Source organism: Actinomadura chokoriensis (assembly GCF_039529475.1).
In the GTDB taxonomy this organism is placed as follows: Bacteria; Actinomycetota; Actinomycetes; order Streptosporangiales; family Streptosporangiaceae; genus Spirillospora; species Spirillospora bangladeshensis.
Genome location: NZ_BAAAMW010000006.1, coordinates 230,687 through 346,029, shown reverse-complemented (window position 1 = coordinate 346,029; position 115,343 = coordinate 230,687). Strand labels below are relative to the sequence as shown.

The window sequence follows — 115,343 nt, the reverse complement described above, 5'->3', positions numbered from 1 at the left end:
GTTGGCCCCCTTGCCGCCCGGATGGACGGCGAGGTCGGAGCCGAGGACGGTCTCCCCCGGCGCGGGCCGCCGTTCGACACCGACCACCAGATCCGCGTTGACCGACCCGACCACGACGACGTCCCAGCGCTCACCCACGGTCCCACCCACTACACGCGCGGCGGCCGGTTCCGCAAGCGGCCCGGTCACACCGGTTCCAGCTCGGCGAGGTCGACGACCTCGGCCAGCTCCTCCACCGACGGGTAGTAGCCGCGTCCGACCAGCTCCCCGCGCCGCGTCACGAGGAACGCCCCCTCCCCGCGGACGCCCGCGTGGTCCGCCAGGACCCGGTGCGCGCCCGTCAGCCGCACCGCCGTCACGCGCAGCCCGCCGGGGCCCGTCCAGCTCCCCCGATCATCCCCCATGCACGGAACGTTACGTGTGGCGACGCTGCGTGACGTGACCGGGTTCGGCGTTCGTGTTGCCGCCCGCCGCCGGTGGCACGATCATGACCCGGTGACCGACTTCTCGGACGGGTCCGCCGCCGGCCTCGACACCGCCTCCCCCAACGTCGCGCGCATGTACGACTACTGGCTCGGCGGCAAGGACAACTTCGCCGCCGACCGGGAGGCCGCCGAGCGCGTCGTGGAGATCTCCGACGGGCGGGTCGTGCGCGGCGTCCGCCTCAACCGGGCGTTCCTGCGGGCCGCGGTGCGCGCGGCCGCCGAGGCCGGCGTCCGCCAGTTCCTCGACCTGGGCTCGGGGCTGCCGACGCGGGAGAACGTGCACGAGGCCGCGTCGGCCGCGGGTCCAGACGTCCGGACCGTCTACGTCGACCACGACCCCGTCGTCTGCGCGCACGGCCGGGCGCTCCTCGCGGGCACCGCGAACGTGGGGTTCGCCGAGGCGGACCTGCGCCGCCCGGACGACGTGCTCGGCCACCCCGCCGTCCGCGACCTGATCGACTTCGCCGAGCCGGTGGCGGTGCTGCTGGTGTCGGTGCTGCACTTCGTGGCCGACGCCGACGGCCCGCACGCGCTGGTCGCCCGCTACCGGGACGTGCTGGCGCCCGGCAGCCGGCTGATCCTGTCGCACCTGGCCTCGGACGCCTTCCCCGAGCAGATGGCGCGGGCCGAGCAGGTCTACGAGGGCGCGAGCGCGCGGCTCGGCGCCCGCCCGCGCGCGGAGATCCGCCGCTTCTTCGACGGGTTCGAGCTGCTGCCGCCGGGCCTCACCGGCCCCCGCGAATGGCTGGGCGACACCGACCCGGACGGCGAGCGCTTCGCCGGCCTCGTCGGCACGGCCGAACTGCGCGGGTAGCCCGCGGCTAGGCGGCCTCGAACGTCGCCGGGTCGGGGCCGACCCGGATGCCCTTGTCGAGCTCCCCGATCGCGGCCATGTCGTCCGGGGTCAGCTCGAACCCGAACACGTCGATGTTCTCGGCGATGCGGGACGGCGTCACCGACTTCGGGATGACGATGTCGCCGATCTCCAGGTGCCAGCGCAGCACGACCTGCGCGGGGGTGCGCCCGTGGGCCGCCGCGATGCGGGCGAGCGCGGGGTCGTCCAGCAGGCCGTGCCCCTGCCCTAGCGGCGCCCACGCCTCGGTGCGGATGCCGTGGTCGCGGTGGAACGCGCGCAGCCCGTCCTGCTGGAAGTAGGGGTGCAGTTCGATCTGGTTGACCGCCGGGACGACGTCGGCCTCGCCGATGATCCGCCGCAGCGTCTCCACGGTGAAGTTGGACACGCCGATCGAGCGGACCCGCCCGTCCGCCTTGAGCTTCTCCAGTGCCCGCCAGGTCTCCAGGTAGAGGCCGCGGCCCGGCGCCGGCCAGTGGATCAGGTAGAGGTCCAGCCGGTCGAGGCCGAGCCGGGACAGGCTGGCCTCGCAGGCGCGCAGCGCGTTGTCGTGGCCCTGCTCGCTGTTCCACAGCTTGCTGGTGACGAACAGCTCGTCGCGGGGCAGGCCCGAGGCGCGCAGCGCGCGGCCGACGCCCTCCTCGTTCCCGTAGGCGCTCGCGGTGTCGATGCTGCGGTAGCCGCTCCGCAGCGCCGCCTCCACCGCGCGCTCGGCCCCGTCGTCGTCGACCTGGAACACCCCGAAGCCCAGCTGCGGCATCGCGTTGCCGTCGATGAGGTCGACCTTCGGTACGGTCACGGCGTCGCTCCCCTCGGTGGTGACATGCGGTGCCATCGTGCCCGCCAGGCCGCCGTCCGAACCTGCGCCCGCCCTACGGCAGCCGGGCGTCCGGGTCCTGCTCGTCGCGCCAGGCGCTCTGGTCGCGGGTGATCCGCTGGAAGGCGTCCTTGAAGGCGGTGTACCGCTCGCCGCCGAGCGCCCGGCGGTGGCGGTCCTCGACGGCGGCGAGGATGGCGCGGGCCTTGGCGATCTCGTCCAGGCCGTGCTCGGTGGGGACGACGAGCTTCGCGCGGCGGTCGGCGGGGTCGGGTTCGCGGCGGACGTAGCCGAGGCCGACCAGCTCGTCCACGATCGTGCCGACGATCTGCTTGTGCTGGCCCGACCGCGCCGAGATCTCGGTGGCGCGCATCCCGCCGGCGTCCAGGAAGGCCAGCACGGTGCCGTGCCGGGGCCGGACGTCCGGATGCCCCTGCTCGGCGAGCCGCTCGAACAGCTCCTCCTGCAGTCCCCGCATCAGCCGCCCCGCGAGCATCCCCAGATCGGGCTCCCGCCCCCGCCCTTCCACCTGCACGTTAGTCACGAACATTGACCATACAGGCCCGCCCCCGCACCTCGCGCCCCGGCCCGGCGGCCCGGAATTTAGTCTTGTACCTTGACCGTCAAGATTCATGACTATACCGTGGGACGCAGGACGCACCGGCCGACCCGAAGGGACGCACACCATGGGCACCGAGATCGACACCTACGCCGCGACCAAGCTCGACCCCAGGTACACCGAGATCCTCGCCGCGCTCCGCACGCCGATGGCGGAGGGGGCGCCGGACGCCGCCGAGTGCCTCACCTACGGGTCCCCCGCCTGGCGGGGGCGGAAGGTCCTCGCGGTGATCAGTCAGAGCAAGACCCACCTCACCTTCGCGTTCGAGCGCGGCGCCGAGTTCGAGGACCGGCACGGCCTGCTGGAGGGCGTCGGCAAGAAGACCCGGCACGTCAAGATCAAGACCCTGGAGGGCGTCGACGGGGAGGCCCTGCGCGACTACATCGCCCAGGCCGTCCGGCTGGACCGGAGCTGAGCCCGCGCGCCGCGGCCGCCGCCTACCGTCCCCTCCCGATCACCGTGGTGCGGCCGGAGCCGACCGGGCCGACGGCGAGGAACCGGCCCGTCGCGTCCCGGCCCGTCGTCCGGGGCGCGCGGGCGTGGGGCCCGGTGACGCGGAGGGCGCGCGGGTCGCCGTCGCCCACGCCGACGACGATGCGCGCGGACGTGTTGGGCGGCACCTCCACGTCGAGGCGGTAGTGCCCCTCGCGGTCCAGCGCGACGGAGACCGGGCCGCGGATCGTGGGGACGCGCCCCGCGACGCGGGCCAGGTCCCCGGGGCGCGGCCGGACCTCGATCTCGGCGGCGCCCGGCGCGGTGACCCGCACGCCGAGGACGTGGCGCGGGATCACGTTGGCGGGCGCCGAACCCCAGGCGTGCGAGAACGTCATGTTGGACTTGAGGGACGGGTCCCACGCCTCGGCCACGATGGTCGCGCCGAGATCGTCCAGCATGTGCAGCCAGGAACTCATGCCGCCGGCCGTCATCAGCCCGATGGCGGCCTCGGCCCGGCCGGTCGCGAACAGTGCGTCCAGCAGGAACTGGGCGCCGTAGACGCTGACCTTCATACCGCCGTCCGCGAGGGTCTCGCCCAGGGCGCGGACGACGGAGTCCGGGACGGTGCCCGGCCCGGCCACGCCGAGTGCGACGGGGAACGCGGTCGCGTGCTGCGCGCTGTGGGCGGTCCCGATCCCGTCGGCGAACCGGCCGTTGGGCGCGTCCAGGAGCTTCTCGCGCATGGCGGCGGCCAGCTTGTCGGCGTGTGCCCGCCATCGCGTCGCGTCGCCGGCCTTGCCGAGGACGGCGGCGATCTTCGCCATGGCGGCGAACGCGGCGTACTGGCACGCGTTCACGACGGTGTTGACGTCGGTGAACACGTAGCCGTCCCGGTTGGACACCGGCCAGTCGACCAGGTCGCCGAGGTCGCGGCTGGACGACCCGGGGTCCTTGTGGACGAGCCCGTCGTCGCCCAGATACGCCGTCAGGTGCTTGGCCGCGAGGAGGTCGTAGTCGGCGGCGAGCTGCTCGGGATCGCCGGTGTGCAGGTAGTCCTCCCAGGCCGACATGACGTTCATCAGCCGGTACTCGGTCGGCCAGGTGCGGTTGCGCGCCAGGTACGCGTCGGACGCGCGGGCCAGCGCGAACGACCGCTGCACTCCGTACTCGGACGCCTGGTTGATGAGCGCGTCGCCCTCGTAGGGGCCGCGTTCGCGGGTCGGCGTGTCGATGTAGAGGTCGCCGCGCGTGGCCTCGATCGAGTACCGGCACAGCTCGTACACGCGGTCGAGGTCGCGGCTGGAGCTGGAGAACGACGCGTCGGAGTCGCGCCAGGCGGCCCGCCAGGCGCGTCCGGTGACGGCCTCGGAGAGGTCGAGGTCGTCGTCGCAGAGCAGTTGCGCGTAGCGGAAGCCGCGGTAGCCCCAGTGCTCGATGGTCTGGAGGCCGTCGCGGAGCGTCCAGGTCTCCCTGTAGGTGACGCCGGCGCGCAGCGCGTACCGGACGGTTCCGTCGCCGTTCAGCTCCTCGCCGAGCCGGACCTCGACGGTCCGGCCCGCCCTGCCGCGCACCGACAGCCGCAGGCCGCCCGCGATCTCCCGGCCGAGGTCGACGAGCCAGGTGCCGGGCGCGGTCCTGCGCACGGACGCGGGCCGGACGTCGTGCAGCCCGACCGGCTCGACCAGCGCGGGTTCCAGGCCGGCGATGGCGGGTTTGACCAGGGCCGGGCTCCAGGCGGAGTCGTCGAAGCCGGGGCTGGTCCAGCCGGCCGGCTCGTGCCGCATGTCCCAGTACTCCTGGCGGCCGATGTAGTAGCCGGTGCCGATCGTCCCGGCGTCGGGCAGCAGTCCCGCCTGGCGGCGCGCCTTCCAGTCGCCGCTGCTGCCGTGCACCGATGTCGTCCCGTCGGCGTAGGTGATGACGAGCTGCGCGAGGAACCGCTTGTCCTGGGTGGTGAAGGCGAGCGCGGCGAGCGCGTTGCGCCGCCCCGGCCGGAGCGCGCGCGTCACGTCGAACGAGTGGTAGCGCGGCGCGCCCGCGCCGCCGGGCATCGACGCGAAGCCCGCCACCTCGCCGTTCGCCCACACCTTCGCCGGGTACTGGCGGATCGGCGTGGGCGACTGGGCGGCGACGTGCAGCACGGCGGCGGCGATCCGCTTGGTGTGCGGGGTGAACTCGGTGCGCAGCAGCGCCCAGTCGTCGTCGGGCGAGCCGACGGAGGACAGCGTCGACTGGCCCTTGGCGAGGGTCAGCGCGCCGTCCGCGACCGTCCCGGCGCCGAAGGTCCCCCGTCCTTCGGTGAAGTCCTCGTCGATGACCACCGTGCCGTCGGGGGCGGTGAAGCCGACGCGGTCCCACACGTTCGCCTCGGTGGAGCCGTTGCGCATCCCGACCGTGCCCGTGCGGTATGTGGCGTCGGTGGTGGTGTCGACCTCGGCGCCGTCGATGGACGTCCGGAACGTCGGCCCGGTCATCTCGACCGTCACCTCGTACCAGCGGCCCGTCTCGACGGGGAGCGCGAGCCGTTTCTCCTCCAGCACCCGGTAGGCGCCGTTGACGCACACGTGCTTCTTCAGCACGCCCGGCGTCCCGGCGCGGAGCTGCCACAGGTAGTTCGCGCTCGTCCCGGACGCCCGGAACCACAGGCTCGCGGCGACGGAGGCGATCTGCACCCGGGCGGTGAGGACGCCGTCGCCGGGGGCCTGCGCGGCCGGCGCCCAGATGGGGTCGGCCGCCCACTCGTCCACGCCCGTGGCGAGCAGGGCGGGCTCGGACCAGCGGGACGCCCTGGGGCCGTCGAACGTCCGGACGCGCCACCAGTACGCGGTCTGCGGCGCCAGGGCCGGGCCGCCGTAGGCCACGGCGACCGAGTCGGCGGACGCGACCCGGCCGCTGTCCCAGTGGCGCGGCCCGTGCTCCAGCCGGGCCGGCGTGGTGGCGAACTGGACCTGGTAGTGCGTCTGCTCCGTGCCGGGGCCGAGGTCGGCGACCTGCCAGCTCAGCCTCGGACGGGCCGCGGTGACGCCGAGCCCGTCCGGCAGCAGCGAGGTCAGCAGCCCGGACGGTGTACGCGCCGCCGGCGGTGCCGCCGACGCGGTACCACCGGCCGAGCCGAGGACGACCGCGCCCGTCACCCCGGCCGCCGACGCGCCGAGGAAGCGGCGCCTGCTCATCCCGCTCATGAGGTGCTCCCTTCGAACGTCCAGTCGCCGGAGCCGGTCTCGAAGACGGCCCGGCCGTTCTCCACGCCGACCCAGCGGGCGTCCCGGGGCGCCTTCGGCCTGGCGGCACCGGCGGACACCGGGAACTCCACGCGCGCCGTGGTGCCGGGCGGGACGGTGACGTCCAGGCGGAGCCTCCTGCCGGTGCGGCGCCAGGACGCCGCCGCGTGCCCGCGCGGCGTCTCGTAGGCGGCGGCGGCGCGCGTGACGTCGCCGACGACGGCCGGCCGGACGAGCAGCGTCTCGAACCCGATCGAGTCGCCGGTCTGGCCGAGGCCGGCGAGCCCGGCGTGGAACCACTCGTCGATGGCGCCGAGCATGAAGTGGTTCTGGGAGTTCCCGGACGTGGGCCCGTCCCAGTTCTCGGTCAGCGAGGTGGCGCCGTGCACGACCTGGTAGCCGTAGCTGGGGTTGCCGGTCTGCGTCGCGAACGCGTGGACGACGTCGTCGCGCCCGGCCGCCGACAGGACGTGGAACACCGACGGCAACGCGATCTCGCCGACCGTGAGGTGGTGGCCCTTCGCCTCGATCCCCTTGATGAGGTGGGCGAGGACGGCGTCCTTCTTGCCGTCGGGGACGACGCCCATGTCGAGGGCGAGCGCGTCGCATGCCTGGCTGCCGGAGCCGTAGGTGTCGCCCGTCGCGTACTTGGCGTTGAACGCCGACCCGATCTGCCCGGCGAGGGCCTCGTACCTGGCCGCGTCGGCGTCCTCGCCGATGACCTTGGCGATGCGGGCGAGGGCGGACACGGCGCGGTGGTAGCCGAAGGTGGCGGTCACGCCCTTGGGCGTGCTGTTGTCGAAGGTGATCCAGTCGCCCAGGCCGTAGTCGAGCAGGTGCCCGTCCGCCTTGCGTGACAGGTAGTCGACGTAGCGCACCATGTTCGGGTAGTAGGTGCGGAGCGTGGCCGTGTCGCCGTAGGCCCGGTACATCTGCCAGGGCGCGAAGACGATGACGTTGCCCCAGTTGGGGTCGTCCCTGAACCCGCCGGAGAACACCGTGAACTCGGGCGCGATGTCGGGGACGAGGCCGTCCTCCGTCTGGGCCTCGGCGATGTCGCGGACGATCGCGCCGTAGTAGGCGGCGACGTCGTAGTTGCGGGCGACGGCGGGGAACACCAGGTTGGCCTGCTCCAGCCAGCCGAGCTTCTCCCGGTGCGGGCAGTCGGTGAGGACGGAGTACATGTTGCTCTGCACGGCCCTGTCGATGATCCGGTGGATGTCGTTGAGGAGTCCGTGCGAGCTGGTGAACGAGCCCGCCTTCGCGTTTCCGGCGCGCAGGACGATCCCGGTGACCGTGCCCTCGTCCGGCGCGGACGGCAGCCCTTCGAGCTGCAGGTAGCGGAAGCCGTGGTAGACGAACCGGGGATGCCACGTCTCGGTGCCCTCGCCGGAGAGCGTGTAGGTGTCCCAGATGGGCGAGCCGGTGGTGTGCTGGCTGACGGTCCCGTCGTCGTTCAGCAGCTCGCCGGGGCGCATCGTGACCTTCGTCCCGGCCGGTCCGCTGACGCGCAGCTCGGGCCAGCCGGCGAAGTTGGTGCCGAGGTCGACGACGTAGACGCCGTCCTTCGGCTGGGTGATCTTCTTCGTGCGGAAGGTGCCGACCGGGACGATCGGCGGCGCGGTGCGCGCGGCGAGCCGGGCCGTGGGCGAGGCGACCTTCACCGCGTCCGACCAGTCCTCGGGGGTGCGGCGCGCGTCGTGGTCCTCGCCGCCGTACCAGTTCGTGAACGTCGTCGCGCCGAGGGCGGTGCGCCAGGACGTGTCGGACGCGACGACGTCGCGGGACCCGTCGGTGTAGGTGATCTCCAGCTGGCCGAGGAACGCGGGCCTGCCGTCCGACCGGGTCAGCTTCTCGTAGCGGCCGGGCGTGGGCGGGACGTGCGCCATGCCGGTGCCCAACTCCACTTGCACCCGGTTGCCACCGCGATGGAGCAGCTTTGTCACGTCGTAGGTGGAGTAAACGAGCCGCTCCTTGTACGCGCTGTACGGCGGTTCGAGGACGGCGTCGCTGACGGGGCGTCCGTTGACCGTGATGTCCAGGACGCCGAGGGCCGTCGCGTAGAGGCGTGCCGTGCGGACGCGCTTGCCCACCTTGAACTCGCGCCGGAACACGGGGAGGGCACCGGGCTGCCGGTGCAGCGGCGGCGGCGCCTCCTGCCCCTCGACGGTCGCGGCGGTGCCGAACGTCTCGCCGTCGCCGGACGTCCGGACGGTGAAGTCCTCCGGGAAGTTGGCCGTCTTCCCGTCGTCGGTCGTCACGTCCGTGCGCGGGTAGAGCAGCACGCGGTCGAACCGCTTCTCCTCGCCGAGGTCGATCTGGAGCCAGATGGGGTCGGCGAGGTCCTGGTCCCGCCGCTCCAGGCTCGTGTAGCCGAAGGGGGCGGTGTCGCTGGTGAGCGAGCCGTCCGTGACGGCCCCCGGTTCCCACTGGCCGCCGACCGTGTAGCTCTCGGACGCGGTCACGGCCGCCCCGGCGGCCAGGTTCGCGCTGGACGCCCCGTCCAGCACCTGGACCTCGGCGAGCTGGAGCCGCGACACCTTGTACGGCCAGCCCTCCTTGATCGGCAGGCCGAGCCGGGTCACGTCCAGCCGGACGTAGCGGGCCGACCGGGCCGGGAACGCGACCGTCGCGGCCACCGGCTCGGGGTCGGCGGACCAGTCCTTGTTCCCGATCCACTGGGCCGTCCAGTCGGCGGCGGCGAGCAGGCCCATCTCGAAGTGGGACGGCTCGCTCCACGCGGACGCGCGGCCGTGCCCGTCCCACACCCTGACCTGCCACGACGCCCGCTCACGGGACGTCAGCGCCCGTCCGGCGTACACGGCCGACACGGCGGCGCCGCCGACCTTGCCGGAGTCCCAGAGGTCGGGGCGGGCGAGCCGCGCCTCCGAGGTGGCGACGCGCACCTGGTACGCGGACTGGACGGCGTTGCGCGGCCCGGCCGCGAACCGCCAGCTCAGCGTCGGCGCGACGGTGTCGATCCCGAGCGGCGACGGCAGGTGGCCCACCCGCGGATCGGCGGGCCGCAGCGTCCGCGATCTCCCCTGGGCGGGCGCCGCCGCCGCGGGCGCGGCGATCGCGCCGCCCGCCGTGACCGCCGCCGCGGCGACGCCGCCGGCCTGCACGAACCTTCTTCTGGACAACTCGTTCATCGCGGGCTCCTCAGCGGTGGTCCGAACGGAGGGCGAGGCGGCCGAAGCCGCCCTCAGGGTTCGTGATCAAGCTGGTGTCGTCCGACTGCTCGAAGTACTCCCACACCCGGCCGGGGAACGGCCCGGCGCAATTCCCGTACTCCTGGCCGCCGGACGCGCCGCGCACGGCGATCCCGTACGCGGTCCGCACCTTTCCGGGGTCGCGGTCGCGGGGCGTCCAGCCGAACAGCGGCGCCCCCTCCATGGTCAGCGGGCGGGCCCGGTCGCCGACGGTGAGCCGGACGGGCGCCTGCGGCGCGTGCCCGGCCTCCACCGCGGCCTGCGCGGTTGCCGGCATCCCGGCGCCGGCCGCCACGGCGGTGGCGGCGGCGCGGGAGCCGGGGGGACGAGTCGTGTCACGGCGAATCATGAGAGGTGGGCCTCCGGTTCGTTGATGTGACGTGCGGTCGGGTGCGGCGCGGGGCCTACGGGCGTACGGAGAAGCCGCTCATCTGCACATTCGCGACGATGCCGTCCCAGCTCCTGGTGACGGCAATGCGCACATGGCGGGCGCTGACCTTGGCGAAGGTCGTCGTCCCGCCCGCCTTGGGGGTGTCGGTGGCGGTGGCCACGGTGCGCCAGGTCCGGCCGTCCGAGGACACCTGGACGGCGTAGTCGCGCGCGCCGTAGTTGGAGCGCCCGCCCACGACGACCGAGCCGACCTCGACGGGCGCGCCGAAGTCGACCCCGTAGTGCACCGGGTCGGCGGGCGTCGGGCCCTGGCCCGCGGCGCGTCCCCACGACACCCAGAACGTGCTCGGCGAACCGTCCACGGCGAGCTTGGCCGGATACCGGTCCTGCCCGGCGTCGGCGACCACCCGCGGGAACGGCGTGCCGCCGGGGTTGAGGGCGAGGTCGTCGGAGTGCCGCAGGGTCACGGACGCGGTGGCCGACGGACCGGCGTCACTGCGCGCGGTCACCTCCACGGTGCTCGTGCCGGACGCGACGCCCGTGTCGCGCAGGTCGACGGGCACCGTCACCGAGCCGCGGGCCGGCACCCTGACGCCGCGGTGCTCCGGCTCGGCGCTGATCCCCTCGGCGGCGGACGCGGCGACCGCGACGTTCGCCGCGCGGCCGGAGGCGTTGGTGACCAGCACGGTCGCGCGGTTGTAGCCGCCGTCCGCCAGCGGCAGTTCCGGTTCCAGGGCCTCGGCGGTCAGCACCGGACGGTCGCCTCCGGTCGCGGTGAGGGTGACGCGGCCGAACAGCCCGTAGTCCATCGGCGTCCGGGACGAGGCGCCGGTGCCGGGTGCGACGCGCACCGCGTTGAGCAGCGTGGACGCGACCCGCACGGTGATCGTGTTGGCGCCCGGCCGCAGGTACCGGCCCACCTGGACGTGCCGCAGGTCCGCCTGGTCCAGCGGCGGCAGGTCGTGCCCGTTGACGTTCACGCGGACGGTGTCGACCGGTGTCCCGAGGTCGAGTTCGGCCGCGTCGATGCCCTTCCAGCCGGGATCGAGGGTGATGCGCGCGGTGTAGGTGCCGACGCCCGAGACGTCCTCGAGGTCCACCGGGTAGCCGTTCGCGGGCGTGATCTCCGACCAGGCGGGCAGCGCGCCGTCCTTCCCGGCCTTCACCGCGACCGGGCCGAGCGCCGTGTGCGCGGTGTCGCCGGGCAGGCCGGAGGGTCCGGGCCCCCAGGAGTCGACCGACAGCGACCATGCGTCGAGCCTCACCGGGTCCGGGACGGCCTTCGCGTGCTCGCGCGGGTGGCGGGGGCGGTCCGGATGGCCGGTGAAGGTGCCGTCGCGGCGGGGCGTGACCGCGATGACCGCGGCGTCGTTCCCGGCCAGCCGGACCGGGACGGTGACGGTGCCGTGCCCGGACGTGTAGTCGGTGATCGGGGTGATCTTCCCGGTCCAGGTGTCCAGCCGGTAGGGGACGCCGTCGCCGGTCAGGGTGATCTTCTGCGCGGTCGCCGTGTCCGTCTGGTTGTAGAGGTAGTAGTAGTCGGTGGAGCCCGCCTCGCGGCGCACGTCCAGGATCGCGCCGGAGCCGTCGTGCGGGACGGCGGCCGGCGTGACGCGCAGGCGCCGCAGGGCCCGCGGGGCGTCCGCCTCGCTCACCGCCCGCACCACGCGGCGCTGGCGGAGCAGCTCGGAGACCACCGACTTCAGGCGGGCGTCCTGGCGCGCCGCGTCGCCCGCGCCGGGCACTTCGCTCGGGACGTCCCCCACGATGACGACGGGCAGCCCCTGCCGGGCGAGCCGCAGCAGCTTCTCGGCGGCGGCCACCGGCATCGTCTTCTGGTCGTTCAGCAGCACCGCGCGGTAGCCGGAGCCGCCGGGGAACAGGGCCCCGCCGGAGTAGGCGGCGTCCTCGCGCCCCAGGTGCGCCGGGCTGAGGTACTCGTAGGTGTATCCGGCGGCCGCCAGCGCCGAGGAGCTCTGGATCAGCTTGTTCGCTCCGCTCCCGGTGGTGCCGGTGCCGTTCATGCCGAAGTCCTGCCAGTACACGGCCAGGTCGAAGCGGGGCCTGCCCTGCCGCAGCACGAGCTGCATCCGGGCGAGGCTGTCGTTGATCGCCCGGTAGTCGGCCCAGTTCGGGCCGCCCTTGCCGCCCCACGCCTCCGAGTAGGAGGTGTTGCCGCCGTAGGTCATGCCGGGCCACGCCGACTGCGGGCCCGCTCCGGCGGGTCCCCTGCTCAGGTACGGGAACCCGTGCCAGACGACCTGGTTGACGCCGCCGGCGAAGCCCCGGTAGACGGCCTGCAGGTTGGAGGCGTCCGCTCCGGCGCCGGCCGTGGAGCCCCACACGGTGCCAGAGAAGGCGCAGCATTCGTCCGACACGACCGGCCGCCCGGACACGTGCGCGCCCGTGGCGATGACGCGGTAGTCCTGCACGTTGCTGTAGGCGCCGACGGACTGCCCGAACGCCAGCGACTCGCCCTCGGGCACGTCGATGTGCGCGGCGGCCTCCGAGACGTCCACCGGGATGCCGTAGGGCTGGGCGCGGGTGCTCAGGTGGTGCCGGTGGGCCCACGCGCGCAGCACGTCGAGCCGGTTGCGGATGTAGAGGTCGCTGAGCGTCTGCCGGTAGTCGGTGCGGACGCGGGCGCCGACGCCGCCGCCGAAGTCGAAGAACGGCCGGTCGGTGATGCCCTGGTCGCCGGCGCCGGCGAGGGCGGGGAGCACCTCGACCGGGGAGTAGCCGCGCAGCCTCGTCCACTGGCCGACCATCTCGGACGTCCATTTCTGGGTCTTGCCGAGTTCGAGCGAGTCCTCGTACAGGTCGCTCTCGCCCATCTGCGCGAGCAGCCTCCGCACGTCGGGGGTGAGGATGTGCTCGTCGTAGAAGTCGGTGGTCGCCTTGGCCCCGGCCTTGCTGAACGGGTCGAGGGCGTAGTTCTTGCCGGTCGCCGTGTAGCCGGACAGGGACTGCCCGCTCGGCGTCTGGTAGAAGGCGATCAGCGCGTAGGTGCTCGTGTCATCGCCGGGGAAGTCGACCGTGAGAGAGCCCTGCGCGTCCACCTTCGAGGTGACGTCGGTGACGCTCGCACGATCCAGCATCCTCGGGGCGCCGGAGGACGCGCAGTCCGCGTCGTCGCACTTGGCGACCAGGGCGGCGATGAGCGTCCGCTCCGCGCCGGCGGGCGGCGCGGTGTCGAAGTTCGCCGGCAGCTCACCGGACCTGCTGGTGCCGCCCTTGTGGAACTCGTGCGAGAAGACGATCTGCTGCTGCGCGCTCGGGTCGTTGACGTCGTCGACGGTGGGGACGGTCGCGGGCCAGCGCGGTCCGATGGTGAAGTCCAGGCCGAGCCCCCTGGCCTTGGCCTCGGCCAGCATCGTCCGGGTCTTCCGCGCCCACAGCGGGGTCCCCCAGCCGTAGGTCTTCAGGAACTCGGGGGTGGTGCTGCCGGTGCCCTCGACGCTGAACGGGGCGACCTCGGCTCCGCCGCCGCCCGCCTTCTCGATCTGGTCGAGTTCGCGGGCGAGCTCGGCGTCGTCGGTGTAGGCGAGCGGCTGCCACCAGCGGTACTTGGGCCGCACGGACGCCGGCGGGTCGGCGAAGGTCGCGCGGGTCAGGGCGGGGACGCCCGGCGCGGGCGACGGGACGTCCGCGGCCGCCTCCACGGCCGCGAGCCCCGACAGGGCCGTGAGCAGGGCGACCGGCACGGCGAGCCGCCGCAGCACGGACGCGGAGACGGACGCGGAGACGGGCGCGGCCGCGGTCCGCGTGCCGTGCGCCCGGGCCCGGACGCCGGAGCCGCGCACGCCGGTCCCGGCCGCCGGGTACGTCCGACCGTTGCGGCGCATGGTCAGGCCCTCCGCACGGTCGTGAGGAACTTCAGGTCACGGCCGGGTTCGGCGGTGAACGTGGCCCCGCCGTCCCGGCTGACGGCCGACGTGCCGCCCCGGTACGGGTCGTGGTCGCCGTAGGCGGCGCCGTAGCAGCCCTGGGCGGTCGTCGCCGAGCCGAGCCGCACCGCGTACCGGTGGCCCCGCTCGACCCGGATCCCCGGGTGGACGGTCAGGTTGCGCGGCGACCACCCGATGCGGGCGGCCGGGATCCGCTCCGACCACAGCGTCCGGGACCCGTCGGTGATCTCGACGGTCAGCGGCTCGGACGGCGGCGTCCGCTCGACCCGGCCCTCCTCGGTGCCGTCCTTGAAGACGGTCACGGCGAGGGAGGACAGGCGGCCGCGGCGCCCGGCGGTGAAGGACTGCTCGCGGTGGACGGCGCCGGCGATGTCGCAGCCGGTCCGGAAACCGGTCACGCCGCTGCCCTGGTCGAGCCCGGGGACGGGCCGCTGGCGCCCCGGATGCCCCGGGTTCGGCCGCACGGTGGGGTTGCCGCACTCGATCGGCGCGATCGAGCCGTCGTCCGCGAACGTCAGCGGCTGCCAGTAGTAGTTGGCCAGCGCCTCGTTGGTGTGGTAGTTCCACAGGTCGCTGAAGTACAGGTACATCGGCTCGCCGTGCCGCTGCCGCAGCGTCGCGACGTGCGCGGGCTGTCCCCCGCACGAGTCCTCGCTGATCTTGACGCCGGCCGTGGGGACGACCCAGCGGGACAGGTCGCCGGAGAAGTCGTCGGCGAGCAGTACCTGCCCGGAGGGCGAGGTCACGCGGACGTTGTCGAACCTCGCCGACTCCAGGTCGGCACCGTTCCATTCGCGGAAGCCGACCTTCCCCGCCGGGTATGTCGAGTCGGTGTAGGTGTCGACCCGGACGCCGTCGATGGAGGTCGTGAGGGTCGGGCCGGAGACGGTGACCGAGACGTGGTGCCACTCCCCCGCGATGATCGGCTTGTCGAGGGTGACCGTGTGGCTCGCGGTGGTCTTCCCGGCGCGCCGCAGGACGGTCAGCTTGCCGTTGGACGTGCCGGCGCCGTTCAGCAGCAGCAGGTAGCCGTGGTCGTCGCGGTTCATCCGGACCGAGAACCCGGCCTGCGCGAACGTCCCCGACCTGGCCGGCAGCGGCGCGACGTCGAAGGAATAGGTGTAGTCCGTCCAGTCCTCGCCCCGCTGGGACAGGCCGTAGAGGCCGCCCTTCACGGTGAGGGCGCCGTCCTCGACCGTCCAGGCGTCGCGGCCGGTCCAGGGGCCGAGCGGGCTGCGGGCGGTGAGGTACGACGTCCCGGTGCCGGTGCAGTAGCCGCAGTTCGGGTCGGACATCGCGAGGTAGTAGACGCCGTCCCGCTTGAACAGCGACGGCGCCTCCACCCGGGTCACGCCGGTCACGTCGTACGGCCCGGCCGCGCCCAGGTAGTCGGGGGTGAGCTGGATGACCGCGATGTGCCAGCCGGCGTTGCTGCACGCCAGGTAGCCGGTGCCGTCATCGTCGACGAACACGTCGAGGTCGGCGGTGCAGTGCGTCCCTGCGGGCAGGTCCGGCACCGGCTGCTCGGTGAACGGTCCGGTCGGGCGCGGCGCGGTGTAGACGCGGAACTTGTCCGCCGCCCCCTGGTCGTTCACCCACAGGACGTACGTGCGCGTGGTCTCGTTGTAGACGGCGTGCGGGCGGAAGCAGAACGAGCAGTCCCGGGGCCCGACCACGTATCCGCGATCGGTCCAGTGCGCCAGGTCGGGCGACGAGTACACCTTGAACCCGCAGAACGTGGAGTTGACCTGCCACTGGTAGCCGCAGTCGTAGCTCGTCCCGTACAGGTAGTAGGTGTTGCCGAACCGCTGGATCGCGCCGTCATGGGCGTCGACGGCGTTGCCGTCGGTGTCGTAGCGGGTCACCTGCTCGCCGCCCGGCCCGAAGTTGGTCAGGTCGGTGGTGACCGCCGCCCGCGCGGGAACGGCGGTGAGCACGGTGAGCAGGAGGCAGGAGAGCACCGCCAGGACGACGGTGCGGCTTCGAAGGATCCTCGGGCGGGACGGTGCGGGGAGTGGGGACGTGGGAAGCAGCGCTCTGGGTGTTCGCCGCATGGGCTTCCTCCGGTTTTCGGGCGCGGCGAGCAGAGCCCTCGGCCCGGTGGGCCGGGGGCGCGGCTCGCCGTCACCTCAGGTGTGGATCCCCCGATCCTGTGCGGTGGGGCTCAGGGCCTCACCTCGATGAGGTCGGTCTCCAGGAGGTCGGCGAGGGCCTTCAGGTCGGCGGCCATGTGGCCGGTGCCGAGGGCCCAGTGGTGGGAGATGCCGGTCGCGGACCAGGCGTCGGTCCACTCGCCGGGGTCGCAGCCGAAGTCGACGCGGGACGTGGTGTTGCCGATCTGCAGCAGCGGGCCGTCCACGGTCTCGCCCTCGGACGCGACGAGCGCGAACCGGCCGTCGCGGCGCTGGACGATGCCGAACGCGGTGACCGGGCCGTGCTTGACGTCGAACTCCACGGACACGCCGTAGCCGCGCTTGCCGTGGTAGACGCCGAGGCCGCGCAGCAGCGGGCGGCGGGCGCTGATCGCCAGGTGCGCGGGGCCGTCGTGGCCCATCTCGACGTGCCCGCGGTGGAAGTCGAGGGCCTGCAGTTCGGTGAACGAGCCGCCCGCGCCGAGCCGGTCGGCGATCAGCATGGCGAGCGACGTGCGCAGCTCGTACTCCCCCGCCGCCGGGACGCCGCGCGCGGTGAGCAGCGAGGCGCCGAGGATCATCCCGGCGCCGAGCCGCTCGTGGACCTCGCCGTCCAGGCCGCGGTGGTAGTAGGCGAGGCTGTCCAGCTCGAAGTCGGCGGTGAGCCGGTCGAGCCCGACCGCGACGCGGGCCGCCCACGTCAGGTCCTCGTCGTTGACGGACGCGTCCAGCTCGAAGATCTTCTCCGCCTCGGCCTTCTTCGCGGCCGTCTCGGCGTCGGTGACCTTCTCCACCCGGACCCGCAGGTCGTCGAACTCCAGCACCTCGACGTGCCCGCCGAAGTTCGCGTTGACGAGCGTCAGGTCGGTGGAGACGTCGAGCATGCCCGGGTAGAGGTGGCCCATCAGGCCGTGCCGGCCCCTGCGCAGCGCGGCCCGGACGCCGGCGGCACGGACCCAGCGGCCGATCTTCGCCCAGGCCCGCTCGTCCTCCAGGTACCCGGACACGGACCGGAACGGGACGCCGCAGCGCTCGAACGCGTTGGCCATCTCCGGCAGCGGGCAGGCGCCGCAGTAGGCGAGCCACTGCCCGGTGTCGAACGTCGCGTGGTCCATCGACTCGGTCGGCTGCAGGTTGATCAGCAGCACCGGCGCGTCGGCCCGCTGCGCGACCGGGACCAGCATCGACGCGGTCATGTAGGTGGTGAGGAAGCCGACGATGACGTCGCAGCCGGCGGCGCGGAGCCGCTCGGCCGCGGCCGCGCCCTCCTGCGCGTCGGAGATGAAGCCGACGTCGACGACCTCCGCGCCGAGCCCGCGCATCCGCTCCGAGACGCGCTCGGCGGACCGCTTCAGCTGCGGCAGCAGGTCGGGGAACTGCGGCCAGTACGCGCCGAGCCCCCCGGCGACGAGACCGACCTTGACGGGCGGCGACACTGTGTTGCCTGCCATTGCTCTCCTCTTCTCGGGCTAGCGGGCCGTGAGGGTGTGGCGCCCGGCGGGCGCCCCGTCCACGTAGACGTACCTTCCGTCGCTGGACACGCCGCGCGCGGTCGCCTTGCCGCCGGCCCACACCGTCCGGCCGTCGAAGGTGACGCGGCGGGTGGACCGGTCGACCGGGACGGCCAGCCGCCCCTTGGTGCCGCGCGGCGCGGTGACCTTGAGCTGGAAGCCGTGGCCGCTCCTGCGCCAGGACGCCGCGATGTCGCCGTGCGGGGTCGGCACCGTGCCCTCGGCCCAGGCCAGGTTCCCGGTGAACGGCACCACCGCCCAGGACGCGTACCCGGGCGCTGCGGGCCGCACGCCGAGGACCTTCGTGCTGAGCGTGACGGTCGGCTGCGCCGCCCAGCCGTGCGCGAGGCTGGAGAACTGCTTCAGGTTGGGGGTGCCGTCCGGCTGCATGTGCTCCCAGAACGTGGAGCCCGGGTCCTGCCGGAGCTGGTGGCCCCAGTAGTTGCGGATCAGCTGCAGGCCGGACGCGTCACCGGTCTCCAGGCGCGCGTCGGCTTCGAACCCGCTCGGCAGCGGCGCGTAGAACGGCGGAAGGCTCGCGTTCGGGGTGGACTGCGAGACCGTCAGCGATCCGATGTCCGTCCAGTTGTTGGCGCGCAGGTAGGCCAGGGCCCGCTCGGCGCGTTCGCCCTGCGCGATGCCGGTGAGGACGGCGGTGACGTTGCCGTCCTGCGGGTAGGCGCCGGGGATCTCGCGGGACAGCCGGTAGGCGCCGGCCTTCTCGTCCCACAGCTGGTCGTTGACGGCCTTCTTCACCTCGGCGGACCGGGCGGCGTAGGTCCGGGCGGCGGACGCGTCGCCGCGCGCCTTCGCCATCGCCGACATCTGCTCCAGGTTGCGGGCGTACAGGGCGTTGACGTAGGTCTCGTGGCCGCAGTTGGAGTAGCCGTAGTGGCCGCAGGAGCCGGACTCCTGGAAGGCGATCAGGCCCTTGTCGTCGCCGGCGCGCACCGACTCCAGCCAGGCGGCGGCCTTGGTGAGCTGCGGCCACCACGTGTCGAGGTAGGCGCGGTCGCCGGTGTACCACCAGTGGTCGTACATGTTGGTCACGAACCAGGCCACGTACTCGCCGTAGGTGCGCAGCTCGTTCTGGTTGTGCTGGCCGACGAGGCTCGCGGCGGGCACGTAGCCGTCGGGGAGCTGCTGGGCGGCGAGCGAGGACAGCGAGTTGTCGACCGCGCCCATGTCGTAGGTGCTGACGTAGGCGACGGGCGCCTGGACGGCGAGGTCGCCCTGCCAGACGATCCGGTCGCGCTTGCCGCCGTCGTAGATGACGGACGTCTTCGGGTCGGCGTGCGGGACGGCGTTGTCGGCGTGGTCGCCCTCGCCCGGCTGGTACGGCCACTTCTTCGCCGTGTCCGGCGCGCCGGTGTTGATCTGCACGGTGTAGGCGCCCGCGTACCAGATCTTGTTCAGCAGGTCGTCGCTGGAGAGGAAGTGGCCGCGGTAGCCGTCCAGGTCGCGCTGGTCGGGCGCGGCGGTGAAGTCCAGCGAGATCGCGTCGATGTCGACGCTGCCGGGGCCGTCCAGGAACAGGGTCGCGTACCGGAACCCGCCGCGCAGCACCCCGTCGCGGACGGTGCCGGGCAGCTTCACGCCGTCCAGCGGGAGCGCGTGGCTGTCGGTGTCCTCGGTGTAGGGCTGGCCGGGGAAGCCGTTCCAGATGTTGGCGGTGTCGCAGCCGGGCGCGATCCTGCCCTGGCCGTCGTTGGCGTCGGGGGTCAGCGCCATGTACTGCACCGACTCGGAGAAGCAGGCGCGCAGCCTCGGGTTCCCGGACGCGCCCTTGACGCGGACCTTCAGGTGCCCGGCGACCTCCTTGCCGAAGTCGACGATGAGCAGCGGGGAGCCCGCCCGCTCGGCGGCTCCGGTGAGCCGGACCGACGCCCCGCCCTTCTTCAGCGCCCCCTCCGGGGAGCCCGTGATGCTCCCCTGCCGCGGGTCGGCCTTGAACACCTTCACGGGCTTGACGTCGCGGCTGGACGGGGCGAGGACGTAGGGCCGCCACTGCCCTGGGCGCGGGGTGTAGGAGTCGTCCTGCCAGGGGCCCTTCGGGTGCGGCGCGGCAGTGGCGGGGAGCGCGAGCGAGGCGGTGCTGGTGATCGTGAGGGCGGCCGCCACGGCGGCGCGGACGAGGGAACGGCGGACGGTCTTGGGGGGAACCATCATCACTCCAGGTCAGCGGGAGGCGGTCAGGATGGAGGTACCGGTCAGTCCGGGGACTTGCACGAGACCGTCGCGAACGGTGACGCCCGGCCTCACCGGGCGGCCGTCGCGCCAGACGACCTTTCCGTTGACGCGGACCTCGGACGCGCCCTTCGCGGGGACTCCGCCGGTGGCGGTGGAGCCGGCGGGCGCGGCGACGCGGAGCGTGAACGTCCCGCCGTGCCGCTTCCACGCGGCGGTGATGTCGCCGCGCGGTGTCGGGACGCGCCCCTCGGCCCAGCGCAGTCCGTCCGTCGGGTGCGGCAGGACGGTGAACGTCCCGAAGCCGCCCGACGTCGGGGCGACGCCGAGGACCTGGTTGGTGAGGAACGAGGTCGGCGCGGCGGCCCACCCGTGCGACAGGCTCGTGTAGGAGCCGAGTTGCGGCGCGCCGGCCGGGCTGACGTTCTCCCAGAGCGTGCCGGGCTGCGCCTTGCCGAGCATCGGGTACCAGGTGCGGCGCAGCAGCGACATCGCGCCCGCCATGTCCTGCTCGGCGGAGTGCGCGAGCAGCGACTGGGAGGACACGAACGGGCTGATGTATTGCGGGACGACGCCGCCGGGCTTGTCGACGGTCAGGTCGCCGTACGGGTTGGCGAGGCCGTCGCCGAAGAACTTCAGCACCGCCTGGGCGCGGTCGCCGGTGGCGACGCCCGCCACGACCGCCATGGCGTTGCCGTCCTGCGGGTGGTTGCCGTCGGACCTGCTGACCTTGTAGGCGCCCGCGGCGGGGTCCCAGAGGTGGTCGTTGACCGCCTTGGCGGTGCGGGCCGCGTGCGCGCGGTAGGTCTCGGCGAGCTCGGGCTCGCCCTTGGCCTCGGCGGCCTGCGCCGCCTCCCCGAGCACCTTGACGTACAGGGACGAGATGTACGTGCCGCCGGCGTCGTTGCCGTAGCCCCACGTCCCGCCGGCGCCCTTCATGGTGAGGAGCCCGTCGTCGCCGGCGTTCGACTCCAGCCACGCGACGTTCTTCTTCATCGCGCCGTACCACTGGGTGAGGAAGTCGCCGTCGCCGGTGTAGAGGTAGTGCGTCCAGTAGTTGTGGACCCACCAGGCCGCGTACTCGCCCCAGTTCATGTTGTAGCCGAGCGCGTCGGTGAGGTACAGGCCGGGGATCTGGCCGTTGGCCGCCTGCCCCTTCGCCATGAAGGCGACGGCGTTGGCGGACGGCGCCGCCTGCCCGGTGGTCAGGTACGACACAGCGTCGGCGACGGCGTTGTCGCCGCCCCAGATCATCCGGTCGCGCTTGGCGCCGTCGCTGATGATGCTGTCGCCCTCGCCGACGATCGCGTCGTTGCGGACCGGTCCCTCCTTGCCGGGGTAGGGGCGGCCGGTCGTCGGGTCGATCGTCGACATCTGCACCGTGTAGGCGCCCGCGTACCAGAGCCGGTTCAGGGTGTCGTCGCTGGACAGGAACGCGCCCTTGTAGCCGTCCAGGTCGGGGTTGGCGGGGTCGGCGGTGAACTTGAGCCGCAGGTCGGACAGCTTCACCTCGCCGGGGCCGTCCAGGAAGACCATGAGGTAGCGGAACCCGCCCCGGATCACCGGGTCGGTCATGGCGGAGCGTCCGGCCTCGGTGTCGAGGTAGTGGGTCTCGGTGGCGAGGCCGACCGGGTCCTGGCTGTAGTCGGACGCGGTGGTGAGGTACTGCGCGCTCTCGCTGAACGCCAGCCCGAGCCTGGGCGTGCCCTTGCGGACGTCGGCCGTGACCTGGATCTGCCCGCCGACCTCCTTGCCGAAGTCGTAGACGACGTAGGGGCGGCCGTACTCGTTGGAGGTGAGCGTGGTGCCGCCGTGCCGGAACGCGCCGGACGGGTTCTGAACGGTCCCGCCGTAGGGCGCCGCCGGGGCGCGACCGCCCTTGTGCAGCGTCCAGACGGCGTGGATGCGGGCGCCGGGCCCGGGCTGGTCGGTGTTGCGGAAGGTGACCCTGATGTCGTCGGCGGACCGGACGAGCCGCGCCGGGACGTCGATGTCGTAGTGGACGAGGCCGGCCTTGTCGCCGCTCCACACGCCCGCCTGCGCCGGGTCGGGCTTGCGCTCGTGGACGACCTCGCCGTTCACCAGCACCTCGTAGTGGGCGGTGGCGCTGCCCGCCTCCTCCACCCGCAGGGTGACGGGTCCGTGCCCGACGCGCATGCGGTAGCCGAAGCTCGCTCCCGCCTTGCCGCCCGTCTGGCGGGTCATGACGCCGTCCGCCTTGGCGGTCGTGGACGTTCCGGCGTCCAGGTCGTGGCCCTCCTTCTCCGATTCCTCGGACGCGGCGGTCACGTGGTCGGCGTTCAGCCCGGACGCCTCGGCGGCCTTCACCGGGCGGACCGTCCGGCTGGAGGGGGCGAGGATGTAGCGGTCGGCGCTGGACAGGGACGGGAGCCCGAGCGGATCCCGGGGCGCCGCCGCGGCGGCGCCGGACGGGACCGCGACGAGGGCGGCGGCGCCCAGGCTCAGGGACGTGATGACGGACAGACGGGATCGGGCGAACCTTTTCGCTGGTGACATCGTTATCCTTCCGGGTTCCTCTTGGTAGAGCGGGCCCGACGGGACGGCCGGTGGCTCGGACGGGTGGTGCCGCCGCGGTGTGTCAGCACCGCGGCGGTCCGGTCCGGGCCATCGGCCGGCCCTTGTCAGCGGTGATCAGCGCAGGAAGGCGGCGGCGACGCCGGCGTCGACGGGGATGTGCAGTCCGGTGGTGTGGGTCAGGTCCCCGCCGGTGAGGGCGAAGACGGCGGCGGCGACGTGCTCGGGCAGCACCTCGCGCTTCAGCAGCGTCCGCTGGGCGTAGAACTCGCCGAGCTTCTCCTCCTCCACGCCGTAGACGGCGGCGCGCTTGGCGCCCCAGCCGCCCGCGAAGATGCCGGAGCCGCGCACGACCCCGTCGGGGTTGACGCCGTTGACGCGGATGCCGTGCTCGCCGAGTTCGGCGGCCAGCAGCCGCACCTGGTGCGCCTGGTCGGCCTTGGCGGCGCCGTAGGCGATGTTGTTCGGCCCGGCGAACACGCCGTTCTTGGACGCGATGTAGACGATGTCGCCGCCCATGCCCTGCTCGGCCATCACGCGGGCGGTCTCGCGGGACATCAGGAACGAGCCGCGCGCCATGACGTCGTGCTGCAGGTCCCAGTCGGCGGCGGTCGTCTCCAGCAGCGGCTTGGAGATCGACAGGCCGGCGTTGTTGACGACGAGGTCCACGCCGCCGAACGCCAGGACCGCGGCCCGGACGGCGGCGGCGATCTCCTCCTCGGAGGTGACGTCGGCGCCGACCGCGGCGGCGGCGTCCGAGGGGTGCGGGGCGTGCGCGCCGATCTCGGCCGCGACCTTCTCGGCGGCGGCGAGGTCCCGGTCGGCGACGACGACGCAGGCGCCCTCGGCGGCGAGGCGGCGGGCGGTGGCGGCGCCGATGCCCGAGCCGCCGCCGGTGACGACCGCGACGCGGGTGGCGAGCGGCTTCGGCTGCGGCATCCGGCGGAGCTTGGCCTCCTCCAGCTCCCAGTACTCGATGCGGAACTTCTCCGCCTCGTCGATCGGCGCGTACGACGACAGGGCCTCCGCGCCGCGCATCACGTTGATCGCATTGACGTAGAACTCGCCGGCGACCCGCGCGGTCTGCTTGTTCGCGCCGAAGGAGAACATCCCGACGCCGGGCACCAGCACGATCGCCGGGTCTGCGCCGCGCATCGCCGGGGAGCCGGCGGTGGCGTGCCGCGCGTAGTAGGCCGCGTACTCCTCGCGGTAGGCGGCGTGCAGCTCCTTCAGCCGGGCCTTGGCGTCGTCGAGCGGGGCGTCCGGCGGCAGGTCCAGGACCATCGGCGCGACCTTGGTGCGCAGGAAGTGGTCCGGGCAGGACGTGCCGAGCGCCGCGAGCCGCGGGTGCTCGGCGCGGGAGACGAAGTCGAGGACGGCCTCGCCGTCGGTGAAGTGCCCGACCTGCGGCCGGTCCGTGGACGCCAGGCCCCGGATCAGCGGGAACAGCGCGGCGGCGCGGGCGTGCCGCTCCTCCTCCGGCAGCGCCGGGTGGACCACCTCGCCGAACGGGTCGGCCTTGCCGTGCTCGGCGATGTACGCCTCGGCGGTCCGGATGATGTCGAGCGAGTTGGCCTTGCACTCCTCGCTCGTGTCGCCCCACGCGGTGATGCCGTGCCCGCCGAGGATCACCCCGATCGCCCGCGGGTTCGCCTTCTTGATCGCGGCGATGTCCAGGCCGAGCTGGAAGCCGGGCCGCCGCCACGGCACCCACGCGACGCGGTCGCCGAAGATCCGCCGGGTCAGCTCCTCCCCGTCGGCGGCGGTCGCGATCGCGATGCCGGAGTCGGGGTGCAGGTGGTCGACGTGCGCGGCCTCGACGAGGCCGTGCATGGCGGTGTCGATGGACGGGGCCGCGCCGCCCTTGCCGTGCAGGCAGTAGTCGAACGCGGCGACCATCTCGTCCTCGCGCTCGACGCCCGGGTAGACGTCCGCGAGGGCGCGCATCCGGTCCAGCCGCAGCACGGCCAGGCCCTTCTCGGTGAGGGTGCCGAGGTCGCCGCCGGAGCCCTTCACCCACATCAGCTCGACGTCGCGGGCCGTCACGGGGTCGGTGACCGTGCCCTTCGCGGACGCGTTGCCGCCCGCGTAGTTGGTGTTGCGCGGGTCCGAGCCGAGGGTGTTGGCCCGTTCCAGCAGTTCCTCCACCGCGCGCGGGGTGGACGTCATCGGTTTCGTCTCCTTCACGTGTCAGGCGCCCCAGCCGGCGGCCCGGCCGTCCTTGCGCTCCTCGACGACCCGCTCGTAGTAGCCGGACGCCTTGTACGCGGCGACCGGGTCCGGGTGCAGGCCCATCTCCTCGCGCAGCTCGGCGAGCAGCGGGCGGACGTCGGTGTTGTAGGCGTCCATGAACACGGCGTTGGCCTCGAGGACGTCACCGGAGCGCTGCGCGGCGCGCAGCGCGTCCGCGTCCACCAGCAGCGCCTTCGCGGTGGCCTCCTGGACGTTCATCACCGAGCGGATCTGCCCCTGGATCTTCGGTTCGACGTTGTGGCACTGGTCGAGCATGAACGCCACGCCCGCCGCGGCGTCGTAGCCGCCGCCGCGCACCACCTCGTACATGATCCGGAACAGCTGGAACGGGTCGGCGGCGCCCACCATCAGGTCGTCGTCGGCGTAGAAGCGGGAGTTGAAGTCGAACCCGCCGAGCTTCCCCTCGCGGAGCAGGAACGCCACGATGAACTCGATGTTGGTGCCGGGCGCGTGGTGCCCGGTGTCCACCACGACCTGCGCCTTCGGGCCGAGCTTGAGGCAGTGCGCGTAGGAGGTGCCCCAGTCCGGCACGTCGGTCGTGTAGAAGGCGGGCTCGAACAGCTTGTACTCCAGCAGGAACCGCTGGCCGGCGCCGAGCCGCTCGTACACGGCGGCCAGGGCCTCGGCCATCCGGTCCTGGCGGTCGCGGATGTCGTCCTGCCCCGGGTAGTTCGTCCCGTCGGAGAACCACAGCTTCAGATCCCGCGACCCCGTCCGGTCCATGATGTCGACGGCTTCGAGCAGGTGGTCGAGGGCCTTGCGGCGGACGGCAGGGTCGGGGTTGGTGACGCTGCCGAGCATGTAGTCGTCGTCCTGGAACACGTTGGTGTTCACCGCGCCGATCCGCACCCCGCGCTCCTTCGCGTGCGCGGCCAGCGCGGCGTAGTCGTCCACCCGGTCCCAGGGGATGTGGAGGGCCACGCTGGGCGCGACGCCGGTGAAGCGGTGCACCTGCGCGGCGTCGTCGATCTTCTCCTGCGGGGTGCGCGGCACGCCCCGCTGGGCGAAGACCTTGAACCGGGTCCCCGAGTTCCCGTACGCCCACGAGGGAGTCTCGATCTGCTGGCGGCGCAGGGCGTCCTTCACCGCGCTGGTGTCGTTCACGGTTACCTCTCTCAATCCAGGTGGAAGACCTCGGTGAGCGGCCGCATGCCCTCGTCGGGCCGGCCGCCCGAGTCCTCGAAGTACTGCGCCATCTCCGACTGCCACCGGGCGTTGACCTCGGTGCGGGCCATCGCCTCCTGGGCGGCCTCGAAGTCGTCGGTCTCCAGGTAGCCGACGAGGAGGCCGTCCTCCCGCAGGAACAGCGAGTAGTTGTGCCAGCCGGTCTCGCGCAGGGCGCTCAGCATGTCGGGCCAGACCGCCTGGTGGCGCAGCTTGTACTCCTCCAGGCGGTCCTGCCTGACCTTCAGCAGGAAGCAGACGCGCTTCGTGCGTTCCGTCATGGGCCGATCAGAAGTGGTAGTCGTCGATGTTCTTGGCGTCGAAGACCGTCGGCGGGCCGAGGATGACCTCGCCGTTGGCGCCGATCGTGCGCTCGCCGAGCTTGCCGGCGGTGAACTTCTCGCCCTGCGCGCCGGTGATCTGGCCGGACGACAGCGCCGCCGCCGCGTAGGCGGCCAGGTAGCCGAGGTTCTTCGGGTCCCACAGCTCGAACGACTCGACGGTGCCGTTCTTGATGAACTTGCGCATCTGGTCCGGGGTGCCGAGGCCGGTCAGGACGACCTTGCCCTTGTACTTGGAGCCGGAGATGTAGCGGGCCGCGGCGGCGATGCCGACCGTGGTCGGCGAGATGATGCCCTTGAGGTTCGGGTACGCCTGCAGCAGGCCCTGCGTCTGCTGGAACGACTTCTGGTCGTCGTCGTCGCCGTAGGCGATCTTGACGAGCTTCATCTTGGCGTACTCGGGCTTCTTGAGCTCGTCCTGCATGAACTTGATCCAGGTGTTCTGGTTCGTGGCGTTCGCGGTCGCCGACAGGATCGCGATCTCGCCCTCGTGGCCGATCTGCTCGGCGAGCAGCTTGACCTCGCTGCGGCCGATCTCCTCGGAGCTGGCCTGGTTGATGAACACGTCCCGGCAGTCGGGGTTGGTGTCGGAGTCGTAGGCGACGATCTTGATGTTCTTCGACATCGCCTGCTTGAGCGGCCCGCACACCGCGTTCGGGTCGTTCGCGGCGATGAGGATCGCGTCGTGGCGCTGCTGGATGAGCGTGTTGATGTAGGAGACCTGCGAGGACGCGGACGCGTCGGACGGGCCGACCTCCTTGGCCTCCCCGCCGAACTCCTTGGCCGCCGCGATGCCGGCGTCGTCAACGATCGTCTCGTAGGGGTTGTTGACCTGCTTGGGGAGGAACGCCAGCTTCAGGCCCTTCTTCAGCGGCGCGTTCGGGTTCGCCGTGGCGTTGCCGCCGGCCGCCTTGGCCTCCCCGGAGTCGGAGTCGTTCTTGGTGGTGCCGCCGCAGGAGGCCAGGCTGAGGGCCAGGACGCTCGCCGTGGCGACGGCCGCCAGCCGGCGCGGGGCGCGCAGACGAATGGTCATCACTTGCCTTTCGGATGGGGGTGGACGAGGCGGGGGGCGCGGTCCGGGATCGGGGTCAGGGGGCGGCGGGGACCGCGGGTCCCGCGCCCCGCCGCCGTCCTCGGGTCTCGCGCGCCACGGCGATCAGCCGCGGCGTGAGGACGCTGATGATGAGCAGCAGCCCGGTGACGATCGACTGGACCTCGGTGGAGACGTCGTTGAGCATCAGCAGGTTGCGGAGCAGGCCGATGAGCAGCACGGCCGCGATGACGCCGCCGAGGGTGCCCTTGCCGCCGTCGAAGTCGACGCCGCCGAGCAGCACCGCCGCGATCACGGTGAGCTCCAGGCCGAGGCCGTTGTCGGCGCGGGCGCTGCCGTAGCGGAGCGTGTAGACGATCCCGGCGAACCCGGCGACGAGGCCGGACACGGTGAACAGGATCAGCTTGATGCGCTTGACCCGGATGCCGGCGAAGTAGGCGGCGTCCTCCTGCGCGCCGATCGCGAACAGCGACCGCCCGATCCCGGTGGCGTGCAGGACGATCCCGGTGGCGACGGCGAGCACGGCGAACAGCGCGATCGGGTACGGGATCGGCGTGCCCGGGACGGACGAGGTGGCGAGGTCGGTGTAGGCGAACGGGAACTCCGACACGGCCCCGGTGCCGAGCGTCACGTACGCGAGCCCCCGGTAGAGGGTCATCGTGCCGATCGTCACGGCGAGCGACGGCAGCCCGAGCCTGGTCACCAGCAGCCCGTTGACGAGGCCGCAGACGATCCCGACGGCGAGCACGATCGGGATGATCGTCTCGATGGCCATGCCGCCGTCCCACATCTTGCCGGTCAGCGCGCTGCACAGGCCGAGGACCGAGGCGACCGACAGGTCCACCTGCCCGCACACGACCAGCAGCGTCATCGGCAGCGCGATCAGCGCGATCTCCGACAGGTCGTCGAGGGCGAACGACAGGTTGTCGTTGCTCGCGAAGTCGGGCGAGAACCCGGCGCCGCCGGCGAACACCACGATCAGCAGGGCGGTGACGGCGGTCTCCCACCGCATCAGCCCTCCGAGGCGGCTCATGACCGTCCCTCCCTCTTCTCCGGAGCGGCGTCCCGGTGCGCGGCCGATTCGAGCGACCGCTGCCTCAGCGCCCGGGTGACGCGCAGCGCCAGCAGCCGGTCGACGCTGATCGCCAGCAGCAGCAGGACGCCGGTGATCGCGTCCTGCCAGAACGAGTTGACCTTCAGCACCACCAGCACGCTGCCGATGGTGGTGAGCAGCAGGCCGCCGAGCGCCGCGCCCCACACCGTCCCGACGCCGCCGGTGATGGCGACGCCGCCGACGACGACCGCGGCGACGACCGTCAGCTCCCAGCCGTGCGCGGCGTCGGCGACGACGGTCCCGAACCGGGCGAGCCACAGCACCCCGGCGAGCCCGGCGAGCGCGCCGCTGACCAGGTAGGCGGTGAGGACGCGGCGGCGGATCGGCACGCCGGCGAGCCGCGCCGCCTCCGGGCTGGACCCGATCGCGTAGAACTCCCGCCCGGACGAGTAGGAGCGCAGGTAGTAGCCGACCGCCAGCATCACGGCCACGGTGATGATCGGCAGGTAGGGGACGCCGAGGATCCCCTCGTTGCCGAGCGCCAGCACCGAGGACGGCAGCTCGGCGGCGCCGATCTGCTCGCCGTGCGCGATGCGGTAGTCCAGCCCCTGGATCACGTACAGGGTGCCGAGCGTGACGACCAGGGACGGGACGCGGCAGAAGCTGACGAGCAGCCCGTTGACCAGCCCGCACACCAGCCCGATCGCGACGCCGAAGAGCAGGACGAGCACGACGTGGTGGCCGCCGCCCGCGGCGAACTTGCCGGCGCTGAACGCGACGAGCCCGACGACGGACCCGACCGACAGGTCGATGTTGCGGGTGACGACGACGACCGTCTGCCCGACCGCCAGCAGCACCAGGATCGAGGCGTTGAGGAAGATGTCCTTCACGCCCTGCCCGGACAGGAACCGCGGGTTCGCGATCGTCGTGCCGGCGACCAGCAGGACGAGGCCGCCGAGGATGCTCATCTCGCGGGCGCGCAGCACCAGTTCGACCAGGCGCCGCCCGCCGCCGGCGGGCCCGCCCGCTCCGCCCGGCCGCGCCGGCGTCTCGGTGAGTACCGTCATCGGCCCAGCCTTTCCGGGGGACGACTCCCAGCCCCCTGGGGCGGGCGGCCTGAAGAGCCTCGCTTCGCTGCGGTCATCAGGCCGCCCTTCCGTTTCCGGCGCGGCCGGTCGCGGCGGCCATCACGCTCTCCTCGGTCGCGTCCGCGCGGGCGATCTCGGCGGTGAGCCGGCCCTCGTGCATGACGAGGACGCGGTCGGCCATGCCGAGCACCTCCGGCAGGTCGGAGGAGATCATCAGCACCGCGAGGTCCTGCGCGGCCAGTTCCGACAGCAGCCGGTGCACCTCGGCCTTGGTGCCGACGTCGATGCCGCGGGTCGGCTCGTCCACGATCAGCACGGTGGGCTCGGTGGCGAGCCACTTGGCGAGCACGACCTTCTGCTGGTTGCCGCCGGACAGCACGCCCACGCTGTCGCTGAGCCGGGCGTACTTGAGCCGGAGCCGCAGCCCCCAGTCGGCGGCGCGGTCGCGCTCCACCCTCCGGGAGATCAGGCCGCCGCGGCCGGTGGCGCGGCGCAGCGCCTTCAGCTGGGTGAGGCCCATGTTCCGCTCGATGGACATGTCCATGACCAGGCCCTGCTGGCGGCGGTCCTCGGGGACGAGCGCGAGCCCGGCCGACATCGCCGCGGTGGGGCTGCCGGCGGGCAGCGCGCGGCCCTGGACCTCGACCGCGCCGGCGTCCCAGCGGTCCACGCCGAAGATCGCGCGGGCGACCTCGCTGCGGCCCGCGCCGACCAGCCCGGCCAGCGCGACGATCTCGCCGCGGCGGACCTCGAAGGAGACGTCGGTGAAGGCGCCCTCGCGGGTCAGCCGGCTCACCTTCAGCGCGACCTCGCCGGGCGTCACGTCCTGCTTGGGGTAGAGCGCGTCGAGGTCGCGGCCGACCATCCGGCGGACGAGGTCGTCGGGGGTGATGTCCTCGACCCGGTCGGTGCCGATGTAGGTGCCGTCGCGCAGCGTGGTGACCCGCTGGCACAGCTCGAAGATCTCCTCCAGGCGGTGCGAGATGAACAGCACCGCGCAGCCCTGCTCGCGCAGCGTGCGGGTCACCGCGAACAGCCGGGCGACCTCCTGGCCGGTCAGCGCGGCGGTGGGCTCGTCCATGATGAGGACCCGCGCGTCCCGGGAGATGGCCTTGGCGATCTCGACGACCTGCTGGTCGGCGATCGACAGGCCGCGGGCGGGCTGCTGCGGGTCCAGCGCGACGCCGAGCCGCCGGAACAGCTTCGCCGCCTCGGCGTGCATGGCGCGGCGGTCGATGCGGCCGAGACCTGTCAGCGGACCACGGGCGCGCGGCTGGCGGCCCATGAAGATGTTCTCGGCGACCGACAGGTCCGGGAACAGCGTGGGCTCCTGGTAGATGACGGCGACGCCCGCGGCCTGCGCGTCGGCGGGGCCGGCGAAGACCGCCGGCTCGCCGTCCACCCGCACCTCGCCCGCGTCGGGCCGGTGCACGCCTGCGAACGTTTTTACGACCGTGGACTTGCCCGCGCCGTTCTCTCCGGCGAGGGCGTGCACCTCGCCCGCGTGCAGCTCCAGCGTGACACCCTGCAGGGCGCGCACGGCGCCGAACGACTTGCTCACGTTGACCAGCGCCAATGTCGGCGGTGCCGACCGGCCGGCTGCGCTCATGGCGACCTTCCTCGCGGGGGACGTCGGTGACCGGAAGATGAAAAACGTTTTAAGAGGATGTTGCGGAGGACGCTAGATGTGACCCGGAGCACCCGTCAAGAGGCAACCTGTGCGCCGATCCGGCGCTGAACCGCTGAAACCGCGTCCACGCAAGGGCCGGAGGAGTTTTCGAAGTCGCCCCGGCCGGGACCGGCCACCCGGGTTTTGGCCGCCCGCCGTCCGACTCCGGGGTTGACACGTTTTAATACGATGACCCAGAGTGAGCGGCGACACAGGCGGCGGACGGACCGGGGGCACACCGATTGAGCGCAGACGACGGCACCGGGCGTCCCGCGAACCTGAGCAGGACGGTCGGCATCAAGCAGGTCGCGGCGCGCGCCGGCGTCTCGCCCGGCACCGTGTCCAACGTGCTCAACCGGCCCGAGCGGGTGGCCGAGGCGACCCGCGCCCGCGTCGAGAAGGCGATCCGCGAGCTGGGGTTCGTCCGCAACGGGTCGGCGTCGACGCTGCGCGCCGGGCACAGCAGCACGATCGGGCTGATGGTCCTGGACCTCGCCAACCCGTTCTTCACCGACGTCGCGCGCGGCGTGGAGGACATCGCCAGCGAGCGCGGCTACGCGGTCATCCTGTCCTCGTCGGGCGAGTCGGACGAGCGGGAGCGGCGCAACCTGCGGGTGTTCGCCGAGCAGCGGGTCCGCGGCGTGCTGCTGACCCCGGTCGGCGACGACAGCGACGCCTGCGACCGGCTGCGCGAGCGCGGCGTCCCGGTGGTGCTGCTCGACCATCCGACGCCGCGCGCCAGCCAGTGCTCGGTCGCGGTGGACGACGTCGCGGGCGGCGAGCTCGCGGCCGGCGAGCTGCTGGACGGCGGGGCCCGCACGCTGGCGTTCGTCACCGGGCCGATGGTGCTGCGGCAGTGCGCCGACCGCCGCAAGGGCGCGCTGCGGGCGCTGCGCGCGGCCGGGCTCGGCCGGGACGCGATGCGCGAGGTCGCGGTCGGCGCGATGAACGCCCGGTCGGGGCAGGAGGCGGCGCGGCGGCTGCTGGAGGCCGGCCCGCCGCTGCCGGACGCGATCTTCTGCGCGAACGACCTGCTCGCGCTCGGCGTGCTGCGCGTGCTGCTGCAGGCCGGGATCAAGGTGCCGACTGACGTGGCGCTGATCGGGTACGACGACATCGAGTTCTCCGCCGCCGCGGCCGTCCCCCTCAGCTCGGTGCGGCAGCCCACCTACCAGCTCGGCCGGATCGCGACCGAGCTGCTGCTGGAGGAGTGCGACACCGCGGGCGGGCACGCCCACCAGCAGGTCATGTTCCAGCCCGAGCTGGTCGTCCGCGAGTCCAGCCGCTCCTCTGGAGGCGCCTCATGAAGGTCGCGCTGTTCCTCACCTGCGTCAACGACACGCTGTATCCGGGGACGGGCAAGGCGATGGTGCGGCTGCTGCGGCGGCTCGGCCACAACGTCGAGTTCCCGGAGTCGCAGACCTGCTGCGGGCAGATGCACCTCAACACCGGGTACCGGCGGGAGGCGCTGCGCCTGGTGAAGGGGTTCGCGGAGACGTTCGAGCCCTACGACGCGATCGTGGCGCCGTCGGCGTCGTGCGCGGCGATGATCCGGGACTGGCACCCCAGGCTGGCGCCGCGCACCGCCGGGGTCGCCTCCCGCGTCCACGAGCTGTCGGAGTTCCTGGTGGACGTCCTCGGCGTCACCGACGTCGGCGCCCACTTCCCGCACCGCGTCACCTACCACCCGACCTGCCACTCGCTGCGGATGCTGCACGTCGGCGACCGCCCGCTGCGGCTGCTGCGCGACGTCGGCGGCATCGACCTGGTCGACCTGCCGGACGCGGCCGAGTGCTGCGGGTTCGGCGGGACGTTCGCGCTGAAGAACGCCGAGGTGTCGGCGGCGATGTGCGCCGACAAGGTCACCGCCGTCCGGGAGACGCGGGCCGAGGTGCTGTGCGCGGCCGACAACTCGTGCCTGATGCACATCGGGGGCGCGCTGTCCCGCACCCGCGCGGGGGTAAGAACGCTGCACCTGGCCGAGATCCTCGCGTCGACCGAGGAGGACCCGTCATGACCCCGCCCGTTTCCTCCGCATCGTCCGCCATGCCGACCTACGTCGGGATGCCGTCGTTCCCGGACGCGGCACGGGAGGCCGTGGCCGACGCGCGGCTGCGCGGCAACCTCGCGCACGCGACCACCACGATCCGCGACAAGCGCGCCGCCGCGGTCGCCGAGCTGGCCGACTGGCCGGCGCTGCGCGAGGCCGGCAAGCAGATCAAGGACCACGTCCTCGCGAACCTCGGCCACTACCTGCGGCTGCTGGAGGAGAAGGTCACCGAGGCCGGCGGGACGGTGCACTGGGCGCGGGACGCCGCCGAGGCCAACCGGATCGTCGCCGACCTCGTGAAGGCGACCGGCGAGACCGAGGTCGTCAAGGTCAAGTCGATGGCCACGCAGGAGATCGGCCTCAACGAGTTCCTCGCCGAGGAGGGCGTCACCGCCTACGAGACCGACCTCGCCGAGCTGATCGTGCAGCTCGGCGACGACCGGCCGTCGCACATCCTCGTCCCGGCCATCCACCGGAACCGGTCCGACATCCGCGACATCTTCCTGCGCGCGATGGAGGACGCCCCGGCCGACCTGACCGACTCCCCCGCCGCGCTGGCCGAGGCGGCGCGGCGGCACCTGCGCGCCAAGTTCCTGTCGGCGAAGGTCGGCGTGTCGGGCGTGAACTTCGCGGTCGCCGACACCGGCACACTCGTCGTCCTGGAGTCGGAGGGCAACGGGCGGATGTGCCTGACGCTCCCCGAGACGCTGATCTCGGTGATGGGCGTGGAGAAGATCGTGCCGAGCTGGCGGGACCTGGAGGTGTTCCTGCAGCTGCTGCCCCGCTCGTCCACCGCCGAGCGGATGAACCCCTACACCTCCGCCTGGACGGGCGTGACCCCCGGCGACGGCCCGCGCGACTTCCACCTCGTGCTGCTGGACAACGGCCGCACCGCCACCCTCGCCGACGAGGTCGGCCGGCAGGCGCTGCGCTGCATCCGCTGCTCGGCGTGCCTGAACGTGTGCCCGGTCTACCGGCGCGCGGGCGGCCACGCCTACGGGTCGCCGTATCCGGGGCCGATCGGCGCGATCCTGTCGCCGCAGATCAGGGGCATCGGGTCGGACGTGGACGCGTCCCTGCCCTACGCCTCGTCGCTGTGCGGGGCGTGCTTCGAGGCGTGCCCGGTCGCGATCGACATCCCCGAAGTGCTCGTCCATCTGCGGGCGCGCGCGGTGGAGAAGGGCCCGCGACACCCACTCGAACGGGTCGCGATGGCGGCGGCCGGTTGGACGCTGCGCTCCCCCACCCGGCTCGCGCTCGCGCAGCGCGGCGCGTCCGCGAGCCGCCGGATCGTCGCGCGCGGCGGCCGGATCCGGCGGCTGCCGGGGCCGCTGAACGCCTGGACCGAGACGCGGGACGCGCCCGCCCCGCCGCCGGAGTCGTTCCGCGCCTGGTGGGCCCGCACCGGCGGCGGCCGGAAGGAGGACGGCGAATGAACGCCCGCGAGGAGATCCTGCGCCGCGTCGAGGGCATCGTGCCCACCCGCCCGGCCGCCGAGGTCGCCGCCTCCTACGGCCGGATCGACCGGTCCTACCTGCGCCGCCACCACGAGGACGGCGTCCTCGACCTGTTCGCCGAGCGGGTCGCCGACTACCGCGCGACGGTGCTGCGGGTGCCCGCGGCGGAGGCGGCCGCGGCGGTCGCGGAGCGGCTGTCGGCCCGTCCCGGGTCCTACGGCGTCCCGTCCGACCTGCCCGCGGCGTGGACGTCGGCGACGGACGCGCCGCTCGTCCACGACTTCTCGGTGGCGTCCCTCGACCGACTGGCGGGCGCGGTCACCGGCTGCGCCGCCGCGATCGCGGAGACCGGCACGATCATCCTGGACCACGGCGCCGCGCAGGGGCCGCGCGCCCTGTCGCTCGTGCCCGACTACCACCTGATCGTCGTGCTCGCCGAGCAGGTCGCGCCGGACGTGCCGGAGGCGCTCGAACGGCTGGACCCGTCCCGCCCGCTGACGTTCGTGTCGGGGCCGTCGGCGACGAGCGACATCGAGCTGTCCCGGGTGGAGGGCGTGCACGGCCCCCGCACGCTGGAGGTCCTGGTCCTCCAATGAGCGAAGCGACGTTCGCGGCCGTCGACCTGGGGGCCTCCAGCGGCCGCGTGATGGCCGGCCGCGTCGGACCCGGCGTCCTCGACCTGGACGAGGTCCGCCGGTTCCCGAACCGCCCCGTCCGCGTCAACGGCACCCTGCACTGGGACATCCTGGGCCTTTACGGCAACGTCCTGGACGGGCTGCGCGCCGCGCCGTCCGGCCTGGCGTCGGTCGGCATCGACTCCTGGGCGGTCGACTACGGGCTGCTCGACGCCGGCGGCTCGCTGCTCGGCAACCCCGTCCACTACCGCGACTCCCGCACCGACGGCGTGATGGACCGCGTCCGCGCCGAACTGGGCGACGGCCTCCTGTACCGGGCGTCCGGGCTGCAGTTCCTGCCGTTCAACACGATCTACCAGCTGGTGGCCGACGACCTGTCCGGGGCGAGCACGCTCCTGCTCATCCCCGACCTGCTGGCCTACTGGCTCACGGGCGAGATCGGCGCGGAGCGCACCAACGCGTCCACGACCGGCCTGCTCGACGTGCGCGACGGCACCTGGTCGCGGGACCTCCTCGACCGGCTGGGCCTCCCGGCGAAGATCCTCCCGCCGCTCCGCGAGCCGGGGTCGGTGATCGGCGCGCTCCGCCCCGACGTGGCGGCCGAGACCGGCCACGGCGGGCTGCGCGTGACGGCCGTCGGCTCCCACGACACCGCGTCCGCCGTCGCCGCCGTGCCCGCCGCGACCGACCGGTTCGCCTACATCTCGTGCGGCACCTGGTCGCTGGTCGGCGTCGAACTGGACGCGCCCGTCCTGACCGAGGCGAGCCGCGAGGCCAACTTCACCAACGAGGGCGGAGTCGACGGGACGGTCCGCTACCTGCGCAACGTGATGGGCCTGTGGCTGCTCCAGGAGTGCCTGCGGGCCTGGGGGAACCCCGACCTGCCCGCCCTGCTCGCCGAGGCCGGGCGGGTCCCGGGCCTGCGCTCGCTGATCGACCCGGACGACCCGGAGTTCCTCCCGCCCGGCGACATGCCGTCCCGCATCGCCGCGCACTGCCGCCGCCGCGGGTTCCCCGCGCCGTCCGGCCGCGCCGCGACGGTCCGCTGCATCATGGACAGCCTCGCCCTGGCGCACCGCGTCACGCTGCGCCGGGCCGCCGCCCTGTCCGGCGTCGACATCGAGGTCGTGCACCTGGTGGGCGGCGGCAGCCGCAACGACCTGCTGTGCCGGCTGACCGCCGACGCCGCCGGCCTGCCGGTCGTGGCGGGCCCGGTCGAGGCGACCGCCCTCGGCAACGTGCTGGCCCAGGCCCGCGCGCACGGCGCCGTCCGGGACCTCGCCGAGGCGCGCGCCCTGGTCGCCGCGACCCAGCACGTCCGGCGGCACACCCCGTCGGGCGACGAGTCCCGGTGGCGGGAGGCCGCCCTCCGCCTCGGCCTGGAAACCTGAGCCGGCCTCCGGATGTCACGGGCCCGCGACGCTTTACGCACCCGAGGTTGACATGGGACGCCCGAGGGCCGTTCATAGCTATGTACATACGGTCACGAGGAGCCCGCCAGGTGGGGGGCACGCCCAGGCGGGGGCGTGTTGCCCCGCCTTATTGACGTTCTACCCGATAAGGTGATCCCGCAATTCTCCGGGACCACGACGAGAAGCATGATCACGGCGTATCGACCGCCTGTCGCTGTTGGGATGTGGACATGCAGGGTCGCGCGGCGCGCCGGGCCGGGGGCTCCGGCAACGCTCCGCTGGTCGGCCGACGGGACGCGCTGCAGGAGATCGAGCGCGTCCTGGACGCGGCCGCGGGCGGCTACGGCTTCCTGGCGATGGTCGGCGAGCCCGGCGCCGGCAAGACGCGGCTGCTGAACGAGCTGGCCGACGGCGCGATCGCGCGCAAGCTGCCGTTCGTGGCCGGGCGCGCGGCCGAGTTCGAGCAGGAGATGCCGTTCGGCGCCGTCGTCGACGCGCTCGACGACCGCCTCGAAGAGCACACCCTGGGCCTGCCGGCGGGGGCGCGGCGGCTGCTGGGGACGGTGTTCCCCGCGCTGGCCGACCTGACCGGCGAGCCCGCGGTCGCCTCCCCCGACTCGCACGTCGCGCGGTACCAGCTGCACCGGACCGTCCGGCACCTCCTGGAAGACTTGGCCGAGCCGTCCGGGCTGGTGCTGATCCTGGACGACCTGCACTGGGCCGACGACGCGACGATCGAACTCCTGGACCACCTCGTCCGGCATCCGCCGCGCGCCCGGGTGCTGGTCGCGGTCGCCTACCGGCCGGCGCAGGCGTCCCCGCGGCTGGCGGCGCTGGTGGACGCGGCCGGCCCGCAGGGCGTGCGGATCACCGTCGACCCGCTCAGCCAGAACGAGGTCCGCGAGTTCCTCGGCCCGGACATGAGCCACGCGCAGTGCGAGGCGCTGTTCAAGGCCAGCGGCGGCAACCCGTTCTACCTGGAGGCGCTGGCCAAGATGGCCGACGGCGCCGCGCCCGTGGCCGGAAACGGCCTCGACCGGCACTGGGAGAAGGGCGTGGCGAACCTGACCGAGGTGCCGCCGGCGGTGCGGGCGGCGCTGCAGGTGGAGCTGAGCGCCCTGCCGCCGCACGCGCTGCGGATGGCGCGGGGCGCCGCGGTGGCGGCGGACGTGTTCGAGCCGGAGCTGGCGGCGGTGGCCGCGGAGATGGAGCCGGGCGAGGCGCTCGCCGCGCTGGACGTGCTGACCGGCCACGATGTGGTGCGGGCCGCGCCGGGCGGCCGGTTCCGGTTCCGCCACCCCCTCGTCCGGCACGTCGCCTACGCCTCGACGGCGGCGGGCTGGCGGATCGCCGCGCACTCGCGGGTGGCGTCGCGGCTCGCCGACCTCGGTGCCCCGGCGGCGGTGCGCGCCCACCACGTGGTGCGGTCGGCGCGGTTCGGCGACGCCGAGGCGATCCGGACGCTGGTGGAGGCCGCCCGCGTCGTCGCGCCGCAGGCGCCCGGCACCGCCGCGTACTGGCTGCGGGCCGCGCTCGACCTGATGCCCGACGCCCCCGGCGGCGCCTACCCCGACCGCGTCGAGCTGCTGGTCGAGCTGACTTTCATGCAGGCCGTCAGCGGCCACGCCGAGGAGGGCCGCGAGACCGCCCGCACGCTGCTCGGGCTGCTGCCGGCCGACGACATCGTCCGGCGCGCCCGGACCGTGCACATGTGCGCGATCATGGAGCGGCAGCTCGGCCGCATCCACGAGGCCCGCGCCCTGGTGCTGGACGAGCTGCGCCGCATCACCGACCGGCAGACCCCCGAGGCGGTGCTGCTGCGGATCCGGCTCGTCGCCGACCGCATCCAGAAGATCGACACGCGCGGGTCGCACGCGATCCTGGAGACGATCCCGGACACCGCGCCCGGCTGGAGCCCGGGGCTGACGGCGGCGGTCGCGGCGATGCGCCCGATGGTCGCCTACGGGCGCGGCGAGGTCGAGCAGGCGATCGCCTACGCGCAGACGGCCGACCGGCTGTTCTCGGCGGCGTCCGACACCGACTTCGCCGACTGCCTGGACTGCTTCGCCTGGCTGGTGTTCGCCGAGTGCTTCCTCGGCATGTACGACGAGGCGCTGCGGCACGCCGAGCGGCTGGTGGCGATCACCCGCACGACCGGGCAGACGTTCATCCTGGGCTACATGCTGGCCGGGCAGTCCCGCGTGCTGGCGCAGCTCGGCCGGCTGGAGGAGGCCGCCGCCGTCGCCGACGAGGCCACCGCCGTCGGCCGCGACCTGCGCTCGCAGGAGGTGCTGGCCTACGGGCTGATCCAGCAGTGCCTGACCGCGTCCTGGACGGGCGACCACGAGCGGGCGCTGCGGGCCGGGGACGAGGCCGTCGCCAACGACACCGGCTCGGGCGAGTGGTGGACGCACATGGCGCACGTCGCCCGCGCCCTCGCCGTCATCAACGAGGGCCGACTGGAGGAGGGCGCCACCGCGCTGATCGCCGCGTGCGGCACCGGCGACCAGGGCCTGGACTTCGGCACCCTCGGCAGCTGCGCCGAGGCCCTCGCCTGCGTCCGGGCCGCGCAGGACGACGCCGCCGACGCCGCGAACTGGGCCGACATCGCCGAGGCGATCGCGGACCCGGCGCTGACCGGCGACGTCGGCCTGGCGAAGCTGACCCGCGCGCACGCGCTGCGGGCCGGCGACCCGGCCGCGTCGGCCGCGCTGGCGGCGGAGGCGGCCGCCCTGCTCACCAAGGCGGGCCGGCGTCCGGAGGCGGGCCGCGCCGAACTGGCCGCCGGGCTCGCGCACGCCGCCGCCGGCGACCGCACCGCGGCCCGCGAGCGGCTGCGCACCGCCGCCGAGATCTTCGAGTCCTGCGGCATGAAGGGGCTGCACGCCCAGGTCGCCCGGGAGCAGCGCCGCCTCGGCGTGCGGGTCCCCACCGCCGGAACCTCCGCCGGAGGCGGCAAGGGCAGGCCGGACCTGCCGTACGGGCTGTCCCCGCGCGAGCACGAGATCGCGCTGCTGGTCGCCGAGGGCCTCGCCAACCAGCAGATCGCCGAGCGGCTCTACCTCAGCGTCCGGACGGTGGAGACCCATCTGTCCCGCGTCTTCGCCAAGATCGGCGTGTCCTCCCGGGTCGGTGTCGCGACCGCGATGAACCGTTCCAAGTAGATCCGAGTCTTACTTCCCGTACGTCCCGTACGTACCGGGGCCCGGGCCGCGCACATAAGTACGGGTTCTCCACGATGCCGCGCCGATATCCGCGTCCGGCAAGGTGGGAGCGTCAGAAAGCGGAGGAGACGGACATGGACGAGCAGCGGATCGCGCGCTTCACGCACGCGGGCGTCGCCGACGCCGAGGTGTCCGTGCATCCCTTCGCGACCGGCGACGGGCTCGGCCTGAGCCTGACCCGGTTCCGCCGCGCCGCCGCCGACGCGGGCGGCGACGCCGTCCTGCTGGTGCACGGCCTGACGACGTCCAGCGACATGTACATCATGCCGGAGCACGCGAACCTGGTGAACTTCCTGCACGACGCCGGCTTCGGCGACGTGTGGGCGGTCGACCTGCGGATCAGCGGCCGGTTCCCCTACAACTCCGAGATGGGGCGCCACAGCCTGGACGCGCTCGCGCTGTGGGACCACCCGGCGGCGCTCGCCGAGCTGCGGCGCCACATCGGCGGCAAGCGCCTGCACGTGATCACGCACTGCGTGGGCTCGATCTCGTTCTCGATGGCGCTGTTCGCCGGCACCGTCACCGGCGTCACCAGCCTGGTCTGCAACAGCGTCTCGCTGACCCCGCGGACCCCGGCCTGGTCGAAGATCAAGCTCGGCTACGGACCGGCGCTGATGGAGTACGTCGTCGGGCCCTGCCACCTCGACCCGCGGTTCGGCTCCGCCCCGGTCATGACGCGCGGCTGGATGCTCGCCAAGGCGGTCGCGCCGTTCCACCGCGAGTGCGCCGAACCCGCCTGCCACATGCTCAGCTTCATGTGGGGCGGCGGCAAACCGATCTACACGCACGAGAAGATGTCGCCGGTCACGCACAGCCGTCTCCCCGACCTGTTCGGGGCCTGCAACGTCGACTACTACCGGCACATCCACCGGATGGTGAAGGCCGGCCGCGCCGTGAAGTACGACCGGCGCGACCCGCGCTTCGCCGCCCTCCCGGACGACTACCTCGCGGACGCCGCCGCCGTCCCGACGCCGATCCTCTTCCTCACCGGAGACCGCAACCACGTGTTCACCGATTCCAACATCGTCTGCCACCGCACGCTCGAGGAGGCCGCGCCCGGCCGGCACGAGCTGGCGGTCCTGCCCGGTTACGGCCACCAGGACCCCTTCATGGGCCGGTACGCCGACACCGAGGTGTTCCCGCAGGTCGTCGACTTCCTCAAGCGGAAGGCGGGCTGATCCCGATGGAGCACGCGGACGTCGTCGTGGTCGGGTCCGGGTTCGGAGGGTCCGTCGCCGCGTACCGGCTGGCGGAGGCCGGCGGGTCCGTCGTCCTGCTGGAGCGCGGGCGGCCGTACGCGCCCGGCGACTTCCCCCGCTCGCCCGCCGAGATGGGGCGGGCGTTCTGGGACCCGGACGAGGGCCTGTACGGGATGTTCGACGTCTGGAGCTTCAAGGGCTGCGACTCGGTCGTGTCGTCCGGGCTCGGCGGCGGGTCGCTGATCTACGCGAACGTGCTGCTGCGCAAGGACGAACGCTGGTTCGTCAACGACCGCCCGGACGGCGGCCACGACCCGTGGCCGGTCACCCGCGCCGACCTCGACCCGCACTACGACGCCGTCGAGAAGATGCTCGGCGCGACCCCGTACCCGCTGGAGCAGGTCCCCTTCGACGACACCCCGAAGTCGCACGCGATGCAGGACGCGGCGGCCGAGCTCGGGCTGCAGATCTCGCTGCCGCCGCTCGCGGTCAGCTTCGCGTCGCGTCCCGGCGGCACGCCCGGCCTGAGCCTGCCGATCGCCGACGCCGGCTACGGCAACATCCACGGCGCCGAGCGGCGCACGTGCAAGCTGTGCGGCGAGTGCGACATCGGCTGCAACGAGGGCGCCAAGAACAGCCTCGACCACACCTACCTGTCGGCGGCGGCGCACCACGGCGCCGACATCCGCACCTCCCACGAGGTGAAGGCGATCCGGCCTCGCCCGGGCGGCGGGTACGAGGTCGACTACGTCCACCACGCCGACCCGGCCACGAAGAAGAGCCGCCCGCCCGTCCGGACGATCTCCTGCGACCGGCTGGTCCTCGGCGCCGGCACCTACGGCACGACGTTCCTGCTGCTGAAGTCGCGGGACGCGTTCCCCGGCCTGTCGCGGGCGCTCGGCACCCGGTTCAGCGGCAACGGCGACCTGCTGACGTTCCTGCTGCGCGCCAAGGACCGCAACCGGGTCCGGCCGCTGAACGCCAGCCGCGGCCCGGTGATCACCACCGCGATCCGGCTGCCGGACGAGCTGGACGGCGTGCCCGGCGCGGGCCGCGGCGCCTACATCCAGGACGGCGGCTACCCCGGCTTCACCGACTGGATCGTCGACAGCCTCGACCTCGGCAACGACTTCGAGCGCGCGGTGAAGTTCCTGTGGAACCGGTTCACCGAGTTCTTCAAGGACGCGCCGGACACGAACCTGTCCAAGGAGATCGCCGATCTGATCGGCGACGGCGCCCTCACGGTCAGCTCGCTGCCGCTGCTCGGCATGGGCCGCGACAGCGCCGACGGGCGGCTGCACCTGAAGGGCGGCCGGCTCGCCGCCGACTGGGACGCCGAGACCAGCGAGGCGCTGTTCAACCGCGTCCGCAAGACGATGCAGGGCATCGCGGACGTGCTCGGCGCCGACTACCACGACAACCCGATGTGGTTCCGCAAGCGCATCATCACCGTCCACCCGCTGGGCGGCGCCCCCATGGGGGGCCATCAGGGCGAGGGCGTCTGCGACGCCTTCGGCGAGGTGTTCGGGTTCCCGGGCCTCTACATCGCCGACGGGGCGGCGATGCCGGGTCCGGTGGGCCCGAATCCCTCGCTCACCATCGCCGCGCACGCCGACCGGTTGGCGACGCGGCTGCTGGAGGGCGCGTCCGCACGGGGGCGCGCGGACGGGTCGGGCACCGCCCCGTCTGCCACGGGGGCCGAGCCGGCCGGGGGGGCCGGCTCGCTCGGCGGGGCGGCGAACGGCTCGGCGAGCGGTCCGTCCGCGGGGGCGCCGGAGGGCGCCTCCGCGCAGCGGACCGGCCCGGTCCCGGACGGCCGCGGCGGGGCACGGGGACCGTCCCCCGCGGCCGCCGGCCGGACGTCGCTGTCGTTCACCGAGGAGATGAAGGGGTTCGTCACCTACGGGGAGAGCGACGCGCGGATCGGGGAGCTGGCCGAGGGGCGCCGGCCGCTGTCGTTCCGGCTGACGATCACCGCGGACGACACCGACCGGTTCCTCGCCGACCCCGGCCACGAGGCGAAGGCCGAGGGGTGGATCGACGCCGGCGGGCACGGGGGCCGCTGCCCGGTCGAGCGGGGCACGTTCAACCTGTTCGTCGCGGACGGCGCGCAGGACCGGCGGCTGATGAAGTACCGGCTGTTCTACACCGACGGCGAGGACCGGCGGCGGACGCTGAGCGGGCACAAGAACGTCCTGCACGGGCCGCCGACGCGGATCTGGCCGGACACGTCCACGCTCTACGTGCGGCTGCTGGAGGGCCACGTCGGCGAGGACGAGGAGGACGGCGCGGACGTCGTCGCGGCGGGGGTGCTGCACATCCAGCTGACGGACTTCGCGCGGCAGCTCACGACGTTCCGCACGTCGGGCCCGGACGGGGCGGGCAAGCTGCTCGACTTCGGCCGGTTCTTCGCCGGGGAGCTGTGGGAGGTGTACGGCCCGGATCCCGTCTGACCCGGGATCCGACAAGGGGGGCCAAGGTCGTGCAGGCCGAGGGAACTGCGGGGTGCTCTCGGCCTGCACCTTTTCGCCGGAGGCCGCGCGGGGGGTCGCGCGGTCTCCGGCCCGCCCCCGCATGAGAACGGGCCCGGTCCCCGCTCAGATGTCGCCGGCGCGGCGGGCGGGGCAGGTGTCGGGGCAGTGCTCGACGTGGGCGGGGAGCCAGCGGACGAACGACTTCAGCATCAGGCCCAGCGCGAACCGCAGCAGCGGGCGGGTGCCGGGGATGAGCGGCTCGAACACCGCCTCCCAGCGGATGGCGGTGCCGCCGTCGCGGGCCTCCAGGTACACGTCGGAGCGGTAGCGGCGCACGGGCAGCCCCGACAGGGCGATGTAGCCGAAGTGCGAGTACGGCTCGTAGGCGACGGTCTGCTCGCTGGCGGGCCAGATCTTCTTGACCGTCCCGACGCCGTAGGCGGTGGTGTCGCCCTTGCGCGCCTGCCGGGCGGGCGTGGGGAACTTGCCCCACGCGCCCCACGCCTCCGGGACGGCCAGGTGCCGGAACACCTCTTCGGGTGCGGCGCTGGTGGTGGCGGTGGCCTGGATCATCACCGAACCGTAGCCACCCGCGCACCACCCTCACAAGGCCGCCGGGCCCCCGGCCCGGCGGCCTCAGCCGGCCTGGCCGTAGAGGCGCTCGACGTGGAGGCGGACGACGACGCGGCCGTCGGCGACCATGGCGCGCCGGTAGTCGTCCCAGTCGGGGTGCTCGCCGCGGATGTCGCGGTACACCCCGACCAGTTCCTCGACGGTCGCGTCGTGCGGATCGGCGGCGACGGCCGACAGCTCGGCGGTGCCCTCGGCGACCGCCCACGACCAGCCGTCCGGGGCGCTGACGTGCAGGCTCGCGCGCGGGTCGCGGGCGAGGTTGCGGGTCTTGGCGCGGTCGGCGGTGACCGAGATCCGGACGAGCCGGCGGTCCTCGTCGAAGTGGTAGTTGATGTTGGACAGCTGCGGCCGCCCGTCCCGCTTCAGCGTCGCCAGCACCCCGAGGTCCCGGTCCTTGAGCAGCGCCACGAGCGCCGCGTCGTCCGCCATCGTCGGCCTCCCTGGAAGAGATCGGCTTTCCCGCCCACAACCACGCCGTCCCCGGTTCCCTTCCCGGCTACCGCGCGGCGGCGGTCGGGAGGGTCAGGACGCGGGCGTGCGGCGCCGCCCCGGCGGCCGGGCCGCCCCGCTCGCCGCCGGCGTCCGCCTCGCGGCGGACCGTGCGGCGGGCGGCGCGGCCGGTGTGGATGTGGCCGCGGAACGCGGCGCCCTTCGCGACCACCTTGACCGCCTGGAACTCGTGCGGCGGCAGCGCGCAGAACCCGGTCCGGACGACGTCCTCGAACAGCGAGTCCGAGACGACGTAGGCCAGGTCGCGGCCGGGGTCGTCGGTCAGCAGCCGGCGCAGCGGCATCGCGTCCAGCAGCCGCTGGACGACGATGGGCGCGTCGCCGGCCGGCCCGAACGGCCCGGCGGTGAGCGTGCCGTGGTGCATCGCGAGCCGCACCCGCAGCCGGAACCGGCCGGGGTCCCGGTTGGTCTCGCGCAGCGCCTCGTCGAGCAGGACGACGAAGTCGCCGGCCACCGGCGCCGGGTCGACCCCCTCCGGCAGGGTGGCGAGCTCGCCGTCCCCGCCGACCTGCTTGGCCCAGCCGGCCCGGTCGAGGCCGACGCCGCGCGCCGCGCGGTCGAGCGCGTCCGACAGCTGCCGCTGCGCGAGCAGCTGCTCGCGCGTGTCGCGCTTGCTGTACCCCTGGATGTCCACCGCCAGCAGCAGGCGGTAGCTGAGCTGTGCTTCCCCGTTTCCTTCCACTGTGCCGATCCCGCCCCTCGGTCCTGTATGGGCAAATGGGCCCGATGCCCGCATTCGCTCCAAGCGTGGAGTGAGCGTTGCCCCGGCGGAGGACTCCGTTAACGGAATCGTGTCGCGGTCTGTCACGCCCCTTGGACGCGACACGGAGACCGTCCGCGCCGAGGGTCAGTAAAACATGGCGAACTAGTAAGGACTCAACTGGAAAATCCACCACGAACCGGTCCCGGTTGAACCGGGCGGCCCCGGCATCGCGTACTGCCTCCCAGCGTGACACCCGACACACGGTCACCGCGTCGATCCGCCCCGCACCGCCCCCGCACCGCCCGGAGACCCCGATGGCCCACAGATCACCGGCCGCCTCGGCCACCCGCGAACGCCCGCCCGGACCGTGGAGCTGGTTCCGCGGCCCGCAGCCCGACGGCGGCGTGGACGACCAGGTGATCGTGACCGAGCTCTACCGCGTGTACGGGCGCCCGCTGCTGTCCTTCGTGCTGCGCCTCACCGGCGGCGACCGGCACTGGGCCGAGGACGTGGTGCAGGAGACCATGATCCGGGCGTGGCGCAGCGCGCACCAGCTCGACGAGAACGCGGCCTCGCTGCTGCCGTGGCTCGCGACCGTCGCCCGCCGGATCGTCATCGACGACCAGCGCCGCAAGAACGCACGGCCGCAGGAGGCGGGCGAGGGCCCGCTGGAGAACATGCGCGTGCCCGACGGGTTGGAGGATCTGCTGCGCTCCGTCGTCGTGTCCGAAGCCCTCCTCGCGCTGTCCCCCGCCCACCGCGAGGTCCTCAACGAGACCTTCTTCCGGGACCGCTCGGTCAACGAGGCGGCCCGGCACCTCGGCATCCCCGTGGGCACCGTGAAGTCCCGGGTCTACTACGCGCTCAGGGCGCTGCGCGTCGCCCTGGAGGAGAGGGGCGTGACGCCGTGATCGCGGATCCGCCGCACATCGACGTCGGCGCCTACGCCCTCGGCCTGCTGGAGGAGCCCGACCGCCGGGCGTTCGAGGCGCACCTGCCGGCGTGCCCGTCCTGCCACGACGAGCTCGGCATGCTGCGCGGGATCGCCCGGACGCTGGACGGCATCGCGCCGATCGCCGAGCCCGCCGACGCGATGCCGGTCCCGCCCGAGCCCGCCGTGGTGTCGGACCTGCTGCGGCACCGGGCCGGCCGGCGGCGCCGGCACCGGGCGGCGCGGGCGCTGGCCGCGGCCGCCGCCGGGGTCGTGCTGCTCGGCGGGGCGCTCGGCACCGGGTTCACGCTCGGCGCCGACCGCGGGACCTCGGCGTCCCCGCCCGCGGGGCAGGACGACGGCACGGCCGCGCTGCTGCGGGACGGGCGGCGGGTCTCGGCCACCGACGCGGGCACCGGCGTGAGCGGCACGGTCGCGGTGCAGCCGAAGGCGTGGGGCAGCCGGATCGGGATGGAGCTGAGCAGGGTCCGCGGGCCGCTGGAGTGCGAGCTGGTCGCGGTGGACGAGCGCGGCAGCGCGCACACCGTCGTCGGCTGGTCCGTCCCCGCCAGGGGGTACGGGCTGCCGGGGTCGCCGCAGCCGCGGCTGGCGCTGCAGGGCGGCACGGCGCTGCGGCCCGACGAGATCGCCCGGTTCGAGGTCCGCACGATCGGCGCGGGACGCACGCTCCTGACCGTCCCCGCATAGGAGCGGCGCAGGACCGGCGCAGGCCCGCGGCGCGTCCCGGCCGGCCCGGCCGCACACCGGCCGTCCGGGACGCGCCGCTCCCCGTGCTCCCCGGCCCGGGGCGTCTCCTACCCTTGAGGGGTGAGTGCGCGCCGGTCTTCCCCAGGCCCCGAGCTGATGCTGCCGGGGCTCCGCGAGGTGTACGAGGCCTACGTCCGGGAGGCCGACGCCCTCCCGGCGCTGCCCGGCCCGCTGCAGGCGGAGGTGTGGACGTCCGCGCAGCTCGGCGCGCTGGAGGCGGCGGCCCCGCACGAGCAGGGGCGGCTCGCCGCGCTCGGCGACCTGATCGGCTGCCTGCGCGCGGCGGCGACCCCGGGCGCGCGGGCGTTCCTGCGGGCGATCGCCGCGATCGGCCCGGTGAAGGGCCGCGCGGCGGCGGGGCGCGCGGCCGGTGCGCTCGGCGGCGTCCCGGCCGCGCCGTGGGAGGGCTCGCTCGGGCGGGTCGTGCCCGGCCAGGCGTGGCTGATCCAGGAGGGGCCGCTGGACGGCGACCGCCTGGTGTGCGAGTTCCGCTACGAGGGCGCCGGCACCGCCGGGATGCACGCCCTCGCCGTCCGGCTGTCCTACGGCGACGCCCCGTCCGAGGTCGTGATCGTCGGGGACGTCCCGGCGCTGATGGCGGCGGCGCGGCAGGCGATGCAGGCCGAGCTGTGCGTCGTCCAGCCCTACGACGCGGCCGCCGTCGGGGCGAGGCTCCGCACCGCGCTGAACGGCGCGGAGCCCTTGCCGGAGGCGTGCTACCCGGCGCTGCCGCTGGCCCGGCACCGGGCCTCGGTGCTGCCCTAGCGGCCCATCGCCCGGTACCGGCGGACCGACAGCGGGACGAACACCGCCGCGATCACCAGCGGCCACACCAGCGCCATCAGCAGGCTGTGCTGCGCCGCCCACGAGTCGCCGGCGACGGGCGAGCCGAACAGCTCGCGGCACGCGGTGACGGTCGCCGACATCGGGTTCCACTCGGCGATCGCGCCGAGCCAGCCGGGCATCGTGCTCGGTGCGATCAGCGCGCTGGACAGGAACCCGATCGGCCACACCAGGATCTGCACGGCCGCCACCGACTCCGGGCCCTTGGCGACGAGCCCGAGGTAGACGCCCATCCAGATGAGCGCGAACCGCAGGAGCAGCAGGAGCCCGAACCCGGCGAGGGCCTTCGCGGCGCCGTCCTCGACGCGCCAGCCGATCAGCACACCGCAGGCCGCCATCACCGCCAGCCCGGCCACCGAGTGGATCATGTCGGCGGCGACCCGCCCGACGACCACGGCGGACGGCGACATCGGCATCGTGCGGAACCGGTCGGTCACGCCCTTCGCCGCGTCGCCCGCCACGCGCACGAACGTCTCCTCGACGCCGAACGCCATCGTCAGCGCGAACATGCCGGGGACGATGAACGCCCGGTAGCTGCCGCCGCCGGGGACGTCCATCTGCCCGCCGAACAGGTAGCCCATCATCAGCACGACCATCACCGGGAACAGCAGCCCGAGGGCGATCTGGCCGGGCTGCCGGGCCCAGTGGGCGAGGGCCCGGCCGGTCAGCGTCCGCCCGTCGGCGACCGCCCAGCGGAGCGTCTGGACGCTCATGAGGGCACCTCCTCCTTCTTCTTGTTGTCGGTGAGGTGCAGGAACACCTCGTCCAGGGTGGGTCTGCGCAGGCCGATGTCGGCGACCTTGAGGCCCGCCTCGTCCAGGGCGCGGACGGCCTCGGTCAGGGCAGCGGCCCGCTCGGGCACCGGCGCCCCGATCCGCAGGGATTCGGCGTCCACGTCGACCTCCCCGGCCGCGACCCGGCCGACGATGCGGGCGGCGTCGCCGAGGGCGGCGGGATCGTCCACCACGACCTCGATCCGGTCGCCGCCGAACCGCCTCTTCAGCTGGTCGGGGGTGCCCTCGGCGATGACGCGGCCGTGGTCGATCACCGAGATGCCCGAGGCGAGCCGGTCGGCCTCCTCCAGGTACTGGGTGGTCAGCAGGACGGTCGTGCCGCCGTCCACCAGCGCGCGGATCGCGTCCCAGACCTCGCCCCGGGCGCGCGGGTCGAGGCCGGTGGTCGGCTCGTCCAGGAACAGCACCGGCGGCGCGAGGATCATCGAGGCGGCCAGGTCGAGGCGCCGCCGCATGCCGCCGGAGTACTCCCCCGCGGCCCGGTCCGCGGCGTCGGTGAGCCGGAACCGCTCCAGCAGCTCGTCCGCCCGCCGCCGCGCCTCCCGCGCGCCGAGGTGGTAGAGGCGGCCGAACATGACGAGGTTCTGCCGCCCGCCGAGGATCTCGTCGACCGCCGCGTGCTGCCCGACGAGCCCGATGCTGCGCCGCACCTCCCCCGCCTCGCGCACGACGTCGTGCCCGGCGACCCGGGCGGTGCCGCCGTCCGGCCTGGCCAGCGTGGTCAGGACCCGGACGGCGGTGGTCTTGCCCGCGCCGTTCGGGCCGAGCAGCCCGTGCACGGTGCCGGCGGGCACGCGCAGGTCGAGCCCGGCGAGGGCCTCGGTGCCGCCGTAGCGCTTGCGCAGCCCCTCGGCGACGACCGCCGGCCGTGGTTCGGTCATGCGCCCTCCAAACTATGTACGTCGTACGGATTTACCATCGCGGGCAATATAACGTACGTCGTACAGAGTTTCATCCCTGGAAGGATCGGAGGGTGACCGAGTACAGCGGGAGCGGCGACCCGAAACGCAGCCTGGAGCTGCTGTGGGGCGTCCAGGCGCCGCCCAGGCGCGGGCCGAAGCCGAAGCTGACCGCCGAGGAGATCGTCCGCACGGCGATCGCGCTGGCCGACGCCGAGGGCCTGGACGGGCTGTCCATGCGCCGCATCGCCGACGAGCTGGGCGTCGCGCCCATGTCGATCTACACCTACGTCCCGGGCAAGGCCGAGCTGATCGACGTCATGGTCGACCGCGCGTTCGGCGAGCTGACCCCGCCCGGCGACGCGCACTGGCGGGCCCGGCTGGAGCACATCGCGCGCGACAACTGGGCCCTGTTCCACCGGCACCCGTGGCTGCTGCAGATCACCATGGCGCGCCCGCCGATGGGCCCGAGCACGCTCGGCAAGTACGAGTACGAGCTGCGCGCCGTGGACGGCCTCGGCCTCACCGACCTGGAGATGGACTCGGTGGTCGCGCTCGTCACCGGCTTCGCCGAGAGCGCCGCCCGCGTCTCGGTCACCGCCGCCGAGGCCGAGCGGCGCACCGGCGTGAGCGACGAGCAGTGGTGGGAGTCGGTCGCCCCCGTGCTCGACGCGCTCGTGGACGAGGCCGACTACCCGCTCGGCACCCGGGTCGGGACCGCCGCCGGCCAGGAGTACGGCGCCCCCGCCGCGCCGACCCGCGCGTTCGAGTTCGGCCTCGCCCGCGTCCTGGACGGCATCGAGGTCCTGATCAGCTCCCGCTAGCCCGCTTGGTCCGCTTCGTCGGGACGGCGGTGGCCGGGTCCTCGGGCCACGGGTGCTTCGGGTAGCGTCCGCGCAGCTCGGCCCGCACCGCCCGGTAGCCCTCTCGCCAGAACGAGGCGAGGTCGGCGGTGACGGCGGCGGGGCGCCCGGCCGGGGACAGCAGGTGCACCACCAGCGGCACCCGGCCGCCCGCGAGCCGCGGCGCGGCGTCCCACCCGAACAGCTCCTGGAGCTTCACCGCGAGGACGGGCCGCTCGCCCGAGTAGTCGACCCGGATCCGCGACCCGGACGGGACCTCGACCCGCTCGGGCGCGTACTCGTCCAGCCGCTTGGCCTGCTCCCAGGGCAGCAGCCCGCGCAGCATCCCCGCGACGTCGACCTTCGCGAGATCGGCGCGCCGCCGCGCGCCCGCCAGCCACTCGGGGACCCGCTCCAGCAGCGCCGCGTCGCCGACGTCCGGCCACGGCTCGCCGAGCGCCCCGCGCAGGAACGCCAGCCGCCGCCGCAGCGCGACGGCACCGGGCGTCCAGGTGAGCAGCCCGAGGCCTTCGGCGCGCACCCCGTCCAGCAGCGCGGCCCGCACCAGGTCAGGATCGGGGTCGCGCAGCGGGCGGGCGTCCAGTTCGATCGCGCCGAGCCGCTCGACCCGGCGCGCCGCCACGTCCCCGTCCCGCCAGGCGACCTCGTCGGCCGTCTCCAGCAGCGGCGCCGCCGCGGCCCGCGCCACGTCCTCGCCGATCACCACGGCCTGCCGCACCCGCGCCGACGCCGACCCGGCCGGACGGTCCGCTGCCGCGACCGCCAGCCATTCGGGCCGCGCCCCGGCGAGCGCCGACCCGCCGGCGAGCACGGCCCCCGTCCCGGACGCCATCAGATACCCGCTCCCCCGCCGCGCCCGCGCCACCCGCTCCGGAAACGCCAACGCCACCACCGTCCCCGCGACACGATCGTCCCCCCGCCCGCGCACATCACCACCCGGCCGACGATCACCACCCGGCCGACCGTCACAACCGGCCCCTTGCTCATCACCCGGCCGATACTCGCCACCCGGCTGATACTCGCCACCAGGCTGATACTCACCGCAGGGGGGCGGGTCCGCGGTGGGGAGGCCGGCCGGTGTGCGCGGCGCCTCGTTCGCGGGCGGGCGGGTGGGGGCGGGCGGGGCGGTGAGGGATCTGCGGAGGCGGGCGGCCTCGTCGCGCCAGCGGGCGGCGTGGGCGTCGGCGGGGCGGTTCTGGCGGCGGAGGGCGCGCCACGTGGCGGTCAGGTCGTCGCCGGCGGAGCGGGGCGGCGGCTCCGACAGCAGCGCCACGACTTCGGCGGCGGCCCGGGGGCCCACCTCGGCGGCGCCGTCGAGCAGGGCGCGGGCGAGGCGGGGGTGCAGGCCGATGCCGGCCAGGCGGCGGCCCCGGTCGGTGACCCGGCCGTCCTCGACGGCGCCGAGGGCGCGCAGGGCGGCGCGGGCGGCGTCCATCGCGGCGGGCGGGGGCGGGTCGGGCAGGGCGAGGCCGGTCGCGGCGGGGTCGCCCCAGCAGGCCGCCTGGAGCGCGAAGCCGGTCAGGTCGGCCAGCTCGATCTCGGGGCGGGGGCGGGCGGGCAGGCGGTCGTGCTCGGCCTGCGTCCAGCAGCGGTAGACGGCGCCGGGCGCCTCCCGCCCGGCGCGGCCGGCGCGCTGCTCGGCGGTGGCGCGGGACGCGCGGACGGTGGTGAGCGACCCCAGGCCGCGGGCGTGGTCGGTGCGGGGCTCGCGGGCGAGGCCGCCGTCGACGACCGCGCGGACGCCGGGCACGGTCAGGCTCGACTCGGCGACCGACGTGGCGAGGACGACCCGGCGGCGGGAGGACGGGGCGAGCACCTCGTCCTGCACGGCGCGGGGCGCCTGGCCGTGGATCTGCAGGACGTCGGCGGGCAGGCCGCCGAGCATCCCGGCGACGCGGGAGATCTCGCCCACGCCCGGCAGGAAGCACAGGACGTCGCCGTCGCGTTCGGCCACCGCGCGGCGGACGGTCGCGGCGACGTGCGCGAGGAACGCCGGGTCGACGCGCAGGCCGTGCGGCGGCGGGACGGGGCGGTCCGGCGGCGCCCAGACCGTCTCCACCGGGTGCAGCGCCGCCGCGGTCTCCACCACCGGCGCGTCGCCGAGGAGGCGGGCCCACGGGCCGGTGTCGGCGGTCGCGGACGCCGCGACGAGGCGCAGGTCCGGGCGGAGCGCGGCGCGGACGTCCAGCAGGAACGCCAGCGCGGTGTCGGCGTCCAGGTGCCGCTCGTGGCACTCGTCCAGGATCACCGTGCCGACGTCCGCCAGTTCCGGATCGGACTGCAGGCGCTGCAGGACGACCCCGGTGGTGACGACGTCCACGCGGGTGCCGGGACGGTTCTCCCCCCGGACGGTGACGCCGACCCGTCCGCCGACGCGTTCGCCGAGCAGCCAGGCCATGCGGCGGGCCGCGGCGCGGGCGGCGAGGCGGCGGGGCTCCAGCACGAGGACCTTCCCGGCGGCGGCCGGGCTGCCGAGCGCGAGCCCGGCGAGGGCGAGCGGCACGAGCGTGGTCTTGCCGGTGCCGGGCGGCGCCGCCAGCACCGCCGCGCCGCCGCCACCGCCATCGCCGCCGCCGAGGCCGAGGGCCGCGCGCAGCGCGGGGACGGCACTGCGGACGGGCAGGTTCTCGGCGGCGCTGAGGTGCATCGCCCCAGTCTGCCGCGCCCGCCCGCCGCGACGGAAATCCATTGCACCGAAAAAGGCTCCGAATGTTGCCGTGGAAGTTGCATCGTGCCTTTCATTCGGCGTTCCCGGTTTCTCCCGGAACAGCCTACGCCAATCCCGGCGAAAGACCAGGTGAGCAATGATTTCAAGACCAGGAAGTGACCTGGGAGTTTGATTTAAGTCACCCTTGCAACTGTAGCGGCAATGCCTTGGGTATCCCCATAATGATGGCGTCATCGCAGGTGCTGGGAGGTTCGGCATGTTCGGCAGCTCCATCTACCTCAGGGACAGGGCCGCGTTCACCGGCGGCTCGCCTCAGGCGGTGTACGAGGAGCTCTGGCAGCGCGGCCGAAAAGGGAGATTGCGGACCCGCGCATTTCTGGCCACGGCGACGGTCATACTGTGCGCACTGCTCGTCAACGCCGTTTTCGGAATCCTGATGGGCATTCTGGTGGCGGCGGCGGACGTGTTCGTCCATTGGCGCGTGTACCACTCGACGCGGGTGTGGCGGCTCGGGCTGCGCGGCGAGCAGCGCACCGACCGGCTGCTGCGCCACACGCTGGAGCGGCGCGGGCACCGGGTGCTGCACGCGCGGACCGTCCCCGGCCACGGCACCGCCGACGAGATCGTGGTCGGCCCGGGCGGCGTGTGGCTCGTCCACAACGAGGCGTGGCCCCCGGACGCGGAGATCTCCCACCACGGCGGCAAGCTGTTCATCGACGGCCGCACCCAGTCCAAGCTGGTGGGGGCTCTGACCGCGCGGGCCGAGGCCGCCGCGCTGGCCATCTCCGGCGTCGCCGAGGTGCCGGTGCGGGTGACGCCGGTGCTGGCGGTGCACGGCGGTCAGCTCGTCCGCACCCCGTTCGCCGCGGACGGCATCGTCTTCGCGCCGCCGCTGAAGCTGATCCGCTGGATGCGCCGCAACCCCACCGCCGAGCTGTCGCCGGACGAGGTCGAGGCCGTCACCCGGGCCGCCGTGCACGCCCTCCCGATCGGCGGCCGCTCACTGTCCGCGGCGGCATGACCGGCCGCGGCACCACCTCAAGACACCTGTGGCCGGAGGGCTCACACGCCGCCGCTCACAGGGCGCCCACCGCCCGCCGCGCTCCCGCCGGCCGCGCGGGCGGTGCGGCGCAGCCACAGCAGTCCCACGACCGGCAGCACCAGCGGGACGAAGCCGTAGCCGCGCCCGAACATGGACCAGACGGTCTCGTCGGGGAACGCCGCGGAGTCGGCGACGCTGAGCGTGCCCACGATCAGCACGCCCGCCAGCTCGGTGGAGCAGGCGGCGACCGCGACCCGGAACGACGTCCGGCCGCCGCGCGCCAGCGCGACCGTCGCCAGGACGTAGACGGCCGCGGCGAACGCCGACAGGACGTAGGCGAGCGGCGCCTCGGAGTACTTGGTGGCGATCTGCACCGCCGCCCGCGCACCGGCCGCGAGCGCGAAGACCGCGTAGACGGCGACCAGCAGCCGCCCCGGTCCGGCGGCGGTGCCGGGGCGGGTCCCGCCGCCCGTGCGGGCGCCGGCGCCGGCGCGGGCGCCGCCGTCCGCACGGGTCCCGGGCCCGGCGCGGTCGGGCTCGGCGGGCTCGGGCCGGACGGGCTCGGGCCGCGCCCGATCGGACTCAGACACCGGTGCCACTCCACAGCTGGTTCATCCGGACGACCATGACGGCGACGGCCACCCCGGCGATGACGATCACGCCGGACCCCCACCGGGTGCGCTCCAGCAGCCCCCACCCGGCGCCCGCCACCGGGATGAGCAGCGAGCCGAGCAGGTAGCCGACGAAGGTGGCGGTGCCGTCCGGGCCCTCACCGCCGCCGAGCTTGACGAACGCCGCGGCGGCCTGCGCGATCAGCAGCGCCTCCAGGACGCCGAGCCCGATCAGGTGCCCCAGGTCCATCGCCCGGTTGCGCAGCGCCGACACCAGCGCGTAGGCGGCGGTCAGCAGCGCCACCACGATGATCGCGGTGCCCAGGACGTCGGTCACGGCAACGAGAGTACTACCGGCTGTAGAGCAGAGCCGCATCGAGCCGCGCCCGCCCTCGGCCCGCACCCCGCCCGCCCACCGCCCGGACCGCGGCGGGGACGGGCCGTCCGCGCGGCATGGCAGCATGGCGGGCGTGAGAGCGCTGCAGTGGCTGAACCTGACCCGGCACGGTGAGAGCACCGGCAACCTCGCCTACCAGGCGGTGCTCGGCACCGACGCCGAGGAGGCCGGCATCTCCGAGCGCGACGCCGACATCCCGCTGTCGGGCACCGGCCGCGCCCAGGCGGCGACGCTCGGCCGCTGGCTCGCCGCGCTGCCGGCGGACGAGCGCCCGACGCACGTCATCGCCTCCCCCTACCTGCGCACCGTCGACACCGCGAAGATCGCGCTCGCGCGGACGTCCTACGCCGCCCCGCAGGACCCGGGCGGCCTCGTCCTGCGGGTGGACGAGCGGCTCCGCGACCGCGAGCAGGGCGTCCTGCAGGGCCTCACCGCCCTCGGCGTCAAGCGCCGGTTCCCCGACGAGGCGGCCCGGCTGCACCAGCTCGGCAAGTTCTACTACCGTCCGCCCGGCGGCGAGTCGTGGGCCGACCTGGCGCTGCGGCTGCGCAGCTTCTACCGCGACCTGGAGGCCGACGCCCCCGGCGGCCGCGTCCTCGTCGTCACCCACGACGCGATCATCGTCATGACCCGCTACCTGGTCGAGGACCTCACCGAGAAGGACGTCATGGAGATCGAGCGGGAGCCGGTCGCCAACGCCTCGGTCACCCGCTGGCGCAGCGACGGCTCCGAACTCCGGGCCGTCTGCTACAACGACTGCTCCCACCTCGCCGACGTCGGCGCCCCCGCCACCTAGAGCCGCTAGGGCTCGCCGTTGAGGAGCCGGTCGCTGCGCGAGGCGACGGTCGCCCGCCGCGGATCACCCGCCGGCAGGACCGCGCGGAGCCGTTCGAGCGCCTCCAGGTCGGTGCGCCCCGGCTCGGTCTGCGCGTAGGTCCACAGCGCGTCGGCGCCGCCCCGGTCGAGGGCGTGCCGCCGCACCCGCACCGCCAGCTCGTCGCGCTCCGCGCGGATCGCCGGCGCGTCCGAGCGGGGCAGCAGCTCGCCCCCGTACAGCCGCACCGCGCCCGCGACGTCGCCCTCCTCCAGCAGCCGCCGGACGGTGAGGAAGTCGGCCTCGACCATGCAGCCGAGCCGGTACGGGCGGGCGCGGACGACGTCGCCGAACTGCTGGCGGAGCCGGTGGATCTCGGGCCGGACGGTCGCGGGGCTGCCGTCGTCGCCGTACAGGTACAGCGACAGCCGGTCGCCGCTCAGCCCGCGCGGATGCAGGGCGAGCAGCGCGAGGATCTCGGCGTGCCGCAGCGTCAGGTCGAACCGCCGGCCGTCCAGCAGCGCGTGCGGCTGCCCGCCGCCGAGCAGCGACAGCGCCAGCAGCGGCCCGTCCGCGGCGGCCGGCCGCACCGCCGCCTCGCGCGCCCCCGCGACGGGCAGCACACGCGCGCCGACCCGGTCGGCGAGCCGCAGCAGGAACGCCTCGCCGAGCGGCTCGGCGACGGCGACCCGGCCGTCCGGCAGCGGGACCGTCCCGCCGGGCTCGGGCGCGGGCACCCGCAGGCCCCGCAGCCCCGCCGCGCCCGCCGCGACGACCCGGCCGGTGGCGGTGACCAGCAGGCCCGCCTCCCCGAGCCCGCGCAGGTGCGGCAGCAGCCGCTCGCGCAGCCGCTCGTCCCGCACCAGCATCTCGTTCTCCAGCCGGGACTCGGCCAGCCGCGCGGCGGCGGCGACGAGCGCGACCGTCGCCGGATGCAGCGCCGCCACGGTCGCGCTGACGTCGATGCAGCCGACGACCCGCGCCGAGTCGGGGTCGATGATCGGCGCGCCCGCGCACGACCAGCGGTGCAGGACGTGCGCGACGTGCTCGGCGGCGTAGACGTACTCGGGCCGGCCCGCGGCGAGGGCGGTGCCGATCCCGTTGGTGCCGACGGCGTCCTCCGCCCACCGGAACCCCTCGGTCAGCCCGATCGCCTCGGCGGCGCGGCGCGCGGCGGGCGGGCCCTGCGTCCACAGCACGTGCCCGTCCGCGTCGGTGATCACCATCAGGTGCTCGGTCTCGTCGGCGACCCGGTGCAGCAGCGCCTCCAGCAGCGGCAGGTGCGGCCGCAGCGGATGGGCGCCGCGGGCGTCGGCGAGGGAGTCGCGGTCGAACGCCAGCGGGGCCGCCTCGATGGCGCCGTCGACGCCGGCGTCCCGGGAGCGGCGCCACGACGCGGAGATGGACGGACGGACGGCCACCGGATCGCGCACCACCATCAGTCCTTTCCCCCGGAGAGAACTTTCGGCCGGTCCGAGGATCGGCCCACCGGCGGGTTCCGCGCAACCGATTCGGCGGATCCCGCACGGCCGGATCGGGACACGGTCCGTGATCGGATGGTCGCAACGTGCATGCAACGTGCGGGCCCGTAGCGTTGCCGGCGGCTGGGAGACGAAGGGCCATCCTGTGGGTCCCGCCGCCCCGTCGCGCGTCCGGGGGGAATGCGCGCGGGGCGGCGGGCAAGGACCCACCGGGCGCGGGGGGCTCCCGGCCTCACGGGGAGGACGAACACCGCATGCTCTGCCTGACCTGCCACCGTGTCCGACCGGCGCTCAGCGCGGCGGACTACACCGCCGAGCGCGCCTGGCTCATCGTCCGCCGGGGCCTGTGCGCCTGCAGCCCGCCACCGCAGGCGCGGACGGAGCGTCCACCGGCCGCCCGGAAGCGGGCCCGCTCCCAGAAATAAACCTCTGGGTTCACAAAACGTTCACGGCCGGTTCGCCTACAGTTTAAGGAGAATCCACCGACCGGCCCCTGGAGGGAGCGCCATGACCGTGATCCCGGGTCTCGTCCGCCGCGCCGCCGCCGAGGCGGAGCGCCATCTGCGCGAGGGCATGGGCCTTCTCGTCAAGGTGGGACGAGATCTGGAACGGTCTGCGGAGCTCGGTCGGCTGCTGCCCTCCTACCTCGAACGCGTGGCGAGTCTAGAGCAGGCCGTCCGCGACCAGGACGCCGAACTGCGCACGATCCGCACCGAACTGGACTCCCTCGTCGGGCAGCTCAACGACCGGCTGCTGCCGCGCATCGACGAGCGCATGGACGACACCGAGCGCGACCTCGCCGCCGTCGCCACCAGCCTGATCCGCACCGGCCGCGACACCGCCGGGAACCGCACCCGGCTGGAGACCGCCGAGCGGCGCATCGGCGACCTGCGCACCAAGGTCGCCCAGCTGGAGCAGCGCACCGGGCTGTGGCGCGACCTGCAGTCCACCGTGGCCAGGTTCGGCGACGACCTCGACGCCATGCGCGCCCGGATGGCGCTGCGCGCCGCCGAGCCCCCGGCCGACACCGCCCCCGCCCCGGTGCAGAACATCACCGACCGCCCGGCCTAGGGGCGGCGGCGGGAACGGGAGCCGCCGGCGTCCCCGAGAATGGACGCATGACTCACCCGCCCGAGAACCGTCCCTCCGCCGTGCGCGGATTCGCCAGCGACAACCAGGCCAGTGTCCATCCGGAGATCCTCGCCGCGCTCGCCGAGGTCAACGACGGGCACCAGCCCGCCTACGGCGAGGACGCGGTGACGGGCCGGCTCCGCGACGTCGTCCGGCGGCATTTCGGCGACCGCGCCGAGGTGTTCCCGGTGTTCAACGGAACGGGCGCGAACGTGGTGTCGCTGCAGGCGATGTCGGAGCGGTGGAGCTCGGTCGTGTGCCCCGAGTCCGCGCACATCACCACCGACGAGTGCGGCGCCGCCGAGAAGATCGCCGGGCTGAAGCTGGTCACGGTGCCGGCCCCCGACGGCAAGCTGACGCCCGGCCTCGTCGCCGCGCACGCGACGGGGTTCGGCAACATCCAGCGGCGGCAGCCGGCCGTCGTGTCGATCACCCAGAGCACCGAGCTGGGCACCGTCTACACGGTTGAAGAGACCGCGGCGGTCGCGGCGGCGGCGCACGAGCGCGGCCTGACCGTGCACATGGACGGCGCCCGCATCGCCAACGCGGCCGCGTCCCTCGGCGTCCCGCTGCGCGCCCTCACCACCGACGCGGGCGTGGACGTCCTGTCGTTCGGCGGCACCAAGAACGGGCTGCTGCTCGGCGAGGCGGTCGTCGTCCTGAACCCGGACGCGGTCCGCGGGGTGGACTACCTGCGCAAGTCGAGCATGCAGCTGGCGTCCAAGATGCGGTACGTGTCGGCGCAGCTCGTCGCGCTGCTGGACGGCGACCTGTGGCTGCGCAACGCCTCCCACGCCAACGCGATGGCCGCCCGCCTGGAGTCCGCCGCCCGCGCGGTGCCGGGCGTGGAGATCACCCAGTCCGTGCAGGCGAACACCGTCTTCGCGCGCATCCCCGCCGAGGTCGCCGACCGGCTCCGCAAGCGGTTCCCCTTCTACACCTGGGACGAGGCGACCGGCGAGGTCCGCTGGGTCTGCTCGTTCGACACGACCGAGGCGGACGTGGACGCCTTCGCCGCCGCGCTCTCGTCCGAGATGACCGGCTGACCGGCGGCTTCGTCCCGATCATCGGGAGCGCCCGCCCCGCCCGGCGCCCGGCGGGTTATCGTGTGACCGAACAGCATTCGGTAACAGGAGGCGAGCCCGATGGCCAACCGCACCTTCGTCGTCGGCGTGGGCATGACCAAGTTCGAGAAGCCCGGCTCCCGCGACTGGGAGTACCCCGACATGGCCAAGGAGGCCGTCGGCAACGCCCTGAAGGACGCCGGCATCGGCTACGACAAGGTCGAGATGGCCTACGCGGGCTCGATGTACGGGTCGATGGGCCAGCGCGCCCTCTACGAGACCGGCATGACCGGCATCCCCGTCATGACCGTCATGAACGCGTGCGCGACCGGCTCCAGCGCGCTGTTCCTCGCCCGCCAGGCCGTCCGCGGCGGCCTCGCCGACTGCGCCCTCGCGCTCGGCATGGAGAAGATGAAGAAGGGCTCCCTCGGCGCGGGCGTCGGCGAGTCCAAGGTCACCATCATCGACCACCACCTGCGCTCCATGACCGCCGGCCGCGAGTGGGAGCTGGACAAGGCGCCCATGCCGCAGATGTTCGGCAACGCCGGCCGCGAGCACATGGAGAAGTACGGCTCCACCCCCGACCACTACGCTTGGATCGGCTGGAAGAACCACAAGCACTCGGTCAACAACCCGTACGCGCAGTTCCAGACCGAGTACTCGCTCGACGACGTCAAGAACGCCACGATGATCTTCGACCCGCTGACCAAGCTGCAGTGCTCCCCCACCTCCGACGGTGCGGGCGCCGCGATCGTCGTCAGCGAGCGGTTCCTCGACGAGCACGACCTGTGGGACCAGGCCGTCGAGATCGCCGGCCACTACATCGCCACCGACACCCCGCAGAGCTTCGAGGACCACTCCTCCATCCAGGTCGTCGGCTTCGGCGTCTCCCAGCTCGCCGCCCGCAAGGCCATGGACGAGGCCCAGGTCTCCATCGAGGACGTCGACGTCATCGAGCTCCACGACTGCTTCAGCGCCAACGAGCTCATCACCTACGAGGCGCTCGGCATGGCGGAGGTCGGCGAGGGCCACAAGCTCATCGACGACCAGGCCACCACCTACGGCGGCACGTGGGTCGTCAACCCCTCCGGCGGCCTGATCTCCAAGGGCCACCCCCTCGGCGCCACCGGCCTCGCCCAGTGCGCCGAACTCACCTGGCAGCTCCGCGGCCAGGCCGGCAAGCGCCAGGTGGAAGGCGCCCGCGTCGCCCTCCAGCACAACATCGGCCTCGGCAGCGCCTGCGCCGTAGCCGTCTACAAGCCCGCTGTGTAAGCCCAGGGGGCGACCCCCTGGAACCCCCGTCACGAGCCGGTCGATCCTCACGCCACTGTGCGGGTTTGTTGTGACCGTGCGGGTCTGCCGGTGTCGCTGCGGTCGCCCGGCTCGGCGGGTCGGGCGACCTGCGGGCGCTAGAGCGCCCTCCGGCCGCCCGACCCGTGCTCCGGTGGCGGGGGTCCGCTCCAAGAGGGTTCATTCGCGAAGGAGTGAGGGGCTCCTGGTCGGTTCGGTGTGGGCGTGCGACAAATATTGACTGTTGTCTCACGGTGAATCTATGCTCGTGGGCAAGTGCCGCTGGTCTGGAGGTGCTATGCCCGCCTCGTCCCTGCCTCGTGCTCGGTCGTCCCGGACGGTGGCGCGGGCGCCGCTGGTGCCCGGGACGCTGCTGTGGCGGCATGCCGGCGATCTGCGGTCGCTGCTGCCCGGGGCGGCGGCCGGGCTGATGCAGCTCATGCATCCGGGCATCGGCGCCGGGGTCGGCGAGCACTCGGCGTTCTTCGACGCGCCGTTCGACCGGATCCACCGGTCCGTCCCGCAGATCTGGGCGACGATCCTCGCGCCGGACGGCGTCACGCGCGCCCGCGGCATCCGCGACCTGCACCGCACCATCGGCGGCGTGGACGAGCACGGCAGGCGCTACCACGCGCTCGAACCCGAGACGTTCTGGTGGGCGCACGCCACGTTCACGTGGGAGATCTTCAAGGCCGCCGAGACGTTCCACCCCGGCACGCTCAGCGCCGAGGACCACGAGCAGATGTACGCCGAGACCGTCACCTGGTACTCCCGCTACGGCATCAGCATGCGGCCCGTCCCCGCCGACTACGCGGCGTTCCAGTCGAAGTTCTGGCATGTGTGCGCGAAGACGCTCGAACTCACGCCCGCCGCCGCGCGGGCCCTGGAGATCGCCAAGCACGGCTCCGGGACCATCACCATCCTGCCCGTCGGCGGCCCGCGCCTCGACCGCGCCGGACGCCTCGTCATCGAGCGCCCGCTGCGGCTCATCACGTTCGGCTGCCTGCCGCCGCTCGTCCGGGAGCGGTTCGACATCCCCTGGTCGGCGCTCGACCAGGCCAGGTTCTCCGCGCTGGCGATGGCCAACCGGCAGGGCTACCGCATGATGCCCAGCGGCTTCAACCACTGGGCCCTGCGCAGCATGCTCCGCTACATCGGCGCCCAGACCCGCCAGGACCGGTACCAGCCCGCCGCGTGAGCGTCACACGGCGGCCGCCATCCGGGGGCGCAGCTCCTTGCAGGCGTTGAGGACCCGGCGGACGTCGCCGTCGGTCAGCCCCGCGTGCGCGGAAAGGCGCACCAGCGTGCGGCCCACCGACGCCGTCGGCGGGAACAGCGCCGCGCTGAAGATGTCGCGGCCGACCAGCGCGTCCCGCATGAGGGTCGCCTCGGACTCCGAGCCGGCCTCCAGCGCGATGATCTGCGCGTCGGACTCGACCAGCCGGTAGCCGAGGCCGGACAGGCCGTCCCGCAGCCGGGCCGTGACCGCGCGGAGCCGGCCGCGCCGCCAGCCCTCCCGGCGGACGACCTTCAGCGCCGCCGCCAGGCCCGCGACGTCGTGCGGCGGCAGCGTCGAACTGAACACGGCGGGGAGCGCGGTGTGGGTGAAGTAGTCCGCGAAGCCGGGGCGGTCGCAGGCGATCAGGCCGGCGCGTCCCGGCAGGGCCTTCGCCAGGCTCGCCGTGCGGAAGTCGACGCGGCCGGTGAGCCCCAGCGCGGCGACCAGGCCCTCGCCGCGCTCCCCGTGCGTGCCGAGCGAGTGCGACTCGTCCACGACCAGGAGGCAGCCGTGCTCCTCGGCCGCCTCGGCCAGGTCGGCCAGCGGCGCCACCGAGCCGTCGGTGCTGTAGACGGCGTCCACGGCGATCACGCCGGAGCCGCCCACCTCGATCCGGCGGCGCAGGTGGTCGAGGTCGTTGTGGCGGAAGTAGGCCAGCTCCGCGCCCGCCGCCCGCGCCCCCTCCCACAGCGACATGTGCGCGAGGACGTCCAGGTAGACGGGGACGTCCGGCCCGGCGACCACCTGCAGCAGCCCGGTGTTGGCCGCCCAGCCCGACGGGCACAGCACCGCCGCCCGCGCGCCCAGGTGCCGGGCGAACTCCTCGCCGAGGAGGATCTGCGGGTGGTCGTCGGGCAGGCACGGGCCCGGCGCGGGCGCCGCGGCCTCCCCGTCCCGCAGGCTGGCGATCATGGCCTCGGTGATCGCCGGATGCTCGGCCAGCGCGAGGTAGTCGCTACAGGTCAGCACGATCGCCCGGTCGCCGGGGGCCTTGGCCGGCAGCGGGCGGCGCCCGCCCCGCGTCCCCCGGAACACCCTGATGCGTTCGCCCAGCCGCTGGTGAGCGCTGGTCATGGTCGTCACCCTCCCCGGTCAAATGATCGTCACTTCCTGTAGCGACTTCTAATCATAGGGTGAAAAGAATCTCGGCAGGGGACCAACCCGCGGCACCGCCGCGGAAATATCCGCGCCGTGCCGCGCCGGTCGCCGGGCGGCGCCCTCGACGCCGTCCGGGCTTCCCGACTCACCAGGCGAAACGTCCCATATCGTTCGCCTCAGCGGGTATCAGCCGGTCACACGTTCTTCATTCCCGTCAGCGAACAGTGGGGTGTGAACACGATCGCCGCCGGCACCGAACGGGCGGTGCCCGCCGAGCTCCCCGAGCCCGGCGTCCGCACCGCCCCGCCTCCCGCCGTCCAGCGGATCCACCGGGCCCGCTGGACGATCCTCGGGGTGCTCCTCGCTGGCACCGCCACAGCCCTGATGGTGACGCTCGGGCCGCTGCGCCCGGCGGCGTCCGCGCTCGGCCACATGCGCTGGGAGTTCCTGCCGGCGCTGATCCTGCTGTGCCTGCTGCACTACGTGTTCTCCGCGATCGCCCTGCGGGGCGCCGCGGGCCGGCCGCTGCCGCTGGTCGCCACCACGCTCGCGCAGTTCACCGCGTCCGCCGCGAACCGGATCACCCCGGGCGGCCTCGGCGCCGCCGCCGTCAACACCCGCTACCTCGTCTGCCGCGGGCTGCCGCTGCCGCGCGCCGCGGTCGCCGTCGCGGTCCTGCAGGTGGCGGGCGCCCCCGCCGACCTGCTGCTGCTCGGCGCCGTCCTCGCCCTCGGCGGCGGGAACGGCCGGATGCTGGACGCCCTCGGCGAGCACGCCGCGCACGCCGCCGGGCTGCTGCCGCCCCTCCCGCTGCTCGTCGCGGGCGGGGTGCTGCTGCCCGCCGCCGTGCTGTGGGGCCGCCGCGCGGCGCGCTCGGCCGCGGTCGGGCGGGCCGTCGCCGGCTTCACCGACCTGTGCCGCCGCCCGCGCGACCTGCTGGTCACCCTGGCCGCGTCCGCCGGGACCACGCTCGCCCTCGGGGTGGCGTTCGCGCTCAGCGTCCTCGCCGTCCCCGCCGCGGCGGCCGGCCCCGCCGACCTCCTCACCCTCGTCGCCGCCTACCTGGTGGGGGCCGCCGCCGGCGCCGCCGTCCCGCTGCCCGGCGGCGTCGGCTCCACCGAGACCGCGCTCGTCGCCGCGCTCGCCGCCCTGGGCATCGAGGCGGGCCCGGCGCTGCACGCCGTCCTGCTGTTCCGCGCGGTCACGTTCTGGGCGCCCGTCCCGCTCGGGCTCGTGTCCTGCCGGACGCTCCGCCGGTGACCTTTACGTTGTAGATCACGAGATGCGGAACACCTTCGCGGCGTTGCCGGACAGGAACGCCTCCCTGGCCGGGTCGCTCAGGCCGAGGTCGTCCAGGCCCTTGAGCGCCCGCTCGGCGGTCAGCATCGGATAGTTGGTGCCGAACATGACCTTGTGGTTCCTGTCCTGCGCCATGTACCGGACGAGTTCCGGCGGATACCTGCGCACCGTGTACGCGGACGTGTCGATGTAGACGTTCGGGTGCTTGCGGCACACGGCGACCATCTCCTCCGTCCACGGGTAGCCGATGTGCCCTCCGACGATGACGAGTTCGGGGAAGTCGAGCGCGACCTGGTCGATGTACGGGATCGGCCGCCCCGTCTCGCTCGGACGCAGCGGACCGGTGTGGCCGACCTGCGTGCAGAAGGGGACGCCCAGCTCCACGCATTCCGCGAAGAGCGGGTAGTAGCGGCGGTCGGTGGGCGGCAGCTCCCACAGCCACGGGACGACGCGGAGCCCCTTGAAGCCGAGGTCGCGCACGCACCGCCTCAGCTCACGCACGGCCTCCATGGGCTTGCGCAGATCGACCGAGGCGATGCCCATGAGCCTGTCTGGTGCCTGTTCCACGAACGAGGCGACCTCATCGTTGCTCACCAGGTCGCCCTCGGGTCCGTACCAGGCGCTGATGAGGCCGACGTCCACTCCCCCTGTGTCCATGGCTGCGACGGTCGTCTCGACGGGCACCTCCTCCGCCGGTGCCTTGCTCCCCAGCCACCGCCACAGCGAGTCCAGCATCTCGTGCTGCAGGAACCGGACCGTGCCGTGCTGCATCCATGCGTCAATCACCATGCGTGCCTCCCACCGACCGCCACGCGGCCTCACTCAGCGACTCGACCTGCCCGCCGTCCGGCTCGGGGCACTCACCGTTCAGCCACAGCCGGCACAACTCCTGCGCGGGGCCGAGCCAGAGGACGAACGCGGTCAGGCCGTCCAGATCCTTCAGCGCGCCATGGCGCGCCTGGACGCGCCACCAGGCGCGCACCTCGCGGAAGAACATCCGGTTGCGCTCGGCCCTCGCAGTGCTCGCGACCGGACGCTCGGTGAACATGAACCGGGCCCTGGCGGGATGCTCCGTGCACCACCGCACATGGAACGCCACGACGCCGGTCACCGCTTCGCGCGCGCCGTCGTGGGCCTTCAACTCGGCGAGGAACGCGTCCTGGTACAGGGTGATGCACTCGACGAACAGCGCCTCCGCCACCTGCTCCTTGCCCGCGAAGTGGTGGTAGAAGCTGCCGACGCTCACGCCGCTCGCCGCCCGGAGCGCGCTCAGCGTCGTCCCGGCGACGCCGTCCCGTCCGAACAGCTCCAGCGCCGCCCGCAGCACTCTCTCCCGCCCGACCTCGGTCACAGAACATTATTCTGGCAGCCTAGAACAATGTTCTGTCAACCTCAGGGCGCCCCGGGCATGCCGCGGCCCCGGCCGCCGGGGTGGGCGCGCGGCCGGGGCCGGAGGCGGGAACCGGTCAGGTCTGGTTCTGGAGGGCGAGGCCGGCGGAGCCCGTCAGCGCGGGCAGGTAGCCGAGCCGGTGGCCCAGCGCCGTCGGGTGGTAGGACGAGTCGATCGGGATCGTCACCGCGTTGAGCCAGTCGTCGCCCGAGCACAGCTCGTGGCCGGCGAACTCGTCGCGGACGTCCGACCAGGTGAACCCGGCACGCCCCGCCGCCTTGGCGATGACGCCGTCGAGGGTGTCGGCGGCGCCGTTCAGCGCGGTGCGCTTGGTGTTGCTGAGCCCCACGCACACATCGACGATCTTGTACAGGTGCGGATAGCCGAGCACCACCACGCGCGCGGACGGCGCCTTCGCGCGGATCTTGCCGTAGAGGGAGTCGAGCCGGCCGGGCAGCGTGTTCGTCATGTAGCTCTTGGCCTCCGCCACCCGGCTCTGGCAGGTCGAGGTCGAGTACAGGACGCAGGTCTGCATCACGTCGGCGAACCCGGCGTCGTTCCCCCCGGCCGTGATGCTGACGAGCGTCGTCGACGAGCTGAGCGCCCCGAGCTGACCGCTCGCGACGGTGGCGGTGGTCGCGCCCGAGCAGGCCACGAACTTGTAGGACGACGTCGAGTGCGCCGCCGCCCACAGGTTCGGGTAGGCGTTGGCGCTGCGGTTGCACGACCCGCTGCCCGGGTCGTAGCTTCCGGCCCCCGTGCCGGAGGAGTAGGAGTCCCCGAGTGCGACGTAGCTCGTACCGGCCGCCGCGGCGGAACCGGACCAGAGCAGTGAGGTGGCGGCGAGGGTCGCCGCGCCGAGAGCGGCCAGACAGGGGCGGGAAAGACGCATCTGCACTCCGGAGCGTCGTATCGAATTGTGCCGCTCCGCTTATACCCGCCCGGCCATTCCCCCAAGCTCCGGATCTGATCAACTCACTTTGTCATAATTCGCCGTTGAAATCCGAAATAAGCTGGAATTCTCAGCCGTCAAGACACAGGATATAACAACCATTACCCAGCAAATCCCGCCAGCCACAGAAATCACACCGCCCCCTTAGGTCAAGCCCCACCACCGACCCGCCAAGGCCCGACCGCCTCCAAGGGACGCGAAGGGCCCGCTATCGTCCCGGAATACCGTGGACGAGCATGGCCTCCCGGGCGCCCGCCTGGTCGGCGACACCGAGAAGGCGGCCGACATACTCGGAAAGGCGGACCATGCCATCCCGCGCACGGACCGCAACGGCGATCTTTCACCCGAGGAGGGGCCGCCGAGCGGCACGACGCGCAGGCCCAGCTCCGCGGTAGCGACATTCGAGTGACCCAGCGCCGGACTTAGGCAACGTTGATCGAATTCACAACATCACTGCCGCACGCCCGCCGCCATCACCGCGCTGACCAGCACGAGCATCGCCCGCCGCCGACACACGGCCACTAGCGGCCATATCCCCAAAGATCCCGTCTTGCTGGGCCGCAACCCGGCAACCTCCGCTCCGAACCTCGGGCCCGGTGCTAGTCTGCGCGTTGATCGAGTTCACGCATGCGCTGTTCTCGGTGGCGTGTCCTCGTGCGCACGGCGGTCGCCCGGCAACCGGGCGGAGGCCGGGCTCTCCACGGGCTCCCGGCACCCCCGCCGCCGCGCACTCCAGGAAGGGCGGCCTCCGTCGTGCATCCTTCGTCGGCACACCGGCGCGGCGGTCGGGTATGACCGGCCGCAGGCCGCTGACCTCTCGCGATCCCGAAGCGGTCGGCGGTCACCGGCTGATCGGACGGCTCGGCGAGGGCGGCCAGGGCGTCGTCTACCTCGCCGAGGACGCGACCGGCGGCCGGGTCGCGCTGAAGGTCCTGCACGACCGCGGCGGGTCCCGCGACGCCTTCCTCCGGGAGATCTCGGCGGCCCGCAAGGTCGCCCCCTTCTGCACGGCCGAGATCGTCCACGCCGGCGAGGACGACGGCCTCCCCTACGTCGTCACCGAATTCATCGACGGCCCGTCCCTCCGCGAACTCGTCTCGGAGAAGGGCACGCAGAGCGGGCCGGCGCTCTACCGCCTCGCGGTGGGAACGGCGACGGCCCTCGCCGCGATCCACGAGGCCGGCATCGTCCACCGCGACTTCAAGCCCGGCAACGTCCTCGTCGGCCCGGACGGTCCCCGCGTCATCGACTTCGGCGTGGCCCGTTTCCTGGACGCCACGGTCACCGCCTCCAGCACGGTCATCGGCACACCGTCCTACATGGCCCCGGAACAGCTCGCCGGCGACACCGTCACTCCCGCCGCCGACGTCTTCGCCTGGGGCGCGACCATCGCCTACGCCGCGAACGGCCGCCCGCCCTACGGCCAGGACACCATCCCCGCCGTCATGAACCGCATCGTCAAAGGCAAGCCCGACCTCGGCGGCCTAACCGGCCCCCTACGCGACCTGGTAGCCCAGGCCCTCCACAAGGACGCGGCCAAACGCCCGCACAGCCGCGACATCCTGCTGCGCCTGCTGGAACACTCCCAAGGCCCGATCACCGCCCCCGAAGCCCTGGCCCAAGGCCACGCCCTCGCGATGGCCGACGACCAAACCCTCACCAACGACCGCACCACCCGCTGGACGACCGTCAAACTCCCGCCACCGAACGCTTCCACCGAACGCCCGGTCTTCCACCGCGCGGCTCTCACGATAGGTGCGCTCACCGCGGCCACCCTGCTCGCGGCAACCGTGGCGATGGCCATCGCCGGTGACTTCTACGAACGCCCCAATGCGGCCGCGACCATCCCTGCGAGCACCCCACCGCTATCGACCGCCCGCACCCGGCAGGCACCGCCGGCGGTGTCCCGCAGCGACCCGCCCACGACCCCCTCAGCGGTCGCCGCCGCTGTCGGAGCAGCGGTCGCCTCGAGCATGACCGCCGCCTTCACGGCAGAGGGCAGCAGATCGCAGAGCGACGATTCATTCAACGCCCAAGGACGACTGCACTACCAGTCAGGGCGAAGCACGAACTATGACTTGACAGTCCGCAATCCCATTGGGGACGAGGTCACCGGCGACGACTTCGAGGCGCGAGTCATCCTCGTAGGTAACTGCGGCTACCTGCGGGATGCCCCTACGGTCTGTTACTCCACACGGAATGATCCCGAGGGCGAGGACAACAACTCGCACGTCTGGATGGCCACAGAAGTCCGGTGGGTGTCCTCGCCCTACAACATTCTCGAACTCCTGCGCCACAGCTCATCCTTGAAGAGAGAGGCCGATTCGGGAACCGTGACGTATCGCGGTCGCGCTCCCATCGCCCCACTCGCATCCAGCGGCCCGGTGGCTCCCTTCTACAGGGACTTCACTGCGATGGAGACGAAGATCGACTATACCCTCGTCACTACTCGCTCGCATCTGCCCAAAAGACTCGACATCGACTTGTGGACATCTCTCACACCGACCGACGTCGTCCACTCCCTCTACTCTGCGACGTATCGCGACTGGGGCAACACTGGCACGATTACGCGCCCCTACTAGCGTTCATCTCATAGCACGCCGTTCGGAAAGGCAACCCCATGCAGGCTCATGAAGTCGCGTTCTTCAAGCTCATCGAGGGTGAGAAGCAGTTCCAGATTCCGCTGTACCAGCGCACCTACAGTTGGGGGCAGCGGGAATGGGCGCGGTTGTGGGCGGACGTCCTCGAACACGCGGAGATCATCGCGGCCGGGGAGGACCGGCCGGCGCATTTCATCGGCTCGGTCGTCCTCGCGCCCGGCACGATGTCGGCCGGGGACATCCAGCGGTGGCTGGTCGTCGACGGGCAGCAGCGGCTCACGACGCTCATGCTCGCCTGCTGCGCGCTGCGCGACCGCCTCAAGGAGATCTCGCCGCGCGAGGCGGGCCGCATCCACAAGCAGTACCTCGTCAATGAGTACCGCGACGGCCTGGAGCATTTCCGCCTCCTGCCCACGCAGGCCGACCGCGAGGCGTTCGCCGCGTGCATGGAGAGCGAGGCGAGCGCCGGCGGAAGTGACGGCATCGGGGCCGCCTACCGCTTCTTCAAGCAGGCGCTGATCGACTACGACCCCGACGGCGACGTGGAGGCGCTCAAGCGGCTGGAGACCGTTGTCCGCAGTCGGTTGTCCGTCGTGGAGATTACCGCCGAGCACGGCGACAACGTGTACCGGATCTTCGAGTCGCTCAACAATACCGGCGTCAAGCTCAGCCAGACCGACCTGCTCCGCAATTACGTCTTCATGCTTTTGCCGACCATCGGCGAACGTGTCTACACGAAGATCTGGCTGCCCATGCAGCAGGAACTCGGTGCGGAAAACCTGGAGCTTCTCGCTTGGCTCGACCTGGTGATCCGCGGCGACTACCGGGCCAAGCAGAGCGAGATCTACCGCGCCCAGCAGCGGCGTCTCAGTGAAATCGTCCACCAAGGCGGCGAAGAGGCGCTGGAAGGCGAGATCGCCGAACTGTACCGGCGCGGCCGGCTCCTCATGCGGGTCATCGAACCGGCCAGGGAAGAGGACGCCGAACTCCGCGCCGCGCTGCTGCGGCTGCACGAATGGGGCGGGCAGATCACTTTCCCGATCGCCCTGCACATGCTCGACCTCCTCGACCATGGGAAGACCACGGCCGCGCAGGTCGCCCGTGCCCTCTGCCTCGTCGAGAGCTTCCTCGTCCGCCGGATGATCGCCGGGATACCGACCAACAACCTCAACCGCATCCTCAACAGCGCGCCCAAGGAACTGGAGGCGGACCGCCCGATCGACGAGGCCGTGCACCGCTACCTCTCCGGAGAGCGCCGGTACTGGCCGTCCGACGACCAGCTCCGCACCGCCGTCCGGACGAGGCCGTTCTACTGGTCGGGCCGCCCGAACCAGCGCTTCTTCGTCCTCAAGCGCCTGGAGCAGAGCCACGAGTCGAGCGAGCCGGTCGACTTCGCGGCGGCGAAGCTCACGATCGAGCACGTCATGCCGCAGACCGCCACGCAGGACTGGCTCGATCTCCTGTCCACCGAGGTGACCGACGAGGACGGGCCCGCCGAGCTGCACGCCGAGCTCCTGCACACCCTCGGCAACCTCACCCTGACGGGCGACAACTCGAAGCTCTCCAACCACCCGTTCCAGCGCAAGCAGGAGATCTTCGACGCCAGCGCGCTGCACATGAACCGCGAGATCGCCGACGCGCCCCGCTGGGGCAAGGCGCAGATCCTGGCCAGAGCCGAGGCGCTGACCGAACGCTGCGCGGCGCTCTGGCCGGCGCCGCTCCCCGGCGGCTCCGACCTCGAGGACGAGCGCCGCACCTGGGTCCTGCTGCGGCGCCTGCTCGCCGAGCTCCCCACCGGCTCGTGGACGACGTTCGGCGACCTGGCGACCGTGATCGGCTCCAATCCCGCCGGCATCGGAAGCTACATGGCGTCCCGCCCCGGCCTGGAGAACGCGCACCGGGTCCTCACGTCCGAGGGCACGGTGTCGCCCTCGTTCCGCTGGGCGGACGGCCGCGCCGAGACGCCCCGCGCCGTCCTGGAGGCGGAGGGCGTGACGTTCTCCGACGGCGGCGCCGCCGACACCGCCCAGCGCCTCACCGCCGAGTCCCTCGCGAAACTCATCGGCATGGACACCCCCGAGGGCTCGGAGGACGACCTCGACGCGCTCCTCGGCCGGTTCGAGGACCAGCTCTCCGTCCACGGAGACGAGACCGTCGAGCTGACGGCCCAGGTCCTCGAACACTGGACGGAGAAGGGCGGCAATCTCGACTTCGGGAGCAGCAAGACCGACACGAGCTGCTACCCGTGGCTGGAGGACCCCAATGACGCCCGCGGCTGGATCTGGCCGGTCGTCTTCTACCCTCGCGGTGCCGCGGTCGAGGTCGTCTTCCAGCACCTGGCCAAGCGTCCCCCGTTCGACGACACGGCGCTCCGCGAGGAGTTCCGCCGGCGGCTCAACCGGATCGACGGCGTCACCCTCCCCGAGAACCGCCTGGACAAGCGCCCGAACTTCCCCATCAGCGCCCTTTCCGGCGACGGCGCCAAGTACTTCATCGAGGCGCTCGACTGGTTCATGGACCAGGTCGGCACCGCCCGGCCTCCGGCGGACGCCCCCGTCACCGAGCCGGACATCTCCGGCCTCGCCGCCGAGTTCCACAGCGCGATGCTGCTCCTCTACACGCGCACGAAGACCGAAGCCGACTACAACGCGTCCGCGTTTCTGAGCATGGTCACCGAGCACGGCGGCGTGGACGCGGCCAAGCGCCTCCTCGCCTCACCCCACATCTCCGACGGGTTCACGGCCCTTCACGAACGCGGCCGCCTGGACCTCTCCGTGGAAGCCCAGGTCGCCGACCCCCGCTTCGCCGCCCTCTTCCCCGAGGAGGAACGAGCCCGCGCCGCCCACCGCCTCACCGAATCCGGCTACAAGCTCTGAGATCACACGGCCGTCCGAAATGCGGCAAGCCCACCACGCAGCGGCGGGCTTGCCGCGGTGAGCCGCCTTCGGTGAGAGGAAAGGCACTTCCCGCGCTGAGCGGTGCCGTCCTAGTCCTTCGCCGTCCTGGCTCGGAGGGTGGTGCGGAGTCTGTGCCAGGCGGATTTGGCGTGGGTGTTCAGGCGGGTGCTGAGGCGGCGGGCGGTGGGGAACTCGGTGCCGAGGAGGCCGAGGCCCGCGAGCATGGCGACCACGCCGGGGCCCGGCAGGACGAGCATGGCGACGCCCGCGACGATCAGTGCGGAGCCGGCGACCGCGACGGCGATCTTGCGCAGCAGGCGGACGTGGGCCCGGTGCCGGGGCCTCGCGTCCGGCGTGGCACGTTCCATCGTCGTCACAGCGTCCTCCCCCGTCGTGGACTTGTGTGTGGGACGAACGGCGGTGGCGTCCGAGATCCCGATCCGGCGGGATGTGAGCAGGGCCACAGCGGGGGCCGGAGGCCGTCCGGGCGGCCGCTAGCATTTCGTGGGTGAAGATCCCGTTCGGCGTGGGGCGCCGGGTGCGCGGGCGGTTCGGGGCGTGGGCCGCACCGGTGTGGAAGCGGCTCGGCGGGCGGGCGCAGTGGCGGCTCGCGCGGTTCCGGCACCGGACGTTCCTGGTGTACGCGGGCGGGGTCGTCCGGGACGAGCGGGGGCGCATCCTGCTGCTGCGGCACCGGCTGTGGCCGGCGTACCGCGCGTGGGGGCTGCCCGGCGGGTACGTCAACGCCGGGGAGCGGCTGGAAGACGGGGTCGCCCGCGAGGTGCGGGAGGAGACGGCCCTGGAGGTGGAGGTCCCCGGGCCTCCGCTGGGGCTCGCGAGCGGCTTCCGGCACCGGGTCGAGGCCTACTACGAGGCGCGGGTCGTCGGCGGGCGGCTCGACCTGGACGCGGCGGAGATCCTCGAGGCGCGCTGGTTCCCCCTGGACGGGCTACCGGACGAGATGTCGCCCAGGCTCCGGAGGGTCATCGCCGGGTTTGACCTCAAGCCCGGTTGAGGTTGCATGGTGGACGGCATGAGCCTCACTGAACTGGAACGCGAGTACCTCTCAACGCAGCGGCTGGGCCGGCTGGCCACGGTCGGCCCGACGGGCGACCCGCAGAACAACCCGGTCGGGTTCGACTACAACGCCGAGACCGGCACCATCGACATCCGCGGCTGGAACCTCGCCAAGAGCCGCAAGTACCGGAACCTGCGCGACAACGATCAGGTGGCGTTCGTCGTCGACGACCTGGCATCCGTCCAGCCGTGGCGCGTGCGGGGCGTCGAGATCAGGGGACGTGCGGAAGCCACCGTGGCGCAGGCCCCGGAGGGGTCGCATTTCGGTGACGACGTCATCCGCGTCCATCCCCGTGTCGTGTTCTCGTGGGGTATCGACCCTGATGCCGAAGGGATGACCAAACGCACCGTCGCATAGCGGGTTGGCCGGTTCCTGGCGCTCGGTGGTGTTTCAGGCGCCCGGGAGGGGTTCCTGCAGGGCGAACCGGTCGGCGGTGGCGTGGCACTTGGGGCAGCGGGCCGGCGCGTGCTCGCCCCGGACGACCTCGCCGCAGACCGCGCACGCCCACTCGGTGGTGAGCAGCGCCATGACGTCCGAGCGGGCGACGATGCCGACGAGGTCGCGGCCCGACATGACCGGGACGCGCCGGATGCGCCGTTCGAGCAGAAGGTGGCGCGCCTCCTCGACATCGGTGTCCTCGGTGACGCTGATGACACCGGACGTCATCACGTCGGCGGCGGTCTCCCCCTCACGGGCCAGCAGGTCGTACTCGCTGACCAGGCCGACGACGGCTCCGTGGGCGTCCACGACCGGGACGGCGCTGATCCGGCGGGCGCGCAGCAGGGCCGCGACGTCGGGCACGGGCGCGTCCCGGTCCACGGTGACCACCGGGCTCGTCATGATCTCTTTGACCTTCACTGCTGCCGCCCCAGAATCAAGCGGGCTCCCCGCACCGTCCGATGGGTGAAGCCCCATTCGTTGTCCTCCCCTATGACCTTAGATGTCGCGATCGTTCCGCCCGGCACCGGGCCGGAGCGATCGCTCGTCCGCAGGTCACCCTCAGTCCTTCCCGATATCGCGCGGATGATCCGGATCCGGGCGGTCCGCAAGCGGCAAGGCCCGGCGCGGAGGCGCCGCGTGTCCGCGCCGCGTCCGCGCCGGGCCCCCCGGAATCACCTGGCGGAGCAGGTGGGGGCCATTCCGGTGCCGGTCCCGGTCCCCTGGAAACCGAACTCGGTCGACTGGCCCGGGGCGATGGAGCCGTTGAAGGTGACGTTGCCGAACTGGACCGCGCCGCTGTTCCCGCTGCGGTCTGCGTTCCAGGCGTTGGTAATGCTCGCGCCGGACGGCAGGGTCATGGAGACCGTCCAGCCGTTGACCGGCGAGGAGCCCGCGGTCACCCGCACCGTGGCGACGAAGCCGCCCGTCCACTGGTTGGTCGACACGGTCGCCGAGCAGCCCCCTCCGGCGGGTGGCGTGGTGGGCGGGGTCGTCGGGGGCGTGGTCGGCGGGGTGCCGGGGCCGTCGGACAGGGTCGGCGTCTGCCAGTCCCTCCACTGGGACAGGTCGCCGGCGTTGCCGCTCGCGATCCTGAACCCGCCCGTGGAGCCGCCCGAGCGCAGCAGGAACTTCTGGATGTTCGCCCGCAGCGGCGCCTGCCATTCGGAGCGGGTGGCGCAGTGCGTGCCGTCCTGAACGTCCGACCAGTAGGTGATGTTGTCACCCGCGCCGAGCGCCTTGTAGACCTCCGCCCCGCCGAGCGCCGACACGCTTCCCGACTCCGCGGCCAGCCAGTCGATGTGCGGGTTCTCCATGATGAACAGCCCGCGCGGCGCGACCATGGCGACCATCTCGTGGGTGTCCAGGGGCAGCCCGTTCGGGTTTCCGGTGTAGGAGCCGAACGCGTCGCCCAGCCACGGCTGCTCGGAGTAGGCGCTGCTCAGCGGCTGCGCGCCGCTCTCCTGCGCGATCCCGCGGAAGATCGGCACACCGCCGCTGCCCGACTCGATCGGCATGGTCAGCGCGATGCGCTGGTCGAACACGCCGGTCGCGAAGGCGCCCTTCCCGTACCGGGAGCATCCCGTGACGCCGACCGAGTCGGCCTTGAGGACGCTGCCGCCCGACTGCTCGATCACGTCGATGATCCGGCTCGCGCCCCAGGACCACGCGGCCAGCAGACCGGTACTGCTGGACGAGCCGTAGATGCTGTAGAACGCGCCCTGCTTGTTGTTGCGGGCCGTGCCCTCCTTCCCGACGGCGAGCGGGTCGTAACTGATGACGGCGGCGCCGGACGACCTGATCGTGCTCGTGTCCGCGCCGAACCCGCCGAGGACGATGACCGCCGGGAACGGGCCGCTGCCGCTCGGCAGCTGGACGCCCGCCGAGAAGCTCGCGCTACGGCCGTTCTGCTCCACGTTGACCGTTATGTTGCTGCCGGAGACCGTCCCGGTGACGCTCGCCGGCTTTCCGGGCTTCTCGCCATAGACGTACTTCTCCGCCAGCTTCTTGATCTCCTCACGGCGGCAGCGCCAGTCGGACTTGGTGGTGATGCGCGTCCCGTCCAGCCTCGTGAAGGGGTCGGGGAGCTTGGAGTTCGCGGGGACCGAGCCCGGCAGGGACACCGGGCAGTCGGCGCCGTCGTCCTCACCGGCCACCGCCGCGGCGGCGGCCGAGGTGCGCGCCACCACGGCCACCGCTCCGGCTACGACGAGTGCCAGCACGGTCAGCAGGACAACCGGCCAGTGGACCTGAGAGCGGCTCGAGCTGATGATCACTTGGGCTCTCCTTCCGGGGGGTGATGGAGGCTGCAGAGCGATCACTGCTCTCGAAATTTTCGATTTGATCACCGAAACATGTCAACGATATTTCCATCGATTCTCAGCCGACTCCGGGGCGGGCGAGTGGCTCAGGGCCCGCTACTCGAACCGGGCTCCGGAGGCTCCTCGCTCGGTCCTGAATCGGAGGGAATCTCACCAGGGCCGGACGTGGAGGGCTCCTCGGAAGGCGTTGAAGTCGACGGAGTCGGGCTCGACGGTCCGCCGCCGCTCCGGGGCTCGCAGTCAATGCCGTCGTCATCCCGGTCCTCGTACCAGGCGTATTCGGGATCGATGCCCTTGACGTACGGGCCATATCCGGCGGCGTTCGCCTTCGCACAGGTGGGGAAGCGCGGATCGAGTCCGCCCTCTCCGCTCGGCTCCGGGGACGTGGGCGCGGCGGTGTTCAAGTGCTCGCAGTCGATGCCGTCGTGATCGCGATCCTTGTACCAGGCGTATTCGGGATCTGCGCCCTTGTAGTACGGGCCGTACCCGGCGGCGTTCGCCTTCGCGCACGTGGCGAAGCGCGGATCGAGATCGCTCTCTCCCCCTGACCCGGCGCCGGGTTCGGACGTCGACGTCCCGCCCCCGCCCGGCTCCGTCGACGGCGCGGATGTCGGCGTGTCGGACGCCGGCGGAGCGGGCGTGGACGGCGTCGTAGCCGGGGCGGGGTTGCCGTGCGAGGTCTTCTGGGACGTCTGGCCGCCGCACGAGGCCAGACCGGCGAGGAGCAGGACCGCCGCCAGCGCGACGAGTGCCGCGTAGAGCGCCTGGTTCGGGGGCCGCTTGCGCTGATGCGGGGGCCTGGGAGGCGTCGGAGGCATGGACATGCCCTTCGTCCGGGAGTCCGCCGCATCAGACTCCATTCCACTCCAAAAGCCTCATAAGAGACATAAGTTGCAAATAACATCAGCCCCAACAGTCGCCCAAATCTCCCGACGCCCCCGGCCTCCCGGCGGGGCGCTCCCTCGTGACGCCAGGGTCAGGCCCGCGTAAACGGCCGAATTGCATGCGAACACCATGCCGCCCATGCGCATTTTTCCCATGACTTGACAAGATAGTCGGATAGTCATAAGAATCCCGCACGACCATCAACCGCCGTCCTTCCCCGGGCGCACCCCGGCGGAGTTCCAGCATCTCCGCCGGGGTGCGGAACGAACGCTGGCCGCCGTCCGGCCATGACCGTCGGGAGAGCCTTGACGTCCTCCCCCGCCTGAGGGCGGGGGATTCCAGCCCGTCCCCTACGCAGGCAGGAGAGCAGGTTGAGGTTCGCGGTTCACCGGCCCGCCCGACAGCGCGCCTCCCCGCGCAGCCACCGTGCGCCCCACGGCGGTGTCCTTGATGGTGCGTGCGGTGTCTCGAATGTTGCGGGCGGCGTTGACGTCGGCGTTGGCCCGGTGCCCGCAGGCCGTGCACCCGAACACCGCTTGGCTCTCACGGTTCTCCGGTGCGCGGTACCCGCAGGCATTGCAGGTCTGCGACGTGTAGCGAGGGTCGACCCGGGCGACCCGCCCGGGCGCCTTGTGCTCCAGCCGGGTGACCAGGTGTCCCCACCCGTTGGCCAGGATGCCCCGGTTGAGCCCGGCCTTCTGCCGGACGCCTACGCCCGGGGCCTCGACGGTGCCCCTGGCGGAGCGGGTCATGCCCCGCACGTTCAAGTCCTCCACGGCGATGACGTCGAACCGGCGCGCCAGATCCGTCGAGGTCTTCTCCACCCAGTCCCTGCGCCGGTCGGCCTCCCGCGCCTTCAGCCGGCCGATGGCGGCCTTGACCCGGGCACGCCGGTTCGACCCCCGCCTCGCGCGGGCCAGCCGCCGCAGCAACCGCTTCAGGCGCTCGGCCTCACCCGGCGTCAAACCCGGCACGGTACAGGTCTGGCCGGTGGACAGCGCCGCCGACACCGCCACACCCCGGTCCACCCCAACCACCTCACCGTTACCCGGTGGAGGGATGGGGTCGGGCACGTGGGCGAAGGCGACGTGCCAGCGTCCGGCACGGTCACGGGTCACCCGGAACGACTTCACCCCAGGCGGGACGGGACGGGACCAGCGCAACCGCACCCACCCCACCTTCGGCACCCGCACCTCACCCATGCGGCGCGACAACCGCCGCACCTCCCACGCCCGGCCCCGCACCCCCACAACCCGGAACCCCTCATGCACCCCCGCCTTACGCCAGGTCGGGCGCCGATGCGTACCGGCGAAGAAGTTCGCCATCGCCTGCGCAAAATCCCGCAGCGCCTGCTGCTGCACCGTCACCGACCCCGCCGCCAGCCACCCGAACGCCGCGCGGGCCTCGGTCAACTGCCGCGCCTGCACGGCATACCCCGGAGCCGGACCACGCCGCGGCGTCCACCACGCCTGCTGCTCCACCGCCAGATTCCACACGAACCGGGCATGCCCGCAATGCTCCAGCAACCCCGCCTCCTGGGCAGGGGTCGGACACAACCGGTACCGGGACACGCCCGCAACCTACCGACCACCACCGACAAAACCCCGACCGCCAAACCCGGAGGCCACAGTGCTGCCTTGCTCCGCGCTTCCTCCCCGCCCTAAAGGACGGGGTCTCCACGCTCTAGGTATCCGATGAACGAGAACGCGGACCAGTCGCGCCCCTGGCTGCGGACGGTGAGCGAGGACTGCCCGGTCGATCCGCCCCAGCAGAGCTGGATCGAGGCGTCGATGACATGGTTCGCCGGCGAGTTCGGCCGGGAGCCGCTGCTCGGCGGCATCGTGTTGCCGGGCCCGAACCTGCGGTCCGGATACACCGGGACGCCGCGGCAGATCGAGCGCCTGATCGCCGGTGTGTGCACCGTGATGTCGATCGACCGGTCCAGCCTCACGGTGGAGTACTTCGACATTCGGGAAGAGGACGCTCCCGAGAGCCGCAAGGGCGGCCGCGCGGTCGGGCACTACTTCGTCAGGGACGGCCGTCCGGTGATCGGCCTGGACGTGAGCGAGGCATCGGACGCGGACTACCTGACGGCGATCATCGCGCATGAACTGTGCCACGTCCGCCTGCTGGGCGAACGCCGCATCACCGGCGAGCGCCGCGACCACGAGCGGCTCACCGATCTCCTCACCGTCTATTTCGGATTCGGCATCTTCAGCACCAACGCCGCGCTGAGATACGGGGAGACCGCCCGCGGATTCTCGGTGGAACCCCTGGGCTATCTGGACGAACGCATGCTCAACGCCGCCCGCAACGACGGCTACTCACGCGTCGGCTATCTGACCGAGCCCGAGTTCGGTTATGCGATGGCCTGCTACGCCTGGTTGCGCGAGGAGGCGGATCCCGCTTGGGCCGCCCGCCTGGATCCCGGGCCGCGCGTCCATCTGAAGCAGGGCCTGGCATATCTGGCCAGGTGCGCGCGGAGAGGCGAACTGCCGACCATCCGGAGTGACGGCGTTTCGATAGCGGTCCAGGTAAGGCGTCCCGACGGCCGCCGCCTCCCGTTCCCGGTCTTCACACGGAGTGCCCGGCCCCCGGCCGCTCCGGCGCAATAGCGGCCCCGCCGTAGGAGGCGTCCGCGCGGGGACTGCAGGCCGGCCCCTCCCGCGCCGCTCATGCACCGGGCGGGACGGCCCGCCGTGCCGCACCGGCATCCCTCGATCGCGAAGTATCTGAATATTTTGTGTTATCGCCCGTCATGTCCGGGGTCTGCACCGTATCTACAGGCACCCGACGCGAGAGGACGTGGCATCGCCATGAGCAACCCCATTCCCCCGAGGGGCGGAGGGCCGGGCCCGAGGCGGCGGCAGCAGCGGACCGTGTCCGGGCGCGCGGCGGCGTGGACGGCCGCGGGCGCCGCGGGGCTGCTGGTGGTCGGCGGAATCGCCGGCATGGCGAGCGGCGCGTTCGATGGCGATCCCGGTGCCGCTCCGGCCGCGAGCGGCTCCTCGGCGTCCCCTGCCGCGTCCTCGCCGGGCCTGCCCGACGCCGCGGAGCCGTCGCCGAGCCCGACCGGCAGCCCGACCTCGACCCGGAAACCGCGAAAGGTTTCGAAGACGCGCACACCGACGCCCCGCGCGACCCGCCCGCGCTCGGCCAAGCCGGCGCCCGTCCGGACGAAGGCGTCGTCCGCACCGGCGAGCGGAGGCACCGCGGCGCAGGTCATCGCCCTGGTGAACCAGGAGCGCGCCAAGCAGGGGTGCCGCGCTGTGACGTCCGACGCCCGGCTGACGCAGGCGGCGCAGGGCCACTCGGCGGACATGGCCCGGCGGGGCTTCTTCGACCACACCAACCCCGACGGCAAGAGCCCCGGCGACCGGATCACCGCCACCGGATACCGCTGGTCCACCTACGGCGAGAACATCGCCAAGGGGCAGCCGACGCCCGCGAGCGTCATGAAGGCGTGGATGAACAGCCCCGGCCACCGCGCCAACATCCTGAACTGCACGTTCGCGGAGATCGGCATCGGCGTGGTGAAGTCGGGCGGCCCGTACTGGACGCAGGTGTTCGGCACCGCCCGCTGATCACCGGGGCGTCGCGAAGACCTGCGTCCACCAGGGCCCGCCGCCGCCCCGGACGACGCCGATCCCGACCGTCGTCAGCCGGCAGTTCAGGATGTTGGCGCGGTGCCCCTCGCTGCTCATCCAGCTGCCGACGACGGCGGACGGCGTCGACTGCCCGCGCGCGATGTTCTCCGCCCACACGCTCCAGCGGAACCCGGCGGCGGTGATCCGCTCCCCCGGGTCGTCGCCGCCGGCGCCGCGATGGTCGAGGACGCGGCGGGACGCCATGTCCGCCGAATGCCGCTGCGCCGCGCGGTGCAGGGCGGGCGAAACGCGCAGCGGCCCGCATCCGGCGTCGGCCCGCCGCGCGTTGACCAGCTTCACGACCTGCTGCTCGACGGTCGCGGGCGTGCGGCGCGGCGCGACCCGGTCCTTGCCGGACGCGGCGTCCGGTTCGGGCGGCGGCGTCCGCGAGGCCGTCCGCTGGACGGGGGCAGGGGCTCCGGCATCGGGTGCCGGACGCGGCGGCTCGGACGGCCCCGGCCACGTCCAGTAGACGACCGCGGCGGCGACCCCGGCGGCCGCCGCACCCGCGACCCAGCGCACCGCGCCGACCGACGCCTTCCCCACTGCGGCGGACGTCGATGGTGCGGTGAGCGAGGCACCCGCCATCCCGTTCGCGCCGGTCAGCGCGGCGTGCACGGGAGCGTCGGCGGGAAGCGGCACCATGACCAGACCCGCCAGCAGCGCCTCGGGCGGGGCGAGGTCGCGATGCCGGTCGGTGCAGGAGCGGCAGTCCCGGACGTGCTTGGCGATCCGCTTGCGCCACAGCGGCGACGGACGTCCGTCCCATCCGGCGAGCAGCGGACCGAGCGCGCCGCAACGCCGGCCGCTCACCACCCGCACCACCGCGCGGCACGTCGCCAGCTGCTTCTTCATCCGCTGCACCCGGACGGCCGCGTGCGGCGCCGACAACCCGAGCCCGTCCGCCAGTTCCCTGCGCGTGAGATGCCCGGACGCCTCGAGCCACCACAGCGCGAGGAGCTCGCGCTCGTCCGCGTCCAGCCACCGCGTCGCCTCGGCGATCTCGCGGCGCTGCTCCGACAGTTCCAGCCGCAGGACGGCCAGCTCGGCGAAGTCGTCCTCGGCGCCCGCGACCTGGGCCATGGCCTGCGGATCCAGTGGCGTCCGGCCGCGCTGGGACGTCCAGCGGCGCCGCACCTGGTTCATGGCGATCGAGACGAGCCAGGACCGGAACCGCGCCGGCTCGCGCAGCCCGTGGAGCCCGCCGAGCGCGCGGAGCACCGACTCCTGGACGACGTCGTCCACGTCGGCGTGGCCGCCGAGCGCCCAGCCGACCACGTTGTAGAGCAGCGGCAGATGCTCGGTGACCAGCCGGTCCCTGGCGTCGGCGTCCCCGTCCTGCGCCGCCCGGACCAGCACGTCCACATCCGTGCCCACACGCATCCTCGTCCTCCAGAGAGTCTCCGCCGTTGCTTCTGCAGACCCCCTCGATCACCGCGAATAACAACAAGCCCGCCGATTCTCCACCCTCTGCCGTCGAGTCAGGCGCCCCGCGACCCGCAGGCGGGCCCGAAGACGACGAGCAGGGCCAGGTCTTCGGTCACGTCCTCGAACCGGTGCTCCTCACCAGCGGGTACGAAGATCACCGAGCCTGGGCTCACCGTTGCCGAGGTGTCCGGCGTGACGATCCGGGCACGTCCCGCGGTGACCGTCCAGGCCCCGCGCCCTCAATGATCTCTATGAGCGGCAAGCGCAACGACCCCGCCCAAGCCCTCGCCCACGTCACAGCGGCAGCACGCGGCGAACGGCCGGCGGCATCCGACACATGCCGCACGGCAGCACACACACGACCGGCGTGCGGCAAGAACACCACTGCCAACACGGCGGACGGCGCTTGGCGGACGGCACGGAACGGACGCCTGCCAACAAGCCACAGCGGCGAACGGCACGTGGATTGCGGACGACGCACGCTCGGCGGCCGACAGGCGGGACGCAGTAGGGGTGCACGGAGGCGGCGGGCTGGCTCAACCGGCGGGTGTGCGACGAGCGACCGGCGGCCAAGAAACGGGGCGGTTCGCGGTGGGAGTGGGGCCAGAACCTCGTCGTCGTCCGTCCGGATACCCCGTCATTCAGCGCACAGCGGCCCTCGATTGTCCTCAGGAGTCACCTTTATCCCGCTTGGGTGTAGCCCAAAACGGAGGGCCATTCTCGTTTTCCGCCCTCGCGACCAGCGAAAAGGGGCATATGGCAAGATCTAGTCACGTCGCATTTTTGGCTCTATAGTTTCGGCTCATGCTAAAGCGGAATATTGCGCTGACCGTTGGCGTGGGCCTCACCGCGGTCGCGGCTGCGGCCTCGATGGTCGTGCCCTCGGACGGGAAGGCCCGTTCGATCACCCTCTCGGCGGCGCAGTCCTCCGCACCCTGCGAGAACCCTGCCGGCAGGCCGTGGTGCGACCGCTCCCTCAGCTCCGACCGGCGCGCGAACCTGCTGCTCAAGGCACTGAACGAGAGCGAGAAGCTCGCCCTGATGGCCGGGGACGACATGGTCGGCCCGCTGCGCGCCGCCGACGACGCGCGCTTCCGAGCTGGAACGGTCCACGGCATCGCCCGCCTCGGCATCCCCGATCTGCACCTGGTCGACGCCGGGTCGATGGGCGTCAAGCAGGGACCGAACACCGGGTTGGCGGCCGGGCTCTCGCTGGCCGCCACCTTCGACACCCGCGCCGCCGCGTCCGCGGGCTCCCTGGTGGCCGACGAGGCCGCCAAGCGCGGCAACGACGTCGTGCTCGGCCCGGCGACCGACATCATGCGCGTCCCGCAGGGCGGCCGCACGTTCGAGTCCTACGGCGAGGACCCGCTGCTGTCCGCGCGCATGGGCGCGTCCTGGATCCGTGCCGTCCAGCGGGACGGGCTGATGGCGCAGGTGAAGCACTTCCCCGCCAACAACCAGGAGGCGAACCGCTATTGGGTCAACGCGGTCATCCCTGAGCGGGCGCTGCGGGAGATCTACCTGCCGCCGTTCGAGGCGGCGGTCGTGGACGGCAAAGCGGCCTCGGTGATGTGCGGTTACAACCGGGTCAACGGGAAACCGAGTTGCTCGAACGCCGCGCTGCTGGACGGCGTGCTCCGCAAGCAGTGGGGTTTCAAGGGCTTCGTCGTCAGCGACTGGCTCGTCGCCACGAAGGGCACCCACGAGTCAGTGAAGGCGGGTCTCGACCTGGAGATGCCCATCGGCGTCTTCTACACCCCGCTCGCCCTGCGCGCCGCGCTGTTCACCGGCAAGATCACATGGGCCGACATTGATCGCAGCCTCACCACCCGTTTCCGGGCGATGTTCGCCTACGGCATGTTCGACCAGCCGAAGCGTCCCGCCGACGGCCAGATCGACTACGCCGGACACGCCGCCGAGGCCCAGAAACTGTCCGAGCAGGGCATTACCCTGCTGCGGAACACCGGCGGAGTCCTGCCGCTGAAGACGGGTGCGAAGGTGGCGGTCATCGGCAAGGCGGCCGACCAGTTCCGCTCCGGCATCGGCTCGATGCACGTCAGACCTGCGTCGACCATCACCGCGCGCCAGGGCATCACCGAGCGCGGAGGCGCGGACGCGGTCACCTTCGACGACGGCGCGGACCCGGCCTCCGCCGCCCGCACGGCCGGCGCCGCCGAGGTCGCCGTCGTGGTCGTCGCGGACGCCCGCGCCGAGGACGGAGACCTCGCCTGCCTGACCTTGGCCTGCGGCGCCGCCAACGACACGTCGCTCGGCGACCAAGACAAGCTGATCGAAACGGTCGCGAAAGCCAATCCCAACACCGTCGTGGTGATGCAGACCGGTGGCCCGGTGCTGACCCCGTGGGCGTCCAAGGTGCGGGGCATCGTCCAGGCCTGGTACTCCGGGGGACACGGCGGCACCGCCATCGCCCGCGTCCTGTACGGGGACGTCGACCCGGGCGGACGCCTGCCGGTCACCTTCCCCGCCCGCGCCGCCGACGCCCCCACCGCCGGCAACCCGTCCCAGTACCCCGGCGTACTCGGCAACGCCGTTTACAGCGAAGGGGTATTCATCGGTTACCGCCATTACGACGAGAAGGCCCTTGCCCCGGCGTTCCCGTTCGGCCATGGCCTCTCCTACACGACGTTCAAGCTGTCCGGCGTGAAAGCCACTCGGACGGGCGTCAGCGTCACAGTCACGAACACGGGCGGGCGTAGCGGCTACGCCGTCCCGCAGTTGTACCTCGGACTGCCCGGCACCAAGAAGGCACCGCAGCCGCCCAAGCAACTAAAGGGCTTCACAAAACTGGCGCTCTCACCGGGCCAGTCGGCTCGGGTGACGTACCCCTTGGACGCCCGCGCCTTCTCCTACTGGGACGAGACCAGGTCGTCCTGGCGGAAGGCGTCCGGCTGCACGAAGGTAATGGTGGGCACCTCGTCCCGAGCCATAACCCAGACCACCACCCTTTGCTGACCACCGTCACTCAAGACAGCCGGGGTGCCCGAGCCACGCCCTCGGGCGTCCCGGCTGCCGGCATCGTTCTGCACCACTTCGACCGCCACCAGGCGATATGATTCTGCCCCGGGAAATCGGCGGTTTTCTGTGCTCGTTGTAATCAACATTGAACTTCTAGCCGCCGTCGTCTCATAGAAGGAAGCACTTCCTTCAACTAACCTCCCATGGAAGCAGCCTGAGGAGGTTAATGCGACACACAACATGCACAGAGCACGCGGTTCCCGCATTCCATCGGTCGCTCATACCGCACAGTCAGGCCTCAACTACACAAGCTGACCAAGCTGCTGGTACGCCCGCGCCACCCAACGGCCGAGACTGGGCCGAGACGGCGCCGCAGATGGCGCCCAAGTCTCCGACGACGTGCGCACCCCGCCCGTGCCACGACGCCTCCACAGACCGACGGTCGGCCGTCCGCTCCCACCGCGCCCGCGAAGCTCCCCAACTGCCCCCCGCCCCACCTCGCAGGAGTCTCCCCATGTTCCGAAAGATAACGGCGGCCTTGGCCATCGCCCTCGGTATGGCGTTCCTCGTGCCCGCGCTGGCCGCCGCTCCCGCATCCGCCTCGACTCCGCCTGCGGCCGCCGTCCGGACGATCTACTACGACGCCAGCGGCGCCCAGGAGTTCAGGGCGGCCGTCGATCAGGGCGCCGCCGCGTGGAACGCTGCCGTGCCGGCGATCCGGCTCGTGCCCGCGTCCGGGACACAGGCCACCGTCAAGGTGTACGCCGACAACGGCTGGCCGCGCACCTACATGTACGGCTTCGGCCGCGCCGTCATCTACATGGGGCGCGAGGCGGTCAACGACGGCTTCTACCCGCCGCGGATCGCCGCGCACGAACTCGGACACGCCCTCAGCCTCCCCGACAACCGCAACGGACGCTGCGACTACCTGATGTCGGGCCACAGCTCGCCGGTCTCCTGCACGAGCACCACACCGCACCCGACCGAAGCCGCGCAGGTCACCCGCAACGCAGGCGCCCGCGTCCCCGCCCTCGCCACCGCCCGCCAACTCCAGTACGCAGACTGCTTCGTCTTCTGACCAACGACTCCGACCACCGTGACGTCCCCGCGGTCAGCGCGGCACCGCCACCGGCAAGGCCCGATGGCGGTGCCGCGCTATGGCGTCACCCAAGCACTTCACGGCACCTGATCGACCAGATCCCATGAGTCGCCGCCGTTAGCGACATCTCAGGGCTCACGCCATCCTGCTCAACGGCCTGGCAGCGCGGGGAGTGCAGTCGAAGCCACGACCACCCGGCGCGGACGGTGGGATCTGCCGGCAAGACGCAGATGAGGGACTCAGCGCCCACAAAGGAACGGTCACCGCAGCCGCCCCAGGGCGAGACGGCCGTCACCACAAGTCAGGAGCGCACGATCCGGTTCGGGTATTTGACCGAGATGGTCGCATCCTCCGAACCATCGACGCGCCCACGGTCACCAGAAACGCCTGGGTTGTCGTCAGCATGGGAACGGGTATCGCCCTTCCGGACGGCCCGCTCAGCACCCTCGCCGTCTACCGATCCCACAGGCGACCCTGCGGGACAGAAATGGCACATTCCGGCCAGCGGCCCCTGCAATGAGGCGAGGCCGCTTGGGGAACGTCCTCTTGACCGGCGCGCCGCATCGGCTCCCACATCCAGTTCTGAATCAGCGGCGAGGCCGACAGAGAAGGATGTGGGACGTGGCCACGGGACGTTATCGATCGGTCTTTCACACCGGCCTGCCCGCCGACGAGGCCTTTCCCGCCGCGGAGCAGCAATTGCGCGGCTGGCTCGGCCAGAAGGACCTGGACCGGGAGGCGTTCGACAAGGGGCGCGCCCAGGTGGGGCCGGCCGGCGAGCTGCTCCTCGTCCTGGCGCGCAACGCGCCGGACGGCACGCAGACGAAGCGGTGGCAGCTCCGGGAGCCGAAGGAGGACGGCTCCTGGATGTCGACCCTCACCGTCCATGCGCCGGGGCGAGCGCGGGAGCAGGTGCGCAGCTGGTTCTGGCTGGACGTGGAGTTCCTCGGCGCTGCGACCGGGCCCGACGAGCATGATGCGCCGCACCACCGCAAGGCCGGTGTGCCCCGCCTCGCCCGCCGCCTTCTCGAAACCGTGGACGCGCGCGACTCCATCGCCCACTTGCGGGAGAAGCCGGTCCTGGTGCGTCCCTCCGACATCGACTCGCTGATCGATGTCCTCTGCGACCCTGATCGCCGGATGCCGTCGATCGTGGCGGGCGCCGACCCGGACCGCGACTTCGGAGCGTGGCGCCGGGTCATCGAGGAGATCACGCGGAAGGCCGCGGGGCTGGCGAGCCTCTATCTGCTCGATCCGCACGCCACGGAGCAGTTCAACGCCGAGATCGGTGATTCGCACGGCGTGCCGGGCGGGGCGGTGCGCACCTACCTTCCGGACGTCGATCCGGCGAGCGAGCAGGACGCCCTTCGCCACAGGTTGCTGAGCCGGCCTCGCATCGAGGGCTATGAGGCCCGCGCCAGGGCCCTGCTCTCGGGGCTTCCGCGCCGGCTCAGCGCGGAGGCGCTCCTCCCCCGTCCGCTCACCGGCCTCAGCCGAGCACTCCTCACCGAAGAGCCCTCGGCCGGACGTCCCCGCGGCACCGCGTCCCCGGGGGCGCTGGAGGCAGTCGACGCTCTGGTCAAGGAGAACGACCGGCTGAGAGACAACCTCGACGCGGCCTTGGAACTCGTGACCGAGGCGGAGCAGACCGAAGAGCGCCTCGCTCAACGCAATGACGAACTGGCCGCGCTCAGTGTCGAGTTCGACACCGCCAACCAGCGGGCCGAATCCCTTGAGGACGAGGTCCGCGTACTGCGGCGGCGTCTCATCCAATCGGGACATCAGTCCGATGCCTACGCCGCGCCCGAGGAACAGACGCTCCTGCCCTCTTCCTTCGCCGAGGTCATCGACCGTATCGGCGAACTGCCGCGGATCGAATTCACCGGCGACATCGATCACCCCCTGGAACTGGATGACATGCCGATCGCCTCATCATGGGCACAGACCGCGTGGCAGGCCGTCCTCGCCATGAGCGACTACGCGGACGCGAGCGCCGGCGGCAGTTTCAGCGGCGGCTTCTTCGCCTGGTGCAAGAATCCGCCGTCCGGGGCACGGGCCATCAGCGCGGGCAAGGTCGTCGCCGAGGAGTCGGAGACCGTGAAGTCCAACGCGAAGATGGCCCGCCGCCGACTGCTGCCGGTACCAGAAGACGTGGACCCCTCCGGCGAGGCCTATATGTGGGCGCACATCCGGCTCGGCGGCGGCGCGGGCATGAGCGCACCCCGAATGCACTACGTGGACGACGTCAAGAACACCGGAAAGATCTACATCGGGTACCTGGGCCCGCACCTCCCGGTCAAATCCACGAACTGACGCACGGCCGCACGTCGTGCGGAGCCCCTCCAACGGACGCCGCCAATCACCACGAACATCATCACAGTCAGTCGAGAAGAGCGGTGGCTTCGACTTCGACCAGGACGTCCTCCTCGAAGAGGTAGTCGACACCGATGAGAGACGCCGGGGGCATCGGGAGTCGCAGGCCGATCTCTTCGGCCACGGCCTCCACGCCGGCCATGAAGTCGCCGATCTTCTCCGGGCTCCACTTCGTGACGTAGAAGGTCAGGCGCAGCACGTCGCCGAACGTCGCGCCCGCTCCCGCCAGCCCGGTGGCGGTGTTGCGCAGGGCGTGGGCGACCTGACCGGCCAAATCGCCCGGAGCGACCGGTGTGCCGTCGGCCCGGCGGGCGACCTGGCCGCTGACGTGCACGTGCCGGGTCCCGGTGCCGACGGCCACATGGTGGTAAGGGGCGGGCTGCAGCAGACCTTCGGGAGTGAGGTACTGGACGGACATGGGGTGTTCCTCCTCAACTAGGTATCGCTAAGCTACCTAGTACATGGAGGACACTTCAACGAAACCAGGTTTCAGCATGGATACCGACCACGAGATCAGCCTTGACGCCGCGCACCGCGAACTGCTCGACCAGGTCCTCGACAAGTGGTCCCTCAGCGTCCTCAACGAGTTGTGCGAACGCCCCTGCCGTTTCAACGAACTCCGGCGGGCGATCCCCGCGGTCACCCAGAAATCCCTGACCGCCACCCTGCGGCGGCTCGAACGCAACGGCGTCGTCGAACGTGAGGTCACCTCCATCCGCCCGGTCGCGATCACCTACCGGATCACCCCGCTCGGCAAGACCCTCCGCGGCCCCGTCGATGTCCTGCTGGCCTGGGCCTCCGAGCACATGCCCGCCATCGAACGCGCCCGCGACGCCTTCGACGCCCAGGAGGATGCGGCAGGCTGAACGCGAAGCTCCTCGCGGGATCGCCCGGCTGATCGCGTGGGAGTCATAGGTACAGCCCGACGTTTCTGGACGGCGGCGTTTCCGGGGTGACGGCGTGCAGGTCGGCGGCGCGCAGGGTGGTGATTTCGGTGTCGTCCGGACGGTCTCCGGTGGTGATGCGTTCCGCCTGGGCGGCGATGGCGGCGTCGAGGAGGTTGCGCATGAGGCGGCCGTTGCCGAAGGACGGCCCGCGGGCGCTGGTCTGGAGCAGCACGCGGAGCCGGTCAGGGACGTCCGGGGCCAGGGTGAAGCCTTCGGCCGTGGCGAGGTGCCGGAAGATCGCGACGAGTTCGGTGTCTGTGTAGTCGGGAAAGGCGACGCGCTTCGGGAAGCGTGATTCCAGCCCTGGGTTGGCGGTGAGGAAGCGGCGCATCTCGCGTTCGTATCCGGCGGCGATGACGACGAGGTCGCCGCGGTACTCCTCCATGAGCTGGATGAGCGTCGCGATGGCCTCCTGCCCGTAGGCGTCGCCGGCCAGGGCGTACGCCTCGTCCACGAAGAGGACGCCGCCGAGGGCCCGCTCCACGACGGCGCGGACGCGGGGCGCGGTCTGCCCGAGGTACGGGCCGACGAGGTCGACGCGGGACGCCTCGACCAGGTGGCCGGACGACAGCAGGCCCAGCTTCGCGTAGACGGCCGCGACCAGGCGGGCGACGGTCGTCTTGGCAGTGCCCGGATTGCCGGTGAAGACCATGTGCCGGGTGGGCGCGGCGGGCTTCGCGCCGGCGCCACGGCGCAGTTCGGCGGCGCGGGCTTCGGCGACCAGCCGGTGGACTTCGCCCTTGACCTCGGCCAGCCCGATGAGCGCATCGAGTTCGGCGACGGGGTCGGTGACGGGCTGGACGCGGGTGGTGCCGCTCAGCACGTCCGGGACGTCCTCGGGGAGGAGGGCGGTGAGGTCGTCGGTGGACGGGGTGTCGAGCGCGGTGACGCGGCGCGCGTGGAGGGCGGTGGCGCGTTCGCAGAGGTTGCGCATGACGCGCGCGTTGCCGAAGGAGCGGACGCGCGGGGAGCGCCGGAGTAGCTCGGCGACCTTGCCGAGCGCGGCCGCGGACGGCTCCACGCCGGCGGCGGAGGCCTGAGCGGTGAAGATCTCGACGAGCTCGGCGCCGGTGTAGTCGGGGAACCGGACCGCGGTGGGGAATCTGGAGGCCAGGCCCGGGTTGGCGCTGAGGAAGCGCTGCATCTCCGTCTCGTATCCGGCGACGACGACCACCAGGTCGTCGCGATGGTCCTCCAGTGCGCTCAGCAGTTCGGTGACCGCCTCGGCGCCGTAGTCGTTGCTGGAGGTGCTCTGGGTGAGGGAGTACGCCTCGTCGATGAGCAGGACGCCGCCGAGCGCGCTCTGCACGACGCCGCGGGTCTTGGGCGCGGTCTGGCCGATGTAGGGGGCGACGAGCCGGGCGCGGGACGCCTCCACCAGGTGGCCGGACGACAGCACGCCGAGGTCTTTGAAGATGCGGGCGACCAGCCGCGCGACGACCGTCTTGCCGGTGCCGGGGTTTCCGGTGAAGACCATGTGCAGGGCGGGCGCGGCGGTGGCGGGCAGCCCGGCGTCGTGGCGCAGCCTCCCGGCCCGGACGCGCGCGGCGACCAGTTCGATCTCCTGTTTGACGGCGGCCAGGCCGGTCAGCGCGTTCAGTTCGGCCATCGGGTCGGCGGACTTCTCGGCGTCGACGAGGGATTCGGGGAGGTCGGCGCGGGTGACGGCGAGTTCGTCGCCCGGCCCGGTCCGCTCGCGCACGGTCTCCAGGACGAGTCCGGCGAGGTGGGGGGCGAGGCGGGCGTTGCGGAGGTTGCGGACCGGCGGTGTCCGCGCCAGCAGTTCGCCCGCCGCGGCCAGGGCGTCCGCGTCCGCGCGGGCGCCCCGCTTGTGCAGCGCGCGGCGGAACAGTTCGGCGAAGCCGTCGGCGTCGAAGGGGTGCGTGGGCACGGTCGTGAACCGCAGCGCCAGCGCGGGGTTGACCTCCCGGACCGCCTCGTCGCCGCCCGGCTCGCACAACGCGACGATGTGCAGGTCGTCGCGGACGTCGATGGCCCGGTGCAGCTCTTCGAGGACGGCGGCGCCGCAGTCGTCGTTGCGCGCCAGGACGTCCAGCCCGTCGATGATCAGGACGCGTTTGCCCGCGCAGTCGCCGACGGAGTCGAGGACCTTCGTGGTGGCGCTGGAGGCGCCCTTGCCGGCGTAGTGGTCCCCGGCCTGCCAGAGCGGGTCCCCGGTGATGCGGCGGTCGGTGAGCAGTTCGGCGACCTGCTGGGCGGCGTCCCGTTTGCCGGTGCCGTCCGGGCCGACCAGCAGGAGCCGGACGTCCCCGGCGGCCGTGCTCGTCTTTCGCAGCGCGGCGACGACGTCCGGCTGCCCGACCAGCCCGAAGGTGGGCTCCTGCTCCGGCTGCTGCGCCTCGTCCGGTGCGGCCGTGGTGGACGTCGTGGGCTTGAGCGTGGACATCACCGGGTTGACGACGCTGCGGCGCGGTGCGTACAGGCGCCTGAGCTGCCGCATGACGGTCCTGGTCGGGAGTGGGCCCCGGTTGGGGAAGAGCGCGTTGCCGGGGAGGCCGTTCACCGCGCCGATGAACCTGGCCACCAGGTCCAGCCAGCGCCGGCAGGCCTCGGCCTCGCCTGCGCCCAGGGTCCGGCAGAGCCACGCTCCGGTCGCGTCCACCCACTTGTCGCGGTCGTGGCCGGCGCGCTGGGCGGCGAACCGGTCCAGCAGGTCCCGGTAGCCCTCCTCGCCGAGGACGGCCGAGATCTCCGGGGGAACATCGTCGAGCCCGGCATGCGCGAGAAGCCGGACGAGCAGATCGTCCGCGGAATCCTCGTGCGGCGCGGCCTCCACCAGATGCTCGTGCAGTGGCCGGAGCCCTGACCAGACCCATTCCAGGTAGCCGGTCGGCCCGGCGAGTTCGGGCAGTGCCGCCAGGGTCTCGTCGTCGGCCCGCGCGATGAACGCCTCGGCACGGGCCGTTGTCGTGAGGCCGGCGAGATTCGGCGGGTCGTCGAAGAGGCGGATCAGCGCATTCCGCCTCTCCTCCAGCGGTTCGACGCCCTCGAGCACGTCCAGCGACATGCGGCCCAGCTCTACCGCGAGGTCGAGGTCGGGTGCATCCGCCAACCAGTTCAGCGGAAGGAATTCTCCATCCCCGACCGTCCAGTCGTCGGCCGTGCTCAGCGAACTGCGACCCGTTCTGTAGTACGCGCCGTAGCACTGCCTTTGCAGGAAGGCGTGCGACCCGGCACGGATGGCCGACGGGCCGAGAAGGAATTCCGTCGTGACGATGAGGTCGAGCACTACGAGGGGGGCGGGCGTCTTCAGTCTGGAACTCTTGTCGGTGGTGAGGTCCGCATAGCGCGGGTCGGCCACCAGGTCGTCCAGGCGTGCGCCGATCTCCTCGCACAATCCGTCCGGGACCCGCCAGGGTCCGACCGACCACAGGTCGAGCGTCGGCTCGTCGGTGACAAGTAACTCCAGATGGTCCGGTAGTGGCATCGCACCCATCTCCCTGTCGGCCGTTCACGGCGATGACGGCCCCCGCCGCCCCGTCCAACGGAGCCGGTGGACCGGCCGCCGGGCCATGGTAGGACGCACGGCGCCCGGCCCGGCGTGAGTCAGGGACGAAAGTTGCCCGCCGGCGCGTGCGCACCGCGCAGGCCCGGCGATCACACTGCCGATTCCGGCAAAAAGGACATCGTTGTATCGCTTGAATCGTGCCTTGAGAACCGTTGATCAGCCTGCAAATAGGGGTGGCAATGGACGATGTCATGGTCTGTTGAACGCATGCCATGCATGCCGCAGCCGATCTCACGGAGGGCCGATATCCGCACGTGCAAAGTTCGGGCGTGCGCGATTACATAGGGGGTCCGATGTGCTCGTGACGTCAGCCCCGCGCGTCAAGAGGCACGCCCGGCGAACCGTCCGTTCGATCCCCTCGCGGTTCGCCTCCCCCGGGTGGAAGGACTGCGAGCGTGGGCGTGGACCACCCCGGCGGGCCCGGCAAGGGCCCCGAAACCATCGACAAGCCCACCACGCAGGGCAACGGCGACAAGCCACCGGCCCAGAACAACGGATCGTCCAGCGAAACGCCCCGCGCCGACAGCCTCCGCGCGGCCGGCTGGAACCTCGAGGGCTACGGGGAGACCGGCACCGACCAGCGCGACGACCACGACCAGCGGACCGGCGAGTCGTCCACTACGGGTTCGACCGGCGACAAGCAGCGCGGCCCCGGCGCCCCACCGACCGAAACCGATCCGAAAGCCGATAAGGAACCGCAGACCGGCAAGACCGGATCCGCAACCGACGACCCCAAAACCACAACCGCCAAGACCTCGGGCACCGACGGACGCGACCACCCCCAGGGCCGGCCGCCCGGACGGGAGACCGACAGCCGCGCCGAGCCCCCCGACCGGGCAGCATCGTCGGCGGGGCAGTACAAGATGCCGGCCGACAACCCCGGGTCGCCCGGCCAGCCGTCCCGCCTGGAAAGCCTCGCCCGCACCCGCGAGGCCCAGCAGCAACGGGCCGCGCAGAACGCCGAAGGCACCAACGGCAGCAGCGGGCCACCGAGCGAGACACGCGACGGCGGCCCCACCGCGCCACAGGAAGGGAACCGGGCCGACACCGCGCAGCCGCCGGGGCAGACCGACACCGGCGGCACCGGACGGGACGCGCAGGGCGAGGAGCAGGGCGAACGCAAGGCCACCGGGGGTGAGGACGTGCGCCAGGACGAGCACCCACCGGAGACGCCGCCCGCCGACACCCGCGCTGCGACCGGCGGCACGGCAGGCGGCGAGCATGACCGGCCCGCCTCCCAGCTCTCCGGTGAGCAGGGCGGCGGCCCCGCGCCCGAGACCGGACGCCCACAGGACCAGGAGCACCCACCGCTCCCCCACCAGAACAACGCCGCCGCACCCACCGACAGCAGGACACCGCCGGAGACCAAGCAGAACCCGCCGGGCACGGACAGGCAGGGGACGGGCGTGCAGAGCGCGCGCGAGCAGGGCGACGGCCAGCCCCGGCCCGAAGCGTCCGCCGAGACCGGCGACCAGACCACCGGCCCCACACCGACCCCACCGGACAGCACGCACGGCACCCCGGAGCCGTCAGGCCGGGACGCACAACCCGTGCAGGAGGCCGGGACGAATTCGCAGGCGCCGGACGGGTCCGCCGACAACGGCCGTACGCCCCCGCACGAAACACCCCTGTCGCCCGAAGCACCCAGACCGGCCGAGGCCGGCGAGCCCGGCACGGAGCAGCCCGCCCAAGCGCCGCAGGACCGCCCCGGCACCGAGCAGCCCGGCGACGCCGCCACCGGCACCCCCGACAACGGAACCACCGGCGACGCTCCCGCCGTCCCCCAGGAGGGCGAGCCCGCCCAGCCCCCCATCAACACCGGCGAAGCCGCACCCGGCGGCACCGCACCCGACAGCGGAACGGACGAGCGGAGCAACACCGATGACCCGCCGCCCCCGTCCGAAGAAGCCGACCAGAGCGCCGGGGCACCCGGACCTCCCGGCGAACAAGACGGCGACCATGGTAAGAAAGGCCCGGAGGACGACTCCAAACAGAACCCGAGCCAAACCAATCGAACAAACCCGGAGGTCCCCAACCTCCCAGACGGAAGCACGCCACCCGACCGCAATGCGCCTCAATCCACTGAAAACAAGAATCCCGGTCGAGAGGTTGCTCCGCAGCAGGAAGCTCCGGTAGAAACGGAACCGAGCCGATTCAGCGGAAAGGTGACGATAGCCGTTGACAGCGACGGTAGACCGGTCCCACCGGACCAAGAGCCGGTCGAATCGGAGGTCGGCACACGGGGACGCGGCGAATTTGGCAGCCCAGAAGATGACCCAGTCGACCGCGATCCTCGCGAGGAGGACTCCGAGCGCCCATCTCGCCGACGCGAGGTCTATCGCGGGATAGTCGACAAACCTTCCGACGCAAAGAAGTCTATGGACACGTTCGCCGAGCCCGCCCAGAGAGGCGTCGAACGTGTTCCACCAACCGGCCAACACACTGGAAGTCGTGGAAATATAGACCAATTCAGAGCCCCTGACCACGCGGTGAAGGCGGGGGACGCCGCACTCGGCGTGGCGGGAGTAGTAATCGTTGCATACGAAACGACGCGTCGGAGCGTGAATTGGATTCGACAAAAGCTAGGGAGAGACCGTGGCGATAACCGATGAGCAAGTAGACGTGCTCCGCGCTCAACTGGCAGGGAAAATCGACGAGCATCGGCGACTGGCGAGGCAGCTCACCGCGGACGAAGCAAACACGGAGTATGCGACCTTGGTCGCCGCCGCATTCATCGAGGCGGTCGAACGACGTTTCATGAAAGACGGAAAGGCTGCGGACGACGCCGACGTCATCGACTTCGTCGCACAAGTGCGGGGACTAGACGATGAAATGCCTGACATCATCGACCCTCGACTCGCCGAGAGCTTGATCTTCCACTTGCTGGAAAAAGGCACGGCTATCAACGCCGACCCGGACACGAAATTTGGACATCAGATCGTCCTGCTGGCGAACCTTGTGGGCGAAGAACAATTCTCCAGCGCTGAACTCGACGCATTCTTGTCCAGCGCGCGCTCGCTCGCCAACGAACTGCTCGAGTAATGGACTACTCGCTCGTCAAGATTCGCGAGGAGAACATCCTCGCCTTGCGGTCGTTCCTCTTGGAGGGGCCCGATGCGTGGGTGCCGCTGCAAGAAGAGATGCAGAGCAGCGACGAGACGGCGGCCGGGCACATGTCGTTGCTGTTCGGGGCGTTCGAGGTGGCGGTGCGGCGGAGGTTCGCGCCGAACTACACCGTTGGCCAGATCGTCCGCCTCGTCGCCGACCTGAGGATCACACTCGGCGAGGACGCGGACGAGGTCAACCCGATCATCGCCGAGGACATGATCCGCCGCGCCGTCGACGCTCCCCCGCTCAAGGCCGACGTGCCGGACGACCTCACGGCCACCGTGAACGCCCAAGTCTGCATCCTGCTGTACCTCGTCGGCGAGGCGGACTTCGATCGAGCGGGACTGGAGCAGTTCATCGACGAGACCACCGCCTACACCGAGCAATGGCTTGCCGCACGGCAAAGCGAGCAGGCCGAGCAGCGATAGAAGACCGCTGCGGCTAGCGCCTCCACCTACGTGGAGGAGGACGCGGCTCATGCTGGGGAGTAGCTGGCGGCGCGGCGAGAGTAGAGGGTCCGGCTTACCTTCACTCTGGAGGGTATGTCTGAGGGTTTGGAGAAGCCTGGTTCGACGTCGGCGAATCAAACAGTAGTCACTCTCACCGAATTATGCAGGGGCACCTTTTTGGGACGGCCTGAGAACGGCGAACCTGACGGCCTTCGTATGGCCCTCGATGTCCAGCCGCCACTGGTAGCGTCCCTCGGGCAACGGCATGGGCCCGACCGCTACCGTGAAGTTCGCTCCGCGGGAAAGGTCGTCCGGCACGTCAGGACACACGGGTACCTCAACACTGCCATGAACCGTAATAGGCGCAGCCTGGTCGGCCGGCCCCACCACCACGGGTTCTCCATTGTCGTTCAGCAGGCTGAGCTGCAAGGAAATCTTTTGGTCGGCGTGGTCGTGCGGAAATCTGAGCATGAGCACCACTGCGTGCGGAGCAGTGGGTGTGCCGGTCATAGACCAGCCCGCCCCGAGCATATGGATCTTGCCGGACGGGTCATTGGACGCCGAGTCACAAAGAATCAACTGCAACTCCTCGATCTCTACTGACATCAGAAGCCCATCTTGGTCGCGGTGAAAGCGTAGGTCTCAGTGTTACGGTAAACGAGCGGGTCGCTGATGCTGGTGACTACGACATAAATGCTCTCAGAGCGTGATCATCCGGCAGGGGGCGTTTGCGTCTCCACGTTGGCCGCCCTCGACACTCCGGAGTTCACGGGGCTTGCCGTCGCCGCGATGGCTCTGGCTGATCGACGACGATCAGCGGGGTCTCACTCAGGCGGCGGCCCAGAGAACGCGACTGCCTCGCGACACAGCTCCAGCCCATGCCTCGGGACTGCGTCGCACCGCAGGGCGATGGTCTACGGCAAGTAGAGACGCTGAAAATGCTGGATTCCGGGGGGACATGCCACTCAGCGTACTGGGTCAACTACCCAACTGCGTCGGCCGTGCCTTGGGCAAGGTCGCGTGGCGTTGCTCAACGATGGCGAGGGCTATGGACGAGCACGTCCGACCAGGCCATCCGGCCGGGCGGTTGCCGCTGCTGACCGACGCATCGCCACGCGCCATCCTCGGTTCTGATCAGAGGCGGGGTCTATGGCAGGTGCTCAATCGCCGTACTCGTGAAGGAGCTTCAAGGCATTGCGCAGTTTTCTCACGGCGTCCGGTGGAGGGGGATCGGGATTGAAGTGCATGACATCGTTGCGTATGTCGCGGAGTTCGTTGAGCCGCTTGATGATGGTTGCGCGGTCGAGGGGCCAGTCGAGCTTCTCCCACATGCCGGGGTTCTCCAGCACTCGCTGGTAGTCGCCCATGGACAAGTCGTCATAGGACGTGATGTTCTTCGCTCCATCAGGGTCGCAAAGCGAAGCCACTTCTTCGATGCTGTAAGTCTTTGCGACGACGCGCCGGAGCGCCTGGTCCAGCTCTCCGATGAGAAAGAATGGCGTCGCAAGTTCTCCGTAAGCATGCACGACATCGGTCGTGGTCACGATACCTGAAATCGCGTCCTTATCATCTCGAACAAAAATGAACTCCGCTTCCTCCAGTATCTGGAGAATATCGATGAGTTCTGTGTCGTAACCTCTTGCCCGAGCCTCGATGATCGCGTCGGCGAAGGCCGCGGAAGGGTTAGCATGGCGCGCTCGGGCGATTGATTTCCAGCTCACCGCCCCGTGCAGCTTGCGCGGGCCGCTCATGACGGCGATCTGCGAGTAGTCGTTGAGAAGCAGGAGGGTGATGGCTTCCTCGAAGGTCGCTTGAGGCGTCACCGACACAACCCCTCCGAGTGCCGAAGGAAGGTTGCCGACGGTGAGGACCATCTCCGCCTCGCCAGAGTCGTCTGCCTCCGAAAGTGTGGATTCGATCTTCTCCGCTTCGTCCGCGTCCTCTTCCGCCACGCCGTCCAGCTTGACCATCGCGTCGACGGTGACTTTGCGGAAACTCGGGACGGTCACCAGCCCGTGGTTGGCGAGATCGGCTTCGATGTGCTGACTGATCCGGTAGCCACGGGCGGCAGCGCCCCACCACGCGAGGAGCTCTCTTACCGTGATCTCATCGGGATGGTTGGCATCGGCCTTGCGGCGAGCCTGTTTAAGGAACTCGTGCCTGCGCTGAGGAGCGGGAGCGCTCGCCACTGCCGGGGCCTCGTCGGTGACAGGGGGAGCCGCGGGTGACTGGGCGGCCACCTCGTCGAGGAGCTCCTGGCGAAGGGAGTCCAAGGAGCGACTCGATGAGTCGACTACCCAGGCGTGCCATCCATCAAGGGCTCGCACGCCGGCCGCCACGACCGCCGCACGTGAGGGCGATCTGAAGGTCTGCCCGCCATCAAGGGCTATCTGTCCATCAGCGGCAATCTCGGCATAGTGGGTCTCCTTCAGTCGGACGCGATCGAATCGCAAGCGGGTACCGACTTCGAGCAGACCCCCCTTGATGAGATCAGGGATCGTGACGCGTCGGCCGTCGAGAAGGTATTCCGACCTGGCGCCTTCAGACATCCAGAACCTCCATCCGTGGTGCATACCACCGTGAGATCACATGATGCCTCATCGAAACGGTGAAGCACGGATGAGACCGATTATGCGTCCTGCTGCGCACGGCGGCCTTCGGAAGTCCTGTCTCCGCCCGGACACGGCCGCCGCCGGGAACCTGTCACGCATTCTCAGCGTTGCCCCCGGGCACGGATCTCTACCGGTGAGCCCATGCTCCGTCCGGGAGTCACAGATGAGCAGATCGAGGCCCCGCAGCGTCAAGGGTGAGGGTCACGGGAGGTCGAGGGTCGGCCGGTGAGCGGGTGATGCAGGGACCACTCGGCGGCGCAGACGGTCCTAAATCGGCTTTCTCGGGGTCACATAGGGCATCGCCGTATCACTTGAATGGCCCCTCACTCGCAGTCGCATCGTCTGTATCACCGGCTCCGGCGGATGGACCAATCGGATGCCCGAGGCGCAACGCGGGAATGTGCGAGCGGAGCTGGTTCGGAGGGAAAATCGGCACGTGCAAAGTTCGGGCGTGCGCGATTACATAGGGGGTCCGATGTGCTCGTGACGTCAGCCCCGCGCGTCAAGAGGCACACCCGGCGGACCGTCCGTTCGATGCCCTCACGGTTCGCCTCCCCCCGGGTGGAAGGACTGCGAGCGTGGGCGTGGACCACCCCAGCGGGCCCGGCAAGGGCCCCCAAACCATCGACAAGCCCACCACGCAGGGCAACGGCGACAAGCCACCGGCCGACAGCAACGGATCGTCCAGCGAAACGCCCCGCGCCGACAGCCTCCGCGCGGCCGGCTGGAAACTCGATGGCTACGGGGAGACCGGCACCGACCAGCGCGACGACCGCGACCAGCGGACCGGCGAGTCGTCCACTACCGGCTCGACCGGCGACAAGCAGCGCGGCCCCGGCGCCCCACCGGCCGAAACCGACCCGAAAGCCGATAAGGAACCGCAGACCGGCAAGACCGGATCCGCAACCGACGACCCCAAAACCACAACCGCCAAGACCTCGGGCACCGACGGACGCGACCACCCCCAGGGCCGGCCGCCCGGACGGGAGACCGACAGCCGCGCCGAGCCCCCCGACCGGGCCGCGTCGTCGGCGGGGCAGTACAAGATGCCGGCCGACAACCCCGGGTCGCCCGGCCAGCCGTCCCGCCTGGAAAGCCTCGCCCGCACCCGCGAGGCCCAGCAGCAACGGGCCGCCCAGAACGCCGAAGGCACCGGCGGCGGCAGCGGCGGCCAGCCGGGCGAGACACGCGACGGCGGCCCCACCGCGCCACAGGAAGGGAACCAGGCTGACAAGGCGCAGCCGGCGGGGCAGGCGGAGGCCGGCGGCACCGGACGGGACGCGCATACCGAAGGGCACGGCGCACGCGAAGCCGCCGGTGGTGAGGGCGTGCGCCAGGACGGGCGCCCGCCGCAGACGCCGCCCGCCGACACCCGCGCCGCGAACGGCAGCGCGCCGGGCGAGAGTGACCGGCCCGCCTCCCAGCTCTCCGGCGAGCAGGCCGGCGGCCCCGCGCCCGAGGCCGGACGCCCACGGGACCAGGAGCACCCGCCGCTCCCCCACCAGGACAACGCCGCCGAACCCGCCGACAGCGGGACGCCGCCCGGGACCGAGCAGGACCCGCCGGGTGCGGACAAGCAGGGGACGGACGGGCCGGGTTCGGACGCGCAGGGGACGGACGGGCACGGTGCGGACGAGCAGGGCGACGGCCGAGCCCGGCCCGAACCGTCCACCGAGACCGGCGACCGCACCACCGGCCCCACGCCGACCCCGCCGGACAACGTACACAGCGCCCCGGAGCCGTCAGGCCGGGACGCACAACCCGTGCAGGACACCGGAACGAATCCGCAGGCACCGGACGGGCCCGCCGACAACGGCCGCACACCCCCACCCGAAGCACCCCAGCCGACCGAAGCGGGCAAGTCCGGCGCGGAGCAGCCCGCGCTTCAGCCGCAGGACCGTCCTGCCCCGGAGCCGCACGCCACCCCGGACCGCGAGCCTGATCATCCGCAGGTGATCAATGCCTCGGACGAGTTGGAGAGAAGGATCTCGGGTAACGGATTGCCGGCCGATGACGACACCCGCGCAGGCGGCCTTGGCGAGGAAGCCCTCGAACAGGGCATGTCAGATCGCCTCAAGCGGATCGCCGCCAAGCTGGATCGAAACGATGAACCCGAGGAACTGGCCGGAACTGTCGACCACCCGGATTTCCGGGACCCCCACGAGGATCCGGAGTACGTCCCCGACCGCTACGGCACTCCGCTGGAGCGTGCCGATGGCTCTCGTACACCGCTCTTCGATGGAGAGCCCACCCGTGAACAGACAGAACAGGGCGCCCTCGGTGACTGCGGCATCATCGCCACGTTGGGTGCGATCGCCGGGCACCATCCCCGGGTCATTCGCGACTGCGTACGGCAAACTGACGATGGCAACTACCAAGTCCGCCTACAAGAAGCCGAGTACTCGACATCAATGCGGCGCTACGAGCCAACCGGGCGACCCATCACGCTGACGGTCACGGCCGACCTGCCGATCTACGATGGCCATCCTGGCAAACCCGCTTTCGCCAACTCGGTTTCGACCGGTGCGGCCTGGGCCCCGGTTCTTGAGAAGGCGATCGCTGGCGCCGATCAGACATGGAACGGCGAACGTCGGGACAAGGCGACGAGAATCTGGAATGCTCAAGGTTATCCCGGCGATGCACCGACCGGATACGTTCGATTGAATCAGGGCAGCGGCCCGAGGGATCGGGCCGAGTTGCTCACACAACTCACCGGCCGTCCCGCCAAGACGGTGGAGTTCCCCAGCGGCTACGATGGTCAGGGACGTAACGCTGACCATCGGCTTCGCGACGAGATCGTTGATCAGCTTTCCGATAAAAAGCCCGTGCTGGTCGGCACTCGCGAGCGCCGCACCGGTGAATCATCCCTACCAAAAGGTCTCCAGCAGAAACATGTCTATGAGGTCACAAAAGTCGACGACGAAGGAAAGCTGCATCTGCGCAACCCATGGAATACCAGGCATCCTGAACCGATGACGATTCAAGAATTCAAAGCCGGCGTCCGGCCGCGCTACACCACACTGGATTGATCATGGAACTCGATAGAATCGGCCTGAGGCACGGCCGTCTCCGTCACCTCAACGCAGGGACAATCGGGGTCGTCGACGTCAAAGAAGCAGACGAGGAAGGCTTGCCCGAGGTCGTCGCGTTCGTCAAAGACGACGGCGAGCGCGATATCTCGCTGCGCCCGGGTGACACATTTTCGATCGGCAACGAGACTTGGCGGCTAGATCATATCAAAGATGCTGATGATCTGAATTGGACGGTCGTGTTCGTCAGGATCGAATGATCGTAGGTGGACATCACCGCCCCTCCAGGCGTCGTGTCAGGCCGGGGGCGTGCCGGAGGGTGGGGCGCTCGTAGCGGCCGGCCGAGTCGGCGAGTCCGTGCCTTGAGGTATCGGTGGCGCCGTGGCGGGGCGGGGCCTGCCCTCGTTGGGCCCGATGTCGGACGCGTGCGGAACGGCCATGCAGGGGACGTCGCCGATCACGTGTCAAGGGCAGCGGTCGGAGGGACAGGGTCCGTCGAGCAGCAGACCATCGCGGCGGCTCCGGCGGCATCTAGCCTCCGGTATTCAGCGCGAATAGCGGTCGGGTGGTAGCGGACTTCCGCTCAAGGCCGACGTGCCGGACGACCCCACGGCCACACTGAACGCTCAGGTCTGCATCCTGTTGTACCTCGTCGGCGAGGCAGACTTTGGTCGGGCGGGGGCGTGATCATCGACTCGCCGGATGGCCGGTCCAGTCGATTCTGCGCGTCACACCAACGCCGCGCCTCCACTCGGCGCCGTCTGGTAGACGCGGGCCACCGACCGAAGGCGCGGACGGTGGGCGAGCGCGTCCCCGCTCGGGCCGTCCGGCCGGGCGGCTGCCCGCTGCTGACCGACGCGGGCACCCGCCGCACTCAGTTCGGTGCACCGATTCGCATATCCGACACGTGCGGGTAAGTGGGATTTGCGATCCGGGCCTTCTGGGACGAAGAGGGTGTGCACAGTTCGCACGTTCAGAAATTGCGTGTGCCGATGTGGGGGTCATGTTCCTTTTCGGCGCGCGAGTCGAGTGTTTGTCCGAGCGTGACCGTACGATTACTCGATAGTGGCCGATCGCGCAGAGTCAGTGATCGGTACGGATCGTGTCCGACGCGATATCGGGAGGACGGCCGATGCCGAGCCCCTACGTCCGACGCCGGCAACTGGCGGCCGAGATACGGAAACTCCGCGAGAGCCGGGGCCTGACGACCGATGGCCTGGCCCGCCTCATGTTCTACAACCGCGCGAAGATCTCCCGCCTGGAGAACGCCCAGGTCCGTCCAGACGTGGGCGAGATCATGAACATGCTCGACACCCTCGAGATCACCGGCAGTCAGTACGACAGACTTCTCAAGCTCACTCGCGAGGCTGCCCACAAGGGGTGGTGGGACAAGTACGGCGTCTCCATGGGACCGCGCCAGAAGCTCGCGGCAGATCTGGAGTACAACTCCGCCACCGTCCGGAGTTACGACCAGACGGCGATGCCCGGCGCGCTTCAGTGCCCCCCGTTCATCGACGGCCTTGTCAGCCTTGATGAGAGCCAGAAGACGCTCGACTACGAGCCGGACCGGATGGCCGAAGCCCGCGAGCGTCGGCAGCGCGAGCTGCTCAGGGCAGGCGGACCGGCCTACGAGATCATCCTGGACGAGTCGGTGATCCACCGGCTAGCGGTCCCGGCGGAGGCGATGGTCGCCCAGCTCCGGCACATGATCCAGACGGTCTCGGCGGAGGAGCGGATCACCGTTCAGGTTCTCATGCACAACGCCCGCATCCCTGGAGGCTTCCTCCCGAAGGCGTCGTTCTACCTCTACACGTTCGCCGACCCGGGCGACCAGCCGATCGCGATCGTCGACACCGTCACCACCGACCTCGTTCTCACCAAGCACGGCGAAGTGGCACGGTATACCGGGATATATGACCGCCTCCGGGAGGCCGCGCTGTCCACGGAGGACAGCATCACCTTCCTGACGGAGGTGGCCGACCGGCTCACCGACCAGACAGGATCGGGAACATGACCAAGCAGTTCCACGACTGGCGTAAGTCTCGCCACAGCGAACCCAACGGCCACTGCATCGAGGTGGGCCGGGCGGCAGACGGCACGATCGGCGTCCGCGACACCAAGCTCAACGGTACTGGCCCGACTCTGGAACTCACCAGAGGGGAATGGCGGACCCTCCTCAAGGAGATCCGCGCCCACGATCACTGATCCCCCACCAAGCACTGCGGCCTTGAGACGAGCCCGTTCGTCTCAAGGCCGACGGCATCTTGAGGGCCGCCCGCACCCGCCCCTCCTGTCAGGGTGATGCCGTCCTTCTTCTGCGGACGAATCGAGAGCGAAGTGCCGCCAGCGCGGAAGCGTTGCGAACCCGCTACGCGCCTTCAAAAATCCGGCATCTACCGACCTTCAGGATTCCGAATACCGGCTTCTCTGGACGGATCGGGCGCGCAAAGTTCGCACGTGCAGGATTTGCACGTGGCGATATCGCGGAGAGCGGCCCGTTTCGGCGCGCGAGTCGGGTTTTTGTCCGAGCGTGACCGTACGATTACTCGATAGTGGCCGATCGCGCAGAGTCAGTGATCGGTACGGATCGTGTCCGACGCGATATCGGGAGGACGGCCGATGCCGAGCCCCTACGTCCGCCGCCGGCAACTGGCGGCCGAGATACGCAAACTCCGCGAGAGCCGGGGCCTCACCACCGATGGCGTGGCCCGCCTCATGTTCTACAACCGCGCCAAGATCTCCCGCCTGGAGAACGCCCAGGTCCGTCCGGACGTCGGCGAGATCATCACCATGCTCGAAACCATCGAAGTCACCGGCGGCCAGTACGACAGGCTCTTCCAGCTCGCCCGAGAGGCCGCGAAGAAGGGGTGGTGGGACAAGTACGGCGTCTCCATGGGGCCGCGCCAAAAGCTTTACGCCGACCTGGAGTACAACGCCGACACCGTCCGCGAGTACAACCAGACTCTGATGCCTGCCGTCCTCCAGGCTCCCGAGTTCATCTCGGCGCTCGTTGAACTGGACGAGTGCCAGGGGAAGATCGACTCCGTCCCGGAGCGTATGGCCGACGCCCGTATGCGGCGGCAGAGCGAGCTGCTCCGGCCAGACGGCCCGTCCTACGAAACCGTCCTGGACGAGTCCTTGATTCATCGGCTGGCCGTCCCGCCGCAAGCAATGATTGCCCAGCTTCGCCACATGATCAGGGTGGTCTCGGAAGAGGAGCGGATCACGGTCCGCGTCCTACCGCACGACACCCGCGTCCCGGGAGGCTTCCTCCCCATGTCGTCGTTCTATGGATGAACGAGGTCGGCCCGAACTCAATGTCGACGTAGGAGGTGAGCATTTCCCGTCCGCGCTCGCGGTGCCGTCGGTCGCGGTGACCGCCCGGTTCGAGCGGGCCGCGCCCGAGTGGCGCGAGCATGCCGCCATCACCACCGGGCTCCATATCGGCGGGGCGGAGAGCCACGGCGCCTGCCTCCTGCTGCTCGCCGTGGACGAGCATGTCTACGCCATCGGGTACGGGGCCGGTTTCCGCCTCGTCCCCGAGTCCAGGAAGGATCCCCGCTTCGGGCTGCGCGTCGCGATCCGCGTGCTGGACGCCGGCCAGGTCCGCGACCTCGTCCGCCGCTCACCCGCCCTCTACGGTCGGACGGACGCCACGATCGTCCCCGGCGGCATGCCGATCTGGGCGTTCGGCGTCGAGGAGCACACCGACGTCGTGGGCCGGGCCGGCGGCGCGACCACGCGGCTCGCCCTCACCGGCATGCGCGGTGAGGACGGCGCGATCGCCATCGACGGCGCCGCCGGACTGCGGGTGAAGCTCGGACGCCCGCGCCTTCACCACCAGGTTCGCCGGTTCGAAGTGGAACAGTGACCGGCCCGACCTGGCGTATCTGCTGCGCCGCGCGCGGAGCCAGCGGCAGGGCATGCGCCTCATACGCGTGCGTGATGCGCGGATCGAGATGTACTCCGACCCGGGCCGGACGGAGTCCCTCGGCAACTGCAGTGCGCTGAAGTGGCTGGAGGCCACGGTGGCCCTGGACGACCGCAGCTTCTTCCTCATGGACGGACGCTGGTACGAGATCGGCACCCGGTACCTGGAGGCCAAGCGCGGGGAGATCGAGGGCCTGATCGTGCCCGATCCCGGCTTCTACCTCCCGGCCTGGGAGGAGGGATGGGATGAGAAGCGCTACAACGAGCACGTCGCCGACGTCCTGCCCGGCGCCCTGTGCCTGGACCGCAAGGGCGTGCGTACGCGGCTGCACCGCGGCAACGGCGTCGAGGCCTGCGACGTCCTCACCCGTGATCTCGTCCTGGTGCACGTGAAGCGGGCCGACGGCTCGGCCCCGCTCAGCCACCTGTTCGGGCAGGGCCTCGTCTCCATGGAGACGCTCCACACGCCCGAGGGCGAGGCGCGTTTCGCGGCACTGGTGGAGGAGATCGGCGGAGGCCGCCTGGAACTGCCGCGTCCGTTCCGTCCCCGCAAGGTCGTCTTCGCGATCCTGCTGAAGGGCGGCGAGCGGCTGAGCGCCTCCACGCTGTTCCCGTTCTCCCAGGTGACCCTGGCGAACGTGGCAAGGACCATCCGGACGCGCTACGGCGTCCCAGTCGAGGTCGTCGGCATCTCGGCCCACGATTCGTGAATTGCGGGCCGAGGCGGGCTGGCCAGGGCAGGGGGGCGGGTGGGCGTTCCTGGGCAGGGTGGCGCCGCAGCGGACGAGGATCGGTTCGTGCTTGCGAGAACTGCTCGTCGTGCGGAGGTGGGAGGCGTCCCGTGGCATCACTCGCCTGACACAGGTCCCGTTTATTGCAGGGGGTTCGTCGTTAATGCGGGCGGTGCCGGGGTACTTATCAGAACCGTCCGAGAGGGGGACGGATGGGGCGGCCGAGGATCGTGATCGTCGGGGCGGGGTTCGCCGGGTTCCATGCCGCGCGCACGCTGTCGCGGGTGGCGCGGGGGCGGGCGGAGTTGGTGGTGATCAACCCGACCGACTACTTCCTGTACGTGCCGCTGCTGCCGGAGGTGGCCGGCGGGCTGCTCGATCCGCGGCGGGTCGCGGTGTCGCTGACCGCCGCGCTTCCCCAGGCTCGGCTCGTGCTCGGTGAGGCGGACGCCATCGATCCGGATGCGCGGACGGTGAGTTACGTCGATCCGGAGGGCGGGCGCGGGGAGGCCGGTTATGACCGGCTCATCCTTGCGGCGGGGAGTGTCAACAAGCTCCTGCCGATTCCGGGTGTGGCGGAGCACGCGCACGGGTTCCGGGGCATTCCGGAGGCGCTGTATCTGCGGGACCACATCATCCGGCAGATGGAACTCGCCGACGCCGCTGATGATGCGGAGGAACGGGCAGCGCGGTGCACCTTTGTGGTGGTCGGGGCCGGTTATACCGGGGTTGAGGTCGCCGCACAGGGGGCGTTGCTCACGCGGGCGCTCAGGCGTCGGCTTCCACGGCTACGAGATGAGGCGCGCTGGTTGCTTTTGGATCTGGCGCCTCGGGTGCTGCCCGAGTTGGACGAGCGTCTTTCCAGTACGGCCGACCGGGTGCTGCGGGGGCGCGGGGTCGAGGTGCTCACCGGCAGGTCGGTCGAGGACGCCGAGTCGGACGGGGTGCGGCTGACCGGCGGGCGGCATGTGCCCACCAGGTCGCTCATCTGGTGCGTGGGCGTCCGGCCCGATCCGCTCGTGGAATCGCTCGGGCTGGAGACGAAGAAGGGCCGGCTGGTCGTCGACGAGTACCTCAACGTGCCGGGCCGTCCCGAGATCTTCGCGTGCGGGGACGCCGCCGCGGTGCCGGACCCGAACCGGCCCGGCGAGGTGACGCCGATGACCGCGCAGCACGCCGTCCGGCAGGGCAAGCGGGCCGCCCGCAACGTCGCCGCGTCCTATGGCACCGGCGCCCGGGGCCCATATCGGCACCGGGAACTGGGGTTCCTGGTCGACCTCGGTGGGGCCCAGGCGGCCGCCAACCCGCTGCACGTGCCGCTGTCGGGGCTGCCGGCCAAGGCGGTCACCCGCGGTTACCATCTGCTGTCGCTGCCGGGCAATCGTGCGCGGACGGCCGCCGACTGGGCCCTGAACGCGGTGCTGTCGCGCCAGCTGGTGCAGTTGGGTCTGGTGCGGTCCCCGCTGGTGCCGCTGGAGACGTCCGCGCCGGAACTCCCGAAGATCCCGCACTGATCCGTCTCGCCGCCGGAACTCACCGCCCGTCCCCCGGATTCCGGGATTGTCCGGAGGCGGTCGGGGGGTCGTACGGGGTTCAATCATCTATGGGAGCGGGTTGCTCCTAGGATGTTCGGACCCTGACGGGGTGTCAGGGCCGGTGGAAGGACGGTGCGGGGTGGCTCAGCTTGCTATTGCGGATTCGTTCATGCCGCAGTACGCCAAGTTGGAGCCGAAGGTGCGGAGGGGTGTCGAGGCGGCGATCGCGAAGTTCGCCGAGCACACGCATGCGGGGCTGCACCTGGAGAAGCTCAACAACGCCAAGGATCCGCGGATCCGGACGATCCGGATCGACCAGTTCTGGCGCGGGGTGGTACTGGCGCCGGAGAAGGGCGACGTCTACTGCCTGCTCGCCGTGATGGCGCATGACGACGCCATCGCCTGGGCCAGGAGTAAGAAGTTCTCGGTCAACCAGGCGATCGGTGTGCTAGAGATGCGCGACCAGGTCGCGCTGGAGGAGATGTCGCCGGCGCTGGAGAAGACCGCCGAAGGGACGAACTTCCGGCTGCTGGGCCATGTCTTCGACAAGGATCTGGTGCGGCTCGGAATCGATGCGGAGCTGATTCCGCTCGTCAAGCTGCTGACGGAGGAAGCGCATCTGCAGGCGATGGAGAAACTGCTGCCGGAGCCGCAGTACATCGCGCTGCTCGCCCTGGCGCAGGGCATGAATGTGCAGCAGGCGTGGGACGAGGTCGCGCAATGCCTGCCGGTCGAGGAGAAGCCCGCGGCCGTCGATCCCGACGACCTGGTGACCGCGATGCGCAGGACGCCGGGGAAGGTCGTCTTCGTCAATGGGCCCGAGGAGCTGCGGGAGGTTCTCGCCCATCCTTTCGACACCTGGCGGATTTTCCTGCATCCGGTGCAGCGGCGAGTGGCGCTCCGGGCTTCCTACAGCGGGCCCGCCCAGGTGACCGGGGGTGCCGGGACGGGGAAGACCGTCACGGCGCTGCATCGCGCGAAGTTCCTCGCGAGCAAGGGCGGACGCGTCCTGCTGACGACGTTCACGCGGAATCTGGCGGAGGCGCTGGAGAAGCAGCTTGAGATGCTCGTGGACGATCCCGAGGTGCGGGAGCGGGTTCACGTCAAGAATGTGGATTCCGTTTCCTATGGGATTGTCGGGCGGCATCACAAGCCGGGTATCGCCGGGCCCGATGTGCTCGACCCGCTTTGGGAGGAGGCGGCCGAGGGGACGCCGTTCTCGCCGTCCTTCCTCGGCCGGGAATGGGAGCAGATAGTCCTCGCTCAGGAGATCGAGAGCGAGGAGGACTATCTCGCGTGCACGCGCACCGGGCGCGGGGTTCCGCTGGGGAAGGCGCAGCGGTCGGTGGTGTGGCGGGCGATCCGCGTCGTGGTCGACGGGCTCGCCGCCGAAGGGAAGTCGACGTTTCCGCAGCTCGCCAATGAGGCGGCGGATCTCGTGGACGGGCCCGAATACGACCATGTGATCGTCGATGAGGCCCAGGACATCCATCCGACGCAATGGCGGCTGCTGCGGCGGCTGGTGGCCGTCGGGCCGGATGACCTGTTCATTGTCGGGGACCCGCATCAGCGGATCTACGACAGCCACGTTTCGCTGACCAGTCTCGGCATCAACGTGCGCGGGCGCAGTACCAAGTTGAAGATCAACTACCGGACGACGCAGGAGATCCTGGCGTGGTCGGTGCCCCTGCTCGGGCTCTCGCCGGCGCAGGGACTCGACGATTCCGCCGACACCCTGGACGGGTACCGTTCGCCCATTCATGGGCGGCGGCCCGTCGTGAAGGCGTATCCGGATCCGGACGCGGAGATGGACGGGCTCGTGGCGCAGGTCCGGGGCTGGCTCGACGACGGGGTGGAGCCCAGTGCCATCGGGATCGCGCACCGGTACGGGTGGGTCGCGAAGAAGGCCGCGAAACGGCTGAAGGACGAGGGGATCGCGGCCTACCAGGTGCCCAGCAAGTCGCCGGGTATTCAGGTCGGCACCATGCACCGCATGAAGGGGCTGGAGTTCCGGTGCATCGCGGTCATCGGGGCGGACGAGAATTCGCTTCCGGCGGCGAAGGCCATCACGCCGGAAGACGAAGACCCGAAGGCGCACGCGCAGGACGTCCAGAAGGAGCGCTGCCTGCTGTTCGTGGCCTCAACGCGGGCGCGCGACCATCTGTACGTGTCGTATGCGGGGGCGCCTAGCCCGTTTCTGCCTGGGTGAGGTCCTGCAGGAGCGTCCGGATGGCCGTCGCCTGCGGATGGTCGTCGCCGCGCAGGCCCGTGATGTGGGCCAGGAGTTCGGTCAGTTCCTTGCGGGCCTGGTCCGTTTCCCCGGCGGCGAGCTTCAGGCGGGCCACGCGTTCGCGGATGCGCAGGACCAGCGGGTCCCAGGGGCCGGCGTCGGAGAGGTCGTCCAGGAGTTCCCGCAGATGGACGAGCGCCGTGTCGGTGGCGCCCAGGTGGGCCTGGCTGACGGCCTCCTGTTCGCGGCAGTTCAGGACGTGCGGGTCGTCCGGGCCGTACCACTCGGCCAGGGTCACGGCCGCGGCACGGTAGGCGTGGACGGCCCGGCGGTAGTCGCCGCCCTGGAAGAGGACGTCCGCGAGGTCGAGGCGAAGCCCCATGTACTCGGGGTCGTCGTCGCCAAGCGCCAGGCGGGTGGGTTCGGTCAGGCCGGAGAGGAGTTCCGCCGCCTGGGTGTAGCGGCCCGCTTCGGCGAGGTCGGCCGCTTCCGCGCGCGCTTGGACGACCTCGCCCAGCGTGGGCAGTTCGACGGGTTCCTCTTGGCGGGGTGACGGGACGCTCCCGGATATCTGGATCCGGCTGACGGCACCGGCGTACAGGTGTTGCGGGGCGATCGCGTCAACGATTCCTGGGAGCGGGTGCAGGGACGAGACGAATTGCAGGAGGCGGTGGTAGACATCGTCGGCGTTCGCTGGGCGGTCGCCCGGTTGCTTGGCGAGGAGTTCAAGGACGAGTGCGTCGAGCGCCGGAGGAACGTCGGAGTTGAGCACGCATGGTGGGGTCGGAGCCTCGTCCTCATGGCGGCGCAGCACCTCGTAGGGCGTCGTCCCTAGGAAGACCTGGCGGCCGGTCAGCATTTCGTAGAGGACACATCCGAGGGAGTACAGATCGCTCTGCGGGCTTGGGCTGCCGTACACCTGCTCCATGGCCGTGTAGCCCGGCGTGTAGGGCGCCCCCAGGCCGGTGGTGGTCCGGCGTACGTCGCCCGGCCCGAGACCCACCGCGGCACCGAAATCGAGGACTTTCACCGAGCCGTCCCGGCACAGCATCAGGTTGCTGGGCTTGAGGTCGCGATGCACCAGCGGGCGTTGGTGCGCGACGTTCAGGACGGCGCACACCTGCGCGGCGATGAGCGCGGCCCACGAGATGGAGAGTTTCTCCTCGGCGTCGAGGACGTGGTCGACCGTCGTGCCCTCGACGTACTGCATGACCAGGTAGAAGCATCCGTCGTGGCTGCCGAAGTCGTAGACGGTCGGGACGCCGGGGTGCTCGAACCAGGCGGTGCTCCGCGCCTCCTGCTCGAACCGCCCGACGAGCGACTCGTCCGAGACGCGGGTGAACTTGACGGCCAGCCGCCGGTCGAGGAAGCGGTCGTAGGCGCGCCACACCTCGCCCATCCCGCCGCGCCCGATCGCCTGATCGAGCTCGTACCGCTCGCGTTCCCCGAGGAGATCGCCCCGCCGCAACGCCCACCTCCACTGGCCCGTGCAGGCAGCGTACCGGCGGCGGCCCCCGGAACCTACCGGGGTCCGCCGGACGGGCGGAGGGTGCCCGCGCCGAGCCCCTCCAGGCCGAGGCGCAGGACGTCGGCGCCGAGGCGGTAGGTGTCGCGGAGCGCCGCCTCCAGGTCGGTGAGCCTGCGGAACGCCCGCCCGAGCTCGGCCTGCTCGTCCAGGCCGAGGCGGGGCAGGCGGGCGCGGCGGACGTCGAAGCGGGCGGACGAGGTGGAGCTGCGGAGCCGGGCGCCCTGCGCGCCGAGCAGCAGCCATCCGGCGACGAAATCGGGGTCGGACCGGGACGGTTCCGCGCGCACGAGGGCCAGGCCGGGCCCCAGCACCGGTCCCTCCCCGGTGATGACGCGCGCCACGGGGTTGCGTGCGGTGAGCGACACGACGACGTCGCCGGCCGCGACATGCACGTGCTCGTCGTCCGGTGCGGCCGTGCCCGTGGGCTCCTGGCCCAGCGCGACGTCTTCCAGGGTCAGCACCGGCACGTTGCCTTCGCCCAGCCGCACCTTGGCGGGAGGTCGGAGTATCTGCAGCACGCCGGCCTTGGCCAGCTCGCCGACCGTCGTCATGGGGACGTCGGCGCGCGCGCGGGACTGCGTAAGGGACGACAACTCCGAGACCACCCGCGGAAGTTCCGCGGCCTTCGCCTCCAGCAGCTCCCGGGCGGCGACGAACGAGCCTTCCGCCGTGGGCGCGCTCCGCTGCGGGAGGTAGCGGGCAGGGGTGAGGTCTACCTCGTCGTCCAGAAGGTCGATGATGCGTACGACGACGCTTGAGTCCGTCCCGGTGGGCTTGCCCTTCTCGTAACGGCGCCAGGCGTCGAGGGCCGTTCTCCGGAAGTTGTCGGGGTCGGCCGACGTATCGACCATCAGGACGTCGTCAGCCGGGGTGCCGCCAGGGGCCGGACGACGCAGAACCCACACCGCCAGCGCGACCGCCATGTTCGGCACCGCGCCGGGGGGCAGGCCGATGACGGCGCGGAGCGTCCCACGGCGAAGCAACTCGGAACGGACGCGGCGTCCGGAACGACGGTTCGCGACAGCGGGGGGCATGAGCAGAACGACATGCCCCCCTGGCTCGACATGGGCGAGGCCGTGCTGGAGCCACGCCAGCTCCGATTCCATGCGCGGCGGCAGCCCGTACTCCCAGCGCGGGTCGCCGGTCAGTTGCTCGTAGCCCCAGCCCCGGTCGTTGAAGGGCGGGTTGGAGACGACCAGGTCGACCGTCCGTCCGGGGAAGGCGTCGGCCAGCAGGGAGTCACCCGGGCACACCTCGGCGGGGGCGCCGCGTAGCGCGAGTTGTATCGCGGACATGCGCGCGGTCGTGTCGTCGATCTCCTGCCCGAGGAGCTGCTGGACGTCCTCGAACACCTCGTCGGCGGCCTTGAGGTAGCTGCCCGTCCCGCAGGCCGGGTCGAGGACGGTCCGCGCCGGGCCCCCGAGTTCCAGCATCAGCCGGACGACCGGTTCCGGGGTCAGGTAGACGCGGCGGCTGTGGTGCTCCAGGTAGCGGGTGCGCAGGAACTCGAACGTCTCCACGGCGCCGAGTTCGTCCACGAGCTGGGAGAGGGCGCGGACGAGCGGCACCGCCGACGGCGGCGTCAGGTCGGGGCCCGCCTCCACTCCCCCGGGCAGGGCCCGGACGACCTCGGGCAGGGCGGCGGCGACCTCGTCGTCGGGGGTGTCCGGCAGCTCGTCCCAGCGTGCGGGGTCGGCGCGCAGGTGGAGGAGGAACGCGCCGGCGAAGGTGAGGACGTCGGCGAGGTCGCGGCCCTCGGAGGCGGCGGTGCGGAGGGTCTGCCAGACGCGCTCGCGGACGGGCGAGTCGGCCAGTTTCCCCTGGTCGCGGAGCCAGTCCTCCACCTCGGCGAGGGAGAACGTCGGGCTGACCGCCGTCCCGCCGACGGGCTGCGGGAAGTCGTCGTGGCGGCGGCGCCAGTTGCTCACGGCCGCGCGGCCCACCGCCGCGAGGCGGGCGATGTCCGCCGCGGTCACCGTCGCATCGTTCGGCACCAGCGCTCCCTTCAGCCGACGTTCAGGGTCGGCATCACCCTAGTGCCTATCACGGCGGTTGATCTGATTCACGTCCCCACCGCCCACGACACTCGACCTCACACGTGCTCGATTCGTTTTGTTTGTTGATTGCGTTCACAGCGTCGAGTGTGGTTTGCTGTGTACAGACAAACCCCCCGGGCGATGCCGGCAGCGTCGTCCTTTCCCCAGGCCAGAGAGCGGAGGTGGCGACCCGTGCATGTCCCGACGATGCCGCTGCGCGAGTTCGACGACGCGCAGGGACGGATGCCGGCGGACCTCGCGGCACGCACCCAGCGGTTGCGCGCCTGCGCGACACGGGCCTCGATGTGCGGGTGCTGCGGAGTCGCCCGCCGGCTCCTGTGGCTGTGCTTCGCCGCCGTCCGGCACGGCGACGACCCGATCGCGGAGATGCTCGCCGGCGAGGCCGAGCACTACGTCGACACCGGGGAGCACCACCCGGACTGCCCGCACCTGCCGCCGCCCCCGGCCCGGGGCCGGAGGCCGGTGGAGGGCCGGGTGCCCGGGTGGCCGCCCGGCCCGCTCGTCGCCGCGACCGACGCGAGCTGGAAGCGCGGCACCTGCGGCCTCGGCTACGTCGTCGGCGACGGCCGCTGGGGCATGCGCGGCTGGACGTTCGGGCCGCAGGACCCGACCGGGCCCAGCCGGGTCCTGGTCAGCGAGCTGCGGGCCGTCGGCCTCCTGCTCGACCGCGTCGGGGACGGCGGCCCGGAGCTGACGCTGCTGCTCGACAGCCGGCCCGCGCTCCGCTTCCTGCGGGCGTGGCGGCGCGGCGACACCGGCCTGCTGCCGGACGGCTACGACCTGCGGCCCCGCCGCGGCGCCCCGCCGTCCCTGGTCCGGCTGGCCCGCCGCGTCGCCGGACGTCCCGGGCTGGCGTTCGAGCACGTGAAGGGGCATTCCGGCCATCCGCTCAACGAGACGGCCGACTCCCTCGCGTCCATCGCCCGCCGCAACGCGGCCGACCCCTTCGACTGCGCCGCCCGCGCCGAGGGCCTCGTCGAGGCGTTCCTCCGCGCATGGCACGACACCCCCGACCGAACCCCCGGCGAACTCGCCGCCTGAGATCTTCTGGAGAACGAGATGAACCCCCACCAGCCC

The 115,343-nt window shown here is 71.9% G+C and carries 89 protein-coding genes (2 of these 89 running past the window's edge); 45 read left to right on the top strand and 44 right to left on the bottom strand.

All coding sequences use genetic code 11. The features are described from left to right. Positions 1–138 carry the 5' portion of a ribokinase gene (locus ABFX46_RS16650; protein WP_346043124.1) on the bottom strand. Its footprint begins 777 nt before the window's first position, so 138 of the gene's 915 nt are visible here — the first part of the coding sequence; the start codon lies at positions 136–138; its stop codon lies off the left edge, out of view. Between the two features lie 47 nt (positions 139–185). Next, complete coding sequence (locus ABFX46_RS16645; protein WP_346043123.1) at positions 186–404, bottom strand: hypothetical protein; 219 nt, start codon at positions 402–404, stop codon at positions 186–188. A gap of 91 nt (positions 405–495) precedes the next feature. On the opposite strand from ABFX46_RS16645, the gene ABFX46_RS16640 reads away from it, so the two are divergent. After that, entirely contained in the window at positions 496–1,299 is an 804-nt protein-coding gene (locus tag ABFX46_RS16640; protein ID WP_346043121.1) for an SAM-dependent methyltransferase, read from the top strand. Positions 1,300–1,306: 7 nt separating this feature from the next. Here ABFX46_RS16640 and ABFX46_RS16635 read toward each other — a convergent pair whose 3' ends face one another. Both ABFX46_RS16635 and ABFX46_RS16630 read right to left on the bottom strand, forming a co-directional pair. Beyond that, positions 1,307–2,098 carry an aldo/keto reductase gene (locus ABFX46_RS16635; RefSeq protein WP_346043201.1) on the bottom strand — a complete coding sequence of 264 codons (792 nt, stop codon included), beginning with the start codon at positions 2,096–2,098 and terminating at the stop codon, positions 1,307–1,309. A 112-nt stretch (positions 2,099–2,210) separates the two neighbouring features. Next, positions 2,211–2,699 carry a MarR family winged helix-turn-helix transcriptional regulator gene (locus ABFX46_RS16630; protein ID WP_346043119.1) on the bottom strand — a complete coding sequence of 163 codons (489 nt, stop codon included), beginning with the start codon at positions 2,697–2,699 and terminating at the stop codon, positions 2,211–2,213. Between the two features lie 142 nt (positions 2,700–2,841). Between ABFX46_RS16630 and ABFX46_RS16625 the strand changes: the two genes are divergently transcribed. After that, positions 2,842–3,189 (top strand): DUF1801 domain-containing protein, encoded by a 348-nt coding sequence (locus ABFX46_RS16625; protein WP_346043117.1) that lies wholly within the window; start codon positions 2,842–2,844, stop codon positions 3,187–3,189. A gap of 22 nt (positions 3,190–3,211) precedes the next feature. On the opposite strand, the gene ABFX46_RS16620 is transcribed toward ABFX46_RS16625, so the two are convergent. The 15 genes from ABFX46_RS16620 to ABFX46_RS16550 form a co-directional block, all read right to left on the bottom strand. Continuing rightward, a complete protein-coding gene (locus ABFX46_RS16620; protein WP_346043115.1) occupies positions 3,212–6,391 on the bottom strand; it encodes a family 78 glycoside hydrolase catalytic domain in 3,180 nt (1,059 codons plus the stop codon). Further along, positions 6,388–9,582 (bottom strand): family 78 glycoside hydrolase catalytic domain, encoded by a 3,195-nt coding sequence (locus ABFX46_RS16615; RefSeq protein WP_346043114.1) that lies wholly within the window; start codon positions 9,580–9,582, stop codon positions 6,388–6,390. The genes ABFX46_RS16620 and ABFX46_RS16615 overlap by 4 nt, the downstream gene beginning before the upstream one ends. A 10-nt stretch (positions 9,583–9,592) precedes the next feature. Continuing rightward, positions 9,593–9,991, bottom strand: a complete 399-nt coding sequence (locus tag ABFX46_RS16610; RefSeq protein WP_346043113.1) for a hypothetical protein — start codon at positions 9,989–9,991, stop codon at positions 9,593–9,595. 55 nt (positions 9,992–10,046) lie between these two features. Next, positions 10,047–13,877: a glycosyl hydrolase gene (locus ABFX46_RS16605; protein WP_346043111.1), complete on the bottom strand. Its 3,831-nt coding sequence runs from the start codon at positions 13,875–13,877 to the stop codon at positions 10,047–10,049. 2 nt (positions 13,878–13,879) lie between these two features. Next, the gene (locus ABFX46_RS16600; RefSeq protein WP_346043109.1) at positions 13,880–15,994 is read right to left on the bottom strand and encodes a family 43 glycosylhydrolase; all 2,115 of its coding nucleotides are present in this window, start codon (positions 15,992–15,994) and stop codon (positions 13,880–13,882) included. A 110-nt stretch (positions 15,995–16,104) separates the two neighbouring features. Further along, entirely contained in the window at positions 16,105–17,523 is a 1,419-nt protein-coding gene (locus tag ABFX46_RS16595; RefSeq protein ID WP_346043107.1) for an L-fucose/L-arabinose isomerase family protein, read from the bottom strand. 18 nt (positions 17,524–17,541) lie between these two features. Continuing rightward, the gene (locus ABFX46_RS16590; protein ID WP_346043106.1) at positions 17,542–19,752 is read right to left on the bottom strand and encodes an alpha-L-rhamnosidase-related protein; all 2,211 of its coding nucleotides are present in this window, start codon (positions 19,750–19,752) and stop codon (positions 17,542–17,544) included. A 9-nt stretch (positions 19,753–19,761) separates the two neighbouring features. After that, complete coding sequence (locus ABFX46_RS16585; protein WP_346043104.1) at positions 19,762–22,287, bottom strand: alpha-L-rhamnosidase-related protein; 2,526 nt, start codon at positions 22,285–22,287, stop codon at positions 19,762–19,764. Between the two features lie 135 nt (positions 22,288–22,422). Next, positions 22,423–24,474, bottom strand: a complete 2,052-nt coding sequence (locus ABFX46_RS16580; RefSeq protein WP_346043102.1) for a bifunctional aldolase/short-chain dehydrogenase — start codon at positions 24,472–24,474, stop codon at positions 22,423–22,425. 21 nt (positions 24,475–24,495) lie between these two features. Then, entirely contained in the window at positions 24,496–25,662 is a 1,167-nt protein-coding gene (gene rhaI / locus ABFX46_RS16575; RefSeq protein ID WP_346043101.1) for an L-rhamnose isomerase, read from the bottom strand. Between the two features lie 11 nt (positions 25,663–25,673). Then, entirely contained in the window at positions 25,674–26,003 is a 330-nt protein-coding gene (locus tag ABFX46_RS16570; RefSeq protein ID WP_346043100.1) for an L-rhamnose mutarotase, read from the bottom strand. A gap of 7 nt (positions 26,004–26,010) precedes the next feature. Then, on the bottom strand, positions 26,011–27,096 hold the full coding sequence (gene rhaS / locus ABFX46_RS16565; protein WP_346043098.1) for a rhamnose ABC transporter substrate-binding protein: 1,086 nt from the start codon (positions 27,094–27,096) through the stop codon (positions 26,011–26,013). A 55-nt stretch (positions 27,097–27,151) separates the two neighbouring features. After that, on the bottom strand, positions 27,152–28,147 hold the full coding sequence (locus ABFX46_RS16560; RefSeq protein ID WP_346043096.1) for an ABC transporter permease: 996 nt from the start codon (positions 28,145–28,147) through the stop codon (positions 27,152–27,154). Further along, the gene (locus ABFX46_RS16555; RefSeq protein ID WP_346043095.1) at positions 28,144–29,235 is read right to left on the bottom strand and encodes an ABC transporter permease; all 1,092 of its coding nucleotides are present in this window, start codon (positions 29,233–29,235) and stop codon (positions 28,144–28,146) included. Before ABFX46_RS16555 ends, ABFX46_RS16560 begins: the two co-directional genes overlap by 4 nt. Before the next feature lie 76 nt (positions 29,236–29,311). Continuing rightward, positions 29,312–30,865: a sugar ABC transporter ATP-binding protein gene (locus ABFX46_RS16550; protein ID WP_346043093.1), complete on the bottom strand. Its 1,554-nt coding sequence runs from the start codon at positions 30,863–30,865 to the stop codon at positions 29,312–29,314. A gap of 302 nt (positions 30,866–31,167) precedes the next feature. Between ABFX46_RS16550 and ABFX46_RS16545 the strand changes: the two genes are divergently transcribed. The 8 genes from ABFX46_RS16545 to ABFX46_RS16510 all read left to right on the top strand — a co-directional run bounded on the left by ABFX46_RS16545 (position 31,168) and on the right by ABFX46_RS16510 (position 43,355). After that, positions 31,168–32,232 (top strand): LacI family DNA-binding transcriptional regulator, encoded by a 1,065-nt coding sequence (locus tag ABFX46_RS16545; RefSeq protein ID WP_346043092.1) that lies wholly within the window; start codon positions 31,168–31,170, stop codon positions 32,230–32,232. Then, positions 32,229–32,942, top strand: coding sequence for a (Fe-S)-binding protein (locus ABFX46_RS16540; RefSeq protein WP_346043090.1), 714 nt, complete (start codon positions 32,229–32,231; stop codon positions 32,940–32,942). The genes ABFX46_RS16545 and ABFX46_RS16540 overlap by 4 nt, the downstream gene beginning before the upstream one ends. Further along, entirely contained in the window at positions 32,939–34,411 is a 1,473-nt protein-coding gene (locus tag ABFX46_RS16535) for a LutB/LldF family L-lactate oxidation iron-sulfur protein (protein WP_346043088.1), read from the top strand. Before ABFX46_RS16540 ends, ABFX46_RS16535 begins: the two co-directional genes overlap by 4 nt. Beyond that, positions 34,408–35,028, top strand: a complete 621-nt coding sequence (locus tag ABFX46_RS16530; RefSeq protein ID WP_346043086.1) for a LutC/YkgG family protein — start codon at positions 34,408–34,410, stop codon at positions 35,026–35,028. Before ABFX46_RS16535 ends, ABFX46_RS16530 begins: the two co-directional genes overlap by 4 nt. Beyond that, complete coding sequence (locus ABFX46_RS16525; protein ID WP_346043085.1) at positions 35,025–36,458, top strand: rhamnulokinase; 1,434 nt, start codon at positions 35,025–35,027, stop codon at positions 36,456–36,458. Before ABFX46_RS16530 ends, ABFX46_RS16525 begins: the two co-directional genes overlap by 4 nt. Positions 36,459–36,709: 251 nt before the next feature. Continuing rightward, positions 36,710–39,643: a helix-turn-helix transcriptional regulator gene (locus ABFX46_RS16520; protein WP_346043083.1), complete on the top strand. Its 2,934-nt coding sequence runs from the start codon at positions 36,710–36,712 to the stop codon at positions 39,641–39,643. A 134-nt stretch (positions 39,644–39,777) separates the two neighbouring features. Then, complete coding sequence (locus tag ABFX46_RS16515; protein WP_346043081.1) at positions 39,778–40,881, top strand: alpha/beta fold hydrolase; 1,104 nt, start codon at positions 39,778–39,780, stop codon at positions 40,879–40,881. Between the two features lie 5 nt (positions 40,882–40,886). Then, a complete protein-coding gene (locus tag ABFX46_RS16510; protein ID WP_346043080.1) occupies positions 40,887–43,355 on the top strand; it encodes a GMC oxidoreductase in 2,469 nt (822 codons plus the stop codon). 144 nt (positions 43,356–43,499) lie between these two features. Here the strand turns inward: ABFX46_RS16510 and ABFX46_RS16505 are convergent, their stop codons facing one another. The 3 genes from ABFX46_RS16505 to ABFX46_RS16495 form a co-directional block, all read right to left on the bottom strand. Next, a complete protein-coding gene (locus ABFX46_RS16505) occupies positions 43,500–43,949 on the bottom strand; it encodes an SRPBCC family protein (RefSeq protein ID WP_346043079.1) in 450 nt (149 codons plus the stop codon). Positions 43,950–44,012: 63 nt separating this feature from the next. Beyond that, a complete protein-coding gene (locus ABFX46_RS16500) occupies positions 44,013–44,438 on the bottom strand; it encodes a PPOX class F420-dependent oxidoreductase (RefSeq protein ID WP_346043078.1) in 426 nt (141 codons plus the stop codon). Between the two features lie 67 nt (positions 44,439–44,505). Continuing rightward, positions 44,506–45,201 (bottom strand): hypothetical protein, encoded by a 696-nt coding sequence (locus ABFX46_RS16495; RefSeq protein WP_346043076.1) that lies wholly within the window; start codon positions 45,199–45,201, stop codon positions 44,506–44,508. Positions 45,202–45,536: 335 nt separating this feature from the next. On the opposite strand from ABFX46_RS16495, the gene ABFX46_RS16490 reads away from it, so the two are divergent. The 3 genes from ABFX46_RS16490 to ABFX46_RS16480 all read left to right on the top strand — a co-directional run bounded on the left by ABFX46_RS16490 (position 45,537) and on the right by ABFX46_RS16480 (position 47,686). Continuing rightward, a complete protein-coding gene (locus ABFX46_RS16490) occupies positions 45,537–46,133 on the top strand; it encodes a sigma-70 family RNA polymerase sigma factor (RefSeq protein ID WP_428831268.1) in 597 nt (198 codons plus the stop codon). Continuing rightward, positions 46,130–46,861 carry an anti-sigma factor family protein gene (locus ABFX46_RS16485; RefSeq protein ID WP_346043074.1) on the top strand — a complete coding sequence of 244 codons (732 nt, stop codon included), beginning with the start codon at positions 46,130–46,132 and terminating at the stop codon, positions 46,859–46,861. Before ABFX46_RS16490 ends, ABFX46_RS16485 begins: the two co-directional genes overlap by 4 nt. A gap of 120 nt (positions 46,862–46,981) precedes the next feature. Continuing rightward, on the top strand, positions 46,982–47,686 hold the full coding sequence (locus ABFX46_RS16480; protein ID WP_346043073.1) for a hypothetical protein: 705 nt from the start codon (positions 46,982–46,984) through the stop codon (positions 47,684–47,686). Here the strand turns inward: ABFX46_RS16480 and ABFX46_RS16475 are convergent. Together ABFX46_RS16475 and ABFX46_RS16470 are read right to left on the bottom strand one after the other, a co-directional pair. Next, on the bottom strand, positions 47,683–48,477 hold the full coding sequence (locus ABFX46_RS16475; protein WP_346043071.1) for an ABC transporter permease: 795 nt from the start codon (positions 48,475–48,477) through the stop codon (positions 47,683–47,685). The two genes, ABFX46_RS16480 and ABFX46_RS16475, sit on opposite strands and share 4 nt — an antisense overlap. Next, on the bottom strand, positions 48,474–49,439 hold the full coding sequence (locus tag ABFX46_RS16470) for an ATP-binding cassette domain-containing protein (RefSeq protein WP_346043070.1): 966 nt from the start codon (positions 49,437–49,439) through the stop codon (positions 48,474–48,476). The genes ABFX46_RS16475 and ABFX46_RS16470 overlap by 4 nt, the downstream gene beginning before the upstream one ends. Positions 49,440–49,531: 92 nt before the next feature. Here ABFX46_RS16470 and ABFX46_RS16465 point away from each other — a divergent pair, with 92 nt between their 5' ends. Continuing rightward, positions 49,532–50,281 (top strand): TetR/AcrR family transcriptional regulator, encoded by a 750-nt coding sequence (locus tag ABFX46_RS16465; protein ID WP_346043069.1) that lies wholly within the window; start codon positions 49,532–49,534, stop codon positions 50,279–50,281. On the opposite strand, the gene ABFX46_RS16460 is transcribed toward ABFX46_RS16465, so the two are convergent. Then, complete coding sequence (locus ABFX46_RS16460) at positions 50,268–52,967, bottom strand: ATP-dependent RNA helicase (RefSeq protein WP_346043067.1); 2,700 nt, start codon at positions 52,965–52,967, stop codon at positions 50,268–50,270. The genes ABFX46_RS16465 and ABFX46_RS16460 overlap by 14 nt on opposite strands. A gap of 277 nt (positions 52,968–53,244) precedes the next feature. Here ABFX46_RS16460 and ABFX46_RS16455 point away from each other — a divergent pair, with 277 nt between their 5' ends. After that, positions 53,245–54,009: a nuclease-related domain-containing protein gene (locus tag ABFX46_RS16455; protein ID WP_346043065.1), complete on the top strand. Its 765-nt coding sequence runs from the start codon at positions 53,245–53,247 to the stop codon at positions 54,007–54,009. A 41-nt stretch (positions 54,010–54,050) separates the two neighbouring features. On the opposite strand, the gene ABFX46_RS16450 is transcribed toward ABFX46_RS16455, so the two are convergent. Together ABFX46_RS16450 and ABFX46_RS16445 are read right to left on the bottom strand one after the other, a co-directional pair. Beyond that, a complete protein-coding gene (locus tag ABFX46_RS16450) occupies positions 54,051–54,458 on the bottom strand; it encodes a hypothetical protein (RefSeq protein WP_163058206.1) in 408 nt (135 codons plus the stop codon). 154 nt (positions 54,459–54,612) lie between these two features. Then, positions 54,613–54,978, bottom strand: a complete 366-nt coding sequence (locus tag ABFX46_RS16445; RefSeq protein ID WP_346043064.1) for a hypothetical protein — start codon at positions 54,976–54,978, stop codon at positions 54,613–54,615. A gap of 124 nt (positions 54,979–55,102) precedes the next feature. Between ABFX46_RS16445 and ABFX46_RS16440 the strand changes: the two genes are divergently transcribed. After that, complete coding sequence (locus tag ABFX46_RS16440) at positions 55,103–55,834, top strand: histidine phosphatase family protein (protein WP_346043063.1); 732 nt, start codon at positions 55,103–55,105, stop codon at positions 55,832–55,834. A 5-nt stretch (positions 55,835–55,839) separates the two neighbouring features. On the opposite strand, the gene ABFX46_RS16435 is transcribed toward ABFX46_RS16440, so the two are convergent. Next, positions 55,840–57,291 carry a helix-turn-helix domain-containing protein gene (locus ABFX46_RS16435; protein ID WP_428831267.1) on the bottom strand — a complete coding sequence of 484 codons (1,452 nt, stop codon included), beginning with the start codon at positions 57,289–57,291 and terminating at the stop codon, positions 55,840–55,842. Positions 57,292–57,840: 549 nt separating this feature from the next. On the opposite strand from ABFX46_RS16435, the gene ABFX46_RS16430 reads away from it, so the two are divergent. The 4 genes from ABFX46_RS16430 to ABFX46_RS16415 all read left to right on the top strand — a co-directional run bounded on the left by ABFX46_RS16430 (position 57,841) and on the right by ABFX46_RS16415 (position 62,016). Further along, entirely contained in the window at positions 57,841–58,404 is a 564-nt protein-coding gene (locus tag ABFX46_RS16430; RefSeq protein WP_346043061.1) for a hypothetical protein, read from the top strand. 47 nt (positions 58,405–58,451) lie between these two features. Then, on the top strand, positions 58,452–59,510 hold the full coding sequence (locus tag ABFX46_RS16425) for a threonine aldolase family protein (protein WP_346043059.1): 1,059 nt from the start codon (positions 58,452–58,454) through the stop codon (positions 59,508–59,510). A 99-nt stretch (positions 59,511–59,609) separates the two neighbouring features. Next, positions 59,610–60,800: a thiolase C-terminal domain-containing protein gene (locus ABFX46_RS16420; protein WP_346043058.1), complete on the top strand. Its 1,191-nt coding sequence runs from the start codon at positions 59,610–59,612 to the stop codon at positions 60,798–60,800. 316 nt (positions 60,801–61,116) lie between these two features. Beyond that, positions 61,117–62,016: an oxygenase MpaB family protein gene (locus ABFX46_RS16415; protein ID WP_346043057.1), complete on the top strand. Its 900-nt coding sequence runs from the start codon at positions 61,117–61,119 to the stop codon at positions 62,014–62,016. Between the two features lie 3 nt (positions 62,017–62,019). Here the strand turns inward: ABFX46_RS16415 and cqsA are convergent, their stop codons facing one another. Beyond that, complete coding sequence (gene cqsA, locus ABFX46_RS16410; RefSeq protein WP_346043056.1) at positions 62,020–63,171, bottom strand: alpha-hydroxyketone-type quorum-sensing autoinducer synthase; 1,152 nt, start codon at positions 63,169–63,171, stop codon at positions 62,020–62,022. Between the two features lie 255 nt (positions 63,172–63,426). On the opposite strand from cqsA, the gene ABFX46_RS16405 reads away from it, so the two are divergent. Next, positions 63,427–64,455, top strand: coding sequence for a lysylphosphatidylglycerol synthase domain-containing protein (locus ABFX46_RS16405; RefSeq protein WP_346043055.1), 1,029 nt, complete (start codon positions 63,427–63,429; stop codon positions 64,453–64,455). Between the two features lie 15 nt (positions 64,456–64,470). On the opposite strand, the gene ABFX46_RS16400 is transcribed toward ABFX46_RS16405, so the two are convergent. From ABFX46_RS16400 to ABFX46_RS16390, 3 genes are all read right to left on the bottom strand, one after another. Further along, positions 64,471–65,283, bottom strand: a complete 813-nt coding sequence (locus ABFX46_RS16400; protein WP_346043053.1) for an amidohydrolase family protein — start codon at positions 65,281–65,283, stop codon at positions 64,471–64,473. Next, a complete protein-coding gene (locus tag ABFX46_RS16395) occupies positions 65,273–65,845 on the bottom strand; it encodes a TetR/AcrR family transcriptional regulator (RefSeq protein WP_346043051.1) in 573 nt (190 codons plus the stop codon). Before ABFX46_RS16395 ends, ABFX46_RS16400 begins: the two co-directional genes overlap by 11 nt. Before the next feature lie 115 nt (positions 65,846–65,960). Next, positions 65,961–66,776, bottom strand: coding sequence for an SGNH/GDSL hydrolase family protein (locus ABFX46_RS16390; protein WP_346043049.1), 816 nt, complete (start codon positions 66,774–66,776; stop codon positions 65,961–65,963). A gap of 671 nt (positions 66,777–67,447) precedes the next feature. Here ABFX46_RS16390 and ABFX46_RS16385 point away from each other — a divergent pair. Together ABFX46_RS16385 and ABFX46_RS16380 are read left to right on the top strand one after the other, a co-directional pair. Continuing rightward, a complete protein-coding gene (locus ABFX46_RS16385; protein ID WP_346043047.1) occupies positions 67,448–69,418 on the top strand; it encodes a serine/threonine-protein kinase in 1,971 nt (656 codons plus the stop codon). Between the two features lie 38 nt (positions 69,419–69,456). Then, positions 69,457–72,312 carry a GmrSD restriction endonuclease domain-containing protein gene (locus ABFX46_RS16380; RefSeq protein WP_346043045.1) on the top strand — a complete coding sequence of 952 codons (2,856 nt, stop codon included), beginning with the start codon at positions 69,457–69,459 and terminating at the stop codon, positions 72,310–72,312. Positions 72,313–72,422: 110 nt separating this feature from the next. On the opposite strand, the gene ABFX46_RS16375 is transcribed toward ABFX46_RS16380, so the two are convergent. Continuing rightward, positions 72,423–72,701 (bottom strand): PGPGW domain-containing protein, encoded by a 279-nt coding sequence (locus ABFX46_RS16375; RefSeq protein WP_346043199.1) that lies wholly within the window; start codon positions 72,699–72,701, stop codon positions 72,423–72,425. 140 nt (positions 72,702–72,841) lie between these two features. Here ABFX46_RS16375 and ABFX46_RS16370 point away from each other — a divergent pair, with 140 nt between their 5' ends. Together ABFX46_RS16370 and ABFX46_RS16365 are read left to right on the top strand one after the other, a co-directional pair. Then, a complete protein-coding gene (locus ABFX46_RS16370; protein ID WP_346043043.1) occupies positions 72,842–73,348 on the top strand; it encodes an NUDIX domain-containing protein in 507 nt (168 codons plus the stop codon). Positions 73,349–73,354: 6 nt separating this feature from the next. Then, entirely contained in the window at positions 73,355–73,768 is a 414-nt protein-coding gene (locus ABFX46_RS16365) for a PPOX class F420-dependent oxidoreductase (protein WP_346043042.1), read from the top strand. Between the two features lie 33 nt (positions 73,769–73,801). Here the strand turns inward: ABFX46_RS16365 and ABFX46_RS16360 are convergent, their stop codons facing one another. The 4 genes from ABFX46_RS16360 to ABFX46_RS16345 form a co-directional block, all read right to left on the bottom strand. Further along, entirely contained in the window at positions 73,802–74,251 is a 450-nt protein-coding gene (locus tag ABFX46_RS16360) for a CBS domain-containing protein (protein ID WP_346043040.1), read from the bottom strand. Between the two features lie 272 nt (positions 74,252–74,523). Then, complete coding sequence (locus ABFX46_RS16355) at positions 74,524–76,125, bottom strand: glucuronyl esterase domain-containing protein (RefSeq protein WP_346043039.1); 1,602 nt, start codon at positions 76,123–76,125, stop codon at positions 74,524–74,526. 131 nt (positions 76,126–76,256) lie between these two features. After that, positions 76,257–77,030 carry an excalibur calcium-binding domain-containing protein gene (locus ABFX46_RS16350; protein ID WP_346043037.1) on the bottom strand — a complete coding sequence of 258 codons (774 nt, stop codon included), beginning with the start codon at positions 77,028–77,030 and terminating at the stop codon, positions 76,257–76,259. A gap of 375 nt (positions 77,031–77,405) precedes the next feature. Next, entirely contained in the window at positions 77,406–78,626 is a 1,221-nt protein-coding gene (locus ABFX46_RS16345; RefSeq protein WP_346043035.1) for an RNA-guided endonuclease InsQ/TnpB family protein, read from the bottom strand. A 123-nt stretch (positions 78,627–78,749) separates the two neighbouring features. On the opposite strand from ABFX46_RS16345, the gene ABFX46_RS16340 reads away from it, so the two are divergent. Both ABFX46_RS16340 and ABFX46_RS16335 read left to right on the top strand, forming a co-directional pair. Further along, positions 78,750–79,670 carry a hypothetical protein gene (locus ABFX46_RS16340; RefSeq protein ID WP_346043034.1) on the top strand — a complete coding sequence of 307 codons (921 nt, stop codon included), beginning with the start codon at positions 78,750–78,752 and terminating at the stop codon, positions 79,668–79,670. 201 nt (positions 79,671–79,871) lie between these two features. Beyond that, the gene (locus tag ABFX46_RS16335; RefSeq protein WP_346043032.1) at positions 79,872–80,639 is read left to right on the top strand and encodes a CAP domain-containing protein; all 768 of its coding nucleotides are present in this window, start codon (positions 79,872–79,874) and stop codon (positions 80,637–80,639) included. On the opposite strand, the gene ABFX46_RS16330 is transcribed toward ABFX46_RS16335, so the two are convergent. Continuing rightward, entirely contained in the window at positions 80,640–82,079 is a 1,440-nt protein-coding gene (locus ABFX46_RS16330; RefSeq protein ID WP_346043031.1) for a sigma-70 family RNA polymerase sigma factor, read from the bottom strand. 855 nt (positions 82,080–82,934) lie between these two features. On the opposite strand from ABFX46_RS16330, the gene ABFX46_RS16325 reads away from it, so the two are divergent. From ABFX46_RS16325 to ABFX46_RS16315, 3 genes are all read left to right on the top strand, one after another. Continuing rightward, positions 82,935–85,106 (top strand): beta-glucosidase, encoded by a 2,172-nt coding sequence (locus tag ABFX46_RS16325; protein ID WP_346043029.1) that lies wholly within the window; start codon positions 82,935–82,937, stop codon positions 85,104–85,106. A gap of 517 nt (positions 85,107–85,623) precedes the next feature. Further along, positions 85,624–86,187 (top strand): snapalysin family zinc-dependent metalloprotease, encoded by a 564-nt coding sequence (locus ABFX46_RS16320; protein WP_346043027.1) that lies wholly within the window; start codon positions 85,624–85,626, stop codon positions 86,185–86,187. Positions 86,188–86,754: 567 nt separating this feature from the next. Further along, entirely contained in the window at positions 86,755–88,521 is a 1,767-nt protein-coding gene (locus ABFX46_RS16315; protein ID WP_346043026.1) for a hypothetical protein, read from the top strand. A 67-nt stretch (positions 88,522–88,588) separates the two neighbouring features. On the opposite strand, the gene ABFX46_RS16310 is transcribed toward ABFX46_RS16315, so the two are convergent. Further along, a complete protein-coding gene (locus tag ABFX46_RS16310; protein WP_346043024.1) occupies positions 88,589–88,999 on the bottom strand; it encodes a RidA family protein in 411 nt (136 codons plus the stop codon). 76 nt (positions 89,000–89,075) lie between these two features. Here ABFX46_RS16310 and ABFX46_RS16305 point away from each other — a divergent pair, with 76 nt between their 5' ends. Next, positions 89,076–89,447 carry a winged helix-turn-helix transcriptional regulator gene (locus ABFX46_RS16305; RefSeq protein WP_346043023.1) on the top strand — a complete coding sequence of 124 codons (372 nt, stop codon included), beginning with the start codon at positions 89,076–89,078 and terminating at the stop codon, positions 89,445–89,447. A 43-nt stretch (positions 89,448–89,490) separates the two neighbouring features. On the opposite strand, the gene ABFX46_RS16300 is transcribed toward ABFX46_RS16305, so the two are convergent. After that, on the bottom strand, positions 89,491–92,976 hold the full coding sequence (locus tag ABFX46_RS16300; protein ID WP_346043021.1) for an AAA family ATPase: 3,486 nt from the start codon (positions 92,974–92,976) through the stop codon (positions 89,491–89,493). 476 nt (positions 92,977–93,452) lie between these two features. On the opposite strand from ABFX46_RS16300, the gene ABFX46_RS16295 reads away from it, so the two are divergent. From ABFX46_RS16295 to ABFX46_RS16285, 3 genes are read left to right on the top strand one after another with little or no spacing between them, the layout of a single operon-like run. Beyond that, entirely contained in the window at positions 93,453–95,669 is a 2,217-nt protein-coding gene (locus ABFX46_RS16295) for a hypothetical protein (protein WP_346043020.1), read from the top strand. Beyond that, on the top strand, positions 95,653–96,099 hold the full coding sequence (locus ABFX46_RS16290; protein ID WP_346043019.1) for a hypothetical protein: 447 nt from the start codon (positions 95,653–95,655) through the stop codon (positions 96,097–96,099). Before ABFX46_RS16295 ends, ABFX46_RS16290 begins: the two co-directional genes overlap by 17 nt. Beyond that, a complete protein-coding gene (locus ABFX46_RS16285; RefSeq protein ID WP_346043017.1) occupies positions 96,099–96,593 on the top strand; it encodes a hypothetical protein in 495 nt (164 codons plus the stop codon). Before ABFX46_RS16290 ends, ABFX46_RS16285 begins: the two co-directional genes overlap by 1 nt. Before the next feature lie 180 nt (positions 96,594–96,773). Here the strand turns inward: ABFX46_RS16285 and ABFX46_RS16280 are convergent, their stop codons facing one another. Both ABFX46_RS16280 and ABFX46_RS16275 read right to left on the bottom strand, forming a co-directional pair. Continuing rightward, positions 96,774–97,220, bottom strand: a complete 447-nt coding sequence (locus ABFX46_RS16280) for a DUF6941 family protein (protein WP_346043015.1) — start codon at positions 97,218–97,220, stop codon at positions 96,774–96,776. A 554-nt stretch (positions 97,221–97,774) separates the two neighbouring features. Then, positions 97,775–99,163 (bottom strand): CBS domain-containing anti-phage protein, encoded by a 1,389-nt coding sequence (locus ABFX46_RS16275; protein ID WP_346043014.1) that lies wholly within the window; start codon positions 99,161–99,163, stop codon positions 97,775–97,777. A gap of 641 nt (positions 99,164–99,804) precedes the next feature. On the opposite strand from ABFX46_RS16275, the gene ABFX46_RS16270 reads away from it, so the two are divergent. The 9 genes from ABFX46_RS16270 (at position 99,805) to ABFX46_RS16230 (ending at position 110,660) form a co-directional block, all read left to right on the top strand. Then, a complete protein-coding gene (locus tag ABFX46_RS16270; RefSeq protein ID WP_346043012.1) occupies positions 99,805–102,255 on the top strand; it encodes a calpain family cysteine peptidase in 2,451 nt (816 codons plus the stop codon). Between the two features lie 2 nt (positions 102,256–102,257). Beyond that, complete coding sequence (locus ABFX46_RS16265; RefSeq protein ID WP_346043010.1) at positions 102,258–102,515, top strand: DUF6406 domain-containing protein; 258 nt, start codon at positions 102,258–102,260, stop codon at positions 102,513–102,515. A gap of 872 nt (positions 102,516–103,387) precedes the next feature. After that, positions 103,388–104,269 carry a helix-turn-helix domain-containing protein gene (locus ABFX46_RS16260; RefSeq protein ID WP_346043008.1) on the top strand — a complete coding sequence of 294 codons (882 nt, stop codon included), beginning with the start codon at positions 103,388–103,390 and terminating at the stop codon, positions 104,267–104,269. After that, the gene (locus tag ABFX46_RS16255) at positions 104,266–104,460 is read left to right on the top strand and encodes a DUF397 domain-containing protein (RefSeq protein ID WP_346043006.1); all 195 of its coding nucleotides are present in this window, start codon (positions 104,266–104,268) and stop codon (positions 104,458–104,460) included. Before ABFX46_RS16260 ends, ABFX46_RS16255 begins: the two co-directional genes overlap by 4 nt. A 414-nt stretch (positions 104,461–104,874) precedes the next feature. Next, the gene (locus tag ABFX46_RS16250) at positions 104,875–105,552 is read left to right on the top strand and encodes a Scr1 family TA system antitoxin-like transcriptional regulator (protein ID WP_346043004.1); all 678 of its coding nucleotides are present in this window, start codon (positions 104,875–104,877) and stop codon (positions 105,550–105,552) included. Continuing rightward, a complete protein-coding gene (locus ABFX46_RS16245; protein ID WP_346043003.1) occupies positions 105,545–106,126 on the top strand; it encodes a DUF6119 family protein in 582 nt (193 codons plus the stop codon). Before ABFX46_RS16250 ends, ABFX46_RS16245 begins: the two co-directional genes overlap by 8 nt. Positions 106,127–106,136: 10 nt before the next feature. Then, positions 106,137–106,895 carry a TIGR04141 family sporadically distributed protein gene (locus ABFX46_RS16240; protein WP_346043198.1) on the top strand — a complete coding sequence of 253 codons (759 nt, stop codon included), beginning with the start codon at positions 106,137–106,139 and terminating at the stop codon, positions 106,893–106,895. A 233-nt stretch (positions 106,896–107,128) separates the two neighbouring features. Next, positions 107,129–108,430, top strand: coding sequence for an NAD(P)/FAD-dependent oxidoreductase (locus ABFX46_RS16235; protein WP_346043001.1), 1,302 nt, complete (start codon positions 107,129–107,131; stop codon positions 108,428–108,430). Positions 108,431–108,590: 160 nt separating this feature from the next. Then, positions 108,591–110,660: a UvrD-helicase domain-containing protein gene (locus ABFX46_RS16230; protein ID WP_346043000.1), complete on the top strand. Its 2,070-nt coding sequence runs from the start codon at positions 108,591–108,593 to the stop codon at positions 110,658–110,660. Here the strand turns inward: ABFX46_RS16230 and ABFX46_RS16225 are convergent. Together ABFX46_RS16225 and ABFX46_RS16220 are read right to left on the bottom strand one after the other, a co-directional pair. Further along, positions 110,638–112,149: a serine/threonine-protein kinase gene (locus ABFX46_RS16225; RefSeq protein ID WP_346042998.1), complete on the bottom strand. Its 1,512-nt coding sequence runs from the start codon at positions 112,147–112,149 to the stop codon at positions 110,638–110,640. The genes ABFX46_RS16230 and ABFX46_RS16225 overlap by 23 nt on opposite strands. 53 nt (positions 112,150–112,202) lie before the next feature. Further along, positions 112,203–114,203, bottom strand: a complete 2,001-nt coding sequence (locus ABFX46_RS16220; protein WP_346042996.1) for an N-6 DNA methylase — start codon at positions 114,201–114,203, stop codon at positions 112,203–112,205. 234 nt (positions 114,204–114,437) lie between these two features. Here ABFX46_RS16220 and ABFX46_RS16215 point away from each other — a divergent pair, with 234 nt between their 5' ends. Both ABFX46_RS16215 and ABFX46_RS16210 read left to right on the top strand, forming a co-directional pair. Beyond that, positions 114,438–115,307, top strand: a complete 870-nt coding sequence (locus ABFX46_RS16215) for a ribonuclease HI (protein WP_346042994.1) — start codon at positions 114,438–114,440, stop codon at positions 115,305–115,307. 18 nt (positions 115,308–115,325) lie between these two features. Next, positions 115,326–115,343, top strand: partial view of a DUF4352 domain-containing protein gene (locus ABFX46_RS16210; RefSeq protein WP_346042992.1) — the 5' portion only. 663 nt of this gene lie beyond the right edge of the window; the window shows 18 of its 681 coding nt (coding positions 1–18); its start codon is at positions 115,326–115,328; the stop codon falls past the right edge of the window.

What these genes read in the sequence shown, in the direction of transcription:
- ABFX46_RS16605 (WP_346043111.1), bottom strand. Translation starts at nt 13,877, where the DNA reads ATGCGCCGCAACGGTCGGACGTACCCGGCGGCCGGGACCGGCGTGCGC.
- ABFX46_RS16435 (WP_428831267.1), bottom strand. Translation starts at nt 57,291, where the DNA reads ATGGTGGTGCGCGATCCGGTGGCCGTCCGTCCGTCCATCTCCGCGTCG.
- ABFX46_RS16550 (WP_346043093.1), bottom strand. Translation starts at nt 30,865, where the DNA reads ATGAGCGCAGCCGGCCGGTCGGCACCGCCGACATTGGCGCTGGTCAAC.
- ABFX46_RS16440 (WP_346043063.1), top strand. Translation starts at nt 55,103, where the DNA reads ATGGCGGGCGTGAGAGCGCTGCAGTGGCTGAACCTGACCCGGCACGGT.
- ABFX46_RS16275 (WP_346043014.1), bottom strand. Translation starts at nt 99,163, where the DNA reads ATGTCTGAAGGCGCCAGGTCGGAATACCTTCTCGACGGCCGACGCGTC.
- ABFX46_RS16320 (WP_346043027.1), top strand. Translation starts at nt 85,624, where the DNA reads ATGTTCCGAAAGATAACGGCGGCCTTGGCCATCGCCCTCGGTATGGCG.
- ABFX46_RS16510 (WP_346043080.1), top strand. Translation starts at nt 40,887, where the DNA reads ATGGAGCACGCGGACGTCGTCGTGGTCGGGTCCGGGTTCGGAGGGTCC.
- ABFX46_RS16585 (WP_346043104.1), bottom strand. Translation starts at nt 22,287, where the DNA reads ATGTCACCAGCGAAAAGGTTCGCCCGATCCCGTCTGTCCGTCATCACG.
- ABFX46_RS16260 (WP_346043008.1), top strand. Translation starts at nt 103,388, where the DNA reads ATGCCGAGCCCCTACGTCCGACGCCGGCAACTGGCGGCCGAGATACGG.
- ABFX46_RS16615 (WP_346043114.1), bottom strand. Translation starts at nt 9,582, where the DNA reads ATGAACGAGTTGTCCAGAAGAAGGTTCGTGCAGGCCGGCGGCGTCGCC.
- ABFX46_RS16265 (WP_346043010.1), top strand. Translation starts at nt 102,258, where the DNA reads ATGGAACTCGATAGAATCGGCCTGAGGCACGGCCGTCTCCGTCACCTC.
- ABFX46_RS16500 (WP_346043078.1), bottom strand. Translation starts at nt 44,438, where the DNA reads ATGGCGGACGACGCGGCGCTCGTGGCGCTGCTCAAGGACCGGGACCTC.
- ABFX46_RS16535 (WP_346043088.1), top strand. Translation starts at nt 32,939, where the DNA reads ATGACCCCGCCCGTTTCCTCCGCATCGTCCGCCATGCCGACCTACGTC.
- ABFX46_RS16595 (WP_346043107.1), bottom strand. Translation starts at nt 17,523, where the DNA reads ATGGCAGGCAACACAGTGTCGCCGCCCGTCAAGGTCGGTCTCGTCGCC.
- ABFX46_RS16560 (WP_346043096.1), bottom strand. Translation starts at nt 28,147, where the DNA reads ATGAGCCGCCTCGGAGGGCTGATGCGGTGGGAGACCGCCGTCACCGCC.
- ABFX46_RS16645 (WP_346043123.1), bottom strand. Translation starts at nt 404, where the DNA reads ATGGGGGATGATCGGGGGAGCTGGACGGGCCCCGGCGGGCTGCGCGTG.
- ABFX46_RS16490 (WP_428831268.1), top strand. Translation starts at nt 45,537, where the DNA reads ATGGCCCACAGATCACCGGCCGCCTCGGCCACCCGCGAACGCCCGCCC.
- ABFX46_RS16280 (WP_346043015.1), bottom strand. Translation starts at nt 97,220, where the DNA reads ATGTCAGTAGAGATCGAGGAGTTGCAGTTGATTCTTTGTGACTCGGCG.
- ABFX46_RS16415 (WP_346043057.1), top strand. Translation starts at nt 61,117, where the DNA reads ATGCCCGCCTCGTCCCTGCCTCGTGCTCGGTCGTCCCGGACGGTGGCG.
- ABFX46_RS16475 (WP_346043071.1), bottom strand. Translation starts at nt 48,477, where the DNA reads ATGAGCGTCCAGACGCTCCGCTGGGCGGTCGCCGACGGGCGGACGCTG.
- ABFX46_RS16460 (WP_346043067.1), bottom strand. Translation starts at nt 52,967, where the DNA reads ATGCACCTCAGCGCCGCCGAGAACCTGCCCGTCCGCAGTGCCGTCCCC.
- ABFX46_RS16340 (WP_346043034.1), top strand. Translation starts at nt 78,750, where the DNA reads ATGAACGAGAACGCGGACCAGTCGCGCCCCTGGCTGCGGACGGTGAGC.
- ABFX46_RS16555 (WP_346043095.1), bottom strand. Translation starts at nt 29,235, where the DNA reads ATGACGGTACTCACCGAGACGCCGGCGCGGCCGGGCGGAGCGGGCGGG.
- ABFX46_RS16610 (WP_346043113.1), bottom strand. Translation starts at nt 9,991, where the DNA reads ATGATTCGCCGTGACACGACTCGTCCCCCCGGCTCCCGCGCCGCCGCC.
- ABFX46_RS16420 (WP_346043058.1), top strand. Translation starts at nt 59,610, where the DNA reads ATGGCCAACCGCACCTTCGTCGTCGGCGTGGGCATGACCAAGTTCGAG.
- ABFX46_RS16235 (WP_346043001.1), top strand. Translation starts at nt 107,129, where the DNA reads ATGGGGCGGCCGAGGATCGTGATCGTCGGGGCGGGGTTCGCCGGGTTC.
- ABFX46_RS16505 (WP_346043079.1), bottom strand. Translation starts at nt 43,949, where the DNA reads ATGATCCAGGCCACCGCCACCACCAGCGCCGCACCCGAAGAGGTGTTC.
- ABFX46_RS16580 (WP_346043102.1), bottom strand. Translation starts at nt 24,474, where the DNA reads ATGACGTCCACCCCGCGCGCGGTGGAGGAACTGCTGGAACGGGCCAAC.
- ABFX46_RS16455 (WP_346043065.1), top strand. Translation starts at nt 53,245, where the DNA reads ATGTTCGGCAGCTCCATCTACCTCAGGGACAGGGCCGCGTTCACCGGC.
- ABFX46_RS16250 (WP_346043004.1), top strand. Translation starts at nt 104,875, where the DNA reads ATGCCGAGCCCCTACGTCCGCCGCCGGCAACTGGCGGCCGAGATACGC.
- ABFX46_RS16620 (WP_346043115.1), bottom strand. Translation starts at nt 6,391, where the DNA reads ATGAGCGGGATGAGCAGGCGCCGCTTCCTCGGCGCGTCGGCGGCCGGG.
- ABFX46_RS16540 (WP_346043090.1), top strand. Translation starts at nt 32,229, where the DNA reads ATGAAGGTCGCGCTGTTCCTCACCTGCGTCAACGACACGCTGTATCCG.
- rhaS (WP_346043098.1), bottom strand. Translation starts at nt 27,096, where the DNA reads ATGACCATTCGTCTGCGCGCCCCGCGCCGGCTGGCGGCCGTCGCCACG.
- ABFX46_RS16515 (WP_346043081.1), top strand. Translation starts at nt 39,778, where the DNA reads ATGGACGAGCAGCGGATCGCGCGCTTCACGCACGCGGGCGTCGCCGAC.
- cqsA (WP_346043056.1), bottom strand. Translation starts at nt 63,171, where the DNA reads ATGACCAGCGCTCACCAGCGGCTGGGCGAACGCATCAGGGTGTTCCGG.
- ABFX46_RS16570 (WP_346043100.1), bottom strand. Translation starts at nt 26,003, where the DNA reads ATGACGGAACGCACGAAGCGCGTCTGCTTCCTGCTGAAGGTCAGGCAG.
- ABFX46_RS16380 (WP_346043045.1), top strand. Translation starts at nt 69,457, where the DNA reads ATGCAGGCTCATGAAGTCGCGTTCTTCAAGCTCATCGAGGGTGAGAAG.
- ABFX46_RS16245 (WP_346043003.1), top strand. Translation starts at nt 105,545, where the DNA reads ATGGATGAACGAGGTCGGCCCGAACTCAATGTCGACGTAGGAGGTGAG.
- ABFX46_RS16635 (WP_346043201.1), bottom strand. Translation starts at nt 2,098, where the DNA reads ATGCCGCAGCTGGGCTTCGGGGTGTTCCAGGTCGACGACGACGGGGCC.
- ABFX46_RS16285 (WP_346043017.1), top strand. Translation starts at nt 96,099, where the DNA reads ATGGACTACTCGCTCGTCAAGATTCGCGAGGAGAACATCCTCGCCTTG.
- ABFX46_RS16390 (WP_346043049.1), bottom strand. Translation starts at nt 66,776, where the DNA reads ATGCGTCTTTCCCGCCCCTGTCTGGCCGCTCTCGGCGCGGCGACCCTC.
- ABFX46_RS16365 (WP_346043042.1), top strand. Translation starts at nt 73,355, where the DNA reads ATGGTGGACGGCATGAGCCTCACTGAACTGGAACGCGAGTACCTCTCA.
- ABFX46_RS16335 (WP_346043032.1), top strand. Translation starts at nt 79,872, where the DNA reads ATGAGCAACCCCATTCCCCCGAGGGGCGGAGGGCCGGGCCCGAGGCGG.
- ABFX46_RS16600 (WP_346043109.1), bottom strand. Translation starts at nt 15,994, where the DNA reads ATGCGGCGAACACCCAGAGCGCTGCTTCCCACGTCCCCACTCCCCGCA.
- ABFX46_RS16400 (WP_346043053.1), bottom strand. Translation starts at nt 65,283, where the DNA reads ATGGTGATTGACGCATGGATGCAGCACGGCACGGTCCGGTTCCTGCAG.
- ABFX46_RS16300 (WP_346043021.1), bottom strand. Translation starts at nt 92,976, where the DNA reads ATGCCACTACCGGACCATCTGGAGTTACTTGTCACCGACGAGCCGACG.
- ABFX46_RS16360 (WP_346043040.1), bottom strand. Translation starts at nt 74,251, where the DNA reads ATGACGAGCCCGGTGGTCACCGTGGACCGGGACGCGCCCGTGCCCGAC.
- ABFX46_RS16325 (WP_346043029.1), top strand. Translation starts at nt 82,935, where the DNA reads ATGCTAAAGCGGAATATTGCGCTGACCGTTGGCGTGGGCCTCACCGCG.
- ABFX46_RS16430 (WP_346043061.1), top strand. Translation starts at nt 57,841, where the DNA reads ATGACCGTGATCCCGGGTCTCGTCCGCCGCGCCGCCGCCGAGGCGGAG.
- ABFX46_RS16310 (WP_346043024.1), bottom strand. Translation starts at nt 88,999, where the DNA reads ATGTCCGTCCAGTACCTCACTCCCGAAGGTCTGCTGCAGCCCGCCCCT.
- ABFX46_RS16625 (WP_346043117.1), top strand. Translation starts at nt 2,842, where the DNA reads ATGGGCACCGAGATCGACACCTACGCCGCGACCAAGCTCGACCCCAGG.
- ABFX46_RS16525 (WP_346043085.1), top strand. Translation starts at nt 35,025, where the DNA reads ATGAGCGAAGCGACGTTCGCGGCCGTCGACCTGGGGGCCTCCAGCGGC.
- ABFX46_RS16590 (WP_346043106.1), bottom strand. Translation starts at nt 19,752, where the DNA reads ATGATGGTTCCCCCCAAGACCGTCCGCCGTTCCCTCGTCCGCGCCGCC.
- ABFX46_RS16530 (WP_346043086.1), top strand. Translation starts at nt 34,408, where the DNA reads ATGAACGCCCGCGAGGAGATCCTGCGCCGCGTCGAGGGCATCGTGCCC.
- ABFX46_RS16520 (WP_346043083.1), top strand. Translation starts at nt 36,710, where the DNA reads ATGCAGGGTCGCGCGGCGCGCCGGGCCGGGGGCTCCGGCAACGCTCCG.
- ABFX46_RS16470 (WP_346043070.1), bottom strand. Translation starts at nt 49,439, where the DNA reads ATGACCGAACCACGGCCGGCGGTCGTCGCCGAGGGGCTGCGCAAGCGC.
- ABFX46_RS16305 (WP_346043023.1), top strand. Translation starts at nt 89,076, where the DNA reads ATGGATACCGACCACGAGATCAGCCTTGACGCCGCGCACCGCGAACTG.
- ABFX46_RS16375 (WP_346043199.1), bottom strand. Translation starts at nt 72,701, where the DNA reads ATGGAACGTGCCACGCCGGACGCGAGGCCCCGGCACCGGGCCCACGTC.
- ABFX46_RS16255 (WP_346043006.1), top strand. Translation starts at nt 104,266, where the DNA reads ATGACCAAGCAGTTCCACGACTGGCGTAAGTCTCGCCACAGCGAACCC.
- ABFX46_RS16425 (WP_346043059.1), top strand. Translation starts at nt 58,452, where the DNA reads ATGACTCACCCGCCCGAGAACCGTCCCTCCGCCGTGCGCGGATTCGCC.
- ABFX46_RS16350 (WP_346043037.1), bottom strand. Translation starts at nt 77,030, where the DNA reads ATGGAGTCTGATGCGGCGGACTCCCGGACGAAGGGCATGTCCATGCCT.